This window comes from Paraburkholderia largidicola, from assembly GCF_013426895.1.
Taxonomy (GTDB): domain Bacteria; phylum Pseudomonadota; class Gammaproteobacteria; order Burkholderiales; family Burkholderiaceae; genus Paraburkholderia; species Paraburkholderia largidicola.
Window position 1 is genome coordinate 2,471,389 of the sequence record NZ_AP023174.1, and the last position, 115,343, is coordinate 2,586,731.

At 60.6% G+C, this 115,343-nt stretch carries 95 protein-coding genes, 3 tRNA genes, 3 rRNA genes and 1 pseudogene (2 of these 102 only partly in view); 33 read left to right on the plus strand and 69 right to left on the minus strand.

Translation table 11 applies throughout. The features are described 5' to 3' along the window. From PPGU16_RS11005 to PPGU16_RS11030, 6 genes are all read right to left on the minus strand, one after another. Positions 1-871, minus strand: partial view of a hypothetical protein gene (locus PPGU16_RS11005; RefSeq protein WP_180720019.1) — the 5' end (the start) only. It extends 2,888 nt beyond the left edge of the window; 871 of the gene's 3,759 nt are visible here — the first part of the coding sequence; its start codon is at positions 869-871; its stop codon lies off the left edge, out of view. Between the two features lie 1,141 nt (positions 872-2,012). Then, on the minus strand, positions 2,013-3,722 hold the full coding sequence (locus PPGU16_RS11010; RefSeq protein ID WP_180720020.1) for a hypothetical protein: 1,710 nt from the start codon (positions 3,720-3,722) through the stop codon (positions 2,013-2,015). A 229-nt stretch (positions 3,723-3,951) separates the two neighbouring features. Then, positions 3,952-4,278, minus strand: coding sequence for a hypothetical protein (locus tag PPGU16_RS11015; RefSeq protein WP_180720021.1), 327 nt, complete (start codon positions 4,276-4,278; stop codon positions 3,952-3,954). A 65-nt stretch (positions 4,279-4,343) separates the two neighbouring features. After that, positions 4,344-4,898, minus strand: coding sequence for an HAD domain-containing protein (locus PPGU16_RS11020; protein ID WP_180720022.1), 555 nt, complete (start codon positions 4,896-4,898; stop codon positions 4,344-4,346). A gap of 163 nt (positions 4,899-5,061) precedes the next feature. Continuing rightward, the gene (locus PPGU16_RS11025) at positions 5,062-5,628 is read right to left on the minus strand and encodes an HAD domain-containing protein (RefSeq protein WP_243460537.1); all 567 of its coding nucleotides are present in this window, start codon (positions 5,626-5,628) and stop codon (positions 5,062-5,064) included. A 1,344-nt stretch (positions 5,629-6,972) separates the two neighbouring features. Next, positions 6,973-7,470 (minus strand): hypothetical protein, encoded by a 498-nt coding sequence (locus PPGU16_RS11030; RefSeq protein ID WP_180720023.1) that lies wholly within the window; start codon positions 7,468-7,470, stop codon positions 6,973-6,975. A gap of 219 nt (positions 7,471-7,689) precedes the next feature. On the opposite strand from PPGU16_RS11030, the gene PPGU16_RS11035 reads away from it, so the two are divergent. Then, complete coding sequence (locus PPGU16_RS11035; RefSeq protein ID WP_180720024.1) at positions 7,690-7,989, plus strand: helix-turn-helix domain-containing protein; 300 nt, start codon at positions 7,690-7,692, stop codon at positions 7,987-7,989. Between the two features lie 675 nt (positions 7,990-8,664). Here the strand turns inward: PPGU16_RS11035 and PPGU16_RS11040 are convergent. Together PPGU16_RS11040 and PPGU16_RS11045 are read right to left on the minus strand one after the other, a co-directional pair. Continuing rightward, complete coding sequence (locus PPGU16_RS11040; protein ID WP_180720025.1) at positions 8,665-8,991, minus strand: hypothetical protein; 327 nt, start codon at positions 8,989-8,991, stop codon at positions 8,665-8,667. 28 nt (positions 8,992-9,019) lie between these two features. Continuing rightward, the gene (locus PPGU16_RS11045; protein WP_180720026.1) at positions 9,020-10,762 is read right to left on the minus strand and encodes a hypothetical protein; all 1,743 of its coding nucleotides are present in this window, start codon (positions 10,760-10,762) and stop codon (positions 9,020-9,022) included. Between the two features lie 654 nt (positions 10,763-11,416). Here PPGU16_RS11045 and PPGU16_RS11050 point away from each other — a divergent pair. Beyond that, complete coding sequence (locus PPGU16_RS11050) at positions 11,417-12,397, plus strand: DUF4238 domain-containing protein (protein WP_180720027.1); 981 nt, start codon at positions 11,417-11,419, stop codon at positions 12,395-12,397. A gap of 561 nt (positions 12,398-12,958) precedes the next feature. On the opposite strand, the gene PPGU16_RS11055 is transcribed toward PPGU16_RS11050, so the two are convergent. Both PPGU16_RS11055 and PPGU16_RS11060 read right to left on the minus strand, forming a co-directional pair. Beyond that, positions 12,959-13,732 (minus strand): DUF6602 domain-containing protein, encoded by a 774-nt coding sequence (locus tag PPGU16_RS11055; protein WP_180720028.1) that lies wholly within the window; start codon positions 13,730-13,732, stop codon positions 12,959-12,961. A gap of 582 nt (positions 13,733-14,314) precedes the next feature. Then, complete coding sequence (locus tag PPGU16_RS11060; protein WP_180720029.1) at positions 14,315-18,199, minus strand: SIR2 family NAD-dependent protein deacylase; 3,885 nt, start codon at positions 18,197-18,199, stop codon at positions 14,315-14,317. Here PPGU16_RS11060 and PPGU16_RS11065 point away from each other — a divergent pair. Continuing rightward, a complete protein-coding gene (locus PPGU16_RS11065; RefSeq protein ID WP_180720030.1) occupies positions 18,186-23,138 on the plus strand; it encodes a hypothetical protein in 4,953 nt (1,650 codons plus the stop codon). The two genes, PPGU16_RS11060 and PPGU16_RS11065, sit on opposite strands and share 14 nt — an antisense overlap. 138 nt (positions 23,139-23,276) lie before the next feature. Here PPGU16_RS11065 and PPGU16_RS11070 read toward each other — a convergent pair. From PPGU16_RS11070 to imuA, 3 genes and pseudogenes are all read right to left on the minus strand, one after another. Continuing rightward, positions 23,277-24,467: pseudogene (locus PPGU16_RS11070) on the minus strand (PHP domain-containing protein); the annotation flags it as partial. A gap of 6 nt (positions 24,468-24,473) precedes the next feature. Then, positions 24,474-25,943: a Y-family DNA polymerase gene (locus PPGU16_RS11075; RefSeq protein WP_180720031.1), complete on the minus strand. Its 1,470-nt coding sequence runs from the start codon at positions 25,941-25,943 to the stop codon at positions 24,474-24,476. Next, the gene (imuA, locus tag PPGU16_RS11080) at positions 25,873-26,580 is read right to left on the minus strand and encodes a translesion DNA synthesis-associated protein ImuA (protein ID WP_180720032.1); all 708 of its coding nucleotides are present in this window, start codon (positions 26,578-26,580) and stop codon (positions 25,873-25,875) included. The genes PPGU16_RS11075 and imuA overlap by 71 nt, the downstream gene beginning before the upstream one ends. A 386-nt stretch (positions 26,581-26,966) precedes the next feature. Here imuA and tnpA point away from each other — a divergent pair, with 386 nt between their 5' ends. The 3 genes from tnpA to tnpC are packed head-to-tail and all read left to right on the plus strand — an operon-like array spanning position 26,967 to position 29,356. Further along, positions 26,967-27,434 (plus strand): IS66-like element accessory protein TnpA, encoded by a 468-nt coding sequence (tnpA, locus tag PPGU16_RS11085; RefSeq protein WP_243460538.1) that lies wholly within the window; start codon positions 26,967-26,969, stop codon positions 27,432-27,434. Continuing rightward, entirely contained in the window at positions 27,431-27,775 is a 345-nt protein-coding gene (tnpB, locus tag PPGU16_RS11090; protein ID WP_180720033.1) for an IS66 family insertion sequence element accessory protein TnpB, read from the plus strand. The genes tnpA and tnpB overlap by 4 nt, the downstream gene beginning before the upstream one ends. A gap of 30 nt (positions 27,776-27,805) precedes the next feature. Beyond that, entirely contained in the window at positions 27,806-29,356 is a 1,551-nt protein-coding gene (gene tnpC / locus PPGU16_RS11095; RefSeq protein WP_180720034.1) for an IS66 family transposase, read from the plus strand. A 217-nt stretch (positions 29,357-29,573) separates the two neighbouring features. Here the strand turns inward: tnpC and rrf are convergent. The 6 genes from rrf to PPGU16_RS11125 all read right to left on the minus strand — a co-directional run bounded on the left by rrf (position 29,574) and on the right by PPGU16_RS11125 (position 36,478). Further along, positions 29,574-29,687 (minus strand): 5S ribosomal RNA (gene rrf, locus PPGU16_RS11100). A gap of 207 nt (positions 29,688-29,894) precedes the next feature. Next, positions 29,895-32,775, minus strand: a 23S ribosomal RNA gene (locus PPGU16_RS11105). A 308-nt stretch (positions 32,776-33,083) separates the two neighbouring features. Then, positions 33,084-33,159 (minus strand) — tRNA-Ala (locus tag PPGU16_RS11110). Positions 33,160-33,221: 62 nt separating this feature from the next. Then, positions 33,222-33,298: transfer RNA gene (locus PPGU16_RS11115), tRNA-Ile, on the minus strand. Positions 33,299-33,363: 65 nt separating this feature from the next. Next, positions 33,364-34,894 (minus strand): 16S ribosomal RNA (locus PPGU16_RS11120). Together the 16S, 23S and 5S rRNA genes with 2 tRNA genes alongside form the textbook arrangement of a ribosomal RNA operon. A 459-nt stretch (positions 34,895-35,353) precedes the next feature. Further along, a complete protein-coding gene (locus PPGU16_RS11125) occupies positions 35,354-36,478 on the minus strand; it encodes an AI-2E family transporter (protein ID WP_180720035.1) in 1,125 nt (374 codons plus the stop codon). Between the two features lie 260 nt (positions 36,479-36,738). On the opposite strand from PPGU16_RS11125, the gene PPGU16_RS11130 reads away from it, so the two are divergent. From PPGU16_RS11130 to PPGU16_RS11145, 4 genes are all read left to right on the plus strand, one after another. Beyond that, the gene (locus PPGU16_RS11130) at positions 36,739-37,953 is read left to right on the plus strand and encodes a DUF2863 family protein (RefSeq protein ID WP_180720036.1); all 1,215 of its coding nucleotides are present in this window, start codon (positions 36,739-36,741) and stop codon (positions 37,951-37,953) included. 198 nt (positions 37,954-38,151) lie between these two features. Continuing rightward, the gene (locus PPGU16_RS11135) at positions 38,152-39,033 is read left to right on the plus strand and encodes a LuxR family transcriptional regulator (protein WP_180720037.1); all 882 of its coding nucleotides are present in this window, start codon (positions 38,152-38,154) and stop codon (positions 39,031-39,033) included. 109 nt (positions 39,034-39,142) lie between these two features. Continuing rightward, positions 39,143-39,817, plus strand: coding sequence for an energy-coupling factor ABC transporter permease (locus PPGU16_RS11140; RefSeq protein WP_180720038.1), 675 nt, complete (start codon positions 39,143-39,145; stop codon positions 39,815-39,817). Positions 39,818-40,015: 198 nt separating this feature from the next. Next, positions 40,016-40,699 (plus strand): BspC domain-containing protein, encoded by a 684-nt coding sequence (locus PPGU16_RS11145; RefSeq protein ID WP_180720039.1) that lies wholly within the window; start codon positions 40,016-40,018, stop codon positions 40,697-40,699. A 124-nt stretch (positions 40,700-40,823) separates the two neighbouring features. Here the strand turns inward: PPGU16_RS11145 and PPGU16_RS11150 are convergent, their stop codons facing one another. Next, positions 40,824-41,990: a M14 family metallopeptidase gene (locus PPGU16_RS11150; RefSeq protein ID WP_180720040.1), complete on the minus strand. Its 1,167-nt coding sequence runs from the start codon at positions 41,988-41,990 to the stop codon at positions 40,824-40,826. Between the two features lie 30 nt (positions 41,991-42,020). Then, positions 42,021-42,803: a peroxide stress protein YaaA gene (gene yaaA, locus PPGU16_RS11155; protein ID WP_180720041.1), complete on the minus strand. Its 783-nt coding sequence runs from the start codon at positions 42,801-42,803 to the stop codon at positions 42,021-42,023. 57 nt (positions 42,804-42,860) lie between these two features. Here yaaA and PPGU16_RS11160 point away from each other — a divergent pair, with 57 nt between their 5' ends. Together PPGU16_RS11160 and PPGU16_RS11165 are read left to right on the plus strand one after the other, a co-directional pair. Continuing rightward, entirely contained in the window at positions 42,861-43,379 is a 519-nt protein-coding gene (locus PPGU16_RS11160; RefSeq protein WP_180720042.1) for a putative toxin-antitoxin system toxin component, PIN family, read from the plus strand. A 127-nt stretch (positions 43,380-43,506) separates the two neighbouring features. Then, complete coding sequence (locus PPGU16_RS11165; protein ID WP_180720043.1) at positions 43,507-44,697, plus strand: pyridoxal phosphate-dependent aminotransferase; 1,191 nt, start codon at positions 43,507-43,509, stop codon at positions 44,695-44,697. A 94-nt stretch (positions 44,698-44,791) separates the two neighbouring features. Here PPGU16_RS11165 and PPGU16_RS11170 read toward each other — a convergent pair whose 3' ends face one another. Next, entirely contained in the window at positions 44,792-45,439 is a 648-nt protein-coding gene (locus tag PPGU16_RS11170) for a glutathione S-transferase family protein (RefSeq protein WP_180720044.1), read from the minus strand. Between the two features lie 127 nt (positions 45,440-45,566). Here PPGU16_RS11170 and PPGU16_RS11175 point away from each other — a divergent pair, with 127 nt between their 5' ends. The 6 genes from PPGU16_RS11175 to PPGU16_RS11200 all read left to right on the plus strand — a co-directional run bounded on the left by PPGU16_RS11175 (position 45,567) and on the right by PPGU16_RS11200 (position 52,572). Next, positions 45,567-47,138 carry a 3-hydroxyacyl-CoA dehydrogenase gene (locus tag PPGU16_RS11175; RefSeq protein WP_180720045.1) on the plus strand — a complete coding sequence of 524 codons (1,572 nt, stop codon included), beginning with the start codon at positions 45,567-45,569 and terminating at the stop codon, positions 47,136-47,138. Further along, positions 47,138-47,926: an oxepin-CoA hydrolase, alternative type gene (locus PPGU16_RS11180; protein ID WP_180720046.1), complete on the plus strand. Its 789-nt coding sequence runs from the start codon at positions 47,138-47,140 to the stop codon at positions 47,924-47,926. The genes PPGU16_RS11175 and PPGU16_RS11180 overlap by 1 nt, the downstream gene beginning before the upstream one ends. Then, positions 47,923-48,654, plus strand: a complete 732-nt coding sequence (locus PPGU16_RS11185) for a histidine phosphatase family protein (protein WP_180720047.1) — start codon at positions 47,923-47,925, stop codon at positions 48,652-48,654. Before PPGU16_RS11180 ends, PPGU16_RS11185 begins: the two co-directional genes overlap by 4 nt. A gap of 34 nt (positions 48,655-48,688) precedes the next feature. After that, positions 48,689-49,777 carry a phosphotransferase gene (locus PPGU16_RS11190; RefSeq protein ID WP_180720048.1) on the plus strand — a complete coding sequence of 363 codons (1,089 nt, stop codon included), beginning with the start codon at positions 48,689-48,691 and terminating at the stop codon, positions 49,775-49,777. Between the two features lie 66 nt (positions 49,778-49,843). Next, complete coding sequence (locus tag PPGU16_RS11195) at positions 49,844-51,061, plus strand: acyl-CoA dehydrogenase family protein (protein ID WP_180720049.1); 1,218 nt, start codon at positions 49,844-49,846, stop codon at positions 51,059-51,061. 809 nt (positions 51,062-51,870) lie between these two features. After that, positions 51,871-52,572: a glutathione binding-like protein gene (locus PPGU16_RS11200; protein ID WP_180722609.1), complete on the plus strand. Its 702-nt coding sequence runs from the start codon at positions 51,871-51,873 to the stop codon at positions 52,570-52,572. 26 nt (positions 52,573-52,598) lie between these two features. Here PPGU16_RS11200 and PPGU16_RS11205 read toward each other — a convergent pair whose 3' ends face one another. The 28 genes from PPGU16_RS11205 to PPGU16_RS11340 all read right to left on the minus strand — a co-directional run bounded on the left by PPGU16_RS11205 (position 52,599) and on the right by PPGU16_RS11340 (position 79,689). Beyond that, positions 52,599-53,063 carry a MaoC family dehydratase gene (locus tag PPGU16_RS11205; protein ID WP_180720050.1) on the minus strand — a complete coding sequence of 155 codons (465 nt, stop codon included), beginning with the start codon at positions 53,061-53,063 and terminating at the stop codon, positions 52,599-52,601. Further along, entirely contained in the window at positions 53,060-53,518 is a 459-nt protein-coding gene (locus PPGU16_RS11210; protein WP_180720051.1) for a MaoC family dehydratase, read from the minus strand. The genes PPGU16_RS11205 and PPGU16_RS11210 overlap by 4 nt, the downstream gene beginning before the upstream one ends. Before the next feature lie 34 nt (positions 53,519-53,552). Then, positions 53,553-54,680 carry an acyl-CoA dehydrogenase family protein gene (locus PPGU16_RS11215; protein WP_180720052.1) on the minus strand — a complete coding sequence of 376 codons (1,128 nt, stop codon included), beginning with the start codon at positions 54,678-54,680 and terminating at the stop codon, positions 53,553-53,555. A 10-nt stretch (positions 54,681-54,690) separates the two neighbouring features. Then, positions 54,691-55,887 (minus strand): acyl-CoA dehydrogenase family protein, encoded by a 1,197-nt coding sequence (locus PPGU16_RS11220; protein WP_180720053.1) that lies wholly within the window; start codon positions 55,885-55,887, stop codon positions 54,691-54,693. Between the two features lie 54 nt (positions 55,888-55,941). Continuing rightward, positions 55,942-56,385, minus strand: a complete 444-nt coding sequence (locus PPGU16_RS11225) for a DUF1178 family protein (RefSeq protein ID WP_180720054.1) — start codon at positions 56,383-56,385, stop codon at positions 55,942-55,944. A 236-nt stretch (positions 56,386-56,621) separates the two neighbouring features. Further along, the gene (locus PPGU16_RS11230; protein WP_180720055.1) at positions 56,622-57,212 is read right to left on the minus strand and encodes an NUDIX domain-containing protein; all 591 of its coding nucleotides are present in this window, start codon (positions 57,210-57,212) and stop codon (positions 56,622-56,624) included. A gap of 41 nt (positions 57,213-57,253) precedes the next feature. Then, entirely contained in the window at positions 57,254-57,550 is a 297-nt protein-coding gene (locus tag PPGU16_RS11235; protein ID WP_180720056.1) for a DUF2818 family protein, read from the minus strand. Further along, positions 57,550-59,025, minus strand: a complete 1,476-nt coding sequence (gene nuoN, locus PPGU16_RS11240) for an NADH-quinone oxidoreductase subunit NuoN (RefSeq protein ID WP_180720057.1) — start codon at positions 59,023-59,025, stop codon at positions 57,550-57,552. The genes PPGU16_RS11235 and nuoN overlap by 1 nt, the downstream gene beginning before the upstream one ends. Positions 59,026-59,050: 25 nt before the next feature. Then, a complete protein-coding gene (locus PPGU16_RS11245) occupies positions 59,051-60,544 on the minus strand; it encodes an NADH-quinone oxidoreductase subunit M (protein WP_180720058.1) in 1,494 nt (497 codons plus the stop codon). Positions 60,545-60,567: 23 nt separating this feature from the next. After that, positions 60,568-62,634: an NADH-quinone oxidoreductase subunit L gene (nuoL, locus tag PPGU16_RS11250; protein WP_180720059.1), complete on the minus strand. Its 2,067-nt coding sequence runs from the start codon at positions 62,632-62,634 to the stop codon at positions 60,568-60,570. An 18-nt stretch (positions 62,635-62,652) separates the two neighbouring features. Continuing rightward, entirely contained in the window at positions 62,653-62,958 is a 306-nt protein-coding gene (nuoK, locus tag PPGU16_RS11255; RefSeq protein ID WP_007588140.1) for an NADH-quinone oxidoreductase subunit NuoK, read from the minus strand. Positions 62,959-62,976: 18 nt separating this feature from the next. Beyond that, complete coding sequence (locus PPGU16_RS11260; protein ID WP_180720060.1) at positions 62,977-63,645, minus strand: NADH-quinone oxidoreductase subunit J; 669 nt, start codon at positions 63,643-63,645, stop codon at positions 62,977-62,979. Positions 63,646-63,801: 156 nt separating this feature from the next. After that, on the minus strand, positions 63,802-64,290 hold the full coding sequence (gene nuoI, locus PPGU16_RS11265) for an NADH-quinone oxidoreductase subunit NuoI (RefSeq protein WP_007588142.1): 489 nt from the start codon (positions 64,288-64,290) through the stop codon (positions 63,802-63,804). Between the two features lie 14 nt (positions 64,291-64,304). Then, positions 64,305-65,369, minus strand: a complete 1,065-nt coding sequence (gene nuoH, locus PPGU16_RS11270) for an NADH-quinone oxidoreductase subunit NuoH (RefSeq protein ID WP_180720061.1) — start codon at positions 65,367-65,369, stop codon at positions 64,305-64,307. Beyond that, positions 65,370-67,703: an NADH-quinone oxidoreductase subunit NuoG gene (nuoG, locus tag PPGU16_RS11275; RefSeq protein ID WP_180720062.1), complete on the minus strand. Its 2,334-nt coding sequence runs from the start codon at positions 67,701-67,703 to the stop codon at positions 65,370-65,372. A gap of 121 nt (positions 67,704-67,824) precedes the next feature. Beyond that, positions 67,825-69,153 (minus strand): NADH-quinone oxidoreductase subunit NuoF, encoded by a 1,329-nt coding sequence (gene nuoF, locus PPGU16_RS11280; RefSeq protein WP_180720063.1) that lies wholly within the window; start codon positions 69,151-69,153, stop codon positions 67,825-67,827. After that, positions 69,150-69,635: an NADH-quinone oxidoreductase subunit NuoE gene (nuoE, locus tag PPGU16_RS11285; protein ID WP_036003823.1), complete on the minus strand. Its 486-nt coding sequence runs from the start codon at positions 69,633-69,635 to the stop codon at positions 69,150-69,152. The genes nuoF and nuoE overlap by 4 nt, the downstream gene beginning before the upstream one ends. A 160-nt stretch (positions 69,636-69,795) precedes the next feature. Further along, positions 69,796-71,049, minus strand: coding sequence for an NADH-quinone oxidoreductase subunit D (locus PPGU16_RS11290; protein WP_180720064.1), 1,254 nt, complete (start codon positions 71,047-71,049; stop codon positions 69,796-69,798). A 9-nt stretch (positions 71,050-71,058) separates the two neighbouring features. Further along, on the minus strand, positions 71,059-71,661 hold the full coding sequence (locus PPGU16_RS11295; RefSeq protein WP_180720065.1) for an NADH-quinone oxidoreductase subunit C: 603 nt from the start codon (positions 71,659-71,661) through the stop codon (positions 71,059-71,061). A 21-nt stretch (positions 71,662-71,682) separates the two neighbouring features. Then, positions 71,683-72,162 carry a NuoB/complex I 20 kDa subunit family protein gene (locus PPGU16_RS11300; protein WP_006052903.1) on the minus strand — a complete coding sequence of 160 codons (480 nt, stop codon included), beginning with the start codon at positions 72,160-72,162 and terminating at the stop codon, positions 71,683-71,685. Positions 72,163-72,224: 62 nt separating this feature from the next. Continuing rightward, positions 72,225-72,584, minus strand: a complete 360-nt coding sequence (locus PPGU16_RS11305; RefSeq protein WP_007588164.1) for an NADH-quinone oxidoreductase subunit A — start codon at positions 72,582-72,584, stop codon at positions 72,225-72,227. 171 nt (positions 72,585-72,755) lie between these two features. Then, positions 72,756-72,840 (minus strand) — tRNA-Leu (locus PPGU16_RS11310). A 112-nt stretch (positions 72,841-72,952) separates the two neighbouring features. Beyond that, positions 72,953-73,342, minus strand: a complete 390-nt coding sequence (gene secG, locus PPGU16_RS11315; RefSeq protein WP_180720066.1) for a preprotein translocase subunit SecG — start codon at positions 73,340-73,342, stop codon at positions 72,953-72,955. Positions 73,343-73,429: 87 nt separating this feature from the next. After that, positions 73,430-74,209 carry a triose-phosphate isomerase gene (tpiA, locus tag PPGU16_RS11320; protein WP_180720067.1) on the minus strand — a complete coding sequence of 260 codons (780 nt, stop codon included), beginning with the start codon at positions 74,207-74,209 and terminating at the stop codon, positions 73,430-73,432. Positions 74,210-74,364: 155 nt separating this feature from the next. After that, positions 74,365-75,381: an NAD(P)H-quinone oxidoreductase gene (locus tag PPGU16_RS11325; RefSeq protein WP_180720068.1), complete on the minus strand. Its 1,017-nt coding sequence runs from the start codon at positions 75,379-75,381 to the stop codon at positions 74,365-74,367. A 126-nt stretch (positions 75,382-75,507) separates the two neighbouring features. Next, positions 75,508-77,646 carry a polyribonucleotide nucleotidyltransferase gene (gene pnp / locus PPGU16_RS11330; protein ID WP_180720069.1) on the minus strand — a complete coding sequence of 713 codons (2,139 nt, stop codon included), beginning with the start codon at positions 77,644-77,646 and terminating at the stop codon, positions 75,508-75,510. A gap of 316 nt (positions 77,647-77,962) precedes the next feature. Beyond that, positions 77,963-78,235, minus strand: coding sequence for a 30S ribosomal protein S15 (rpsO, locus tag PPGU16_RS11335; protein WP_036003805.1), 273 nt, complete (start codon positions 78,233-78,235; stop codon positions 77,963-77,965). Between the two features lie 170 nt (positions 78,236-78,405). After that, complete coding sequence (locus tag PPGU16_RS11340; protein ID WP_180720070.1) at positions 78,406-79,689, minus strand: branched-chain amino acid ABC transporter substrate-binding protein; 1,284 nt, start codon at positions 79,687-79,689, stop codon at positions 78,406-78,408. Positions 79,690-79,866: 177 nt separating this feature from the next. On the opposite strand from PPGU16_RS11340, the gene PPGU16_RS11345 reads away from it, so the two are divergent. After that, positions 79,867-80,391, plus strand: coding sequence for a hypothetical protein (locus PPGU16_RS11345; protein ID WP_180720071.1), 525 nt, complete (start codon positions 79,867-79,869; stop codon positions 80,389-80,391). Between the two features lie 130 nt (positions 80,392-80,521). On the opposite strand, the gene PPGU16_RS11350 is transcribed toward PPGU16_RS11345, so the two are convergent. From PPGU16_RS11350 to PPGU16_RS11375, 6 genes are all read right to left on the minus strand, one after another. Continuing rightward, a complete protein-coding gene (locus PPGU16_RS11350; RefSeq protein ID WP_180720072.1) occupies positions 80,522-82,072 on the minus strand; it encodes a 2-isopropylmalate synthase in 1,551 nt (516 codons plus the stop codon). Positions 82,073-83,080: 1,008 nt separating this feature from the next. Then, a complete protein-coding gene (gene pssA / locus PPGU16_RS11355) occupies positions 83,081-83,953 on the minus strand; it encodes a CDP-diacylglycerol--serine O-phosphatidyltransferase (RefSeq protein WP_180720073.1) in 873 nt (290 codons plus the stop codon). Positions 83,954-83,973: 20 nt separating this feature from the next. Next, positions 83,974-84,612, minus strand: coding sequence for a phosphatidylserine decarboxylase (locus PPGU16_RS11360; RefSeq protein ID WP_180720074.1), 639 nt, complete (start codon positions 84,610-84,612; stop codon positions 83,974-83,976). A 123-nt stretch (positions 84,613-84,735) separates the two neighbouring features. Further along, positions 84,736-85,752 (minus strand): ketol-acid reductoisomerase, encoded by a 1,017-nt coding sequence (gene ilvC, locus PPGU16_RS11365; RefSeq protein ID WP_007588179.1) that lies wholly within the window; start codon positions 85,750-85,752, stop codon positions 84,736-84,738. An 89-nt stretch (positions 85,753-85,841) separates the two neighbouring features. Continuing rightward, positions 85,842-86,333: an acetolactate synthase small subunit gene (ilvN, locus tag PPGU16_RS11370; RefSeq protein WP_007588180.1), complete on the minus strand. Its 492-nt coding sequence runs from the start codon at positions 86,331-86,333 to the stop codon at positions 85,842-85,844. Between the two features lie 111 nt (positions 86,334-86,444). Beyond that, positions 86,445-88,208 carry an acetolactate synthase 3 catalytic subunit gene (locus PPGU16_RS11375; protein ID WP_180720075.1) on the minus strand — a complete coding sequence of 588 codons (1,764 nt, stop codon included), beginning with the start codon at positions 88,206-88,208 and terminating at the stop codon, positions 86,445-86,447. A 421-nt stretch (positions 88,209-88,629) separates the two neighbouring features. Between PPGU16_RS11375 and PPGU16_RS11380 the strand changes: the two genes are divergently transcribed. The 10 genes from PPGU16_RS11380 to PPGU16_RS11425 all read left to right on the plus strand — a co-directional run bounded on the left by PPGU16_RS11380 (position 88,630) and on the right by PPGU16_RS11425 (position 97,537). Further along, complete coding sequence (locus PPGU16_RS11380) at positions 88,630-89,193, plus strand: RNA polymerase sigma factor (protein ID WP_180720076.1); 564 nt, start codon at positions 88,630-88,632, stop codon at positions 89,191-89,193. Then, a complete protein-coding gene (locus PPGU16_RS11385; RefSeq protein ID WP_180720077.1) occupies positions 89,190-89,618 on the plus strand; it encodes a DUF3619 family protein in 429 nt (142 codons plus the stop codon). Before PPGU16_RS11380 ends, PPGU16_RS11385 begins: the two co-directional genes overlap by 4 nt. Positions 89,619-89,635: 17 nt before the next feature. Continuing rightward, a complete protein-coding gene (locus tag PPGU16_RS11390) occupies positions 89,636-90,397 on the plus strand; it encodes a DUF3106 domain-containing protein (protein ID WP_180720078.1) in 762 nt (253 codons plus the stop codon). Between the two features lie 80 nt (positions 90,398-90,477). Continuing rightward, the gene (locus tag PPGU16_RS11395) at positions 90,478-90,984 is read left to right on the plus strand and encodes an RDD family protein (protein WP_224027936.1); all 507 of its coding nucleotides are present in this window, start codon (positions 90,478-90,480) and stop codon (positions 90,982-90,984) included. Positions 90,985-91,790: 806 nt separating this feature from the next. Then, positions 91,791-92,732 (plus strand): UDP-2,3-diacylglucosamine diphosphatase, encoded by a 942-nt coding sequence (locus PPGU16_RS11400; RefSeq protein WP_180720080.1) that lies wholly within the window; start codon positions 91,791-91,793, stop codon positions 92,730-92,732. 35 nt (positions 92,733-92,767) lie between these two features. Continuing rightward, positions 92,768-93,799 (plus strand): glycosyltransferase family 4 protein, encoded by a 1,032-nt coding sequence (locus PPGU16_RS11405; protein WP_180720081.1) that lies wholly within the window; start codon positions 92,768-92,770, stop codon positions 93,797-93,799. A gap of 40 nt (positions 93,800-93,839) precedes the next feature. Beyond that, on the plus strand, positions 93,840-94,553 hold the full coding sequence (locus tag PPGU16_RS11410) for a diacylglycerol kinase (protein WP_180720082.1): 714 nt from the start codon (positions 93,840-93,842) through the stop codon (positions 94,551-94,553). An 893-nt stretch (positions 94,554-95,446) separates the two neighbouring features. Further along, positions 95,447-96,163 carry a TetR/AcrR family transcriptional regulator gene (locus PPGU16_RS11415; RefSeq protein WP_180720083.1) on the plus strand — a complete coding sequence of 239 codons (717 nt, stop codon included), beginning with the start codon at positions 95,447-95,449 and terminating at the stop codon, positions 96,161-96,163. A 1-nt stretch (position 96,164) separates the two neighbouring features. Continuing rightward, entirely contained in the window at positions 96,165-96,749 is a 585-nt protein-coding gene (locus PPGU16_RS11420; protein WP_180720084.1) for an LOG family protein, read from the plus strand. Positions 96,750-96,790: 41 nt separating this feature from the next. Further along, positions 96,791-97,537 carry an SDR family oxidoreductase gene (locus PPGU16_RS11425; RefSeq protein WP_180720085.1) on the plus strand — a complete coding sequence of 249 codons (747 nt, stop codon included), beginning with the start codon at positions 96,791-96,793 and terminating at the stop codon, positions 97,535-97,537. Positions 97,538-97,546: 9 nt separating this feature from the next. Here the strand turns inward: PPGU16_RS11425 and PPGU16_RS11430 are convergent, their stop codons facing one another. From PPGU16_RS11430 to PPGU16_RS11465, 8 genes are all read right to left on the minus strand, one after another. Further along, complete coding sequence (locus tag PPGU16_RS11430; protein WP_180720086.1) at positions 97,547-98,182, minus strand: DUF924 family protein; 636 nt, start codon at positions 98,180-98,182, stop codon at positions 97,547-97,549. After that, positions 98,179-98,910 (minus strand): alanyl-tRNA editing protein, encoded by a 732-nt coding sequence (locus PPGU16_RS11435; protein ID WP_180720087.1) that lies wholly within the window; start codon positions 98,908-98,910, stop codon positions 98,179-98,181. The genes PPGU16_RS11430 and PPGU16_RS11435 overlap by 4 nt, the downstream gene beginning before the upstream one ends. A gap of 136 nt (positions 98,911-99,046) precedes the next feature. After that, positions 99,047-99,457 (minus strand): group II truncated hemoglobin, encoded by a 411-nt coding sequence (locus tag PPGU16_RS11440; RefSeq protein ID WP_036003758.1) that lies wholly within the window; start codon positions 99,455-99,457, stop codon positions 99,047-99,049. A gap of 46 nt (positions 99,458-99,503) precedes the next feature. Further along, complete coding sequence (locus PPGU16_RS11445; RefSeq protein ID WP_180722610.1) at positions 99,504-101,993, minus strand: ABC transporter permease; 2,490 nt, start codon at positions 101,991-101,993, stop codon at positions 99,504-99,506. Positions 101,994-102,109: 116 nt separating this feature from the next. Then, entirely contained in the window at positions 102,110-102,721 is a 612-nt protein-coding gene (locus PPGU16_RS11450; protein ID WP_180720088.1) for a DUF4126 domain-containing protein, read from the minus strand. Positions 102,722-102,975: 254 nt separating this feature from the next. Continuing rightward, positions 102,976-103,296, minus strand: coding sequence for a quaternary ammonium compound efflux SMR transporter SugE (gene sugE / locus PPGU16_RS11455; protein ID WP_180720089.1), 321 nt, complete (start codon positions 103,294-103,296; stop codon positions 102,976-102,978). Between the two features lie 159 nt (positions 103,297-103,455). Next, complete coding sequence (gene kdpE / locus PPGU16_RS11460; RefSeq protein ID WP_007583470.1) at positions 103,456-104,154, minus strand: two-component system response regulator KdpE; 699 nt, start codon at positions 104,152-104,154, stop codon at positions 103,456-103,458. After that, entirely contained in the window at positions 104,151-107,024 is a 2,874-nt protein-coding gene (locus PPGU16_RS11465; RefSeq protein WP_180720090.1) for a DUF4118 domain-containing protein, read from the minus strand. Before PPGU16_RS11465 ends, kdpE begins: the two co-directional genes overlap by 4 nt. A gap of 819 nt (positions 107,025-107,843) precedes the next feature. Here PPGU16_RS11465 and PPGU16_RS11470 point away from each other — a divergent pair. Then, a complete protein-coding gene (locus PPGU16_RS11470) occupies positions 107,844-108,860 on the plus strand; it encodes an IS30 family transposase (protein WP_180720091.1) in 1,017 nt (338 codons plus the stop codon). A gap of 229 nt (positions 108,861-109,089) precedes the next feature. Here the strand turns inward: PPGU16_RS11470 and kdpC are convergent, their stop codons facing one another. From kdpC to PPGU16_RS11495, 5 genes are read right to left on the minus strand one after another with little or no spacing between them, the layout of a single operon-like run. Further along, positions 109,090-109,671 carry a potassium-transporting ATPase subunit KdpC gene (gene kdpC, locus PPGU16_RS11475; protein WP_180720092.1) on the minus strand — a complete coding sequence of 194 codons (582 nt, stop codon included), beginning with the start codon at positions 109,669-109,671 and terminating at the stop codon, positions 109,090-109,092. A gap of 46 nt (positions 109,672-109,717) precedes the next feature. After that, positions 109,718-111,802, minus strand: coding sequence for a potassium-transporting ATPase subunit KdpB (gene kdpB / locus PPGU16_RS11480; protein ID WP_180720093.1), 2,085 nt, complete (start codon positions 111,800-111,802; stop codon positions 109,718-109,720). Between the two features lie 42 nt (positions 111,803-111,844). Next, positions 111,845-113,650 (minus strand): potassium-transporting ATPase subunit KdpA, encoded by a 1,806-nt coding sequence (gene kdpA, locus PPGU16_RS11485; protein WP_180720094.1) that lies wholly within the window; start codon positions 113,648-113,650, stop codon positions 111,845-111,847. Beyond that, complete coding sequence (kdpF, locus tag PPGU16_RS11490) at positions 113,647-113,739, minus strand: K(+)-transporting ATPase subunit F (RefSeq protein ID WP_011487462.1); 93 nt, start codon at positions 113,737-113,739, stop codon at positions 113,647-113,649. The genes kdpA and kdpF overlap by 4 nt, the downstream gene beginning before the upstream one ends. Next, positions 113,736-113,849: a hypothetical protein gene (locus tag PPGU16_RS11495; RefSeq protein ID WP_007583456.1), complete on the minus strand. Its 114-nt coding sequence runs from the start codon at positions 113,847-113,849 to the stop codon at positions 113,736-113,738. Before PPGU16_RS11495 ends, kdpF begins: the two co-directional genes overlap by 4 nt. Positions 113,850-114,098: 249 nt before the next feature. Here PPGU16_RS11495 and PPGU16_RS11500 point away from each other — a divergent pair, with 249 nt between their 5' ends. The 3 genes in view from PPGU16_RS11500 to PPGU16_RS11510 are tightly spaced (at most 15 nt apart) and all read left to right on the plus strand, a layout consistent with a single transcriptional unit that may run on beyond the window. After that, positions 114,099-114,575 (plus strand): Hcp family type VI secretion system effector, encoded by a 477-nt coding sequence (locus PPGU16_RS11500; RefSeq protein WP_180720095.1) that lies wholly within the window; start codon positions 114,099-114,101, stop codon positions 114,573-114,575. 15 nt (positions 114,576-114,590) lie between these two features. Next, positions 114,591-115,085, plus strand: a complete 495-nt coding sequence (locus PPGU16_RS11505) for an STM2901 family protein (protein ID WP_180720096.1) — start codon at positions 114,591-114,593, stop codon at positions 115,083-115,085. Continuing rightward, positions 115,057-115,343, plus strand: the 5' portion of a protein-coding gene (locus PPGU16_RS11510) for a DUF1493 family protein (RefSeq protein WP_180720097.1). It continues 73 nt past the right edge of the window; only the first 287 of its 360 coding nucleotides appear in the window; the start codon lies at positions 115,057-115,059; its stop codon lies off the right edge, out of view. Before PPGU16_RS11505 ends, PPGU16_RS11510 begins: the two co-directional genes overlap by 29 nt.

Genomic DNA, 115,343 nt, shown 5'->3' on the forward strand with positions numbered 1-115,343 from the left:
CCACCGTTGGGCCGTACGGAAGAAATGAGCCCGCGAGTTTCCTTGCCTGCGCACGCGGTAAAAAGATCAGCCCGGTTTTGCCTACGAGCTGACGTGCCGCATCTTCCGACTCGACGACCAGACTGCGAGCCTCGATAAAGTAACGCACCTCCGGCTCCGCGCGACGGATCGCAGAGATCGCGAAAGCGAGGACCTCGTCAGGGGTGTCGGCCGCGTAGGCTAGCCTACCGCCTCTTTCGCGCAGAGCCTCTACCAGTTCGGAAGACTGGGTATCTCTGCCCGCGAGCAAAACATCCTCGACGAGCGCTGGAGAAAAACGATTGGAATACTCGTCCCAGAATTCGTCGATACTCCTTACTCCTAACGCGGGCAGAAGTCCCAATTCGTATCTCGCCCAACGCGCAGCCACGGCCGGGCACGTTGCAAGCCAGTCTTCCAGCATACTCCCATCGATATACCTAACGTCCCTCCACTCGCCTAGTTGTCTTTTTGCCTCCACCCAATCCTGCAACTTCTCCTTGGGGTTATCCCATGTGCGGGGAGAGACAAAGACAAACGTCATTTCTCTTCGGACAGCCTCGTCAACCTGCCCGGTCCGAGTGAGATAGTCCGCACCGGCCTTTGCCGCTGCGCCGGAATTGACACCAAACTCCCAGATTGATCTGCCCTCGGGTACGTAAGGTGGCATACCCACCGCCTCCAGCACGCCGTCAAAGCCTCTGACCTGCCCTTTGTCCCCACGTGGAAAGCGAACGTCCGACACTGTGACAGCAGTAGCGCGAATCAGGTCAGCAACTAGTCCCGGAAAATTCGGTCGTGCCTGGAGTGTGTCGGCCCAGTGCGCCAAGTTCAAAGCGGTAATCCAACGCATGTTAGATCACCCCGAACGCGATGGACGACAAAAGAAGATTGCACGCGGCTGTAAGCCGCATTTTTCCCTGTCGGTGCAAATGCAAGAACCGGATGATGTCTGCCTGAATGCACATTGCCGTTGCGAGTCGTATCGCATATTTCTCAACGCGCTCTCCGCGCGGCGTGACGCAACTCAGCATGATGAGTCTCTCGTGAATTTGATTTCGTTATTGCTCACCCCTCGCGAGCAATCCAATCATATCCCTACCGCCAATCGCGTGCCACGATTCATAGGCCTAGTCGCTGGGACGCGTGGTGCGTTCAACGGCAGGACGCTCTCCATGCGTCTGCGGATCAACACCACACGGACATACAGGTAGAAAACAGAGATGATCGTCGTGACCGGCCGCAGGTCCGCTCGGTTGTGAGCGTTTCAATCAGAGAGGCACTAACTATGGCGACTCACGAACTTTGTTCTGTCACACGACCCTAGAGTCTTTGTCTAACGCGACGCGAGCGGTGCGTCTGCTCGATTCGCGTGCTTCAGCAAATTCGCTGGCTTCGATGTTCACCTCCAACCTTCGGTAGCAATCATGTCATCCAGATTCTTGGCGAAGCGTCACTCTTGCGAGGCGCATAGAGGTCGAACAAGACCCTTAAAACTTGCGAACGCGAGCGTGTGAACGGCTAATCGATCGGTGTCGGCGAAGTTCAGATCGATGGACGTGCCGGGTTGGCGAGTGACTGTTTCGGTCTAGCTGATCGCCTTCGGTTTATATTTTCCGGAATTCATCTCTATGAGAGTGACGATTGTCCGATGCAGAACGAAGCCGATTACGGTCCTTTATGTTGACGGCGGGATGCGTACACCATTGTTGACCTCATCGCTCACGTATTAGACAGAACACGGAAATCGATCGCTGAATGCTTTCTCGATGTCAGGCTGCGCGACGGACACGTCAACGCGGTTGTTCGTTGCCTTGATGTCGACACACCTACATCTTCAGCCCTCCCCGTAGAAATGTCACCATAGTCTGCCAATTTAATTACTCTTGGAAAGAGCATCCTTTTTCCCACCAGGCACCGGGCGCAATTGCATATTGCCCGATGGGACAAAGGGAACTGTGCATAACTGGCGTGCTGCGGAAAAACACCCGAACTCAGTCCTGATTGCATTGAAGACCAAGCAAACCAACTATCTCCTTCATGGCGGCGTCGCATCGTGCTGTCAGATCGCGATATTGCTTGTCCAATCCACCGAAATCCCGTCGGGCGGCCTGTTCCGCATCCTTGCGGTCGGTTGTGGACGTATGTCCGCGCAATGTTGTACGCAGGCTGTGCAGTTCACGCAATGGGGCCATGAGCGATTGTGCCTCGTCCACCGTTTTGCCTTTCATCGCCGCATATTCCTGCAAAATACGGAGGGATCCCCAATTGGGTTCGAACTTTACTCTCGCAGCCTGCAAATACGATTTCAAAGGCTTCGCCATCAACCCTTCGACCAGCATCTGGTCAAGCGCCATGATCTCATCGCCCCACTCCCGCACGGAATCGGTGACCGGATAGTGCGCCGTAGCCATGACAGACTCACTCCGGAAACTCCACCACTCAGGCTTCTTCTCATTTAGGAACGAGACCTTGCGCTTTAGGGAGTCGAGCGGGTCATACTCCGAACTGAATTCGCCGCGAATATCGTTCTCGTATGCCCGCTTGGAAATTGTTCCCTTCGGCCATTCATTGAAGCTCTGCCAGTACCGCTGCTCCTCGATCGGCAATCTGGCCAGGTCACCGATATAGACGTGGACCTGGCCGACCTCGTTGACGTCGTACCCCTTCAAATACCAAGCCCCCCGGCAGGAGATCGACCGGTGTTCCATAGTAAATTTGTCGGGATCTGCTTTGAAGCGATGCAGGACCTCGGGACGGAAGAATGCCGGCGAGATCTCCCACGGCAAATCGCTCTCGGTGAAGTAGTTGACGATGCTGTCCGGCCCGCAGGAGGTTTCAACATCGCAGCCGTTTTTGCGATCAAATATCTTGAAGGTCGCGTACTCGCGCTTCGAGCCGTCGAGTTCGTCTTTCCATTCGGCGACCAGATCATCAACCGTTATTGTTGGCCGCACTATTAAGCGGCCGTTCGCGAAACTCGCCTGATGCGCAAATCCAACGTCATAAAACAAATCGGGCGCGCGGCGCTCGAGGCGCCCGTGATCATCCCAGCCGTTGAATCCGGACGGCCTGAAACGCGTGAAATCGAAGAAGTAGACAAGGGCCATCCCGCTGACCGTCATGTATCTCGATAGATCTTTCGCCAGAATGGTGATGATTGTGGTTTCACGATCAGGGTCGTCCGCGTGCCGACGAACGATCCGGATGACTTCCTCGATGTCGCCCCGATCGTCGAGCCGGCAGTACGCGGAACGGTCAGCCATGAAATAAAGCTCGAGGCAATGAATGAGCTTTTGGCTCAATTCGATCTGCTGGGGAACGTCCACGCCAAGAAACGAACGTTTGAAGAAAAGTGGCTCCCCACTGCGGAGCGATTTGCATCCACAGCCGGCAAGCGGCGGTTCAAGATAAATTTCATGAGGCCGGCCGCCACCGTAGCTCTGCTGGATGCACCAAGTGTCTTCCCAATCGACATAGCCGTTCATCAGATCGTCATGGTCAGCAGGCGTTACTTGGGCCGCAGGCGCAAGCACGCCACTTATTAGCAACTGTGGACCAATGGCATGGATCAGGACTTCATCGCCTTTCGTCAACTCTTTGAGAAATTCAACAGACTCTTCGGCCTTGTCAAACCACACGTCATCTGTCGATGGTGCGAAAGCGTAGTCGTCAAATCGGTCCAGCTTGAGGCGACGTGTCACGCGGTGCTCCTTGCACTGAAATAAGTTTGGGTTATTAATATATCAGCGTTCCTCCCCGGATTTTCAATCTCGATCCCGGTCAAGCTATATCCAGCGACCGAGCGTTCATATGACTTGCACTTCAATCTGTTCGCACCCGGCGGGTCGTGCGTCAAACAGTAATACGTCTCGGTGAAAGCGAGATCGCATGGGCACCGTGCCCATTTGGACGTTACTGCGTAGTTGCCTGTCACCATTCAAGCAAAGACCTAAGACGCGCCATTAACCAGTCCGTCTCCACTACACTTGTCCATTGCTTCCCCTCAATTCCACGCCGCACGCGCTCCAGCGTCACATCGGGAAGATTCTCTGGATATTTCGCTGCATCCTTGCGTGCGACCGCAACCAACTGCTGCGCGAGATCTTCACATATATCCCACCGATCGAACCGTTCCTCTTCCGTCAGACCGACGACAAACTTGCCGTCAATAAGCCGACCAGCGAGCTTTGGATGAGCGCCCGCCAGCGACGCTGGCGTGACGTCTCGAGGAAAATCTTCGGGTACATGTTTATTCATTTGAGGTCGGCGATAGCGTTTGGTATGTTAATCAAGTTCGTACGCTTGCAAGTGCGTCCATCCGATCACCCGGGGCCGTCCATTTCATGCAGCTTCTTTCTCAACTGCGCCAGCACCCCCGGTGCGCTGATCCCGTGAATCGGGTCTGTGCGTACCAGACGGTTTTCACACCAGCTCGGCCAGTTCTCGAAGTCATCGTCGAGCGCAAGCCATGCCTCCGGCTTACGGCGAAGCACATCGGACCACACCTGAAAACCCCGTGGTGCGTCGGCGAATATGCTCAGGTCCATGCGACTGTGGAAGGTGGCGCCGACAACCCTCTCCCTCAATGCCGGAGTCAGTCCGCGCGACACGCGGCGAATGCTTCCACGGTAGCGCGTCACCCATGACGTGCTAAGCACAATGCGCACACGCGGGTACGGCGCCAGCGCGTCCTCAAGCAGCCGTGCATGCTCGAAAAGCCTGTGACCCGGATAGCCAAAAATAAACGGACCCGAGCCAGGTTTTCCGTATACCGCGTCGGGATGCAGGCAACCGTCCAGGTCGAGATAAAGGACCCGACCGCCCGTCCGGCGCGGGGGTGGAACGGTGTAAGCGGGGCCCGGCAGTCCTGTCAGCATCGTGCAAGTAGCGTACTAGGTGAAAATCGCAAGGTAATATTTCCGGACAGAGTCGATCGGATGAGCGCCACTTCCTCGAAGATTAATCTTCTTCAAACTACAGATCGCTCGCATGGCAAACAGGCTCAACCGGAAGTGCAAAGAGCGGTGGACGCATGAAAAATCAACCGTCATCGACCGGCAGGCGAGCAAGCGTCAGGCCGAGTGTTCGCTGTACCTCAACCGAGCTTACTCCCGTTGCAGGCTCACATGCGATGAAACGTGCGTCGCTGGCCTGAGCGGCGATGACACTGGGGTGATCATCCAGCGCCACCCATCTCGTTAGCCCCCTTCGCTTCACCTCGGAGAGTATTTCCTCAGAGCGGGATGGCCCGTAACTTTCTACCACCCCGACGAAGCGCGCAGCCAACGGGCCAAGTAGCCGGATAAGCGTGGCATCATCGAAGAGCCGACGCCAGTCCGAGCTGACGACAATCCCGACCATCGGGTACGGTGCAAGCAAACGTTCAAGAATTGGACGCCACACAAACAGGGCGGGATTTTCGATCAGGCGAAAGTCCTCATCTAACGCCGGCACTCCAACGGGATGTAGCACACCATCGAAGTCGAGAAAAACAATTGCTCGATCACTAAGACGCATGGTCCTTTCTACCTTGTCCTCAAACGCATTGCATTGGTTCCCATCCACGTGTGCGCCAGTAAAATGTTCTTGCGATCGCTCAAGACTCATGCTCGCATCGGATCAACGGCAGAATGCGGCACACGCAGCGTCAGGCCTGCGTTTGCCACTTACGCGATTGTCCATCCATGCAAATCCCCGACCCGCGCCCAATCCTGTCACCATCCAGAGTTTGGTGACTCATCAAATTCAGCCGTTGCTACCTTCAGTATCTTCAGCGGATCAAGGGCAAAGATCGATGACGGCGTACATCCGTCAAGCAATGCGTGCGGTGAATACACCCAGAACGCTCGCCTCCATCCAGCATCGTCGCCCTCCGCGGGAAGTATCTGCAGGAGCAGGGACACTTCAGGAATGAGATGTCCGTCACCGTCGAACTGGAAATCCGGGTAGAGAAAGCACTTGCGCGGTGCCGACCACACAGCAAGCAACACACCGCCGCTACGCATCGAGGCAAGAGCATATTTTGCATCGGCGCCATCAGGCGTTTTTGCCAGTCCGGGCAGTTTTGATTCGTCCGGCCAGTTGCTCGCGAGCAGTCTTCCGCGTAATTCGAATGATGCCTCCAGCGCACTCGCCCCACCGCTTTAAGTAAACGATTCACCAGTAGCGTTCGTCGCAGGATTGTTCTCTTCTGGAGTTACCCTCACGACGCCACCCGTTCGTGTTCCGCGTGTCGAATGCAGAGCCCGTCATTGGAACGCGCGGCTGCAATCAGATCGCCGTCGCTTCGAAATTTTCTACATCGATAGCCTCTTTCATACTTCAAGCGGTTCATGTTACGGCTCCTTCCATTCGATGAATCCCGGATGCGATGGCCACCAGAGCGAGACAGGAAGTCTGACATCCGATCTTCATCGTCGGCGTGTCTTCCGCGTAGGTCCGGCAAGTACGACAATGTCGTCAGGCAATGGTGATTCTGCGGCCTGCACCCCCCATCCACGCGTGCGCTCAACAAACCTGTCAAGGCGCGCCTTGATCGCCTTCGGCGAATCGTCGACGACGCGATGCGCACGAGAGCCCGATTTCTTTCGCGTTCCAGCCTTTCGGGTCATCCGCGCGTCCGAGCTTTCCGCAAGGGACCTGCCAATATCGTCACGTCTTCCGGGAATGGGACGGTCCGTTGGCGCGTGGCCTGCTCACGAGTACGTTTTGCGTACGCGCGCAACCTAGCGATCAATTCCTCAGTCGTTTCAAACGGTGGGAGATTGTCAGCTTTCGCCTTCTTTCGCTTCGTCTTGCTCATACCGGCTCCGTTCAGTCCTCTACCCCGGCGCGTCAATCAGGACCTTGACGCCACCTGACCCGTGTCAAACGGCTCGATTAGTATCTAGCCTGCAAAGCTCTCACGTAGCATTTCCCGATGCAAGTGCGAAGCAATCCGGAGCCCATGCGTTAAGTCGAACTTGTAACGTTGCTGGTTGCGAGCGAGTGGGCTGTTTTCCTGGGACGCGCGGGCTTGGTACCGTACACGAGTTTGCCGCGTGAATGCCTCTCGGCGATAGCGATCGGCATCGAAAACTCCCGGCCCTCTATGGTCGTGTAACGGACAAACGAGACGAGTGGATGCTTGTCGTCGTACGCTCGCGTCTCCCCGAGATGTATCTCGCTGAGTGGCTCCAACACCCACTTTCCGCACTCGTGTTGCGGCTTGGCGCTCAACACCGCTGCGCCGCGCACTACGTGCCCGTCCGACGTAAGCTTTTCGAGGGTCACGGCGCCCGAAGACAGGTCCACCATGGCGACCCGTGACAGTGCGCGCTTCGTGGCCGCAAACTGCAGGATCAGGACATCCGCGCCGCTCCACATCTCGACGATGGCCCACAACGCTGCGCCGGGACCGCCCAGCGAGGAGCCCATCGGCAGACGGTTCTGGTCAGAAGTTAAAAACATAGATCTAGGTTCCTATACACGCCATTTACCGCTTCTTTGCGCACAGGCTCATGGCCATGGGTTTGCAAAGCGTTGCTGTCAAAATTTGCCACTGAAACACGTTCAGATCTCCGCCTAGCGCTCTCAGGGAGAACTACAACGATTTCGCTAATTCATAGTCTAGTATGAAGACAAATTATAGCGTTAAAAGGACAGTGCTCCCATTTCAAGGGAGCAAATTTGGAAGCGGCAGAAGCCTTTGGGGCTGTATTGCGTGCACGCCGGCTTGAGGCGAACCTGACTCAGGAGCATCTGGCGTTTGAGGCTGAGATTCAACGCGTGCATGTGAGCAAGCTGGAATTGGGACAGGCGCAACCGACACTCGCAATGCTGCTTATTCTGGCCAAGGCGCTTGATTGCACTGCCAGCGAACTCGTTGCTGAAGTCGAGCAGCGTCTTGCGAACGCCCACATGAAAAAAAAGTCCGAGCACAAGCGTGGGCGCCTGCGGGTCCGGGCGGATCCGAAGCGCCCGAAGTAAGCGCACATATCGGACTGAGGCGTTCCATGTGAAAGGCACACGCCATCGCGCCCCGTTGCCGCGCGCCAGACGTTTTCAGTGATGGTCTGGATTCGCTGCCCCGGGGCGCTTATATGTCTCGCGCTCTCGCCACCCTTAGCCCGACAAGATGGGCGCTGCGCCTGGCGCCTTTCTAACAGCAAAAATGCGTATTCTGGAAATGACTGTCGAAATGCAGTATACGAAGAGACCTGCCGACGTTCATGTGGAAATGTAGGCAAGCCCGCTCAGACGCAATTTCGCCGGCTTAGTCAAGAGCACACTTGTGTGTCCAATGCTTGAACCTGCGGCCAGCGGCCGCTCGGGGCATTGATCGCGGGCGACTGGGCGGCGACAATTATCTTGGCCGACCGGCCGTGCTGCTTGACGCCGTCTAGGCGACTGCGCAACGGGTTGTTTGTTGGACGGTGTGAATGTGGCGCAAGTTGCTGGTTACGTTACGTGAACCGCAATAAATCGCATAACAACATTCGACGCTGTCCACATCGATCCCCGACCAGTTCCACTAATCCAAGTGTTGGTGTGCGGCAATGACAAACTCACCGCCGCCTCGGCGATGAAGACCGCCCTGAAATCAATGGCGCAGCGTGATCTTGGCTACAAGTCGATGGCTTGCAAACGATGCGTCGACTTCAATTACCCCTTGATGCCTGCCGCGGCGGCCTTCGCATGCCGTTTTGCAACCCTTTTCGTCGCCGAACTAGGCTTTTTTGCGCCACCTCCACTACGGGCGGTTTTGGTTGCGGCCATGACCACCTCAACGGGTTTCGGGAAGTCCTTTCCGCTTTTGAGTATCGTCACGAATTTCCTAAGAGCTTCGACATCAGCAGCTAGGCGACTTTCGTCACGCTTGACGTCGTCACGGGCAAATCTCTTGAAGCGAGCTTGCTCAGCTGCGGTGGCCGGACGGCCATATATGGCTTTCCCGGCTTTCCCGGTTTTCGTCTTTCGAGCAGTCGGCATTTGGGTTACTCCCTAAAGTCTTCGGGGACTAGAGCCAATCGGAATCCACCGCAAGCGGCGTTACCGTTTCGAGCTTCCATCGCTTGGTGGTCTTATGGTCACTGCGATGATCGAACGTGTATTGTTCCTCGTCCTTCGCTTCTATGGTAAGGACAAGTCCGTGATGGTCAGGCGGGAGATATAACTCCGTGTTGCTCCCTTGGTCGTGGCGCCACAAGCCCACGGCTCGTGCAGGGTTACGTTCGCCAAGATTGGAACGGTCGACCATCCCGGCCGATGTAATCGACAAAACAGAAGAGCCCGGGTCTTCCGCAAGCACCGTAGCGTAGCGACCGGGCCAGCGGACTGCCAATTGTGGTCCGTCCATCAGCAAGGCAACAACTAGATTCGGCCCGATTGCCCTGACCACGGGCATCGCGGGGTCGGCCCGCGCCAAATCTTCACAAATAAGAACGGTCATACAGAGGTCATCACGCAGCGCCAGAAACGGCAGTCTTCTCTCTTTGACAACAATATGTTCCCAGATCTTACCGTTCGGGGCTTTTATGCCGGTAAGGCCGTACCTATTGATCTGACCCTTGTCGAGCGCCCAGCGATGGTGCTTCGAGTGCGCTTTATCGTACACTACGCGACCTCGTCCCGACCTTTTCCTCCGACCGAAAACCATTGTCTTCGCCAAGTTTCGACCCGCTGTACCATCCGAATCACCATTGCCAGGCCTCCCTGCCACCATGGTTCCAGCAATCAGAAACTTCAAGCCCGCAATCGGCTTGGCTTCAAGCAAATCTTGCAGCTCTTGTGCCAGTGCTTCGGTCAGTGCGCACTCAGGGAAGAGGACTCCGTCGATACAATCCTTACCGAACTTGGCATTTGCTTTTTGGATCAGCGGGACAATGAGATCGTCCTTCAGCATCGCGGCCGTAATACGCCCACTATCTCGCCTTTCGAGCCATGTAGGAGCCAGAGTAAAGTACGGCGCAATTACGGCCTCGCGCGCCAATTTCCGTTCATCTCCCGAAGGAATAAAGCTTTCGTCATCGACTCGGAACGGAAAGGGAATGACGAGTAACCGCATCGTGTTCGTCGCAGCCAAGCCGTTGTCCGGAAGCACCCATTCCGACGCCAAAACCGTATTCGGCGGCAACAGTGCGAGGTGGTGACTCATTGATCGAACCGTACAACCGACTGCCGGCGTCAGCGCCTTTGGCAAGACAGTCGCTCGGTCCGGCGGAACCCTGTCGCATATCGACATCGGCACATGCGGCAATGCCTTTGAATCCGGCAATCCGCTCACGTTCGATAAAAAAGATGCCGCAGTGCGTTCTGCGAAAGGCGTCCACTCTTCGGCGTCTCGCGGCACCCACCCAATGTTGACGGAAGCCTCGTCGGCCACCATCAAGAGCTTCATTAGAATTGAAACGACAGGGGGGAACGGAATCGTCGGCAGGCTTCTGATTTCGGCGAGGGTAGTTAAGCGGTACGCCCCGACGAGATCGACCCACCACTGCTTGACGGCTTCCGGACACACGCCAGTGTCGCGCCATTCGTCAGCAAGTTCCGATACTTCCTCGATGTGCTGTCCATGCATAAGATGGTGATTGCCGTGGAGCGATGCCTCCGTGTAACAGCCCGTCAAGTCCATCAGAGTCGCGGCGACAGCGAATACATCCGCTGGCCATTGTGGGCATACGGCGTAGCGCAGTAGCCGATCGTATTCTGGGTTACCTGTCTCTTCATCTTCGATTGGAGTCGAATGACTACCGTCGGGCATTAGATCTGCTATGACGTCGAGGATTGAACGGCCCGCGGAAGCGGCAGGAGTATTCGGGGGCAATTGGCTCGGTGACATTTTTGTCGCTTTGGGACCCATGTTCTTGCGCTCGCTTGGGCGTGACGGGCCTGAAGCACCGCCAAAACAAAAAACTCCGGCGACCTCGCGTCTTCCGGACTCTTACGTCATCGTTCTTTTAAAAAAGCGGCCGCGTAGCGCAATATAGCATTGAACCTATCTGTAGACTTGAGGCCGTGATTCTGCGCACGTTGCATGCGTGCACTGGAAGTGCTACGCGTCCCTCGCAGGAGTTAGTTGAGAACGGCGCACTACCTATCGCCGACACAGAACGTGCAACCATAAAATCGCCGGTCTCAGTCCGTCATCCGTCGCCTTAGTTACGAAAGCACAAACTTTGGGCACTATACTGGGCGGCGTGATCACGACGACCATTGAAACTGACACTTCAGCGGCACGGCAACCATGCCGCGCGCTGCACGGGTCAAGCCTTTCCCCTTCCGTCGGGATCGCACGCAGAGGTGATCAACCAAGAGCGCAGTCGTCTAGCAATACCGTGCGTGCCAAGTCCTCCCCTAGAAGATCTTACAAGGCGGTGGACCTAGACCCTCCCGGCTCATGTAGCATTCCTTCGCTATGCAACAGATAAAACGTCACCATTTCGTTCCAAAAGCCTATCTCAACGCTTTTTGTGACCCAAGCGGGCGTCTCCTCGTGTATCGGAAGGACGCCCCCTGGAATCCATTACGGCAGACCCCCGATGCCACACAATTTCGTCGCTACTATTACTCACAACCAACGCCCGACGGTAGCCGCGATAACAATACGTTGGAAGCATTATTCTCGACCGTAGAAAGCGAGTGGCCAACGACGGTTGAGAAACTCAAACGGCGTGAAAACGCAAACGACAGGTTGAACAATATCTTTGAGTTCATGGCGCTACAGCGCGCCCGTGTCCCGGCAGCGAGAGACCTCGCGGAAGCAACACTGGCACAGGCACTGAAAGACACCATGAAGGTTATGCTGGCGAATGGCGATCTCCCTCCACCTCCGCCAAGCCTTGACGATGTTCAGACCCAGATTCAGGTTTCTATAGACCCGCACAAGAGTATCCAAGCGATGGTCGATCTCATTCAGGGGATGGGTCCGTTGTATCGAATGCTCGGGATATCGGCCGTTCATAACAACACAGGGCGTCCATTCCTAACCAGCGACAACCCAGTTATTTGGTTCGATCCGTCACTGCCATTTAATTTGCAACGCCCCTACACAATCGATCGCGAGCGTGGGCCTGTTTGTCTATTCTTCCCTATTAGCCCGAAGCTGGCGCTGGTCGGATCGACTGAGTATAAGGACACGTTCGCTCTGCACGGACTAAAGCACAGTGACGTGCCTAACGAAGACTGGGTGGACCTAATGAATGCCCAAGTGTGTCGGTTCGCTTACGAAGCCGTGATCGCAACAAGCAGAGGTCAAGAAGAAACAATTTCTGAGTTCGCGCATATCTCGCCTGTCCACGAAGCAATGCCACTCAGAGTCGGCAAGGGAATCTTGACCATTCATCGCCAGGTTTTTGGACCTCGCACAGATAAACCCAAGTGGCGTGACAAGGAATAGCGTCCGCCGCTTATCACGCCATTCCGAAACCTACCATCGAGAAAAACTAGCATGCGAAGCGCTGAGCATTCTTCGTATGGCGAACTGAAACGAGTCGAGCATCCATGGACTGTCGCATAGGCTTCTCGCATAACAAGGGCATCCACCAACGGGGGCTATGCCATTCTTCGGCCCAAAGCGGTGCACCTTAACTTCGGGCTATGGGTAAGCTAGAGCATAAATGTCACGGACCTGCCGCTGCACGCCGTCGCACGCGGCGCCGCAGTGTCCGACTGCCTGTCCCGCCCAGCTTCGCAGCCGTCGCTCGAAGGAGATCCGCGATACTGAGCGCACCAAGGGTGCTGAGACGGAATCCGCAGCAGAATTGCGATCCGGTGCAGCTACGACCCTCAAACGACTGCCACGCGATGCTGACGTGGCCGAGCGCGCGCCTGCGCACCCGCCCCCGCGCTTTCCGATCGCTCGATGCGATTGAACCCGAGATGTGAGGTCGGATCAGCGCCTTCCTCGGATCGTGCTATGCAACTGCTAGACCGTCCGTCCGGACGTACACGATATCCATCAAACGAGTCTAATTCCTTCCTCACTTCTACATATCTCAAATGCTCGCCTAAACATAGTCACAACACATCTCTCATAGAATTCATATTGCTCTGCCAAATAGACATATTCCGGCTTTACTTTCGAAATTAGCCGCGTGAGAAACAAAGATAGTCCAATTATTGGAATATTAATTGCATCGATTTTTGGATCATAAAAATTCCCGCTTCGAACACCACAATCTAAGAAATCTTCTTCAAACTGATCCACCTGAAAAGAAACATTCAAACATGAAAAATCATTTATGAAGATGAAATCAAGAGCAAGTTTCGGATGATAAAGCGCACATACATCAAGGACCTTAGATTTAAGTTCGTTCAAATCCCAACTTAGACCCCGTGCCAAACCGGTACCGATCAATCCATAGTATGGGAAATCAGTGCCTATAGCGTCATCGATGGTCGAATAGCTGAAATCGCCCGTCATCCTCTTGATTAACGCGGCATTCTCTGCGGCCTCTTTGATATGCGCAGCCTTCAGGGATAGTTTACACTCAAACGCTGCGAGCACTGTGGAACTTGGATAATATCCATGTGCATCCAATCTTTTTTCAGCACCTGGCCTTAATATTAAAATATCCAGTTGCGGCCAAGGCTCACCATCCGGACCAATGATTCGTCCGCCATGGACAATGGCAAATTCATTTGGGATTATTTTCCGAAAAAACTCAACCCAAAGTAGTTCGTTTTCTTTTCCACCATTATCTGGATGCAGATGGCTTGTCTCCTGAAGCAAGCTCCTCTTCCTAGATATCTCATTGGCCGCGGCCGTAAAGCTCTCGACAGTTCGTCGATATTCGAACGGAAGCCCTTCATACTCCTGTTTGCACAACCGTTCGATTAACTCCAATTTTTCATTCGTCACTTTATTTCTCACCAGTAGCTGCCACTAACGGCGAAGTTACGCGGGCGTCTCTTCATTAGTTCAACACGTTATTTCTATTCGATAGAAAACGATTTCAGGCATTTGAACCATATCGGTCTCAGGGTCCATTTCGAACGAAAGGAACCGCAGGGTGTTTCTCGCGCACCGACGGCCGGGAGCTTCCACCGGCACAATCGCGCCATCGACTCCGATGATTGCCTGTGCGGTCGAACGTCACACTCATTCTTTTAACCTCTCTATCAGAACAACATTGCTCGCGGACAACGTGACCTGCTATTGCAAACTAGCGTTTTCGCTCTCAAGTTCACGGATCCGACCGACGGACGCCTCGGATCGAATTCAGATGATAGCGTCTGCGACCTTCTAACGAGCCGCCTAGTATTCCGCTTGTTGCCGCGCACCATCATGGCACGGATGCGCGCAACAAAAGCGTCAACTCACATGATTCGATAAAGCCAATCGCACCTCGGGCAATGCGTCGATTCGCGTTTGAACAAGCCACGCCTCGAGTGTACCGTCGGCGGTCACCTCTGGCAGCAGTGCACTCGCGAGTTGCACGCATTCGGCTCGTACGAGAGAGATGGAGATTGCTCGTGTGCTCGCAGGGTCTACTTCCTTATAATTCGTTTGCGTAAGAAGGTCTGACAAAGAATTCAAGAGTCGTTCCGCGTACGCAACGTTTAGCTTTCCCTTTTGCATCAGGATTCGCGCGCAAGACAGCAGCGCATTAAGGCCATGCTCGGGTGCAACCTCAATTGCCGACACTAGTCTGTTGTACACCTGATCCGGAACAGCCAAACCTGCGCGCTCTTCATTCCCCGCCCAATGCAATAAGGCCGAGGTTGAGCTCTGAACACCTTTGTGATTGGGTGCGATAAATCCCTTCATGATGAGCCTCGGCAGCTTCTCCGCAAGAGTTGCGACGCTTCCAAAGAAACCGCACAGCCCTGCAAGGCCTCCCCAGCCATTGTTGCACTCTACCGCTTTCAACAACGCGCGCCCTCGCTCAACCGTCCTCTCGCTTTCCGCCATCGAAGGAACAATAAGGTCCGAAATGATCGCCCCGGCTCGTTCCCAAATCCACTCCGGGAGATGTGAGTCGAACATTCTCGGGTTATTTGGTTTCACCTCGACGGTTGGCGCCAACGCCAAGAACGCGTCGAACATGCGCGAAGCCTGCTGTTGGGTGGGTTTCAAACCAACCTGTGCAGCATGTTGAAGAGCCATGACGAAGGCCTGCGTTTCCTCCATCTCTCTCGAGCCTCGCGAGTCCGGGATGTGCAATGTTTCCGCAATCGGCGCGTCGAAGAGTATCCGACAAACTCTTGCACGCACGTCGATATCTTGCGGTGCAGGAAGCAATGCGATTGTGCTATACAGCAGATTTGCATCAGACGGCAGAGAGTCACTACCGTCATCGACACCTGACCACAATGCGTTCGCAAACCCCGCTTGCTCATCCGCGTCCAACGCACCACGTTGAACCAGAAACGCGAGGCGCATAATTGCCTCTCGGCGATCCGGCTGATCTTTGTCGGAAGCTTTAATAAGTTGTTGAACACGTCGCTTCCACATGGGCTCATTGGAGCGCCTGTCGGGAACAGCATACCAAATCATGTCGACAAATGACGGCCAGAATCTTGAGTCGACGTCAACCTCGGATGACAAAGGAAAGTTCATCACAGACCAAGCGACCTCCTCTTGCGCTGCTCTGGAGATCGATTGGGACGAGTACCTTCCCAGTTCTTTGAGCGCGTCCAGGATCCAATGATGTTGGAACCTAGGATTGTTCGCCCATAGCAAGGTTTGCTCAAAAATCTCTATAGCTTCTCGCTCCGTCATCCTGACGCTGAGTCGAGCGAGCACCGTCAAATGCAGGCGCAGTTCGTCAATAGCAATTCCTCGTTCATCACTGGACTCGGATCCGTTCGTATCGTCGAGTCGGCCAAGCCAGTAGTCGATCATGGTACGTTCCAACACGATCAATTCTTTGGCAACGTCCTCATCGAGTTGCGCAATCAACAGACGACTGAACCAGCGCTCAAATCCTTTATCGTATGGACTATGAAGTGCCCTCAGAACAGCCACGTACCATTGAACGCTTGGTTGATATCTGATCTCGAGCACCTGCAGAAGCGTGTGCGAGCAATAGCTAGCGTGGTTAATCCGTATCGGAAGACCTGTGCTCTCTGTTACATAGTCGAGCTCGATCCACGGCAACAGCGCCGAAGCATCCACCTCAAGCGATTTTGACCTAGAAGCGGGACGGTATCGTCCTGCCTCAAACAAGGGAACCATGCCGGTTGCCTTGTCGCGCTGCTCGTTCTGGACCGCCTGCGCTGCTGCGGAAATCTGTTCAAGTTCTTCGTGGGGGTCCACCTGCACAGTCGTGAAATCGCGCGCAGGCGGCAACTCAGCTCTCAGGCTCCAATTCGCTGCGACAGTCCCACGGTTGATGAGTTCAGCCCAACCGAGTCTTGCCTGAATCCACACAGAAGAGCGGTCAAGCCGGTGTACCTTCTCCAGGTCACTGGTCGCCTCCTTGATGAGCCGCGTTGCGAGTGAATAGCGCCCGGCTTCCGCATACAAAGACGCTCGTCGAAGCTTCCAGACGGAGTCATCTGTTTTCATCTGGTCAGCAAGTTCAAGCAGGTCGACCAGACGCCCTTTGTCGCGGGCGAATAGTGCCCGCTGGTAAGTACCGTCGAGCCGCCATTTTTCGAGGAGTTCGAGCGCATCGTCCAAGGTTTTGGCCCAATGGTCGAATCGCTTTGCGTCGGAAGATAGCCGGGCATCGCGCAGTACAACAACAATGAGAAAACCGCGGATATCTGGCGCGATTTCGTTTCCGTGCGTTTGAAGTAACTCGATTATCGCGATAATCGATTTCTCGGTCATTGGCTTGTTAGACGTTGTTCTCCGCCAAGCAAGCTCATACAAAGCCTCAGCGCGCTCCTGAAGATTAAGCGTCTTGAGCGCCTCGGGACGATAGAGCCACGCTTCTGGCATATCGGTTTGCAGAGAGCGTCTGATCTCCGATGGGCAAACAAGCCAGCCCGGATACCGCTGCCGGTCTTCCTTCCATAGTGCGATAGTCTTTCTGAGCGCGCTGGCGCAAAAGTCAACGTCTTTTACGGTGCGAGAGTGGGCATCTGGTCCCCCCTTGTTTAGTGGGTAAGCATGTGATGGATGCAGGATCCACTTATGCGCCGCATTTTGTCGAGCCGCGACCAGCGCTTGCAAGAAAATCTGCGTAACGCGTGCATGCTTGTCTGGTGACTCCGAGTCCACGAGAGGCGAAAGGTCGATGGGAGAGACGTTGTGCGCCTCAAGATAGCGACGCTTGGACGCCGAAAGCTCAAGATGACCAACAAGGTATATTCGACGCGCCTTACCTCCAAGATGGTCCCTGACCCATCCTGCCCACTGCAAGAAATTCGGATCGTCGCCCGAGAAGCCGAGTAGACATAGTTCGTTCTCGACGAAAACCTGTCGGGCGAGATTCAAAAAGGCGGCGTGCTTCGTGGGGTAGGTGCGGTAATCTTCTTCGGCGAAAATCAATGGCCCCGCGTCACCTATCGAGCCGTGCAGTTTGACGATCCTGGGGGCACGGGCATGTGGAAGGTCCGCCTCGAGCGCCACGACGTCATAGGGTTGCTCCACGAGTTCGGCCGCTCGTTCCAGCAGGCTGTCCCAATTCGTGGTGAGGACATCGGCCCAAGGCAACTTCAGAAAATCGATATGAAGTTGCCCGGGCTGCCAAGCTTTATCCGGACATCGGTTGCGAATGAATTCGTCCAGTGCGGCTTGCCCGAAGAAAATCCTGTACTCCTCGGCAACCCGCAATGCATTCGTGATCGTGCCTTTACGGTGCCCGTAGAGACGCTCGGCCATCTCGTCGATGAGGCTCGACCACAGCGGGGGTGGCTTGGTGTCCAGACCGGGAAGAATCGCATTTCGACTGAATCCAGCTCCAACCATCAGGGCAGCCCCTCTTGAGGAACCGTCACGCCAGAGCGCTCGCCCCAATTGCTGCAACGCAGGATAATCCTGCAGCTTCGTCAAATCGTCGCTCATTTGATCTTGACTGTTCGAATCAAAACACGGCTGCCTTAGTCTGGCTAAGCGCCTGTCTTGTTTGACATGATTTTTAGGCCCCTTCCTTCGAAGCCCTCTTCTGGAAGATCCAACAGCATTTTCGCAGAAGAATGCAAAAAGAGCTTCGGCTGAAGTTTGATAGAGCCTCAGTGCATGAGTACCGTTTATCGCTAAACTGCCATTCGTGACAAGATCAACGACTACGATGACATCGAACAACGGATCGGCCGGGGGCAGAGCGGAAGCAGCAGGCGGGGGTTACGAAACCTTAGTTGCGGCTTGGTACTGCGTTCGCATTCTTCTCGGTAGCCTAGCGCACCCACTGTTTGACCTGCCGGCCCATACCCGCCTCGTCTCCTTGCGCTCTCAAAGTGGCGAAGAGGTCGACGACGTGAACTGTCGGACGAGTGACGACGGCGTTGTCTTCGTGCAGGTGAAACGTACGGTCGGATTGACCAGCGGCGAGAAATCGCCCTTGGCGAAGGCTCTTGACCAGTTTGTGCGCCAGCAGAAGGCTGCGTCGGAGCATTTATCTAACTCGATTCTTGGGCGCCCTCTTGAACCTGCACGCGACCGGCTGGTCTTGGCGACCAGGAGCACAGCGCCGGCCAAGATCAAGGGTGAACTGACACGGCTTCTTAGAGGACTTAGAGACCAGACGGAGGCGACTCTACTTTCGGACATCGCACTCAATGCGGATGAGCGAGAAGTGGCCTTAGTAGTGGAGGGTCATATTCGGCGCTCATGGCAGGTGGCGTACGGGTCTGCGCCCACACCTTCCGCAATCGGTGCGTTACTCCGCTTGGTGCACCTCCAGTTCATCGATGTAGAGCCTGGTGAGCGCGATCGCCTTTCGTCAATGGATGACCTGCGTTCGCAGATTCTCACGAACCCGGACCAAGCCGATGCGGTTTTTTCATGCTTGGTAGCACACTGCATACGTCTTCGCTCGGATCAATCGGGCGCCGATGCATCAACACTGCTAAGCACGCTCGCCCAATCTGGAATTAGCCTTCAGGCCACGCCCGACTACCGCACCGACATTGCCGCCCTCCGCGCGTGGACAGCTCGCCGCCTTGCGACAGGTTCTCGCTTTACCTGCCTCGTCGAAGGCAACGCCGCGTCGGTCATCGAGCGAGCGGCGTGGCCAAGCACCGTCGAGGCTGCACGAGAAGGCTCCTTGCTCCTTGTTGGCGAGCCGGGTGCTGGCAAAAGCGGTTTCGCCTATCGCCTCGCCGAAACTGAGTTGGCCGCCGATCGTGACGTCATTTTTATCCCGGTCGACATGATGACCGTCGAGGGCCTTGCGGCCCTACGCGTGGAACTCGGCATCTCCCACGATTTTGCGGATGTCCTCGCCAACTGGCCCGGCGCGCAGCGTGGTCTACTTCTCGTCGATGCCCTCGATGCGGCGCGTAAGTCGGAAACTCAAACCGTATTGCGCACGACCATTGGGGATGTCCTGAGCCAAGCTGGTAGCAGGTGGAATGTTGTTGCGTCAGTACGAAGCTATGATCTACGTCAAGGCAACGAATGGGCTCGCCTGTTTAGAGGTCGTCCGCCTGCGCCGGAGCATGCAGACTCGGAATTTCTGAATGTACGGCACATTGCCGTCGGGCGCTTGAGCGAGCCAGAGCTTGCCCAAATCACCGAATTTTCGCCGTCGCTGAAGGGTCTCTATGACTCTGCTTCGCCACAGTTACGCGGTGTGTTGCAAAATGTGTTCAATCTGGGTCTCCTCGCCGGCCTCGTCCAAGACGGCATTGTGACAAGCGAACTTGCAGCGATCACAACCCAAACGGAACTGCTGGACACCTACTGGAACCATCGTGTACGCCGTGCTGATGGCAATCATGATCGACGGGAATTCACCCTCCGCGCGATCGTTGATCGAATGTTGGCATCCAAATCCCTGCAAGTTACTCGTGCCGACGTCGTAGCGCAGGGAGACCCGGCGCCTATCGTAGACCTTGAACAGCACGACATACTGCGGGCCGAGGACGAGCATGGTCATAACGAGGATGCACTTCTCTTTTCCCACCACATCCTCTTCGACTACGCCGTCGCGCGGTTAATCTTCCGCCGTGGCCGTGATCCCAAGATCCTTGTTGGCAGATTGGCGGAAGATCCAGCGCTTGCCTTGATGCTGAGGCCCAGCCTGTCCTTAGCGTTCACCGAGGTCTGGGACGACAAGCAATCCGGGCGCTCGCGTTTTTGGAACCTTGCCTTCGCCGTCGCAAATGAGGCTCAGGTGGCGCCAGTTGGCCAACTCATCGGCCCTGTGGTAATAGCCGAGCAGGCCGAAACCTTGGTCGATTTGCAGCCTCTTCTGGACGCCTTTGCGCCCAATGCACCACTGCAGAGCGCCGCCGAAGTGATCCTTCAGCACCTGACCGGTGCGGTGTTTGCATCTGTCAGAGCAGGCGTCCCCTTGACTGGCCCGAACGCCGGCCCATGGATGGCACTTGCGGAGACGCTTTCGCGAATTAGAAGCGACGCCGTCATGAACACGGTCCGCGTCCTCGTCCAAGCCGGTACCGAGAAGCCTGGGGAATTAACCGCCGAACAGCTTACCCAATCCGGAGTGGCCGCACGCGGCCTGTTGGAGTTCGCGTGGGATCAAAAGCCACGAATCGAGCAGTTTGTTATCGCCGGGATCAATGGTGCTGCCAACACGATGGCGTCCGATTCACAGGCTACGGTCGCTCTTCTAAGACGCGCGCTGGAAACTGAGCACCTTCAGCAATTTGGCTACGAGGAGTTAGATTGGATCACGCGTCACATCCGCACGTACGCGATCCATGACCTTGAGTTCGTAGTGGATTTATACACATCCATCTTCGCCTACGAAGAGCCATCGGTCGATTCCAAAACTAGCATTTCAAACAGTGCCATCCTGGGCCTCTCGTCTACACGTCGCCAGGACTATGAAATGGCTTGGTGGATGCTTTGCGAGGCTGCGCCTTGGCTGCTCGACGAGCATCCCGTCGAAGGGACAAGGTGCATTGCGCGCGGCATCGACGGCTACGTGCGGCGGCATGAATCCTCGCCGGAAAATCCGAATGTCGCAGAAGATTTCGATTACTGCGGACGGCGAGCACGCTTTATCCGTGATCGGAGCTATGGATGGAATGCCCCTGGGGTCCGGCACTATCGAGACGCCCTCGTCCTACTTAACAAGTTCGACGAGTTCCTAGAGCGGCTCTCGGCTCGAGATAACGCGCAGGAGACGTTCGTTCAGATCGTAGAAACGATAGCCGACGAAGCGGGCAATGCCGTCCTTTGGGCTAGCCTGTTGGCGGCCGCTGCGAAGCAACCTGCCGTATTTGCCCCGGCCGTTCTATGCCTAGCAAGCGCGAAGCCTGTCTTGGCTTCGCTCGAAACCCGATTTCAGGTTGGCAGCTATCTGACAGCGGTTTTTTCGACGCTGAACGTCGAGCAAAAAACATCTATCGAGCAGGCCATCCTAGATTTGTCCGGAGCAGGAAAAGGCAGGAATCAGCAAATCCTCGCTGGATGTCTTCCCGTTGCCGACTGCGTGACACCCGGCATGCAGGCCTTACAGGCCCAGGTCGCCTCGAATGCAGAAGCACCCGAGAATCGCCCCACCATGGAGTTCACGTTCGAAAGACAACAATACGATACGGATGCCTTCTTGGCGGACATCGGCGTCGACGTCACGGACGAAGGCAGCGCGTCTATTCGAAAACTGATGCGCCCCATTGAGGCCCTGCCCAACGCTTGGGATCCGAACCTGAGTGCTGACGAAGCGCGCCAGAGGTTGGCACTCATCGATCCGCTAATAGATCGCCTCCTCAGTCTTTCCGATGCGCAGGTAAATGAGAAGCTCTATGAACATGCTGCCGGTACCGCCGCGGAAGCGGCCTGTCGCGTGGCAAATGCCCACGTCGACGTCATCGAGCAACGTGACATTCAAGATCGACTGAAGCGGATATTCCTATTTGCGAGGAAATCGACGTTCCCAGCGTTTTCTCAAGAGCATGAAGACAATTTCCACAATCATGCGAGCTGGGGCGGCCCATCGGCGCGGAACCGGGCGGCGGCGGGGCTCATGGCGATCTCACGGCTTCACAATTCACTGGATCCTGACGTCCAAATCGCCATTCGTGATTTTGCGCGTGACCCCGTCTGTGACGTTCGCCTCCAGATTGTGGAAAACCTTTACCTGCTTCGTAGCAGCGATCCAGATTGGATGTGGGCTGAAATCGAATACGTTGTGGAGCACGAGTACACCCGACAGGTCGTCAATTCCGCGATCCAGTCTTTGGCGAAGGTGGCGTATCTCGACATTCCGCGCGTCATTCGTCTTGCGAAACGCGTCCTAGACCGATATAAAGCGCAGCAAGGGCCGGGAATCGGGCACGTCTGCCAATCGGCCGCTTCGCTGATCATGGACATACATTTCGCGCTTTCAGATCGTGAAGCGGATGAATTTTACGCAGAGCAACTTGCGCATCCGTCCGGCAATGCCGAGCGGCTACACGCTTGGGTCGTGCGGTACTCAGACAATCTCACGATTGGCGATGACTCCTCCTCTGACAAGGATCGTCAGCGAGCGAAGACGATCGCGTTCTACCACGACACCGTTGATGCCGTCTCTGACGCTGTAGAAAAAGTCTACGCGGACTACGACCTCGCTAAATCTCGTGAATGGTCGCCCGAGGTCTTAGCGCGTGCGCAAGCGTTGAACGGTGTCCTCGATGACATGGCGCTGCGGATCTATTTTGCGAGCGGCGGCGACAACACCGCAGACAACGCTCAAGAAGATTTGGCACGTCGTTGGCGACTCTACCGGGAACTCACCCCGGTACTCGATCGCTTGGCCGACTGCAGCGTTGTCCACACGGCTTATTACCTGATACAGGCGCTGGAAAACTTTATCCGCGCCGATCCGGCTGGAGTATTTCGACTGATTGCCAAATCGGTCATGGCCTCATCCAGATTCGGCTATGCGCTAGAGTCATTGGGCGCCGATGTTGTTGTTCGTATCGTCGAGCGATACCTCGCCGACTATCGGAACGTATTTAGCGACGACACTCGACTGAAGGAACTGATGAATTGCCTCAATTTGTTCGTCAGCGCCGGTTGGCCAGCCGCTCAGTCCCTTGCATTCCGGCTCGCAGAAATCTGGCGGTAGCGGTTCACCATTTGGCCCCCATTCCAGTCTCGGTCTCGCTGATATCCCGAATCTACCGATATCAACGGTAAGCCTGCTGATTCTAGACGGCTCAATGGCAATGCTTTGCGCGAAATCAGTAGAATTTTGGGTACCATAAACCACGATATCGGGCGGCTCGCCCCGCTCCTTCGAGATGAAGCGCTCGAACAGCATGTTGCCGCGCGCCGGATCGACCTCGGTCACGCCAAGGCAATAACACACAGCCGAGTTGGCAGCCGATCCGCGCCCCTGACACAGAATGTGCTGGCTGCGCGCATAACGCACGATGTCGTAGACGGTCAGGAAGTACGGTTCATAGCCGAGGTCGGCGATCAGCGCGAGTTCGTGCTCGATCTGTTCCTGCACGTTGAACGGAATGCCCGACGGAAAGCGGTACTGCGCGCCGATGTACGTTTCCTGCCGCAGATAGGCAGTCGGCGTGTAGCCTTCCGGCACGAGTTCGTCGGGGTATTCATAGCGAAGTTCATCGAGCGAAAACGCGCAGCGCGACAGCACGCTGATCGTCTCGCGTATCGTATGTTCGGGATACAGGTTCGCGATGCGCAAGCGCGAGCGCAAATGCTGCTCGGCGTTCGGCGCGAGTTCGTAGCCGCATTCGTGCACCGGCCTGCCGACACGGATCGCCGTCATCGTGTCCTGCAATGGCTTGCGCGAGCGCACATGCATCACGACGTGACCCAATGCGACGACGGGCACGTTCTGCTTCTCCGCGACATATTCGAGCGCGCCGCGATGAATGTCGTCCATTGCGCGCTGATGCAGCACGAGCCCGGCCCATGCACGACCGGGAAACGTCTCGTCGAGCCATTCGATCTGCGCGTCGAGCACCTCTTCGTTCGCGGGGAAGTCGGGCACGAGGATCGCGAGGCAATCAGGCATGCCACGCAGATGCGCGTGCTCGCGATCGGGCCGCGACAGATCGTGCGGCGTGAGCCGGTATTCGCCCTTCGGCGCGCGCGTGCGCGCAAGCGTGATCAGTTCCGACAGATTGCCGTAGCCCTCGCGATTCTGCGCGAGCAGGATCAGGCCGAACGCGGGCGTGCCATCGGCGTTGCGCAACTGGAAGTACGAGCCGATCACAAGGGGCAAGCCCACCTCCTTCGCCGCGACATGCGCGCGCACGACGCCCGCGAGCGAACACTCATCGGTGACGGCGAGTCCTGAATAGCCGAGCTGAAACGCGCGCTCGGCGAGTTCTTCCGCATGCGACGCGCCATGCAAAAACGTGAAGTTCGAGAAACAGAACAGCTCGGCGTAGGCCGGCAAGGCGTTGAAGGTCGTGTCCATCGCGCGTCATCCGAACAGGCCGTGCAGGAACCAGCGCGGTTCCTCTTCGGCATCGCGGCTGCTGACGCGCTCGTAATAAACCCAATAGCAGCTGCGGTCTTCCCCTTGCATCACGAAATAGTCACGCGTGACGAGCGCGCCATCGAACCAGCCCGCTTCGATCCGCTCCCCCGGCGATACCATCTTCAACGGCGAGCCATAAAATGGCCGGTGCTGGCGCATGAGCAGTCGCACGGGCGTCGCCAGCATCCATGTCGGACGCGGCAAGCCTTTAGGCAACTGCATTTTCTTTTCCACGTGGTTGATCGACACCCAGCGGTTCGCGATTTCGGGCCGGTAATCGGCCGTCGGCGCGGGACGCAGCACGTTCTCTTCGCCGTTGCGCGCGATCAGCAGTTCGATCAGGCGCGCGTGATCCGCCGGTGAGCCGCCCGGTTGAGGGAAAAGTTGATCGGTGGCAGGCGCGGCAGCGTCGACCTTCGATGCATCGAGCCGCAACACGATAGCGGGCGCCTCCAGCGTGAGGCGGTGCAGCCGCTCCTTCACGAGACGCAACAGATGATCTTCGTGCCATGCGGCCTCGCCCAACGCGATGTCGATCGACGTCGGCGCAATGGCTTCGCGGCCGCGCTCATGCTCGAACGACAGCGTGATCGCCGTCACGGCCAGTTGCTTCGCGCACAACCAGCCGCATAGCTGCACGATCAGCCGATGCGCGGCAAACACAGCGCCGTCCGCATGCTCCAGACGATCGGGCAATTCGAGGCGCGCGCTGAACGTGGGCGGCAGCTCGAGCCAGTCGAACAGTTCCGGCGCGGTGCCGAATGCGCGGTCGAGCGAATCCAGCAGATGCTCGCCGCAGCGCCGCTGCAGGCCGGCGCGCGGCAGACGGCGCACGTCGGCAATCGATTCGCAGCCAAGACCGCTGAACCAGTCGGCGAACGGACGGATTTCCGGCACGGCGAGCATCGGCAGCGGCTCGAGCACGCGCTCGAGCGATGCGAGTTGCAGCACACGCCGGTTGCCGTGTTTCGCCAGCAGCCATGCGCCCTGCCCGGTCGGCGCGGCGCTGATGCGCGCCGTCAGTCCGAGCGCGTCGAGAATCGCCTTCGCCTGACGGCACAACGGCAACAGTCCGCCGAAAAGCCGCAAGCTCCCGCCGACTTCGACGAGCACCGTCGCTTCGTCGAGCAGCGTGACATCGGGCGAAAACTTCATCAGCGCGATGCCGACCTCGCGCTGCGTGGCGTTCTCGCGTGCGATGTCGCGCTCGTACAGCGCCGTTTCCGGCGACAGCGTCAGCACGCCACCCCGCTTCATCCCTAGCCGCACGCCCGCTGCACGGGCCGCGCCGTCGGCGATCGCGACCTTGTCTTTCTCCAGCACTGCGCTGCCGTGCTCGGGTTCAGGCGACCACCTCGGTCGGAACACTTCGAGCGGCAACTTCGGCAAGTGGACGGCGAGAAAGACGCGCATGACGGGAAAACAGAACAGGGGTGGGTTGAAGAGGAATCGACAGAGGCTCCGCGCGTGTTGGGCCTCGTCGTTTCACGATGTCGACCATCAGACCGTCGGCCGATGGTCGTAACGCCAACCGCAGTAAAGCCGGCGATGAGTCCTGAGCCGAAGCAAGCGGCCGGACCATGATGAAGAGCGTCTCGGACGACTGCGCAGCCAGATGCAGCCGACGTAGCGATGACGCCTGCGCATGCTGCGCCCATAAGATGAGTGCGCCGCAGGTGCCGGCGCGCAGAATCTGCTCGGCGGACCAGAAGGCGTCGGAGCTTTTGGGCGCTTTGACCTGCAACAGGCTGTCGAGGGAGAGTCCGATGTAATCGAGGCCAAGGCCGTCCGGAATGTGCGGCGGTTGTACCAGCGCGATGGGGCGATCGCCCAGTGAACTCAATGCAGGCCGTAACAGTCGCATCTCACCGACTCCCGGCACCTGAACCAGCAAGTCGACCAGCGCGCCGATGGGCCAGCCACCGCCGGGTAACTCGGTGGATAGCGCGGGATACCCGGTATCAAGCGTGCGCCGCCCGCCGCGTGCGATCTGCGAGGCTCGCCATAGCGATGGGTGAATCTCTTCGGCACGCGTGGCTGCGGATGACATTGGCGTAGGAAAATACCTGTATATATGTACAGTATCCTACACGGAAATGGGCGCGGGAATGGGGCCCTTTTTGCGAAGGGTTCAGGGTTTTCTTAGGATTTGGGAAGCTGGTTTGCGTGGCTGCTAAGACGTATTGTCAGACATTTTGTTGGGTTTGTTTGAGCGCGAATTGACAGTCTGCGATCGGTGATGAGTGATCGCACTGCTGGTCAAGATGTCCAAAGGACAAAACGGAAGGAGTTGGTGTGCTGAGCGTAGACCGTCAGCAGGCGACGATTGCCGTCAGATGAGATGTGAGTGCAAAGCTGCGCGAATGACGTCTGCGTCAGTTCACGCTTGGTAAGTAAGCGGCTCACGAGGGCCGTTCTGGCATAGCGATTGAGGTTTTGGATAGTTTGGTATCCACCAAATTTATGGTGGGAACCAAAGTGGACAAGACGTGGGATGAGCGCTCCGCAGGCAGCGCATATAAACGGCCGAACTTTCCGACCGAATTCAAGCGGCAACTCGTCGAACAATCGTTCGAGCCGGGTGCGTCGGTAGCGTTGATCGCGCGCAGCAACGATATCAACGCGAACCTGCTGTTCAAATGGCGGCGGCTCTATCTGGCAGGAGAGTATGGTTTGCCAACGCTCCCGGAGGGCGCGGCGCCGAAACCGACACAGCAGGCACCTTCGCTGTTGTCTGTGGATGTCGTCGCTGAAGCAGCCAGCCATACGCCACCGACGGCAGTCACGACAGTACGGTCTCCAGAGGATCTTTGTGAGATCGAGTTCGACCGTGCGCGCCTGAGAGTTCGCGGCAACGTGTCACCGGATATGCTGCGCCTGCTGATTCGGGAGCTTACCCGATGATCGGCCTGCCGGCTGGCACTCGCATCTGGATCGCTGCCGGCGTCACCGACATGCGCGCCGGTTTTCAGGGGCTGGCGGCGAAGGTGCAGACCGCGCTCGAGGAGAATCCGCTGGGCGGCAACGTCTTCATTTTTCGCGGGCGGCGCGGCGACCTGATCAAGATCTTGTGGGCCACAGAGGACGGGCTTTGGCTCCTTGCGAAGCGGCTCGAACGAGGGCGTTTTATCTGGCCGCAGGCTGACGGTGGCAAGGTCCATCTGACCCATGCACAACTGTCGATGTTGCTCGAAGGCATCGACTGGCGTCAGCCGCGTCGAACGGCGGCGCTATCGGTGTTGTAAACGGCCTGGCGCACGCGTAAACTCCGGCGCATGACCGATGATGTCCCACTGCCGGATGACGTCGATGCGCTCAAAGCCTTGCTGATCGAGGCCCGCGCCCAGCTTGCCGAACGTGATATCGAGATCGAGCAGCTTAAGGCTCAGATCGACAAGCTCAGGCGGATGCAGTTCGGCCGCAAATCCGAGCAATTGGACCGCCAGATCGAGCGGCTCGAAACCAAACTGGAGGATCTGACGGGTGGGCGTGGTGCCGCCGATGTTCGCCGTGCCCGCGCGTCGGGTACGAGCGCGCCAGTCGGTACGACGGCCCCGAAGGAGGCGTTGCCGCCGCATCTGCTGCGCGAAGAGCACGTGCTTGACACTGGTTCGAACTGCCCGAACTGCGGCAACGCCATGCAACCACTTGGCGAAGACGTGTCTGAGCAACTCGCCCGTGTCGCCGCCGCGTTCAAGGTGATTCGCACAATCCGGCGCAAGGCAGTCTGCCCCTGCTGTCATCACTTCTCCCAGCCGCCAATGCCGGTGCTACCGATCGAGCGCAGCATTGCGCATCCGAGCCTACTGGCAGATATCCTCGTTTCGAAGTTTGCAGATCATCAACCGCTGTACCGGCTATCGGAGATTGCTGCGCGTGACGGCGTCACGCTCGATCGCGCCAGCATGGGGCGCTGGGTCGGTCAGTGCGAGGAGCTCTGTCGTCCGCTGACCGAGGCGCTGCGTCGCTACGTGATGGCGAGTTTCAAGCTGCATGCGGACGACACGCCAATTCCTGTGCTGGCGCCCGGCAACAGGAAGACCCGCACGGGCCGACTGTGGGTCTATGTTCGCGATGACAGTCGCTCGGGATCAACGGAGCCGGCGGCGGTCTGGTTTGCATACTCGCCCGACCGCAAAGGCATTCACCCGCAGAGCCATCTCGCCGGATTTGAGGGCATCCTGCAGGCCGACGCATACGGGGGCTTCAACGAGCTGTATGAAGGCGGCAGGATCCGTGAAGCGGCATGTTGGGATCACGCCAGGCGATATCTGTACGATGTTCATGTGCGTACACCCACCGAAGCGACAAGGCATGTGCTCGAGCTGATTGGCGAACTTTACGGAATCGAGGCCCATATTCGCGGCGCACCGCCAGGCGAGAGGCGGCAGGTACGACAGCACAAGAGCATACCGGTGTTAGCGGCCATCAATGCATGGATGACACACAAGCGCGCGACACTGTCAGCAAAGTCGGAACTGACCAAAGCGATCAACTATTCACTCAATCAATGGGACGCGCTCGTTCTGTACTGTGACGACGGTCGCGTCGAAATAAGCAACGCGCTGGCCGAAAACGCCTTGCGCTGCGTAAGCCTGGGGAGGAAGAACTTCCTCTTCGCAGGCTCCGACAGTGGAGGGGAAAGGGCTGCGGCAATGTACGGCCTGATCGGGTCATGCAAGCTCAATGGGATCAACCCCCTCAGCTACCTTGAATATCTCCTGACCCACATCGCCGATCACAAGATCAATCGCATCGGTGAACTCCTGCCATGGAATGTGGCAGACAGACTGCCCGTCCTGTCACCTCCACCGATCTCCCTCTGATCATTACCCTTCGGTCCAGTATCACTATCATCCCTCGCGCGCGCGAGTTCCATCGAACGGCCCTCGCGAGCCGCTTACCTTGGTAAGGGGAAATGAGGGGATATTGCGAAGCCAGCCATTGCGGCTTGAGCCCCTTGCCGCGGGCGCGCCATTAAAACTGTGCGCCGCAAACGCCAAGACCCCGCTTTTGAGGGCGGGGTCTTGGTTGATATAGGCAGCCTGACGATTACCTACTTTCACACGGGCAATCCGCACTATCATCGGCGTGGAGTCGTTTCACGGTCCTGTTCGGGATGGGAAGGGGTGGGACCGACTCGCTATGGTCATCAGGCTTTGACGGGTTGCTGCGTCGCGGTTTTGCGCGCCACAGCCAATCTGGAAGAAGCGTAAAGAGGGGGGTTGTGTTGTTTAATCTGGCACAACACTGATCTCAACCTGTGTGTCCTGATACCTCCTCTGGAGGTTCACAGTATCCCCTTCGGGGATCGGACCAGCGTAAGCGCTGAAGCGCTAACGCTGGTCGAGACACACCTGTTATAGGATCAAGCCTTACGGGCAATTAGTATCAGTTAGCTTAACGCATTACTGCGCTTCCACACCTGACCTATCAACGTCCTGGTCTTGAACGACCCTTCAAGGGGCTCGAAGCCCCGGGGATATCTCATCTCAAGGCGAGTTTCCCGCTTAGATGCTTTCAGCGGTTATCTCTTCCGAACATAGCTACCCGGCGATGCCACTGGCGTGACAACCGGTACACCAGAGGTTCGTCCACTCCGGTCCTCTCGTACTAGGAGCAGCCCCCTTCAAATATCCAGCGCCCACGGCAGATAGGGACCAAACTGTCTCACGACGTTTTAAACCCAGCTCACGTACCTCTTTAAATGGCGAACAGCCATACCCTTGGGACCGGCTACAGCCCCAGGATGAGATGAGCCGACATCGAGGTGCCAAACACCGCCGTCGATATGAACTCTTGGGCGGTATCAGCCTGTTATCCCCAGAGTACCTTTTATCCGTTGAGCGATGGCCCTTCCATACAGAACCACCGGATCACTATGACCTGCTTTCGCACCTGCTCGACTTGTCGGTCTCGCAGTTAAGCACGCTTATGCCATTGCACTATCAGCACGATTTCCGACCGTACCTAGCGTACCTTCGTACTCCTCCGTTACACTTTGGGAGGAGACCGCCCCAGTCAAACTGCCCACCATGCACTGTCCCCAACCCGGATCACGGGCCAAGGTTAGAACCTCAAACAAACCAGGGTGGTATTTCAAGGACGGCTCCACGCAAACTGGCGTTCACGCTTCATAGCCTCCCACCTATCCTACACAGATCGGTTCAAAGTCCAATGCAAAGCTACAGTAAAGGTTCATGGGGTCTTTCCGTCTAGCCGCGGGGAGATTGCATCATCACAAACACTTCAACTTCGCTGAGTCTCGGGAGGAGACAGTGTGGCCATCGTTACGCCATTCGTGCAGGTCGGAACTTACCCGACAAGGAATTTCGCTACCTTAGGACCGTTATAGTTACGGCCGCCGTTTACCGGGACTTCAATCAAGAGCTTGCACCCCATCATTTAATCTTCCGGCACCGGGCAGGCGTCACACCCTATACGTCCACTTTCGTGTTTGCAGAGTGCTGTGTTTTTATTAAACAGTCGCAGCCACCAGTTTATTGCAACCCCTTCACCCTTTGCCCGCAGGGGCATCAAGCTACAGGGGCGTACCTTATCCCGAAGTTACGGTACCAATTTGCCGAGTTCCTTCTCCCGAGTTCTCTCAAGCGCCTTAGAATACTCATCTCGCCCACCTGTGTCGGTTTGCGGTACGGTCAATGTGAAACTGAAGCTTAGAGGCTTTTCCTGGAACCCCTTCCGATTGCTTCGCTTCCGAAGAAGCTCGCGCCACGCCCTTGAATTCCGTGCCCGGATTTGCCAGAGCACCTTCTCCAACGCAGCGACCGGGACTTCCAACACCCGGACAACCTTCCGCGATCCGTCCCCCCATCGCATTTCACACTGGTGCAGGAATATTGACCTGCTTCCCATCAGCTACGCATTTCTGCCTCGCCTTAGGGGCCGACTCACCCTACGCCGATGAACGTTGCGTAGGAAACCTTGGGCTTACGGCGAGGGGGCCTTTCACCCCCTTTATCGCTACTCATGTCAGCATTCGCACTTCCGATACCTCCAGCACGCTTTTCAACGCACCTTCGCAGGCTTACGGAACGCTCTCCTACCATGCACATAAATGTGCATCCGCAGCTTCGGTATATGACTTAGCCCCGTTACATCTTCCGCGCAGGACGACTCGATCAGTGAGCTATTACGCTTTCTTTAAAGGGTGGCTGCTTCTAAGCCAACCTCCTGACTGTTTTAGCCTTCCCACTTCGTTTCCCACTTAGTCATATTTGGGGACCTTAGCTGGCGGTCTGGGTTGTTTCCCTCTTGACACCGGACGTTAGCACCCGATGTCTGTCTCCCGTGATTGCACTCTTCGGTATTCGGAGTTTGCTATGGCGAAGTAATCCGCAATGGACCCTTCAACCATGACAGTGCTCTACCCCCGAAGGTGATACACGAGGCACTACCTAAATAGTTTTCGGAGAGAACCAGCTATTTCCAGGTTTGTTTAGCCTTTCACCCCTATCCACAGCTCATCCCCTAACTTTTCAACGTTAGTGGGTTCGGACCTCCAGTACGTGTTACCGCACCTTCATCCTGGCCATGGATAGATCACCTGGTTTCGGGTCTACACCCAGCGACTGAATCGCCCTGTTCGGACTCGCTTTCGCTACGCCTGCCCTAATCGGTTAAGCTCGCCACTGAATGTAAGTCGCTGACCCATTATACAAAAGGTACGCCGTCACCCCTTGCGAGGCTCCGACTGTTTGTATGCATGCGGTTTCAGGATCTGTTTCACTCCCCTCCCGGGGTTCTTTTCGCCTTTCCCTCACGGTACTGGTTCACTATCGGTCGATCACGAGTATTTAGCCTTGGAGGATGGTCCCCCCATCTTCAGACAGGATTTCACGTGTCCCGCCCTACTTGTCGTACACCTAGTTCTTCCTCGCTGTTTTCGCCTACGGGGCTATCACCCACTATGGCCGCACTTTCCAGAGCGTTTGGCTAACAACGAAGATAAAGAGTACAGGCTGGTCCCATTTCGCTCGCCACTACTTTGGGAATCTCGGTTGATTTCTGTTCCTGCGGTTACTTAGATGTTTCAGTTCACCGCGTTCGCTTCACATGGCCTATGTATTCAGCCATGGATGACCCATACGGGCCGGGTTTCCCCATTCGGATATCGGAGGATCAAAGCTCGTTTGCCAGCTCCCCTCCGCTTTTCGCAGGCTACCGCGTCCTTCATCGCCTGTGATCGCCAAGGCATCCACCACATGCACTTGTTCGCTTGACCCTATAACGGGTGTGTCTCTCAGTGATTGCTCACCGGATAACATCCGCTACAGGTTGAGTATTCGCGTTGTGCCGTATTCCAGGTTCGTCTTTCGATGAACTCAAAAAATACATTGATACAATCACAACCCTGATTCACCTACTCACGCGCCCATCTCTAAGCACGCTTTCGTGAATCTCTTTACTACTTCTTCCTGATTGTTAAAGAACGACAGCCGATATAAGGCGCTATGCCTTAAATCACTTGCTGACTGGCTCAATTGCCAATGCTTAATGCTCAGTTCGCACTGAACGCTAGGCATTGGGAATTGGTGGAGGATGACGGGATCGAACCGACGACCCCCTGCTTGCAAAGCAGGTGCTCTCCCAGCTGAGCTAATCCCCCAGTCATACAGCGCACAGGGCATATCCAGCCAGCTACATCAGCAACCACACCAGACAAGGCAATGGTGGGTCTGGATGGATTCGAACCATCGACCCCCGCCTTATCAAGACGGTGCTCTAACCGACTGAGCTACAGACCCCTGAGCCTGTCTTCAATTAACAGCCGACAAGTGTGAGCGCTCAACTTTGAGACGCGAAGCTCTGGAAAGGAGGTGATCCAGCCGCACCTTCCGATACGGCTACCTTGTTACGACTTCACCCCAGTCATGAATCCTACCGTGGTGACCGTCCTCCTTGCGGTTAGACTAGCCACTTCTGGTAAAACCCACTCCCATGGTGTGACGGGCGGTGTGTACAAGACCCGGGAACGTATTCACCGCGGCATGCTGATCCGCGATTACTAGCGATTCCAGCTTCACGCAGTCGAGTTGCAGACTGCGATCCGGACTACGATCGGTTTTCTGGGATTGGCTCCACCTCGCGGCTTGGCAACCCTCTGTTCCGACCATTGTATGACGTGTGAAGCCCTACCCATAAGGGCCATGAGGACTTGACGTCATCCCCACCTTCCTCCGGTTTGTCACCGGCAGTCTCCCTAGAGTGCTCTTGCGTAGCAACTAGGGACAAGGGTTGCGCTCGTTGCGGGACTTAACCCAACATCTCACGACACGAGCTGACGACAGCCATGCAGCACCTGTGTTACGGCTCCCTTTCGGGCACCCTCACCTCTCAGCAAGGTTCCGTACATGTCAAGGGTAGGTAAGGTTTTTCGCGTTGCATCGAATTAATCCACATCATCCACCGCTTGTGCGGGTCCCCGTCAATTCCTTTGAGTTTTAATCTTGCGACCGTACTCCCCAGGCGGTCAACTTCACGCGTTAGCTTCGTTACCAAGTCAATGAAGACCCGACAACTAGTTGACATCGTTTAGGGCGTGGACTACCAGGGTATCTAATCCTGTTTGCTCCCCACGCTTTCGTGCATGAGCGTCAGTATTGGCCCAGGGGGCTGCCTTCGCCATCGGTATTCCTCCACATCTCTACGCATTTCACTGCTACACGTGGAATTCTACCCCCCTCTGCCATACTCTAGCCCGCCAGTCACCAATGCAGTTCCCAGGTTAAGCCCGGGGATTTCACATCGGTCTTAGCGAACCGCCTGCGCACGCTTTACGCCCAGTAATTCCGATTAACGCTTGCACCCTACGTATTACCGCGGCTGCTGGCACGTAGTTAGCCGGTGCTTATTCTTCCGGTACCGTCATCCCCCCACCGTATTAGGACGGAGGTTTTCTTTCCGGACAAAAGTGCTTTACAACCCGAAGGCCTTCTTCACACACGCGGCATTGCTGGATCAGGGTTGCCCCCATTGTCCAAAATTCCCCACTGCTGCCTCCCGTAGGAGTCTGGGCCGTGTCTCAGTCCCAGTGTGGCTGGTCGTCCTCTCAGACCAGCTACAGATCGTCGCCTTGGTAGGCCTTTACCCCACCAACTAGCTAATCTGCCATCGGCCGCCCCTTGAGCGCGAGGTCCGAAGATCCCCCGCTTTCCTCCATAGAGCGTATGCGGTATTAATCCGGCTTTCGCCGGGCTATCCCCCACTCCAGGACACGTTCCGATGTATTACTCACCCGTTCGCCACTCGCCGCCAGGGTTGCCCCCGCGCTGCCGTCCGACTTGCATGTGTAAGGCATGCCGCCAGCGTTCAATCTGAGCCAGGATCAAACTCTTCAGTTCAAACCTGTTACTGTTTTTCGGTTCCGTTAAGAACCGGTCGCTCACTCAAAATCACTGACGAAAGATCTGATTGCTCAAACCTTCCTCAATTACTTCTGTGTGAGACTCGATTACTTTCGCTATATCAGTGATCCGAAGATCACCGCGCGCCGCCATCGAGCACCCACACTTATCGGCTGTTGATTGTTAAAGAACATTCGCGAGAAGCGCCTTGCTTTCACCGCGTTGCTGCGTCAGCAGCAGAGAAACGAGATTATGAAGAACCTTTTTCGTTTCGTCAACCGGTTTTTTTAGCATCGCCTGAAAAACCCTGCTGACTCTACGACCGCGCCGTTTCTGCCGCGGCCCCGTTGCGTTGCATCCAACTGCCTGCTGCTCAACGAGGACGCGAATCTTAGGCCATCCCGCGTCCCGTGACAAGGGTATGGCGCAAAGTTTTTTCGAAATCGACCAGAACAATCATTCTTCCCGCGCCTTCTCTATTCGCCCCACAGGATCTGGAGGTTTTCCGCCCGTCCTCGCGGCCAGCTCGCGAGCATCGGGCGAACCGATCGTCCAGTCGTGCAGCACCGTATAAGCCACGGCGAGAAGCGTCGGCCCAATAAACACGCCGAGGAAGCCAAACGCGAACGCGCCGCCCAGAATGCCGAGCATCACGAGAATCAGCGGCATGTCGCTGCTCTTGCCGATCAGGATAGGCTTGACGACGTTATCGGACATGCCCACCACTATCACGCCCCACACCACGAGAAAGATCGCCCATCCCGTTTCGCCGCCGTGATAAAGCCAGATCGCGGCGGGCAGCCACACCACGACAGGGCCACCTGGAATCACCGAAAGAAAGAATGTCGCGAGTCCGAGCAGCGCCGGCGTCGGCACGCCCGCAATCCAGCAGCCGAAGCCAGCCAGCACGCCCTGCACCAGGGCCGTCCCGAGGATGCCGTACACCACGCCCTTCACCGTGCTGCCCGCCAACGCCAGCAGATAGTCGGCGCGCTCGCCGGCGATGCGCCGCATGCCCGCATTAAGCCATGCTGCCGCGCCCTCACCGCCCGTATAAAAGAAGAAAGTGAGAATGATGCTGAGCGCGAGCAATCCCAGCCCATGCGTGACGGCAAGCGCCGCTGCGAGAACCCACTTGCCTGCCGGCGCGGCCAGCACGCGCAGTTGCGCAACCATCTCCGAATTGCTGCTGGTTACGCGTTCCCAGAACGATTCGATACTCGAACCGACGAGCGGAATTCGCGCAACCCAGTCGGGCAGATCAGGCAGGCCTGAATCCGTCAGCCTCTGGACGAGCGCGGTGATGTCCTTGGTGTGCGCGCCCAGCGCGAAGCCCGCGTAGACGAAGGGCCCCAGCACGACGACCAGAATGATGAGCACGATCAACGTCGCCGCCCACTTGCGCCGCCCGCCCAAAGTCTGCGACAGCTTGCAATACAAGCCCCACGAGCTATAGCTGAGAATCGCGCCCCACAGCAGCGCGGTCGTGAACGGCGCCAGCACCAGCAGCGAGCCGCCGACCAGCAGCAGCAACGCAAACACGGCAGCCAGCCGCTCGATCAGTTGGTCCGACTTCACCATGCATCACCCCCGATACGATCCCGCACTGACCAGAACGACCGTCGCGCAAACACCGAAACGTCTGCAGAACGAGTATAGGAAAGCTCAGGCAAAAGCCGCGACCGCAACAAAAGACAACAACGGACAGCCGCCGCAAGCAAGCCCTTCACAGACTGACAAGCCCACACTGCGGGTGATTCGCTGCCAGCAGTGCGTGTCGATAATATGTCGACGAAGAAACGACTAGAATATATGGTTCTCTGCACACAACCTCCGGATTTATGCGCTCGCGAATCGCCAAACGTCTCCCTCCCGATGCCGACAAGCTGGTCGGTCTGTCGCTCGCGCTCTTCGCGTCGGGCAGCCGCACCGAAGACCGCTTCTGGGAATCCAAGCTCGACGCACTGCTCGCGAAAATAGTCCGCAACGGCAACCAGACGACGCTCGACGCCGCACTCGACCATCTGCAGCAGAATCATCCGGACGCTTACGGCGCCCTTGCCGACATGGCCGAAACGCATAGCGAGTCGCTGATCGTCGAGCAGGACGGCGTCCAGTACGAAGCGCTGCTGATCGCCGCGCCCGTGCTGGCCTGGACGCGCTACGCCATTCCGTCGGGCTCGCTCAAAGGCGACGCGGCCGACGCACTGCGTGCCCATCTGCAGGCACATGTGCTTGCAGCCGACACGCGCGTCGCGATGGCGCCCTTTATGTATAGCATCGACCAGTTGCCGCGTCATCACGTCGAAACCTGGCGCCTCGCGCAGCAACTCGCGCAGGCAGCCGTCGGCGGCGGCAACGCGAAGATCAACTTTGGCGAACTGCCGGAAACGTCGCCCATTCTGGCCGATCCGCGTTTCGTGCTGGCCGTCGTCGCCGCGCCCGTCGGCGCGCCGGTGTTCCGCTGGCAGGAAGAAGAAGGCGGCTCGCGCATCGAGCGCGGCCAATGCCTCGAGCAATGGGCCACGCAAGGCGGCGCCAATCTGGCTGTCGTGCTACCCGGCTGCGAGTTCGAATGCCTGTTGCCGGACGCCTATTACTCGGCCTGCCGCGACGCCGACGAGCGGGTACGTCCGCACACCGTTCGTACCGCGGTGCGCTACCTGTTCGACACGATCGGCGCGACGCCCGACGAACTGCGCGCCGTCGTCGCGGGCTTCGGCGAGCGCCGCATCGACGAATACCGGATCGGCTTCACGCGTCGCGGCAGCAACGACGTGATCTACGGCGTCGTGTGGCCGCTATACGGCCGCGAGAACGGCGACCCGGGCATCGACGAAGAACCGCAAGAAGCAATGTCGGCGGAAGGTCCGCTGGAAGACATCGTCGCGCTGCTGAAAGAAACGGGCATCACCGATATCCGCCGTCACGCGGGCCGTTTCGAGCCGGAATATTGTGACGACTGTGGCGTCCCGCTTTATGCGGATCCGCTCGGCGAGATCGTTCACGCCGAAATGCCGGAAGATGCCGAGCCCGCTCAGCCACATTTCCACTGATCACTTCAGAGATTTCTCTGCATCGAATCAAGCCCCGCCGCGTGCGGGGCTTTTTTCATGGCACTCGTCCTATGCCACCTGGACAGGCCGCCACGCGACTGGGAATTTGTCATCATCGACACGATGGTGCATCGCCGCGCGACGACGAAATCGTTGCGTGTATCGCGCCGCCACGACCGATCGATCAGGAGGCAATGCATGCGATTTTCAGTATTCAACTCGGACGCCGAACGCAGGGAAGGACTCAAGACACTCTTACGGCAGATCGACCGGCAGGCACGGTTCGGCGAAGCACAGGACTGGTCGCAGGTCGAGCGCACGCTGCGCCGCCTGCAACCGGATCTGCTGCTGATCGACTGGGAGGACTGGATGTCGCCCCTCGACGCCCGCACGTTGCTCGCCAACCATCCCGGCCTGCCCGTCGCCGTGCTGGTCGACGACATCACGCCCGCCCATGTGCGCGCGTTCGTCGAGAAAGGCGTGCTCGGCGTGATTCCGCGCTCCACCGATCCACGCGTGATCGTGCGCGCGCTGGAAATGGTTTTGCTGGGCGTCCACTACATCCCCGCTGGTGCCCTTTCGTTCGACGCACCCGTGCCATCCGGAAAGCTCGCGCGTCCATTGAACGACGCGCGCCCGCTCGAACTGGTCGCGCCGCCAAAGCGGCCACGCCTGGGCGGCGGCCTTTCGCCGCGGCAAGAACAGATCATGCGCTGCGTGCACATGGGCAGTACGAATAAAATGATTGCTCGCGCGTTGGGCATCAGCGAGGGCACCGTGAAAATCCATCTGGCGACGATCTTCCAGCAACTGGGCGCACCGAACCGCGCCGCTGCCGTGGCAATCTACAACGGCTGGCTCACGGCGCAACTCGAAGTGCTGCGCAGCGGACACAATCGCATCCAGCGGCCCGCGCGCGTGACATCCAACGTTGCGCCATTGCGCCAGCGCAAGCCGCGAACGTTCCGCTATCCGTTGCCTGCCAACGACACTGCCGGCGCACTGCCGATGGCCGCCGAAGCGACGACGCCCTACGACACGCGGCGCAAGCGCCCGGAATGCGACGACGGCGCGATGTAGAGATGCAAAGAATGTAAAGGTCGAAAGGAATCCACTGCGAATAGACATAAATCATCGCTGGCATGGAATCCGCTCACACGTTTCGCTATTCAACGAGTAATATGAAGACATGGGTTTCCTCTACACACCGCTTCCGTTGTGGGTCGCTGTCGGTGGCTGGATCGCCGCTGTGGCTTTGCTCGCGCTCGCGCTCTGGAAAAACCCGTTCAAGCGCTTGCAGGAACCCGTGCTCCAGCATGTGTGGCTCGCCATCATCGTCGCCGTATCGGTGCTATGGGCGACCAACGCATGGCTCGAAGATGGCACAGTGATTCACCTGCTCGGTGCAACGCTCGTCGTCACGCTATTCGACTGGGGCCTTGCACTCATCGCGATGGCCATCGTGACCGGGCTTGCTGCCGTCGTCTTCGACGCGCCGTGGCAAGGCATCGCACTCACCTTCCTCGTGTTCGGCGCCGTGCCCGTCGGCGTATCGACGCTCCTGCAACGCGCGAGTATCGCGTGGCTGCCGCGCAATCTCTTCATGTTCATCTTCGGCCAGGGCTTCGTGTCGCCCGCCATTGCCGTCACGGTGGCATCGGCCGTTGCGTTGGCAACGCATATCGCGCTCGCCGGCGGCTCGATGTCGGTGATCCCGGCCGGCTATGCATTTAGCGTGTTCCTGCTTGCGTCGGGTGAATCGTGGTTCACGGGTATGTCGACGGCGTTGATCGCCGTTTATCGACCCGCGTGGGTCACGACATATGACGTGCGCCGCTATCGCCTCGGCGGCCCGCGCACCTGATCCCTCAATTGCACTGCAACGGCATCGAGATGAATGCGCCCGTCCGGCGCGTTCGCTCATGCATGCAACATCCGCCTATCTATCGCTCGTTGAGCCTTCGCACCACGACACGAGAAAATATTTGTGCCAGGATTGAACTCCTTCCTGCAGACGGGCATCTTATGTGCCAGACGTCTTCACAGCATTGAACATAGATAGATGGATCGCACCAACGCACCGCGCCGATTGCCGCGGTTGGTCGGCCGGTTGGCGGTGTGGGTTGCGAGCGCATCGCTCGCATGCTCGCTGCCTGCCCTCGCCGATCAACTCGGGCAGCACAACGACCTCGTCAGCAAATTCATCAACGATATGCACGCCGATCCGCTCGTTGCGGATTGCGCCGCGCATGGCGACTTCGTCGCAAGCACCTCGACGGCTTTTGATCACGTCGAGTTTCCACCCAGTTCATTCGACAGCGCACACTCGGCCGTCACGCCCTGGAACGATTCGTTCGACGAAGGCAAGCAGAAGGTCAAGGTCGACAGTGTCGTGACCGTCGAAGGCCTGGGCGTGCCGCAAGGCGGCGGCGACCCGGCGCAACTCAAATTCCGCTGCGGCTACGTCGGCGCGCAGATGCTCGCGTTCAGCTGGAACGACCCGGTGCCGCCTTTGCGCGCGCGAAGCGCCGCGTCGTCGGGCTCGAACACGGCGAAGGGCAAGCACGCCGTCAGCGGCAAGGGTTCGAAGAAGAACTCGGGCAAGTCGACGAAAGGCACGACGAACAAGTCGGGCAACAAGAAGTCAGGCAAATCGTCAGGCAAGGCCGTGACGACCAAGAGCAGCGCCGCGAAGACCAACGCTAAAACGAGCGCGAAAAAATCGGCCACGAAGAAGGCGCATTGACTCGCGCCCACGCCTGATCCGAACAGCGCGTCAGGCAATTCACGCGAGCAACAAGAAGGCGAGGCCACGCATCATGCGTGGCCTCGCCTTTTTACATACCTTTACCGTGCGTCAACGATACACGTCAGGCAAACGTCTCCATATGCCAGAGAATCGCCTGCAGCATCGACGCACCGAGCGACGCGCTGCGCTCGCCGTTCCAGCCCACGCGTTCATCGGGCAGATTGGCGTTGTCCTTGAACGGCATCTCCAGCGTCAGCGACAGGCAACCGAACTCGTTGCCGATGTACTTCGACGCGAGCTTGAGCGCATCCTGGCGATACTTGCTCGCTTCATAACCGTACTTGTCCTGGAAATCGGGACTCGCGCGCTTGAAGTTTTCGATGAACGCCGTCTGCTCCTGGCGTTGGCGTTCGGTGAAGCTCGGCAACATCTCCGAGCCCGCCACGAACACATACGGCAGCGCTTCGTCGCCGTGAATGTCGAAGAACAGATCGCAGCCCGTCGCATGAATCGCGTCGCGCACGAGCAGCACTTCGGGGCTGCGCGCGGCATCCGGTTCCATCCATTCGCGATTCAGGTTCGCGCCGGCCGCATTGGTGCGCAGATTGCCGTGCACGCTGCCGTCCGGGTTCATGTTCGGCACGATGTAGAAGTCGGCGTAATCGAAAAGTTTGCGCGCGACGGGATCCCCCGACCAGTCGCCCCACCCCGCGAGCCGCTTCACCAGACCTTCGACGAACCATTCGGCCATCGTCTCACCCGGATGCTGGCGCGCGATGATCCAGACGGTCTTCTTGGGCTTCAGCGTGCCGTCTTCGAGCAAGGTCGGCGCACCCAGCGTCAGCAGCGACATCGGCCGGCCTTCGACCGTCTTGCCCAGCTCCGTCAGCGCCGCATGCGGCATCTGCTGGACAGCGCCGAGAAATTCCGAGTGGCGCTCTTCACTATAAGGCTCGAAGTATGCGTAATAGATGCGGTCGAAATCGGGCGTGTGATCGATGGTCAGCACGCGCCCGTCATACGAGGTCGGCACGCGAAACCAGTTCACGCGGTCATAGCTCGCGCACGCCTGATAGTTGCGCCAGCCGTCGGCGAATGCGCAATCGGCGGCATTCTCGAACGTCATCACGCAGCGCTCGCCGCGCGCGCCCGACAAGCGGAAATAGAACCACTGCGCAAAGTCGGCATGGCTGTCCGGGCGCACGCGCAAGCGGATATTGTCGGCCTGTGCACAGGACAGGACTTCGATCGCGCCTGCGTCGAAATTGCTGGTAATGGATAGCGTCATGATGGTGTTCCTGCTTTATGCGGCGCGGCGTCAGTCCGCGATGCGCCGGCGGAAGACATAGGTGGAATCGTTCGATGCATCGGCTTCGAATGCGTAGCCTTCGGCGTCGAAGTCCTTGAGCTGCTCCGGCGTTTCGAAGCGATTCTCTACCAGATAGCGCGCCATCAGGCCGCGCGCGCGTTTCGCGTGAAAACTGATGATCTTGTAGCGCCCGCCCTTCCAGTCTTCGAATACGGGCGTGATGACGGGCGCGGCGAGCTTCTTCGGCTTGACCGACTTGAAATACTCCGTCGACGCGCAGTTGATCAGCACGCGCGAACCATCCCGTTTCTTCTCCAGTTGCCGGTTGAGCGCCTGCGTGATGCGCTCGCCCCAGAACGCGTACAGATCCTTGCCGCGCCGGTTCTCGAAGCGCGTGCCCATCTCGAGCCGATACGGCTGCAGCAGATCGAGCGGACGCAGCAAACCGTACAGGCCCGACAGCACGCGCACGTGCTGCTGCGCATAGTCGAGATCGGACGCGGATAGCGATTTCGCGTCGAAGCCTTCGTACACGTCGCCATTGAACGCGAGCACGGCCTGCTTCGCGTTGGACGTGTCGAATTTCGGCGACCAGTCGGCGTAACGCTGGAAATTCAGATGCGCGAGCTGATCGGAAATGTCCATCAACGACGCGATGTCTTGCGGCGACAGACGGCGCAGATCGCCGATCAATTCGGCGGCGTCATCGACGAAATCGGGGATCGTGTGTTTCTTGACGTGCGGCGGGGTGTCGTAGTCGAGCGATTTGGCCGGCGACAGAACGATTATCATAGAGGCTTTCAGGCACGCCGTGCCTGGCGGTCAAAGACGAAAGCCAGATTGTAACGAATGCCCGAAACCCCTGCCTTGCCTGAACAGAACACGCCTGCCGCGAAAAGCGCGGCGGCGCCTGCCGTCGTGCTCGATTCGAACGTGTGGATCGACATTCTCGTGTTCGACGATCCGCACACGCGCCCCATTCTCGCCGCGCTCGAAAGCGGCGCGCTGCGCGCGCTGATCGACGCGCGCTGCCTCGCCGAACTGACGTACGTGCTCGACTATCCGCAGTTCGCAAAACGCGCCGTCGAGAAAACCGCCGCGCTCGCGACGCTCGCGCGGCTGTCGACTTTGGTCGAGCCGCCCGCACCCGCCGAAAACACGCCCGCGCTCCCCAAATGCAAGGACCGCGACGATCAGAAGTTCCTAGAACTCGCGTATGCGATGCAGGCGGACTGGCTGGTGTCGAAAGATCGCGCGGTGCTGAAGCTCGCGAAGCGGATTGCGCGCGATTTCGGTTTCCGGATTGCACAGCCCGCGCCGTTCGTCGCCGAATGTGCGCTGACGGCCACGGAACCCGTCGAGGCCTGACGCGCGCCAGCACCACGCGACGCACCACAGGGCGGCGCAGCCAACCGCCGCGCGGATTTTCCCTACAATCGAGCTTCACGCCTGACCACCACGGCATCAACGACCACGACCGCATTCGGACCGCGACATGAACGCACCGCACGATCTGACGACCACGCCTATGACCACCATGCCTCCATCGTTCCCGTCCCGTCTGCCGAACGTCGGCACGACGATCTTCACCGTGATGAGCGCGCTCGCCGCCGAAAAGAACGCGGTCAATCTCGGCCAGGGCTTCCCGGATTTCAATTGCGATCCGCGCATCGTCGATGCCGTGGCCAACGCAATGCGCGAGGGCCACAACCAGTATCCGCCGATGGCTGGCGTCGCGCCGCTGCGCCAGGCGATCTCCGAGAAGATTGCAAGCCTGTACGGCCGCCGCTACGACGCCACGACTGAAATCACGGTGACGGCGGGCGCCACGCAAGCGCTTCTGACGGCGATCCTGTGCGCGGTCCATCCGGGCGATGAAGTGATCGTCGTCGAGCCGACGTACGACAGCTATCTGCCGTCGATCGAACTGGCGGGCGGCAAGCCTGTGTTCGTCACGCTCGAAGCGCCCGACTACGCGATCCCGTTCGACAAACTCGCCGCTGCGATCACGCCGAAAACGCGCATGATCCTGATCAACACGCCGCACAATCCGACGGGTACGGTCTGGCGCGCGGACGACATGAAGAAGCTCGAGGACATCGTACGGGGCACGAATGTGCTGATCCTGTCCGACGAAGTGTACGAACACATGGTCTACGACGGCGCGCCGCACGAAAGCGTCGCGCGCTATCCGGAACTCGCGCAGCGCAGCTTCGTCGTGTCGAGCTTCGGCAAGACCTATCACGTGACGGGCTGGAAGGTCGGCTACGTGGCCGCGCCCGCCGCGCTGACGGCGGAATTCCGCAAGGTCCACCAGTTCAACGTATTCACCGTCAACACGCCGATGCAGCTCGGGCTCGCACATTACATGCAGGACCCCGCGCCCTATGTGAACCTGCCCGCGTTCTATCAGAAAAAGCGCGACGTCTTCCGCGCCGGTCTCGCGCAATCGCGCTTCAAGCTGTTGCCGTGCACGGGCACGTATTTCCAGTGCGTCGACTATTCGGCCATCAGCGACATGCCCGAAGCCGAATTCGCGCAATGGCTGACGAGCGAGATCGGCGTGGCCGCCATTCCCGTGTCGGCGTTCTATCACGAGTCACATGAATCGGGCGTCGTGCGCTTCTGCTTCGCCAAGAAAGAGGACACGCTCGCCACCGCGCTCGAACGACTGGCGCGTCTCTGAGATGACGCGCGCGATGCTGCGAACGAACCCAGGTTCTTCGTCATCGCACGCGAAGCAACGCGGCGGCCGTCCAACGCACAAACGGCCCGCCTGCTCACTTCTTCTTTTGCGCTTCCATGTAGGCCTTGCGATCGTCCGTCACGCGCTGCGCAGCCGGACGCGCATTGATCGCCTTCACATACGGCTTCCAGTCGATGCCGACATCGAGCAGAAAATCGCGCCCGTAAACGGCCTGCGTCGCCATGCCGACCAGCGGCAGGCTCACGAAACCAGCGATGTCCGCGATGCTGAACTGCTCGCCGCGCAGATACGGCGTGAACTTCGCCAGCCGCCGGAAACCGCGGATATGATGGATCAGCAGTTTCTCAGTGCGCCCTTTCGTGGCGTCGGTGATCGTGCCGCCGAAGAACGCCTGCTTGTACAGATTGCGCGCCGTCAGTTCGAGATGCACGTCGACGAACGTGATCAGCTCACGCTCCTTTGCCGCTTCCCACGGGTCGCGCGAGAAAATCGCCTTCTCGGGAAAGGCCGCGGCCAGATATTCGATGATCGCCTGCGACTCGCACAGGCTGCCACGCTCCGTCACGATGTACGGCACCTTGCCGAGCGGCGAATGTTCGAGCGTCGCCTCGTCCTGGTTGAACGGAACGCACACTTCTTCGAACGGAATGCCGAATTCGAGCAGCGCAAACTTCACTTTGTTGTAATAGTTGGACAGTGCAAAACCGTGCAGCTTGATCATCCGGTGTCTCCCTGCGGATGGTTGTCGAAAGTCGTTTGCGATTCGTCGCGGCTAACGCGCATACGCGCGAACACGACGAATTGAAACGAACGTACTATTTTAGAATAATCATGGAGTGAGTCACATCATGTCATCACCGAACACCTCTCGCCAGACCAGCATCGAGACCGTGGGCATCGTCGGCACGGGCGCGATGGGACGCGGCATCGCGCAGATCGCCGCGCTCGCGGGCCTCAAGGTCAGACTCTACGACGCGAACTCCGATGCCGTCGGCGCGGCCCGCGATTACCTGTCCGATACCTTCTCGAAGCTGGTCGCCAAAGGCAAGCTCGACAACTCGCGCTCGCTCGCGGCGCTCGCGAACGTGACGGGCGCGACTGCGATCGGCGACCTTAAAGACTGCGACCTCGTCGTCGAAGCGATCGTCGAAAAGCTCGACGTGAAGCGCGCGCTGTTCAAGGAACTCGAAGGCATCGTCAGCGAGCGCTGCATTCTTGCGTCGAACACGTCGTCGCTGTCGATCACGGCGATCGCGGCCGCGTGCGCCGATCCGTCGCGCGTCGTCGGCTATCACTTCTTCAACCCGGTGCCGCTGATGAAGGTCGTCGAAGTGATCGACGGCCTGCGCAGCGATCCCGCCGCCGGCGACGCGCTGATGGATCTCGCGCGCCGCGTGGGCCACACGCCCGTGCGCGCGAAGGATATGCCCGGCTTCGTCGTCAATCACGCGGGCCGCGGCATGAATACGGAAGGTTTGCGCGTCGCGGACGAAGGCGTCGCGAGCTTTGTCGATATCGACCGCATCATGCGCGAGCAGGCAGGCTTTCGTCTGGGGCCGTTCGAACTGCTCGATCTGACCGCGCTCGACGTGTCGCATCCCGTGATGGAATCGATCTATCACCAGTTCTATGAGGAGCCGCGCTTCACGCCATCGCCGATCACGGGCACGCGCCTCGCAGGCGGGCTGATCGGACGCAAGGCGGGCGAAGGGTTCTATGTGTATGTCGACGGCAAGCAGCAGGCGCCCGCCGAAGCCCCTGCGCCGACCGAACTGCCGAAGCGCGTCTGGATCAGCGCACGCGTGCCCGCTGCGCGCGAGGCGGTGCTCGCGTTGATCGCGAAGACGGGCGTGACCGTGGACACAGGCTCGACGCCTGCCGCCGATTCGCTGATCGTCGTGACGCCCCTCGGCTTCGACGCGACCACGGCGGCTGTCGATGAAAACCTCGACGCGAGCCGCGTCGTCGCCATCGATACGCTGTTCCCGCTCGTCGACGCGCAACGCCGCACGCTCATGACCACGCCCGCGACCACCCGCGCCGCGCGCGACACCGCGCACGCCCTGTTCGCGCACGACGGCGTGCCCGTCACGGTGATCCGCGATTCGACGGGTTTCGTCGCGCAACGCGTGGTCGCGACGATCGTGAACATCGGCTGCGATATTGCGCAGCGTCAGATCGCATCGCCGCAGGACATCGATCTTGCCGTGACACTCGGCCTCGGCTATCCGCGCGGGCCGCTCGCACTCGGCGATGCGCTCGGCGCACAAACCATCCTGACGATCCTGCGCAACATGTTCAACGTGCTCGGCGATCCACGCTACCGTCCGTCGCCGTGGCTCGCGCGCCGCGCGCAACTGGGCATGTCCCTCACGCAAGCCGACGTCGCCGATCACGACAACGCAAAGGAGCAAGCGTAATGGCCGCCGAACTGCTCGCCTCCCGCCCAGCCGAAAGCGAATCGACGCTCGTGCTGACCCTGTCGAACCCGGGCGCGCGCAACGCGATGCACCCGGACATGTACGCCGCCGGCATCGAAGCGATCGATACGGCCGAGCGCGATCCGTCGATCGGCGCCGTCGTCATCACCGGCGCGGACAACTTCTTCTGCGCGGGCGGCAACCTGAACCGCCTGCTCGAAAACCGCGCGAAAGATCCGTCCGTGCAGGCGCAAAGCATCGATTTGCTCGGCGAATGGATTGCCGCGTTGCAGGCGTCGTCGAAGCCGGTGATCGCGGCCGTCGAAGGCGCGGCGGCAGGCGCAGGTTTTTCGCTTGCGCTCGCGTGCGACCTGATCGTCGCCGCCGACGACGCGAAGTTCGTGATGTCGTACGCGCGCGTCGGCCTCACGCCGGATGGCGGCGGCTCGTGGTTCCTCGCGCGTGCGTTGCCGCGTCAGCTCGCGACGGAAGTGCTGATCGAAGGCAAGCCGATCGGCGCGCAGCGTCTTTACGATCTCGGCGTCGTCAACCGGCTCGTGAAGCCGGGCGCCGTGCGCGATACGGCGGTCGCATGGGCCGACGATCTCGGCAAGGTGTCGCCGAACGCGAAGGCACGCATCAAAGGCCTGATCGCGGCAGCGGGCGCGCAGTCGCTGCCCGAGCATCTGGTTGCGGAGCGCGACAGCTTCGTCGCGTCGCTGCATCATCGCGACGGGCTCGAAGGCATCACCGCGTTCCTCGAAAAGCGCGCGCCCAACTACAAATGAGCACGCCGACCGGGTCGGGCTATCAGTTGCCGAAGCGTCGCCGCCTCTATCTGATGCGGCACGGCGATGTCACGTACTTCGATGCGTCGGGCCGCACGATCGACCCGGAACGCGTGCCCCTCAACGAAAACGGTCGCGCACAGGCCGATGCCGCAGGCCGCGCGTTCGCCGAACAGAACGTGCGCTTCGATCGCGTGATTGCGAGCGGCTTGCCGCGCACGGTCGAGACGGCACAGCGCGTGCTCGCGCAAATGCATCAGCAAGCCACGATCGACATCGAGCCCGCGTGGGAAGAGATACGCAGCGGCAAGCCGGGTTCGGTTCCCGCCGCTGATCTCGAAACGGCGTTTCTCGGTGCGTTCGATGGCATCGTTGCCGAGGACGTACAGTTTCTCGGTGGCGAGACAATTGGCGAACTGCTCGACCGCGTATTGCCGGCGCTGGCTACGCTGCGCGCTGATACATCGTGGGACGTCGCGCTGCTCGTGCTGCACGGCGGCGTGAATCGCGCGATCCTGTCGCATGCGATCACGGCGGGCGGCCGCACGTTCTTCGGCCATCTCGCGCAGGCGACGGGCTGCATCAATGCGCTCGACGTCGGCGCGGCCCCGCGCGACTGGGTTGTGCGCATGATCAATCATGCGCCGCCCTCGCCGCTGCATCGCGACGTGCGCAACACGTCGATGGAAATGCTCTACGCGCAATTCATTCAAAGCAGGCGCAGCTAGCAGGTCGATCATTCGATCATCCAACGGAGGAGACATGCCGCAAGACGCGACACCCACCGACTACTCCGCTTTTGAAGGCACGCGGCCCGTCAGCGAACGGCAGCGCATCGACATCCACACGCTTTCCGCTTGGCTCACGCAACATGTCGAAGACTTTGCCGGACCGTTGACGCTCGAACAGTTCGCAGGCGGTCAGTCCAATCCGACCTTCAAGCTGATCACGCCGACGCGTGCTTATGTGATGCGCGCGAAGCCCGGGCCGTCCGCGAAACTGCTGCCGTCCGCGCATGCGATCGAACGTGAGTATCGCGTGATGCATGCGCTGCGCGACACCGACGTGCCCGTCGCGAAGATGCTCGCGCTGTGCGAGGACGAAAGCGTGATCGGCCGCGCGTTCTACGTCATGGAGTTCGTCCAGGGCCGCGTGCTGTGGGACCCGTCGCTGCCCGATATGACACCGGCGCAACGCGGCGCGATTTATGACGAGATGAACCGGGTGATCGCCGCGCTGCATAGCGTCGATGTCGACAAGGTCGGACTTGCGGATTACGGCAAGCCGGGCAACTACTTCGCGCGGCAGATCGGCAGATGGAGCAAGCAGTATCAGGCGTCGGAGACGGAACCGATCGATGCGATGCATCGTTTGATCGAATGGCTGCCGCAGCATATGCCCGCTGAAACGGGCGAGCGCGCGTCCATCGTGCATGGCGACTTCCGGCTCGACAATCTGATCTTCGATCCGCACGAGCCGCGCGTGCTGGCCGTGCTCGACTGGGAACTGTCGACGCTCGGCGATCCCCTCGCCGACTTCGCGTATCACTGCATGGCGTGGCATGTCGATCCCGCGCAGTTTCGCGGCATCGCTGGACTCGACTGGGCCGCGCTCGGCATTCCCGACGAGGCACAGTATGTGCAACGCTATTGCGAGCGCACCGGCCTGACGATTTCCGGCGACTGGAACTTCTACCTCGCGTACAACATGTTCCGCATCGCGGCGATCTTGCAGGGAATCATGAAGCGCGTGGTCGATGGCACGGCAGCGAGCGAACAGGCCGCGGACGCGGGACGGCGCGCAAGGCCGATGGCCGAACTCGCGTGGCGCTATGCGCAGAAGGTGCGCTGAGTGAAGCGCCGGCGCTGCCGTGCATTCAATCTGTAGACCGGATTCAACGACAACCACGAGGGCAACATGAATTTCGACTACACCCCGAAGGTTCAGGCCTTGCGCGACAAGCTGCTCGCATTTTTCGACGAGCACATCTATCCGAACGAACAGGCCTATGCCGCCGAAGTCGCGCGCAACCGCCAGGCGGGCAACGCATGGGTGCCGACGGAACTGATCGAGTCGCTGAAGCAGCAGGCGCGCGAAGCCGGCTTATGGAATCTGTTTCTGCCGGACTCCGAGCGCGGCGCGGGCCTGACGAACCTCGAATACGCGCCGCTGTGCGAGATCATGGGCCGCGTGCCGTGGGCGCCTGAGGTGTTCAACTGCAATGCGCCCGATACCGGCAACATGGAGACGATCGAGCGATACGGCAACGAAGAGAATCGACGTGAGTGGCTGGAGCCGCTGCTGCAAGGCCAGATCCGTTCGGCGTTTCTGATGACCGAACCGGAAGTGGCGTCGTCGGATGCGACGAACATCCAGACGAGCATCGTGCGGGACGGCGATTCGTACGTGATCAATGGGCACAAGTGGTGGTCGTCGGGCGCGGGCGATCCGCGCTGCAAGCTCTTCATCGTGATGGGCAAGACGGATCCCGACGCGCCGCGTCACGCACAGCAATCGATGATTCTCGTGCCTGCCGACGCGGCCGGGGTCACCGTGCATCGTCCGCTGACGGTATTCGGATATGACGACGCGCCGCACGGACACATGGAGGTCACGCTCGATAACGCGCGCGTGCCTGCCGTGAACATGCTGCTAGGCGAAGGGCGCGGGTTTGAGATTGCGCAAGGGCGGCTCGGGCCGGGGCGGATTCACCACTGTATGCGGTTGATTGGACTTGCTGAGCGCGCTCTTGAATTGATGTGCGTACGCACGCTGCAACGTGTGGCGTTTGGCAAGCCGATTGCGGCGCAGACAGTGACGCAGGAGCGGATTGCCGAGGCGCGGTGCTTGATCGAGCAGGCTCGGTTGCTGACGTTGAAGACGGCTTACATGATGGATACCGTCGGGAATAAGGGCGCGCGTGGTGAGATCGCGATGATCAAGGTCGTTGCGCCCAACATGGCGTGTCAGGTGATTGATTGGGCCATTCAGGCGCATGGCGCGGCTGGGATGAGCGATGATTTTCCCCTGGCGTATGCCTATACCACTGCGCGGTGGTTGCGGTTTGCTGATGGGCCCGATGAAGTGCATCGGAATGCGATTGCCAAGATTGAGCTTGGGCGGTATTCGGAGTGATTCGCTGGCAGCGCGGCAGCGGGGTTTGGGGATCTGTGGTGTAATTTTTTTTGTGTCTGCGACGCTGGGGTGTTCGCTTTTGGTTTTTGCTGGCATCCGCGTTTTGTCTCTGGTTTGCTAGCGTCGCCCCTGTGCGGGGCGGCACCTACTTTTCTTTGCCGCCGCAAAGAAAAGTAGGCAAAAGAAAGCGGCTCACACCGCCAGTTCTTGTATTTGCCTGAGGGACCCCAACCGGTCCCACGCTTCACACGGCAACATTTCTGTTCGCGTGTGTTGCCAACGCATTGAATGGAAGCCTCACCCGCTTCGGATACCCGTACTCGGGCAAGCGGCAGCGAATAGTATGTGCCGCCCAGGTGGCCAACTGTGTGTTGGTTGTCGCGCCGTACAGGGTAGCGCTCTTACAGGGTGGAACGCATGCACTATCGGCCCGAAGTGAGGCGTGTCAGGCACTACGGCCTACACACAGTTTGCCACCTGAGCGGCGGAGGACTATCTGGCGCCGCGTGCTGCTACGCGGGTACGTGAAGAGGGTGAGGCGTACAGAGAGAACGTTGGCAACAAACGCGAACAAGTGCGTTGCCGCGTGAAGTGTGGGGACGTCGGGGGCCCGTGGATAAGAATACGGGCTGGCGGTGTGAGCCGCTTTCTTTTGCCTACTTTTCTTTGCGGCGGCAAAGAAAAGTAGGTGCCGCCCCGCACAGGGGCAACGCTAGCAAACCAGAAGCAAAACGCGGATGCCAGCGCAAAGCAAAAGCGAACCACCCAGCGTCGCAGACAGACAAACCCACCAACCCCAGGAGCATTCAATGATCGACATCTACAGCTGGGCAACACCCAACGGCCACAAGATCCACATCATGCTCGAGGAGACAGGCCTCGACTACAAGGCGCATCCGATCAACATCGGCGCAGGCGATCAATTCACGCCAGAATTCCTGGCCATCAGCCCAAACAACAAGATCCCTGCCATCGTGGACAGCGACGGTCCAAAGAACCCAGACGGCAAGCCATTCTCACTGTTCGAATCGGGAGCAATCCTGATCTACCTCGCAGAAAAAACCGGCAAATTTTTGCCAAATGACCCAGCAGCCCGCTACGAAACGCTGCAATGGCTGATGTTCCAGATGGGCGGTATCGGCCCGATGCTCGGTCAGACCCACCACTTCCGCGTCTACGCGCCGCAACCCATCGAATACGCAATCAACCGCTACACCAACGAAACAAAGCGCCTCTACGGCGTGATGGACACGAAGCTCGGCAAGACGCGCTATCTGGCAGGCGACGACTACACCATCGCCGATATCGCCACGTTCCCCTGGACGCGTTCATGGCAAAACCAGGGCCTGCAAATCGACGATTTCCCGAACGTAAAGCGCTGGCATGAAGAGATCGCCGCGCGTCCCGCCGTGCAACGCGGCGTCGAAGTGCTTGCATCGGCGCGCGTGCCGCTGATGGACGAAAAAGCGAAAGAAATATTGTTCGGCGCGACGCAGTACGCCAAGCATTAAGCATCGCGCGACGCCGGCGGCCACACCTAGAAATAATGCCGCGTGATGAACTCTGCGATGCACACAGGACGCTCACTGCCCTGCCGTTCGAGCGTCACGTTCCACGCAATCTGCACGCCGCCCTCTTCGACGTCCGTCACGCTCGCGACGACAAAGCTCGCGCGCAACTGCGATCCGACAGGCACGGGCGCCGTGAAACGCACGCGATTGAGCCCGTAATTGACGCCCATGCGCTGCTGGAAACGAAACGTATCGACAAGCAGCGCAGGGATCAGCGACAGCGTCAGAAAACCATGCGCAATCGGTCCCCCGAACGGCGACTCGCGCTTCGCGCGCTCGGGATCGGTATGAATCCACTGGTGATCGCCCGTCGCCACAGCAAAACGATCGACGCTCGCCTGATCGACCTCGACCCAGGCGCTCATGCGTGGCGGCTGGCCGACGAGCGCACGCACGTCGTCGGCAGAAGCGAGCGTCAGTTCGGGCGTCATGCGGCCGCTCCGGGATTGCGCAGCCCGAAGATCGCCTTCGAGCGCACGGTAATCACCAGTTCGCCGTTCTGATTGAAACCCTGCCATTCCGTCGACACGATCCCGCGGTCGGGCTTGCTCGCGGACACGCGCTTGTCGAGCACGCTGTTCATCATCCGGATCGTGTCGCCGACGCGAACCGGCTTGAGCCAGCGCAGATCGTCGATGCCAGGCGAGCCCATCGACGTCGAGCCCGCCAGCACGTTGCGCACCAGCATGCCCATCATCACCGAACACGTGTGCCAGCCGCTCGCGATCAGCGTGCCGTACGGCGAGGCCGCCGCACCGGCGTCGCTGACGTGGAACGGCTGCGGATCGAACTGCTCCGCGAACCGGACGATCTCGTCACGCGTGAAGGTGTGCGAGCCGACTTCATACGACTTGCCGACTTCCATGTCCTCATAGCTCAAACCCATCTTTCACCTCGTGTGCATGTGTTGGCCGCCGCGCTCATGCGTCGGCCGTTGCGAAGCCTGGCAGCGCGGCAAAGCGCGCCAGATGATGATCGACATCGCCAAGCGTGGTTTCGATGATAGCGAGACGCTTGAACAGATGCGCCGCCGCGACTTCGTTCGTCACGCCCATCCCGCCGTGCAACTGCACGGCCTGCTGGCCGACGAAGCGCGCAGCCTGCCCCACGCGCACTTTCGCCGCCGATACTGCGCGCCGGCGCTCGTCGACATCGTCGCTGCCGTAACGCACGGCAGCCAGATACGTTGCCGAGCGCGCCTGCTCGGTGTGGATCAGCATTTCGACCATCCGGTGCTGCAGCGCCTGAAAGCGCGCAATCGGCACGCCGAACTGCTGGCGCGTCTTCGTGTATTCGACGGTTGCGTGATTCAGCGCGTCGAGTGCGCCGATCGCCTCGGCGCACAGCAACACGGTGCCGTAGTCCGCGATATGCTCCAGCGCAGCGGCGCCCGCGTGCCTGCCGTTCAGCTTGCGTGCCGGCGTCGCATCGAATGCGAGCGTCGCGGCCCGTTGGCCGTCGATCGTCCGATAGTCGGTGACCTGCGTGTTCGCTGCATCGCGCGCGACGACGAACAGCGCAATCTCGCCATCCAGTCGCGCGGGCACGATCCAGTAGTCGGCTTGCGCCCCGTGCTGCACGACCGATTTCGTGCCGCTCAGCACGTATCCGTCGCCGTGGCGCGTCGCCGTCGTTTCGATCGAGAAGAGATCGTAGCGTGCGTCGGGTTCATGGAAGGCGACGGCGAGCTTGCTCTCGCCTTGCGCCGCGCGTTCGAGCAACGCGGTATCGTCGCCGTCGCCCGTGCCGGACAGCTTCAGCGCCTCGATGCCGACGGCCGTCGACCAGTACGGCTCGACGACGATCGCGCGCCCCAGTTCCTGCATCACGACCAGCATATCCACCGTGCCGCCGTCGAAGCCGCCTTGCGCTTCGGGCACGGGCAACGCGGTCAGACCCAGCTCGGCGAACGCGGACCAATGTTCGTCCGATACGCCCGCGTCCGTTCGCACGATCGCCTGTCGCGCCTCGAAACCGTATTGCTTGTCGAGATAACGGCGCAGCGCGTCCTCGAGTTGCTGCTGTTCGTCAGTGAAATTGAAGTTCATGCGCCGCTCCTCACAGTCCGAGAATCATCTGCGCGATGATGTTCTTTTGAATTTCGTTCGAGCCGCCGTAGATCGACGTCTTGCGGTAGTTGAAGTAGTACGCGGCGAGCGGCGCGGCATCGTCGTCTCCCGCGATGCTGTGCGCGCGTTCGCCTTCGAGGAACGGCACATCGAACGGCGCGGCAAGCGGTCCAACGGCTTCGAACATCAGCTCCGTCAAACCCTGCTGCACCTCCGTGCCCTTGATCTTCAGCATCGACGCTTCTGGCCCCGGCCCGCGTCCGCCCGTTTCGTTCGCGACCACGCGTTGCACGGTCACTTCGAGCGCCATCAATTCGATTTCGAGGCTCGCGACTTTCGCGGCGAACAGCGGATCGAGCAGCAAGGGCTTGCCGTTCTTTTTCTGGTTCAGCGCGATGCGCTTGAGAAACGCGAGTTCGCGCTTCGACTGCCCGACGCGCGCGATGCCCGTACGCTCGTGGCCGAGCAGATACTTCGCATAAGTCCAGCCGCGGTTCTCATCGCCGACGAGGTTTTCGACGGGGACTTTCACGTCTTCGAAGAACACTTCGTTGACTTCGTGATCTTCGTCGAGCGTGATGATGGGACGCACGGTGATGCCCGGCGTCTTCATGTCGATCAGCAGGAAGGAAATGCCCTCCTGCTTTTTCGCGCCGCTGTCGGTGCGCACGAGGCAGAACATCATGTCGGCGTGCTGGCCGAGCGTCGTCCAGGTCTTCTGGCCGTTCACGACATAGTGATCGCCGACGCGTTCGGCACGCGTGCGCAGCGACGCCAGATCGGAGCCCGAACCCGGCTCCGAGTAACCCTGGCACCACCAGTCGGTGCCGTCGAGAATGCGCGGCAAGTAATGGCGCTTTTGCGCCTCGCTGCCGTATTTCATCAGCACGGGCGCAACCATCGATACACCAAACGGCAGCACCATCGGCGCGCCAAGCTGGGCGCACTCCTCGTCCCAGATATGACGCTGGGTTGCGTTCCAGTTCGGGCCGCCATATTCCACAGGCCACGCAGGCGCCGACCAGCCGCGCGTGCCGAGCAGCTTGTGCCAGCTCGCGAAGTCGTCGCGGTTCAGACGTTTGTGATTGAGGACTTTGTCGCGCAGCTCGTCAGGCAGATTCGCTTCGAGCCAGGCGCGGATGTCGGCGCGGAATGCGTCGTCGGCGGGGGAATAGTTCAGGTCCATGCGCAGTGTCTCCTGGCCGCGGCCTTGCGCCGCCAGGAGCACTGCTAGCGATGGCTATTGCAGCGGCTCTTTCAGTGCGGCCGGCACAGGCAGCGGCATCACATCGATGCCTTCCTCGACGAGGGCTCGCGCATCTTCAGGCGTCGTGACGCCACGAATGCTACGAGCGGGCGCTTCGTTGTAATGAATGCGCCGCGCTTCCTCGGCGAAGCGGTCGCCCACGTTCTCGGTCTTTTCCAGCACCTCGCGCAGCGCACGCATCACGTGCGCCTGCAGTTCGCCAGCGTTCGCCGCCGCTTTCTCCTTCGATGCGTTCGACGCGCTCGTCGCACCCGACAGATTCAGGCGCGGCGCCGACGGCAAACGGCTCACTTCCGTCGCACCGCAAATGGGACATTCGACCAGTTTGCGGGACAACTGCGATTCGAAGTCATCGGCGGAAGCGAACCAGCCTTCGAACCGATGATCGTGCGGACACTGTAGATCGAGGACCTTCATGTGGAATCAGGGCTTGCGTACGAGTTTAGCGCAAAAACGAAATTTGTGAACGGTCGTTCGTTAAATGCTTTTGATTTTTTGCCGCGCAAGCGGCGCGGCGACGAACGAGAATCAGCCATTCTAGCGCGTTGGCGCCGGACGCGCCGACGCTCGAATGGCTGCGCGCGACGTGCGCCGGAAACACAAAACGGCAGCGCAAGGCTGCCGTTTTCGTCGAGCGCCACATCCCGCCAGCGTCAGCCCGCCTCGGGCGCGTTCTCCGGCCACGCGCCCGACAGCAGCTTCTCCAGCCAGAACGTGCCGATGATCGTCTTCACGTCGCTCAACTGTCCCGTGCGCACCCACTCCGACACATCCGACACCTTCGCGATGAACGTCTCCAGGAACTCGCCGTCGTCGAGCTTGCGCTCGCCCGGCGTCAGACCGCGCGCGACGTAGATGTCGATGAATTCCGTCGAGTACGAAATGATCGGGTGAACGCGCGTCAGATAGATGTATTCGCGCGCCGTGTAGCCCGTTTCTTCGAGCAGTTCGCGCTTCGCGCAGGCCAGTGGATCTTCATTCGGATCGAGTTTGCCGGCCGGATACTCGTACATCACCTTGCCCATTGCGTACCGGTACTGGCTTTCCATCAGCACGCGGCCGTCGTCGAACAGTGGAATCACCATCACGGCGCCGGGGTGTTGCACGTATTCGCGCGTCGCCTGCTTGCCGTCGGGCAAGCGCACGGTGTCGCATTTGACCGTCATGAACGGCCCTTGATAGGCGACTTCGCTTTTGATGCAGGTTTCTTTGAGCGCAGCGTCGTGATCGGGGAGTTCTGCCATGTGCGACCTCTTTGCGGCAAGAAGCGCGACGGCCGGAACCGTCAGCGCCGTTTGACGAGATATTGAAACGTGAAGCCCGGGAAGGCGAAAACGATGAACAGGCTGAACGTGATGGCGTAGAACTGCCAGCCCTGTTCGAAGCGGTTGCCGGCGCGCGCTTCGAGCATGAAGCCGAGCGCGCCGACGATGAAATACAGCACGATCAGTTCGCCGATCCTGAGCCACGCGCTTTTCTTCGCGGCCTTCAGCGGCATGACACCGAACAGCCGCTGATTCAGGAACGGCAGGTTGGCGCCGACGAGCGCCAACAGCACGATGAACCACCCCGCTGCCGACATTACAGCGGCAGCGTATGCGTAATCGCGTTCAGGCAGAGCGACATCAGCGGGCCCGGAACGAGACCGAGCACCAGCACCGCCACGCCGTTGAGCGCGAGCAGCGCGCGCTTGCAGGTATCGCCTGCGATCGGCGTCGTGTCGACGGGATCATCGAAGTACATCAGCTTGACGATGCGCAGGTAGTAGAACGCGCCGAACAGCGACGTGATCACCGCGAGCACGGCGAGCCACGTGAGGCCTGCGTTCATCGTCGCTTCGAGCACGGCGAGCTTCGCGTAGAAGCCGACCGTCGGCGGAATGCCGGCGAGCGAGAACATCAGCACCATCATCACGAACGCAAACACCGGGCTGCGCTGATTGAGACCCTTGAAGTCGTCGAGCGTTTCGGCTTCGAAGTCGCGACGTGCGAGCAGCATGACCACACCGAACGAGCCGAGCGTCGTCACCAGATAGATGATGCTGTAGAACATCGCCGAGCCATATGCGCTCGCCGCTGCGCCCGTCTTGCCGTCGACGACACCTGCCAGCAGGCCGAGCAGCACGAAGCCCATGTTCGAGATCGCCGAGTACGCCAGCATCCGCTTGATGTTGCGCTGGACGATACCCGTGATGTTGCCGACGATCAGCGACAGCGCAGCCAGAATGACGAGCATTTCCTGCCAGTCGACGGCGAGCGGCAGCAGACCCATGACCAGGAAGCGCAGACCCCATGCAAACGCGGCAACCTTCGGACCGCCGCCGACGAGCATCGTCATCGCAGTCGGCGCGCCCTGGTAGACGTCCGGCACCCACATGTGGAACGGCACGGCGCCCATCTTGAACGCGATACCCGCAACGATGAAGATCACGCCGAACAGCAGCACGACATCATTGATGTGTCCCGAAGCCACAGCCTTCAGCACTTCGTTCAGTTCGAGCGAACCCGTCGCGCCGTAGAGCATCGAAATGCCGTACAGCAGGAAGCCCGAAGCCAGCGCGCCCAGCACGTAGTACTTCATCGCGGCTTCGTTCGACGGCGCATGTTCACGGCGCAGCGCGATCACGGCGTACAGCGACAGCGACATCAGTTCCAGACCGAGATACAACGTCAGGAAGTTGTTGCCCGAAATCATCACCAGCTGGCCGAGCAGCGAGAACATGCCGAGCAGGAAGAAGTTGCCTTCATACAGGCCGCGATCTTCCAGATACTTGCGCGAGTAGACGATCGACACCGCGTAGCCGAGCGACACCACCGCCTTCATCACGTTGGCGAACGGGTCCACAACGTACATGCGCGAGAAGAAGTATTGCGGCCCGGTGCCCGAGAAGGCGTCGACGGCGAACCAGATGCCGGCTACGACCGTGGAAATCAGCGCGATGAAATACGTCGTGCGGCGGCTGTTCGGGCCAACGAACGTGTCGATAAGCCACGCAACGACGATAGCGGCCATCACTAGCGCGTCAGGTAACAAGGCGGTCATAGGTGCGTTTTGCATGATCTTTAAATTCCTCCGCTTCGCATTACTGCGACAGCGGCAGCTTCGACTGCGCAACGTGGGACAGAAGGTTCTCCACCGACACGTGCATTACTTCGGTAAAGGGCTTCGGATAGATGCCCATGTACAGCGTCAACGCGGCGAGCACGGCCAGCATGAAGAACTCGCGGCGATTGATGTCGACGAGGCTCTTCACATGGTCGTTCACGACGGCGCCGAAGTACACGCGCTTGTACATCCACAACGTATAGGCCGCGCCGAGAATCAGCGTGACGGCCGCGCCGAACGCGATCCAGAAGTTGTACTGGACAGCGGCCAGAATCACCATGAACTCGCCGACGAAGCCAGAGGTACCCGGCAGGCCGCAGTTCGCCATCGAGAACAGCATCACGAGCGCCGCGAACTTCGGCATCGTGTTGACGACGCCGCCGTAATCGGCGATCTGACGCGAGTGCATGCGGTCATACAGCACGCCGATGCAAAGGAACATCGCGCCCGACACGAAGCCGTGCGAGATCATCTGCACGATCGCGCCTTCCGTACCCAACTGGTTGAAGATGAAGAAGCCGAGCGTGACGAAGCCCATGTGCGCGATCGACGAATACGCGACCAGCTTCTTCATGTCGGCCTGCACCATCGCGACGAGACCGATGTACACGACAGCGATCAACGACAGCGTGATGACGACGGGCGCGAGCAAATGGCTGGCATCCGGTGCGATCGGCAGCGAGAAGCGCAGGAAACCGTATGCGCCCAGCTTCAGCATGATCGCGGCCAGCACGACCGAACCGCCCGTCGGCGCTTCCACGTGCGCGTCCGGCAACCACGTGTGGACGGGCCACATCGGCACCTTGACGGCAAACGCGAGGAAGAACGCGATGAACAGCAGGACCTGCGGCGTCATCGACAGCTTCGCGGCGTGCCACGTAGCGAGGTCGAACGTGCCCGTCTGCGTGTACAGATACAGCAGGCCGACCAGCATCAGCAGCGAGCCCATCAGCGTGTAGAGGAAGAACTTGAACGCCGCGTACACGCGGTTCGCCCCGCCCCACACGCCGATGATGATGTACATCGGAATCAGCGTCGCTTCGAAGAACACATAGAACAGCATGCCGTCAGCCGACGAGAACACGCCGACCATGATGCCCGACAGGATCAGGAACGCCGCCAGATACTGCGCGACGTTCTTCGTGATCACTTCCCACGCGGCGATCACGACGATCACCGTGATCAGCGCCGTCAACACGACGAACCACATCGAGATACCGTCGATGCCGAGGTGGTACGTGATGTTGAAGCGCTGGATCCAGTTAGCCTTTTCTTCGAACTGCAATGCTGCCGTACTCGTGTCGAAGTCCGTCATCAACGGAATCGTCACGATGAAACTCAACACCGACCCGATCAGCGCAATCCATCGCGCCGGACCGGGATTGCGATCTGAACCGATGGCCAGAACCACCAGGCCGAAAATAATCGGCATCCAGATCGCGATACTCAGAATCGGAAACGTCGTGTGCATGAGAAATGTCTCCAGCCTGTTTTTTATTTGCCGCCGAGCGTTACAAACAGGGTCAGGAGCCCCAGCATGCCGATGATCATGGCGAATGCGTAGTGGTAGATGTAACCCGATTGCAGGAAACGGATCACGCTCGCAAACCAGCCGATGAAGCGCGCGCTGCCGTTGACAATGCCGTCAATGACCACGATGTCGCCTTCCTTCCACAGTCCGCGGCCGATGGCCACTGCGCCGCGTGCGAACACGACTTCGTTGATCTTGTCCATGTAGTACTTGTTATCCAGCAGCGTGTAGATCGGACCGAAACCACGCTTGATGACAGCGGGGAGATCCGGACGCTTCAGGTACAGGAACCACGAGACCACTACGCCAGCCAGCGCCAGCCACACGGGCAGGCCTGACGCAGCGTGCAGGCCCATCGAGGCCCAGCCCTGGAATTCTTCCGCCATTTCGTGCAGCGCCGGATGGTTTTCGCCGATGAAGATCACCTTCTCGAACGCCACGCCATGCTGGAAGAAATCGCCATAGAGCATCGGGCCGATTGCGATGGCGCCGATCACGATAGACGGAATGGCGAGCAGCACCAGCGGCAACCAGACGACCCACGGCGTTTCGTGCGGCTCGTGAGCGTGATGGTCGTCGTGACCGTGGCCGTGGTCGTCGTGATGACCGTGGCCGTGCGCTGCTGCTTCCGCGCCCATCGGCGAATCAGGATGCTTCGGACCGCGGAAGCGCTCTTCGCCGTGGAACACGAGGAAGTACATGCGGAACGAGTACAGCGCCGTGACGAACACGCTCGCGACGACCGCGAAGTACGCGAAGCCCGAACCCGGCAGATGCGACAGCTTCACTGCGTCGATGATCGAGTCTTTCGAGTAGAAGCCCGAGAAGAACGGTGTGCCGATCAGTGCCAGCGAGCCGATCAGCGACGTGATCCACGTGATCGGCATGTACTTGCGCAGGCCGCCCATGTTGCGCATGTCCTGATCGTGGTGCATGCCGATGATCACCGAGCCCGCGCCGAGGAACAGCAGCGCCTTGAAGAACGCGTGCGTCATCAGGTGGAACACGGCGACCGGGTACGCCGACACGCCGAGCGCGACCGTCATATAGCCGAGCTGCGACAGCGTGGAGTAAGCGACGACACGCTTGATGTCGTTTTGCACGATGCCGAGGAAGCCCATGAACAGCGCCGTGATCGCACCGATCACCGTGATGAACGACAGCGCCGAGTCCGACAGTTCGAACAGCGGCGACATGCGCGTCACCATGAAGATGCCGGCCGTCACCATGGTTGCCGCGTGAATCAGCGCGGAGATCGGCGTCGGGCCTTCCATCGAGTCGGGCAGCCACACGTGCAGCGGGAACTGCGCGGACTTACCCATCGCACCGATGAAGAGGCAAATACATGCGACCGTCAGCAGACCCCATTCGGTGCCCGGGAAGCTCAGCGAAGCCAGTTCGTGGCTCTTCGCGAACACGTCGCCGTAGTTCATTGAGCCGCCGTACGCGAGGATCAGGCCGATGCCGAGAATGAAGCCGAAGTCGCCCACGCGGTTGACGATGAACGCCTTCATGTTTGCGTAGATCGCGCTTTCACGCTTGAAGTAGAAGCCGATCAGCAGGTACGACACGAGACCCACCGCTTCCCAGCCGAAGAACAGCTGCAGGAAGTTGTTGCTCATCACGAGCATCAGCATCGAGAACGTGAACAGCGAGATGTACGAGAAGAAGCGCTCGTAGCCCGTTTCCTCGTCGGCCATGTAGCCGATCGTGTAGACGTGCACCATCAGCGACACGAAGGTCACCACGCACATCATCATCGCCGTGAGCGTGTCGACGAGGAAGCCGACTTCGAACTTCACCTTGCCGACCGTCATCCATTCGTACACGGTCGCGTTGAAGCTCGCGCCGTGGAGCACATCGAGAAACACGATGCACGAGAGCACGAACGAGATGGCGACGCCGAGAATCGTGACCGAGTGCGCACCGGCACGTCCCACCGTCTTGCCGAAGAGCCCCGCAATCAGCGAGCCGGCCAGCGGTGCGAGCGCGACCGCCAGCAACAGGTTTTCATTGAGTGTCGTTGACATAACAGCCTGTGCCTGAAGTTAACCTTTGAGCTGATCGAGATCCTCGACATTGATCGTGTCGAGGCTACGGAACAGGGTCACCAGAATTGCAAGACCGATCGCCGCTTCCGCTGCCGCAACCGTCAGCACGAAGAAAACGAAGATCTGGCCATGCACATCGCCGAGATAATGCGAGAACGCGACGAAGTTCGTGTTGACCGCCAGCAGCATCAGTTCGATTGCCATCAAAATGATGATGACGTTGCGACGGTTCAGGAAAATGCCAACGATGCTGATCGCGAACAGGATCGCGCCGAGCACGAGGTAATGGGCAAGGGACAACATATTTTTCTCCTTCTGAGCTCAGCTGTTCTTGCCGGCGCCAGCGTCGCCAGCAACGATTTCAGGTTCAGCCGGACTTTCCTTTTCCGCTGCCATCTTGACCACGCGCACGCGGTCCTGGGCTCGCACCTTCACCTGATCCGACACGCGCTGGCGCTTGCTGTCCTTGCCGTGACGCGTGGTCAGCGCAATCGCCGCGATGATCGCGACCAGCAGCACGAGGCCCGCTACTTCGAACGCGAAGATGTAGTCGGTGTAAATGATCTTGCCGATCAGGCGCGTGTTCGACCAGTCGGCGGCGCCTGCAACAGCGGCCGTCGTGTCGCGCACGGGCTGAACCGTCGCGCCGTAGCCGTGCCAGAGAATGAGCGCCGTCTCGATCACGATGATCGCGCCCACCACGGTCGCCATCGGCACGAAGCGCTTGAAGTCGCGGCGCAGCACGTCGAGATTGATGTCCAGCATCATCACGACGAACAGGAACAGCACCATCACCGCGCCGACGTACACCAGCACCAGCAGGATCGCGAGGAACTCGGCCTGCAGCAGCATCCAGATCGCGGCCGCGTTGAAGAACGCGAGCACGAGGAACAACGCGGACGACACCGGGTTGCGCGAAGTGATCACCTTCAGCCCTGACACCGTCAGGAGTAGCGCGAAGATGTAGAACAGTACGGTCGTGAAGTCCATGATTACCGATTCATCGTTAGGCCATCGTCAGGCTTGGTGCTTTGGCGCGCGTCGTCTTCTGCTTGTGTTGCGTGACGCGGCGCCAGAGCGGTCTGGCAGCGTCGCGCGGTCTTGTGCCTGCCGGACCGCGCGCCGTCGAACTGCTGTTTCACCCTATCAACGATAGGGTGCGTCGGCTGCCTTGTTTGCAGCGATTTCCGTTTCGTAACGGTCGCCGACTGCCAGCAACATGTCCTTCGTGAAGTACAGATCGCCGCGCTTTTCGCCGTGATACTCGAGGATGTGCGTTTCGACGATCGAATCAACCGGGCAGCTCTCTTCGCAGAAACCACAGAAGATGCACTTGGTCAGGTCGATGTCGTAGCGCGTCGTGCGGCGCGTGTTGTCCGCGCGCGTTTCCGATTCGATCGTGATCGCAAGCGCCGGGCACACTGCTTCGCACAGCTTGCAGGCGATACAGCGCTCTTCGCCGTTTTCGTAGCGGCGCAGCGCGTGCAGGCCACGGAAACGCGGCGAGATCGGGGTCTTCTCTTCAGGGAACTGCACGGTGATCTTGCGCTGGAACGTGTAGCGTCCCGTCAGCGCGAGGCCCTTGAGCAGCTCGGTCAGAAAGAAGGTCTTGAAGAAGTTTTGGATTGCGGTCATGGTTCGTCCGCCCTTTAGTGCCAGATATTCAACGGCGACATGATCCAGAAGCCGACCACCACGACCCAGATCACGGTGACAGGCAGGAACACCTTCCAGCCCAGACGCATGATCTGGTCATAGCGGTAACGCGGGAACGTCGCGCGCACCCAGATGAATACCGACAGCAGGAAGAAGACTTTCAGGACCAGCCAGAAAATGCCGGGGATGAACGACAGGAATTCGAACGGTGCGCTCCAGCCGCCCAGGAACATGACCGAGGCCAACGCCGAGATCACGATCATGTTGATGTACTCGGCAAGGAAGAACAGCGCGAACGCCATACCCGAGTAATCGATCATGTGGCCGGCAACGATTTCCGACTCGCCTTCCACCACGTCGAACGGGTGGCGGTTCGTTTCCGCGATGCCCGACACGAAGTACACGACGAAAGCCGGCAGCAGCGGCAGCCAGTTCCACGACAGGAAGGTCACGCCGTGGCTGGCGAAAATGCCGCGCATCTGCGAACCGACGATCTCCGACAGGTTCAGCGAGCCCGCCGTCATCAGCACCACGACGAGCGCGAAGCCCATCGAGATTTCATACGACACCATCTGTGCCGCCGCGCGCATCGCGCCGAGGAAGGCGTACTTCGAGTTCGACGCCCAGCCCGCCAGAATCACACCGTACACGCCGATCGACGAAATGGCGATGGCGTACAGCAGGCCAGCGTTGATGTCGCCGAGCACGGCACCCGCCTGGAACGGAATCACCGCCCATACGGCGAACGCGGGGACCACCACCATCACCGGGGCGATCATGTAGATCCAGCGGCTGGCCTGGGTCGGCTGAATGACTTCCTTCAGCAACAGCTTCAGCACGTCGGCGATCGGCTGCAGAAGACCTGCGGGGCCGACGCGGTTCGGCCCGAGACGCACGTGCATCCAGCCGATCAGCTTACGTTCCCAGAGGATCAGGTAAGCCACGCACAGCAGGATCGCGACGGCCACCACCAGAATGCGCACGAGTGCCCACACGGTGGGCCATGCCACGCCGAGAATCTGGGTGCCGCCCGCGTTGATCGATTCGAACAAGGTCATTTACGCCTTCTCCACCACCAGTTCACCGAACAGGCTGCCCAGCGCTGCACCGGCAGGCGTAGCCGCCGACACGCGGACGACCGTCTCCGCAAGATTCGCATCACGCACGGCCGGGATCTGCACCGAGCGATCGCCCTGACGAACGCGCACCGCGTCGCCTTCCTTCAAACCCAGCTTGTCGAACAGCGCGGCGGGCAGACCCACCGAGTTGGCGGCGCGCGCGGCTGCCGTCAGATGCAGCGATTGCGCGCGGCGCACGAGCTGATCGGCGTGGTAGATCGGCACGTCGGCGATACGCTCGAACGTGCCTTCTGCGGCCTTCGCGCCATTGCTGCGCGCGACGCTTGCCGACGTCCTGTTCGACAGACGCGGCGTGAGATCGCCGTCGCCGAGTGCTGCAGTGCGCACCTGCTCCGCTGTATCGTAGTCGAAGCCCGACGCGCCGAGCAGATTGCCCAGCACGCGCAGCACCTTCCATGCGGGACGCGCATCGCCGAGCGGACGCACGACGCCGTTGAACATCTGCACCGTGCCTTCCGCGTTCACGAACGTGCCGGCCGTTTCCGTGTACGGCGCGATCGGCAGCAGAACGTCTGCGTATTCGGCGCCCGTCTGGAATGGCGACATCACGACGACCATTTCCGCCTGGTTCAGCGCGGCAAGCGCCTGCGCCGGGTTGGCCGTATCGAATTCCGGTTCGAGGTTCAGCAGCACATACCCCTTGCGCGGCTGCTCGAAGACTTCGCGCGCGTTCAGGCCGCCCTCGCCCGGCAAAGCGCCGACGAGATGTGCACCGACCGTGTTCGCCGCTTCCGTCAGGAAGCCGAGCGTCGCGCCCGTTGCTTCGGCGATCCATTGCGCTGCTGCGTGGATACGCGCGAACTCCGGATGCTGGACCGCGCCGTTACCGAGCAGCACGACGCGCGTTTCGCCGGCGCCGAGTTCCTTGGCCGTTTGCTTCGCGGCATCCGTTGCCGCCGCGCCTGCGAAGGCTTCCGGCAGCGCCACGCCCTTCGCTTCCGACACGGCAGCAGCGATGCCCGCCAGTTCGTTCAGCCACGCCGACGGCGCAGCAGCGATGCGCGCGGCTTGCGGGATCAACGCGTCGTCGCGCGTCGCCTGCAGCAGCGTGATCTTTGCGCCGCCCTTCGCTGCCTGGCGCAGACGCGCGGCAAACAGCGGATGGTCGCGGCGCAGCGACGAGCCGATCACGAGCGCGCTGTCGAGCATCGACAGGTTCGCGATCGACGTACCGAGCCACGGCGTGCCGTTTGCGGCGGCCGTGAAGTCCGTCTGACGCAGACGGAAATCGACGTTCGGCGTGCCGACGGCTTGCGCAAGCTGCTTGAGCAGGAACAGTTCTTCCACCGTGCTATGCGCGCTGCCGAGTGCAGCGATCGCATTTGCGCCGTGATCGGCCGAGATGCCCTTCAGACCCTTGACGACATATTCCAGCGCCGTCTGCCAGTCGGTTTCGATCCACTGGCCGTTCTGCTTGAGCATCGGACGCGTCAGACGTTCCGGGCTGTTCAGGCCTTCGTACGAGAAGCGGTCCTTGTCCGAAATCCAGCACTCGTTGATGGCTTCGTTTTCGAACGGCAGCACGCGCATCACGCGGTTGTTCTTGACCTGCACCACGAGGTTCGCGCCGACGGAATCGTGCGGGCTCACCGACTTGCGGCGCGACAGTTCCCACGTCCGGGCGCTGTAGCGGAACGGCTTGCTGGTCAGCGCGCCGACCGGGCACAGGTCGATCATGTTGCCCGACAGTTCGGAGTCGACCGTCTTGCCGACGAACGACGTGATTTCCGAGTGCTCGCCGCGGCCCAGCATGCCGAGTTCCATCACGCCGGCGACTTCTTCGCCAAAGCGGACGCAACGCGTGCAGTGAATGCAGCGCGACATTTCTTCCATCGAGATCAGCGGGCCGACGTTCTTGTGGAACACGACGCGCTTCTCTTCGCTATAACGCGACGACGACTTGCCGTAACCGACGGCCAGATCCTGCAGCTGACATTCGCCGCCCTGGTCGCAAATCGGGCAATCGAGCGGGTGATTGATCAGCAGGAATTCCATCACGGATTGCTGACCCTTCACCGCCTTTTCCGACTTCGTGCGCACGATCATGCCCGCCGACACCGGCGTTGCGCATGCAGGCACGGCCTTCGGCATCTTCTCGACATCGACGAGACACATCCGGCAGTTGGCCGCAATCGACAGCTTCTTGTGATAGCAGAAGTGAGGAATGTAGGTATCGACCTTATGCGCAGCCTGAATGATCATGCTGCCTTCGGCCACCTCTACTTTCTTGCCGTCTATTTCAAGTTCAACCATGATGGTCAATCTTCCTTAACCTGTTACCGCTCAATCGTTCGCCCGCTCGCCGCTACACAGCGGCGGCGCCCGCGTTTGACTCTGGCTCTCGCTGGCCTTGCATCGGCCTCGCATTGACCTCTTAAGCGGCGACCGTTTCCGTGGCCGCCGCCGCGCCGGCATGACCGCCGACGACGCAACGCTTGTTGGCGACGTGATATTCGAACTCGTCCCAGTAGTGCTTGAGCATGCCCCGCACCGGCATCGCAGCCGCATCACCCAGCGCGCAGATCGTGCGGCCCATGATGTTCTCGGCGACCGAGTTCAGCAGATCCAGGTCTTCCTTGCGGCCCAGACCGTGCTCGATGCGATGCACGACGCGATACAGCCAACCCGTGCCTTCACGGCACGGCGTGCACTGACCGCACGACTCTTCGTAATAGAAGTACGACAGGCGCAGCAGCGAGCGCACCATGCAGCGCGTCTCGTCCATCACGATGACAGCGCCCGAACCCAGCATCGAACCTTGCTTCGCGATCGAGTCGTAGTCCATGTCGGTTTGCATCATCAGCTCGCCCGGAATGACCGGGGCCGACGAACCGCCAGGAATCACGGCCTTGATCTTCTTGCCGCCGCGCATGCCGCCCGCGAGATCGAGCAGCGTCGCGAACGGCGTGCCGAGCGGGACTTCGTAGTTGCCCGGACGCTCGACGTCGCCCGATACCGAGAAGATCTTCGTGCCGCCGTTGTTCGGCTTGCCCATCTCGAGGTAGTTCTGCGGGCCGACAGCCAGCAGGAACGGCACGGCTGCGAAAGTTTCCGTGTTGTTGATCGTGGTCGGCTTGCCGTACACGCCGAAGCTCGCCGGGAACGGCGGCTTGAAGCGCGGCTGGCCTTTCTTGCCTTCCAGCGATTCGAGCAGCGCAGTTTCTTCGCCGCAGATGTACGCGCCGTAACCGTGGTGCGCGTGCAGCTGGAACGAGAAGCCCGAGCCCATGATGTTGTCGCCGAGGAAGCCCGCTGCGCGTGCTTCTTCCAGCGCCTCTTCGAAGCGTCGATAGACCTCGAAGATTTCGCCGTGAATATAGTTGTAGCCGACCGAGATGTTCATCGCGTACGCGCCGATGATCATGCCTTCGATCAGCGAATGCGGATTCCAGCGCAGGATGTCGCGGTCCTTGAACGTGCCCGGCTCGCCTTCGTCCGAGTTACAGACGAGGTACTTCTGCCCCGGGAACTGGCGCGGCATGAAGCTCCACTTCAGGCCGGTCGGGAAGCCCGCACCGCCACGGCCACGCAGACCCGATGCCTTGACGTCGGCGATCACCTGCTCAGGCGGAATCTTCTCTTCAAGGATACGGCGCAGCTGCTTGTAGCCGCCGCGTTCGACGTAGTCCTGAAGATGCCAGTTGTCGCCGTTCAGACCGGCGAGAATCAGCGGCTTGATGTGACGATCATGTAGAGACGTCATTTCGAAAGTTCCTCGAGGAGCTGGTCGATCTTCTCGCGGCTCATGAAGCTGCACATACGGTGGTTGTTCACGAGCAGCACGGGCGCATCACCGCACGAACCCATGCATTCGCCCTCTTTCAGGGTGAACTTGCCGTCCGCAGTGGTTTCGCCGAAGTCGATGCCGAGCTTCTGCTTCAGATATTCGGCGGCGCTGTCCGAACCGCCATCGGGACCGAGCTGGCACGGCAGGTTCGTGCAGAGCGTGATCTTGTATTTGCCGACGGGCGACGTCTCATACATCGTGTAGAAGGTCGCAACCTCCTGCACGGCGACGGCCGGCATGCCGAGATAGTCCGCGACGAACTGCATGAGTTCGGGCGACAGCCAGCCAAGCTCTTCCTGACCGACCGCCAACGCCGACATCACGGCAGACTGTTTCTGATCGGCGGGATACTTCGCGATCGCGCGATCGATTTCTTTCAGGCCTTCAGCTGAGATCATTTTCAGACACGACTCTTTCAATTCCTACCGAACGAAAACCCGTCGCGCACTGCGTGTTGCGACAGACCCGGCGTTCCTTTGCTTGACGCGCGCTCCGCTTGTATTGCTTTATCGGCTGCGTGAGCGCGTGCCTTGATGAAAACCGCTTGCGACGACCGCGTTAGCGATCGACCTCACCGAACACGATGTCCTGTGTGCCGATGATCGTCACGGCGTCGGCGATCATGTGGCCGCGCGCCATTTCGTCGAGCGCGGACAAGTGGGCATAGCCCGGCGCGCGAATCTTGAGGCGATACGGCTTGTTCGCGCCGTCCGACACGAGATAGATGCCGAACTCGCCCTTCGGATGCTCGACGGCGGCATACGCTTCGCCTTCCGGCACGTGGAAGCCTTCCGTGAAGAGCTTGAAGTGGTGAATCAGCTCTTCCATGTTCGACTTCATGCCCACGCGCGACGGCGGCGCGATCTTGTGATTGTCGGTCATCACAGGACCAGGATTCTTACGCAACCATTCAATGCACTGTTTCGCAATGCGTGTGGATTGACGCATTTCTTCGACGCGCACCAGATAGCGGTCGTAGCAATCGCCATTCACGCCGACGGGAATGTCGAAATCCATCTGATCGTACACTTCGTACGGCTGCTTCTTGCGCAAGTCCCACTCGATACCCGAGCCACGCAGCATCGGACCCGTCATGCCCAGTTGCAGCGCGCGCTCCGGAGTCACAACGCCGATGCCGACCAGACGCTGCTTCCAGATGCGGTTGTCGGTGAGCAGCGTTTCGTACTCGTCGACGCACTTCGGGAAACGGTTGAAGAAGTCTTCGATGAAGTCGAGCAGCGAGCCCTGACGGGTCTCGTTCATCTTCGACAAAGCCTTCGCGTTGCGGATCTTCGACGCCTTGTATTGCGGCATCGCATCCGGCAGATCGCGATAGACGCCGCCCGGACGATAGTACGCCGCGTGCATCCGTGCACCGGACACCGCTTCATACACGTCCATCAGGTCTTCGCGTTCGCGGAAGGCGTAGAGGAAGACAGCCATCGCGCCGACGTCGAGCGCGTGCGCGCCGATCCACATCAGGTGGTTCAGCACGCGCGTGACTTCGTCGAACAGCACGCGAATGTATTTCGCGCGGATGGGCACATCGATGCCGAGCAGCTTTTCGATGGCCAGCACATAGCCGTGCTCGTTGACCATCATCGACACGTAGTCGAGACGGTCCATGTACGGCACGGACTGAATGAAAGTCTTGTTTTCCGCGAGCTTTTCAGTCGCGCGATGCAGGAGGCCGATGTGCGGATCGGCGCGCTGGATCACTTCGCCGTCGAGTTCGAGCACGAGGCGCAGCACACCGTGCGCTGCCGGGTGCTGCGGACCGAAGTTGAGCGTGTAGTTCTTGATCTCTGCCATGGCGTTCTCTTAGTGTTTCAGGCCGCCATAGCGATCCTCGCGGATCACGCGCGGCGTGATTTCCCGAGGCTCGATCGTCACCGGCTGATAGACGACGCGCTTCTCTTCCGGGTCGTAACGCATCTCGACATAACCGGAGACAGGGAAATCCTTGCGGAACGGGTGACCGATGAAACCGTAATCGGTCAGGATGCGGCGCAGGTCCGGGTGACCTTCGAAGACGATGCCGTACAGGTCGAACGCTTCGCGCTCGTACCAGTTAGCCGAACTCCAGATGTCGACGACCGATGCGACGATCGGCACTTCGTCGTCCGGCGCGAACACGCGCACGCGCAGGCGCCAGTTGTTCGACACGGACAGCAGATGCAGGACGGCGGCGAAACGCGGACCTTCGTAAGCGCCTTCACCGTAGGTTTGATAGTCGATACCGCAGAGGTCGATCAGCTGCTCGAAACGCAGCGTCGCATCGTCGCGCAGACGCTTCGTCACTTCGAGGTAATCGTCCGCCTTCACGACGATGGTCAGCTCACCGGTGGATTCGGTGATGCTCGTCAGGCGGCCGCCAAAGGCCGCCTCGAGGTTCGCTTTGAGAGTCTCGAGTTTGCTTGCCATATTGTGGGGAGGCTTGGGCTTTTATTGACGGGCGATGGTGTTGGTCCGGCGGATCTTCGCCTGCAGCTGGATCACGCCGTACACCAGCGCTTCAGCCGTGGGCGGACAGCCCGGCACATACACATCGACAGGCACGATACGGTCACAGCCACGCACCACCGAATACGAATAGTGATAGTAGCCGCCGCCGTTCGCGCACGAACCCATCGAGATCACCCAACGCGGCTCGGCCATCTGGTCGTACACCTTGCGCAGCGCAGGCGCCATCTTGTTGCACAGCGTGCCGGCGACGATCATCACGTCCGACTGACGCGGACTGGGACGAAACACCACGCCGAAACGGTCAAGGTCATAACGGGCCGCGCCCGCATGCATCATCTCGACCGCGCAACACGCGAGACCGAACGTCATCGGCCACAAGGAACCGGTACGCGTCCAGTTGATCAGCTTGTCAGCCGTGGTGGTGACAAACCCTTCCTTCAAGACCCCTTCGATACTCATTTGTTTTCCACTCCAGACAGGCGGCGAGCCATCGCCACCTACACATACCGGCGATTAACCCGTCATTCCCAGTCGAGACCACCTTTCTTCCAGATATAGGCGAAGCCCAACAGGAATTCGAGCAGAAAAATCATCATCGAGATGAAGCCCGGCCAGCCGATATCGCGCAAGGCCACGCCCCACGGGAACAGGAATGCCGTTTCAAGGTCGAAGATGATGAAGAGAATGGCGACCAGGTAGTAGCGCACATCGAACTTCATGCGCGCATCTTCGAATGCCTCGAAGCCGCACTCGTACGGTGCGTTCTTTTCGGTGTCCGGTCGATTCGGACCGAGGATCTTGCCAATACTGACCAGTGCTACGCCTAAACCGGTGCCCACGAGGAGAAACAACAAGACGGGGAAATAGGCTGCGAGGTTCAAAGTATCCTCAATCGGTTAGTTCTGAGTGACGTCAGGAGACGTTGACTACGCGGAACAACCCCTGACGCGAAACACTTCGGGATGCTTGATGTTGAAAGCCCACAGCAAACACCACCTCAGAAGTGAAAATGCCAGCCGAAGCTGAAGCAAGCGGCTGGCATTAGATAACATTGGTGCCGACGGCGAGACTCGAACTCGCACAGCTTTCGCCACTACCCCCTCAAGATAGCGTGTCTACCAATTTCACCACGTCGGCACTGTCTGCAATCCGGGAAAACAACTTGTAAAACCCGCGAATCGCTTCAAGACTTGAATTGTAACCCGGCCAAACAGTTTGTTCAACGCACAAACGTGTTTTTCCCGAAAATTTATTTCGGCACGTCCTGGCCTGGCGCAGAAGCTGCAGACGCAGCAATTGCAGCCGATGCATTAGCCGGTGCCGAAGCGCCAGGAGCAGCCGATGCAGCAACAGGTGCCGTTGCCGGCATGCTGCCCAGTACGCCCGCCGAAGGCTTCGAGTGATAAGCGCCGAGGTACGTCAGTGTCAACGTGGTGACGAAGAACACAGCTGCCAGTATCGCAGTGGTACGTGACAGAAAATTAGCAGAGCCTGTCGCGCCGAAGAGACTGCCCGATGCGCCACTACCAAAAGCAGCGCCCATGTCTGCACCCTTGCCGTGTTGCAGGAGCACGAGGCCGATGACGCCAAGCGCCGACAGCAACTGCACGACAATGATCAACGTTTTCAAATACAGCATCACACTCACCTGAGTCTTTATTTAACCGCACAGCACGACATGCTGCACGCAATGGGTCATCCTCGCCCGGGCACTCTACCTTGATGCTCAGCGCGCGGCCGTTGCCGCGACAGCTGCCGTGCAGATTGCCAGGAAATCCTTGTCCTTCAACGACGCACCACCGATCAGGCCACCATCGATATCCGGCTGGCTGAACAGGTCTTCCGCGTTCTCCGGCTTCACGCTGCCGCCATACAGCAGCGGCACGTCGGCGGCATCACCGCCCTTTGCGACGAGACGCGCGCGCAGAAACGCGTGAACGTCCTGTGCCTGCTGCGCCGTCGCGCTCTTGCCCGTGCCAATTGCCCACACAGGCTCATACGCGACCACGAGGCGAGCCGCCTCTTCCACCGACAGCTTCGCGAGCACCGCATCCAGCTGCTCGCCGACGATCTGCTCGGTCTTGCCACCCTCGCGCTCTTCAAGCGTTTCGCCGACACAGACGATCGGCGTCAAGCCTGCTTCGAGTGCGCGCTGCGTCTTCACGCCGACGACCTCGGGGCTTTCGCGATGATACGCACGACGCTCCGAATGCCCGACGATCGCGTACGACGCGCCAAACTCAGCAGCCATTTCTGCTGCGACCTCGCCGGTAAACGCGCCTTGCGTGTGCGCGGAGATATCCTGCACGCCCCACGCGACGCGACCGCTTTCGAGCAGCGTCTGCGCCTGCGCCAGATACGGGCACGGCACGCACACGCCGATGCGCACATCGTCCGGAAGATCTTCGGCGCCGCGCGATACCGCCTGCAGCAGCACGCGGTTGTCGGCCAGCCGGCCGTGCATCTTCCAGTTACCGACTACCAGTTTTGCTCGTTGTTTCGCCATCGTCTCGCTCGTTTTATCGTGGTACGGGTGATGAACGCGTCCGCTTCGTCGGCGCTCGGTACCCGCTCCGCATGCAAAAACCATGCAGAACGCGCAAAACACGCGATTTTACTGTGTGCTGACAGACTGGGTCAAACTCAATTAAACGACCGCTGTCAAGCACCCGCGCCCCAATTCAGCACGATCTTGCCGACGTGCGTGCTGCTCTCCATCAGCTCGTGCGCCTGCGCGGCCTCGGCGGCGGGGAACACCTTGAAGATCACCGGCTTGATCGTGCCGTCTTCGAGGTGCGGCCAGACACGCTCTTTCAGTTGCGCCGCGATCTTCGCCTTGAACTCGACAGGCCGCGGACGCAGCGTCGACCCCGTCACCGTGAGCCGTCGACGCAGAATGTCGTTCAGATTCACTTCCGCCTTCGCGCCGCCCAGCAGCGCGATGATGCAGAGACGGCCACCGTCGGCGAGCGCCTTCAGTTCGCGCGGCACGTAGCTGCCCGCCACCATGTCGAGGATCACGTCGACGCCGCGGTCGTTCGTCAGCGACTTGATCACCTCGACGAAATCTTCCGTCTTGTAGTTGATCGCGCGCTCCGCGCCGAGTTCTTCACAGGCGCGGCACTTCTCGTCGGTGCCGGCCGTCGCGAACACGCGAAAACCGAGCGCATGCGCAATCTGGATCGCCGTCACGCCGATGCCGCTCGAGCCGCCCTGCACGAGAAACGTTTCGTTCTCGCCGCCCTCGCCTTTGCCGAGCATCGCACGGTCAAAAACATTGCTCCAGACCGTGAAGAATGTCTCGGGCAACGCAGCGGCTTCGATATCGGAGAAGCCCTTCGGCACGGGCAAACATTGCAGCAGCGGCACGGTGGCGTATTCCGCATAGCCGCCGCCCGCCATCAGTGCGCACACGCGATCGCCGATCTTCAGGCCGAACGGATTGCGCTTCTCGTCGATGATTCCGCCGACGATTTCGCCCGCCACTTCCAGCCCCGGCAGATCGGACGCGCCCGGCGGCGGTGCATAGCCGCCTTTGCGCTGAAACACGTCCGGGCGATTCACGCCCGACGCGGACACCTTGATCAGCACTTCACCCGCTTTCGGTTCGGGCATCGGCCGCTCGGCGAGCTTCAAGACTTCCGGCGCACCGAATTCGGTGATTTCGATTGCGTTCATCGTCGTCTCTCCCAGGTCTGGATTGCGCTGCAAACCGGCCGTGCAAACCCGTTCGCACTGCAATCCACCCTACATGAAAAACGGCCGGCGCGCAGTTGCGCTACCGGCCGTTCCGCTTTCACCGCGTTACTGCTGCGGCGTCGGTTCCGTTTGTGCTGCTTCGTTCAAAAGCGCCTTCGCCGACAGACGCACACGACCCTTCTCGTCCGTCTGGATGACCTTGACCTTCACTTGCTGGCCTTCCTTCAGGTAGTCGTTGATGTCCTTGATACGCTCGTTGGCGATTTCGGAGATGTGCAGCAGACCATCCTTGCCCGGCAGCAGGTTGACGATCGCGCCGAAGTCCAGCAGCTTGAGAATCGTGCCTTCGTAGACCTGACCGACTTCGACTTCTGCCGTGATGTTCTCGATGCGCTTCTTCGCCTCAGCCATGCCTTCGCTGCTCGTGCTCGCGATCGTGACGACGCCGTCATCCGAAATGTCGATCGTCGTGCCCGTTTCTTCCGTCAGCGCACGGATCACCGAACCGCCCTTGCCGATCACGTCGCGGATCTTTTCCGGGTTGATCTTGATGGTGATCATGCGCGGCGCGTAGTCGGACAGTTCCGTGTTCGCACCCGAGACAGCCGAGGTCATCTTGCCGAGGATGTGCATGCGGCCTTCCTTCGCCTGCGCGAGCGCGACCTGCATGATTTCCTTCGTGATGCCCTGGATCTTGATGTCCATCTGCAGTGCCGTCACGCCAGCTTCCGTGCCCGCCACCTTGAAGTCCATGTCGCCGAGGTGATCTTCGTCGCCGAGGATGTCGGTCAGCACCGCGAACTTGTTGCCTTCGAGGATCAGGCCCATTGCGATACCCGCAACGTGCGCCTTCATCGGCACGCCGGCGTCCATCAGCGCGAGGCAGCCGCCGCACACCGAAGCCATCGACGACGAACCGTTCGATTCCGTGATTTCCGACACGACACGGATCGAGTAGCCGAACTCTTCGGCGCTCGGCAGGCACGCGACCAGCGCGCGCTTTGCCAGACGGCCGTGGCCGATTTCGCGGCGCTTCGGCGAGCCGACGCGGCCCGTTTCGCCCGTCGCGAACGGGGGCATGTTGTAGTGGAGCATGAAGCGATCGCGGTACTCGCCTTCGAGCGCGTCGATGATCTGCTCATCGCCCTTCGTGCCGAGCGTCGCGACGACGAGCGCCTGCGTTTCGCCACGCGTGAAGAGTGCCGAACCGTGGGTACGCGGCAGGACGCCCGTGCGGATTTCGATCGGACGAACGGTGCGCGTGTCGCGGCCGTCGATACGCGGCTCGCCGTTCAGGATCTGCGAACGGACGATCTTCGCTTCGATGTCGAACAGCACGTTGCCGACCGACGCCTTGTCGGCTGCTACCGTGCCCGCTGCCGCTGCTTCTTCTTCGAGCTTGGCTTGCGTGGCTGCGTAGACGGCCTTCAGCTTCGCCGAGCGAGCCTGCTTGTCGCGCGTCTGATAAGCCGACAGCAGTTCGTTGCCCGCGATTTCGTTGACACGCGAGATCAGCGCTTCGTTCTTTGGCGCGGCTTGCCAGTCCCACTCGGGCTTGCCGCCTTCACGGACCAGTTCGTGGATTGCGTCGATTGCCGTTTGCATCTGCTCGTGACCGAACACGACAGCGCCCAGCATCACGTCTTCCGGCAGTTGATCCGCTTCGGATTCGACCATCAGCACCGCGCGCTCCGTACCGGCGACGACGAGGTCCAGACGCGATTCCTTGACTTGCGAGCGGGTCGGGTTCAGCACGTACTCGTTGTTGATGTACGCAACGCGCGCAGCACCAACGGGGCCGTTGAACGGCAGGCCCGAGATGGCCAGCGCCGCCGATGCGCCGATCAGCGCGGGGATGTCAGCGGGCACTTCCGGGTTGATCGACATCACGTGGATGACGACCTGGACTTCGTTGTAGAAGCCTTCCGGGAACAGCGGACGCAGCGGACGGTCGATCAGGCGCGAAATCAGCGTTTCGCCTTCCGACGGACGGCCTTCGCGGCGGAAGAAGCCACCGGGAATCTTGCCTGCGGAGTAGGTTTTTTCGATGTAATCGACGGTCAGCGGGAAGAAGTCCTGACCCGGCTTTGCCGTCTTCGCGCCGACGACAGTGGCCAGCACGACGGTGTCTTCGACGTCGACCAGCACGGCACCGCTCGCCTGGCGGGCGATTTCACCCGTTTCCATGCGGACCGTATGCTGGCCCCACTTGAATTCTTTGACGACCTTGTTAAACAGAGACATTTGTCCTCCTTGATCTTTTGGTCATGCCGCGCCGAACCGCGCGCGGCACCGTCAGGACCGGACCTTTCGGGTAGAGGAGTGTTATGCCATTCCAGAGAATCACGTGGATCCATCCGTTTGCACGCGAACCGCTGGAATGACACAGCGCCCTACCCTGAAGCCCGGCTTTATTTCGTATTACCCGCGGCGCAACCGGCACGCCTGACGGGTGGTATCAACGGCAAACCTCACACGAAGCGCACCGTTGAAAAACAAAATGCCTGTATCAGCGGAACTGACACAGGCATCTTGCTGACAGAAAGTCCGATGCGCCGGATTACTTACGCAGACCCAGCTTCTCGATCAGAGCGCGGTAACGGTCAGCGTCCTTGCCCTTCAGGTAGTCGAGCAGCTTGCGACGGCGGCTCACCATGCGCAGCAGACCGCGGCGGCTGTGGTGATCCTTCGTGTGGGCCTTGAAGTGAACCGTCAGTTCGTTGATGCGCGTGGTCAGCAGAGCGACCTGAACTTCGGGGGAGCCGGTGTCGTTAGCAGCGCGTGCGAATTGCGCGACGACGTCGGATTTCTTGGTGGTTTCAGCTACGGACATGTTGATTTCCTTTGAATCGACAAGCGGTCACGGAAGAAAGGCCGTGCCGTGGGTTACAACAAAACGAGTCGCGTATTGTAGCACAGCCCGTTCATCCGGCGAACCCTGCCGTTTCGGGCCGTGCTTCCAGCCGGCCCTGAATCCGCCCACGGCCGGACTGTCGCCGCCGGTCAGGGGCGTTTCATCCGGCAAGTGGTCGGCGGGACGGTGCGCTCGGGCGGCAGCGCCAACACCGTTCTGAAGCCGAAGCCTGAGCCTTCGTTGTCGAAATGGACGCCCGGCGTGCCCGCCTTGTCCATCTCCATCACGTAAAGGGGCTGGATCAGCTGGTGGTCGTCGGCGCGCATCCACGACGCATGGAAACCATTGTCGTACTTCATCCCTTCCAGCGCCTTCGCGACCTTCTCCGGCTGCGCGCTGCCCGCGCGGTTCATCGCCGCCGCCAGCATCTCGATCATCAGCGGCATGCGCAGCACCGGGTAATCGTCCTGCGCAGCCGGAAACCGCTGCCGGAACGACGCATACCAGGCGTCCGACGCCGCGCCGCCCGCATTCGGATGCCAGTCGGCCACGGCGATCACGCGCTTCACGCCCGCGTCGCCGAGCGCGGCGGGCGCCCCCAGACTGTTGCCGTAGAACGTGTAGAACTTCGTATCGAGGCCCTGCTCCCGCGCCGCCTTGACGAGCAGCGTCAGATCGTTGCCCCAGTTGCCCGTGATCACGGCGTCCGCGCCGCTCGCGCGAATCTTCGCGATGTACGGCGCGAAATCCTTCACGCGTCCGATCGGATGGAACTCGTCGCCGACCACCGCGACATCCGGCCGCTTCGACGCGAGCGCTGCGCGCGCCAGCGTGCTCACGTCATGCCCGAAGCTGTAGTCCTGATTCAACAGATAGACCTTCTTCACCGACTTGTCGCGCTGGATGACGTCGGCGAGCGCGTCCATCCGCATGCCCGCGTGCGCGTCGAAGCGGAAATGCCAGAAGCTGCAGTTCGCGTTGGTGAGCGCGGGGTCGTCGGCGGAATAGTTGAGGAACAGTTCGCGGTTGTCCGGCTCGCGCGTGTTCTGCTTGTCGATCGCCGTCAACAAAGCGGCAGCCACGGCCGAACTGTTGCCTTGCGTGATGAAACCGATGTGTTCGTCGGCAGCGGCGCGCAGTTGTACGAGCGCCTCTTCCGCGCTGCCCTTGCTGTCGAGCACGACGAGTTCGAGCGGATGCGCGCCGTCCGCCAGCTTCACGCCGCCGCGCGCGTTGACCGTTTCAACGCCGAAGCGCAGGTTTCGCTCGACGGCCGCGCCCGCGTTCGCGAACGGGCCAGACATGCCCTCGATCATCGCGATACGGATCGGCGCCCCTGCCGGCGCGCCTTGCGCATGCACGTTGGCGGCAGGAACCGTCGCCGCCGCCAGCGTCATCGCCGTCACTACCGCCTTTGCCCACTTTGCTTTCATCAGCGTCTCATCTGTCGATCGAAGCGCGGATCATAGGACGGCGCGCGGGCCGCAAGCAAGCAGATCGCGCGCGAAGGCCCGTCCCGGCGGGCGAACGCCCGAAAATCTTTTGACGCGACGCGTGTCAAAATATCACCCTAGAAGAACAACCACTCATCGCACACCACCGGAGGTGTCATGTTGAACCGCCTTTCATTCGTGCGCCCGGCGCGCGGCGCACTCGCTGTTCTCGCGTGCGCCATGATGCTCGCCGGCTGCGCGCAGCCGTGGCAGAACTATCAGGCGGGCGCAGATCAATCGACGATCGTCGCCCGCCTCGGTCCGCCGCGTGAAGTGTACGACCTGCCCAACGGCGGCAAGCGCCTGATGTGGCCGACGCAGCCGATGGGCGAAACCACCACGGCAGCCGATGTCGATGCGTCGGGGAAGATCGTGAACGTGCGCCAGGTGTTGCAGCCGAACGAGTTCTATCGCGCGGAAATCGGAAAATGGACGCGCGACGACGTGCTCGTCAACTTCGGGCGCCCCGTCGAAACGAACTATTTCCCGCTGATGAAGCGCGAAGTCTGGACGTACCGCTATCTGGAAGACAACGTCTGGTACATGATGTACAGCTTCTATTTCGACGATCAGGGCATCCTGCGTCTGACGCAAAAGACGCCCGATCCGCTGCACGATCCGGATCGCCGCAGCCTGTTCTGAACGGCTTCGGCTCCAAACGGAAAAGCCGCCTTATGAGGCGGCTTTTTCATGATTTTTCCTGGCGCACGCACAAAGAAAAACCCCGCCGCGGCGGGGTTTTGTCATTGCGACTCAATACAGCAAACGCGCATCAGATTTCCGAGCGTTGCGGGTTCAGCTTGTCGTGACCGGCGTACAGACGGTTCAGCGCAGAGATATACGCTTTCGCCGACGCGGCGACGATATCCGGGTCGGTGCCGACGCCGTTCACGATGCGTCCTGCCTTCGACAGACGCACGGTCACTTCACCTTGCGCCTGCGTGCCCGTCGTAATGGCGTTGACCGAGTACAGCAGCAGTTCCGAACCGCTGCCCACTTCCGTTTCGATCGCGTTCAGCGTCGCGTCGACGGGTCCGTTGCCGTTCGCTTCGCCAACCACTTCCTTGCCCGAAACCGAGAACACGATACGCGCATGCGGACGCTCGCCCGTTTCCGAATGCTGCGACAGCGACACGAACTTGTAATGCTCCTTCTCCTGCGCTTCGGCCGATTCTTCCGTGACGATCGCGATGATGTCCTCGTCGAAGATTTCGGACTTGCGGTCGGCGAGTTCCTTGAAGCGCTGGAACGCGAGGTTCAGTTCGCTTTCGCTGTCGAGCGAGATGCCCAGTTCCTGCAGACGCTGCTTGAACGCGTTGCGGCCCGAGAGTTTGCCGAGCACGATCTTGTTCGCGGTCCAGCCCACGTCTTCCGCGCGCATGATTTCGTAGGTATCGCGTGCCTTCAGCACGCCGTCCTGGTGGATGCCCGACGCGTGTGCAAACGCGTTCGCGCCGACCACTGCCTTGTTCGGCTGAACGACGAAACCGGTGATCTGCGACACGAGCTTCGAAGCCGGCACGATCTGCGTCGTGTCGATGCCGAGATCGAGACCGAAATAGTCCTTGCGCGTGCGCACCGCCATCACGATTTCTTCGAGCGACGTGTTGCCTGCGCGCTCGCCGAGACCGTTGACCGTGCACTCCACCTGACGCGCGCCGCCGATCTGCACGCCTGCCAGCGAGTTCGCGACGGCCATGCCGAGGTCGTTATGGCAGTGCACCGAGAACACGGCCTTGTCCGAATTCGGGATGCGTTCGCGCAGCGTCTTCACGAGGTTACCGTACAGTTCCGGCACGCCATAGCCGACGGTGTCGGCGATGTTGATGGTCGTCGCGCCTTCCGCGATCACGGCTTCGAGCACACGGCACAGGAAGTCCATGTCCGAGCGGCTGCCGTCTTCCGGCGAGAACTCGACGTCGTTGGTGAACTTGCGCGCGAAGCGGACGGCCAGCTTTGCCTGCTCGAACACCTGGTCGGGCGTCATGCGCAGCTTCTTTTCCATGTGCAACGGCGACGTTGCGATGAACGTGTGGATGCGGAAGTGATCGGCGGGCTTCAGGGCGTCGGCGGCGCGCTGGATGTCCTTGTCGTTCGCGCGGGCGAGCGAGCAGATCGTGCTGTCCTTGATCATGCCGGCGATCGTGTGGATCGCGTCGAAGTCGCCGTTCGAGCTGGCGGCGAAGCCGGCTTCGATCACGTCGACTTTCATCCGTTCGAGCTGCTTCGCGATACGGATCTTTTCTTCCTTCGTCATCGACGCACCGGGCGATTGTTCGCCGTCACGCAACGTCGTATCGAAAATGATGAGCTTGTCTGCCATCTCGGGTCTCCAGGGGGATTCGGTCAATTTGAATTGGAAAACGGAATTCGAGTGTTTGCGCCATCACCGCAGACGACGCTAACAACGAACGAGGCAGACGGAGGGCGAAAACGATCAGCGCGGCAGGCGCGCTAGAGCTAGCGAGCGTAGTAGCTTGCCGGCTTGAAGAGACAGGAAGGGGAACTTGGAAAGTGCCATGCCAGAGACTATAGCGGCAATGCCGGAAACGTGCAATTGGGGGCCCTGCGGGCCGGGCTTTTTGGGGTTTGGGTTTGGGGGGGCTGGGTTTTGTCTGCGACGCTGGGGTGGTTTGCTTGTGTTTTCGCTGGCATCCGCGTTTTGCTTCTGGTTTGCTAGCGTTGCCCCTGTGCGGGGCGGCACCTACTTTTCTTTGCCGCCGCAAAGAAAAGTAGGCAAAAGAAAGCGGCTCACACCGCCAGCACGTGTGTTTGCCTGAGGGCCCCCAACCGGTCTTGTGCTTCACACGGCAACGTCTCTGTTTGCGTGGTTTGCCAACGCTTTGAATGGAAGCCTCACCTGGTTCAAACGCCCGTACAAGGGCCAGCGGCAGCAAATGGTGTGTGCCGCCCAGGTGGCAAACGGTGTGTAGGTTGTCGTGCCGAAAAGGTCCGCGCTCTTACAAGAGACACCGACCTTGCTTCTCAGTCTGGAGTGATGGGCGTACGGCGAGAAAGCCTACACACCGTTTGCCACCTGGGCGGCGGCTGCATGTCTGGCGCGGCGTGCCGCGACGCGGGGGCGTGAAGCGGGTGAGGCGTACAGGGAGAACGTTGGCAACGGGCGCGGACTGGCGCGATGCCGTGTGAAGCGTAAGACCCTGTGGGGGCCCTCAGGCAGGAACAAGGATTGGCGGTGTGAGCCGCTTTCTTTTGCCTACTTTTCTTTGCGGCGGCAAAGAAAAGTAGGTGCCGCCCCGCACAGGGGCAACGCTTGCAAACCAGAAGCAAAACGCGGATGCCAGCGCAAAGCCCAGACAACCAAAAACCTTTACCCCGGCCGCTGCGAGGAACGAGCAGGATTCCCCATTCCCCTTACCACGCGGTAGCCCCAAAACACATACCCCGACAGACCATAAAGCACAAACAGCCCGAACAACATCAAAGGTGGGTCTGAAGAAACGAGCACAAACGCGACCACGACAAGCAGAATCGCTGCAAACGGCACGCGATGCCGCACGTCCAGCGCCTTACCGCTGTAAAACGGCGCATTCGACACCATGGTCACGCCCGCGTAGATGGTCAAAGCAAAAGCAACCCACGGCAGCCAGACCAGCTTCAAAGGCACGCGATTATCGGTAGCCAGCCACACAAAGCCAGCAATCAACGCAGCCGCAGCGGGGCTCGGCATCCCCTGAAAAAAACGCTTATCAACAACACCGATATTCGTATTGAACCGCGCCAGGCGCAGCGCCGCGCCAGAGCAATACACAAACGCCGCGAGCCAGCCCCAGCGCCCGAGATCCTTCAGAATCCACTCATACATCACGAGCGCCGGCGCAACCCCGAACGACACCATATCCGACAGACTGTCGAACTGCTCGCCAAACGCGCTCTGCGTATGCGTCATACGCGCAACACGTCCATCCATCCCATCCAGCACCATCGCGACAAAAATCGCAATCGCAGCGACTTCGAAGCGCACGTTCATCGCCTGCACGACGGCGAAGAACCCGCAGAAAAGCGCCGCCGTCGTGAATGCATTGGGCAGCAGGTAAATACCGCGCTTGCGCAGAAACTGCTGACGCGCGGCGCGCCGGCTGTCGATCACGGATTCCGTGACCCCGGACGGCTTGTTGCGCCTGAACGGTCGCGGCTGCGGCGCACCGCTGCTGCGAGGACGACGCGGTTTGAATGCGGCCATCGAACCCTCCCTGTGCCGCTTTATAGTTCAGCCAGAACCGTGGACGAAGCCGAAACCTTCTCGCCGATCGACACGCGCGGGCGGCTGCCCACGGGCAGATACACGTCGACGCGCGAACCGAAACGGATGAAGCCGTAGCGCTGGCCGCGCGTGAGCGGCTCGCCGGCCCTGACGTAGCAGAGAATGCGACGCGCGATCAGGCCCGCGATCTGCACCGACGTCACCGTCGCGCCGCTCGCCGTTTCGATCACGATCGCGTTACGCTCGTTCTCCGTCGACGCCTTGTCGACGGCGGCGTTCAGGTACGCGCCCGGAAAATATTCGACCTTCGAGATCGCGCCATCGACAGGCGAGCGCTGCGAGTGCACGTTGAACACGTTCATGAACACGCTGATCTTCAGCGCTTCACGGTTTGCGTACGGATCGTGCGCGGTTTCGACAGCGACGATGCGGCCGTCGGCCGGGCACAGCACCGCGTTGGCCTGCGTCGGAATGGGACGCGCCGGGTCGCGGAAGAACTGCACGACGAAGATGAGCAACAGCCAGAAAATCCAGGCAATGCCGAACCCTGCGATGAAGTGGATCAACAACGCAACGACGGCCGCGATGGCAATGAACGGCCAGCCTTCGCGCGCGATGATCGGATGAGGGTAATTCATAAATGGGTTCAGTCTTTTTGTAAAACCGTAGGATAGCAAAAGCCGTCCAGGGTTCAGCACACCTGGACGGCTTTTTGACGCTTCCGGCGCATTTCGTGCGCCGGAGCAAGAAAAACGGGCAGATTAGTTCTTCGACTGATCGACCAGCTTGTTCTTCGCGATCCACGGCATCATCGCGCGCAGCTTCGAGCCAACCTGCTCGATCTGGTGCTCCGCCGTGATGCGGCGACGCGATTGCAGCGTCGGCGCGCCAGCGCGGTTTTCGATGATGAAGCTCTTTGCGTACTCGCCCGTCTGGATGTCCTTCAGGACTTCCTTCATCACCTTCTTCGTTTCATCGGTGATGATGCGCGGACCCGTCACGTACTCGCCGTATTCGGCGTTGTTCGAGATCGAGTAGTTCATGTTCGCGATGCCGCCTTCGTAGATCAGGTCGACGATCAGCTTCAGTTCGTGCAGGCACTCGAAGTACGCCATTTCCGGCGCGTAGCCCGCTTCGACCAGCGTTTCGAAGCCAGCCTTGATCAGGTCGACCGTACCGCCGCACAGCACGGCTTGCTCGCCGAACAGATCGGTTTCCGTTTCTTCGCGGAAGTTCGTCTCGATGATGCCCGCACGGCCGCCGCCGTTCGCTGCCGCGTATGACAGCGCGATGTCGCGCGCTGCGCCCGACTTGTCTTGCGCAACAGCGATCAGGTGCGGCACGCCGCCACCTTGCGAGTACGTGCCGCGCACCGTGTGGCCCGGGGCCTTCGGCGCGATCATGATGACGTCGAGGTCAGCACGCGGGATCACCTGGCCGTAATGCACGTTGAAGCCGTGCGCGAATGCGAGCGCTGCGCCCTGCTTGGCGTTACCGTGCACTTCCTTCGCATAGACTTCGGCGATCTGCTCGTCGGGCAGCAGCATCATGACGACGTCTGCGCCCTTCACGGCTTCCGCCACTTCCTTGACCGTCAGGCCTGCGTTCTCAGCCTTGCTCCACGATGCGCCGCCCTTGCGCAGACCGACCGTGACGTTCACGCCGCTTTCCTTCAGGTTCAGCGCGTGCGCATGGCCTTGCGAGCCATAGCCGATGATGGTGACCTGCTTGCCTTTGATGAGGGAGAGGTCGGCGTCCTTGTCGTAGAAAACTTTCATGTCTGTTCCTTGGCGAAATTCAGAAAAATGCTGCGTGTGTAGTGCTTGAGCCGGGCGCTTGACGCCACGCCCGGCACGGATCGAACTGGTTAAACCTTCAGGATACGCTCACCGCGTCCGATGCCCGAACCGCCCGTGCGGACCGTTTCGAGAATCGCGGTGGCGTCGAGCCCTTCGATGAACGCGTCGAGTTTCTCGCTCGCGCCCGTCAGTTCGATCGTGTAGGTCTTTTCGGTGACGTCGATGATGCGGCCGCGGAAAATATCCGACATCCGCTTCATCTCCTCACGTTCCTTGCCGACCGCCCTTACCTTGATCAGCATCAGCTCGCGCTCAATGTGGGCGCCCTCTGTCAGGTCGACCACTTTCACCACCTCGATCAGGCGGTTCAGATGCTTCGTGATCTGTTCGATCACGTCGTCCGAGCCAATGGAAACGATGGTCATGCGCGACAGCGAACGGTCTTCGGTCGGCGCCACCGTCAAGGTTTCAATGTTGTAGCCGCGTGCGGAGAACAGGCCGACCACGCGCGACAGCGCGCCCGGTTCGTTTTCCAGCAGGACGGAAATGATGTGTCTCATGTTCGCTTCTTCCAGATATCGATGTATGCGATGCGTGCGATCCGCGCCGCTCCGTCCGCGCTCACCTTTTGTGGAGATGTGCATGACGGAGCCGGCGCAGGAAAGCGCTCGTTATAGATCTTCCGATCCGAGGAGCATCTCCGTGATGCCCTTGCCGGCCTGGACCATCGGCCAGACGTTTTCGGTCGGATCAGTCTGGAAGTCGAGAAACACCGTGCGATCTTTCAGGCGCAGTGCCTCCTTCAGCGCCGGTTCCACGTCAGCGGTCTTTTCGATCCGCATGCCGACGTGGCCGTACGCTTCGGCGAGCTTCACGAAGTCGGGCAGCGCATCCATGTACGAATGCGAATAGCGCTTGCTGTATTCGATCTGCTGCCACTGGCGCACCATGCCCAGATAGCGGTTGTTGAGCGAAATGATCTTGACGGGCGTGTCGTACTGCTTGCAGGTGGACAGTTCCTGGATGCACATCTGGATCGAGCCTTCGCCCGTGATACAGAGCACGTCGTCATCCGGGTGCGCCATCTTGACGCCCATCGCCGCCGGCAGGCCGAAGCCCATCGTGCCGAGACCGCCGGAATTGATCCAGCGGCGTGGCTTGTTGAAGCGATAGAACTGCGCCGCCCACATCTGGTGCTGGCCGACGTCGGAACACACGAAGGCATTGCCGTCCGTCAGTTCCCACGCCTTTTCCACCACGTACTGCGGCTTGATGATGTCGCTCTTGCGGTCGAACTTGAGGCAGTCTTTCGCGCGCCAGGCTTCGATGTCCTTCCACCAGTCGGCGAGCGCCGCGGTGTCCGGGCCATGCTCGGCCGTCTGCAACTGCTCGATCAACTCCTTCAGCACTTCCTTCACATCGCCGACGATCGGAATGTCGACCTTCACGCGCTTCGAAATCGACGAAGGGTCGATGTCGATGTGGATGATCTTGCGCGGACGCGACGAGAAGTGCGCCGGGTCGCCGATCACACGGTCGTCGAAACGCGCGCCGATGGCGATCAGCACGTCGCAGTGCTGCATCGCCATGTTGGCTTCGTACGTGCCGTGCATGCCGAGCATGCCGAGGAATTTCTTGTCCGACGCGCGATAGCCGCCCAGCCCCATCAGCGTGTTGGTGATGGGATAACCGAGCAGATCGGCGAACTGGTTCAGTTCACGCGACGCATCCGCGAGGATGATGCCGCCGCCCGTGTAGATATATGGACGCTTAGCTGACAACAGCAGCGCCACGGCCTTGCGGATCTGGCCCGAGTGGCCTTTCGTGACGGGGTTGTACGAGCGCAGCGACACGTGCTTGATCGGTTCGTACTGGCAGGGCGCCTTCGACACGTCTTTCGGAATGTCGATCAGCACCGGGCCGGGACGACCGGTACGGGCGATATAGAAAGCTTTCTTGACGGTGGCGGCGAGGTCGCGCACGTCCTTCACGAGGAAGTTGTGCTTCACGCAGGGACGCGTGATGCCGACCGTATCGCACTCCTGGAACGCATCCTGACCGATCGCAGCAGTCGGCACCTGGCCGCTGATGATCACCATCGGGATCGAGTCCATGTAGGCCGTTGCGATGCCCGTCACCGCGTTGGTGACGCCAGGACCCGAAGTCACGAGGCAGACGCCGACCTTGCCGGTCGAGCGCGCATAGGCGTCGGCGGCGTGAACCGCGGCTTGCTCGTGACGCACGAGGACGTGCTGGAATTTGTCCTGCTTGTAAAGCTCGTCGTAGATGTAGAGTACCGAGCCGCCGGGATAGCCCCAGACGAATTCGACGTCTTCGTCGGCCAGTGCCTTCATGAGCACGGTGGCGCCGATAGAGTCAGCTTCGTGATGTGGAGTGGTATCCGACGTGGAGAATTCCGCGCTGGGCATATTCATCGTTCACCTTTCGAATTTTCGGCAAAAAATTGATCGGGTGCTCTCTGCCGGGCTTGTGGCTCGGGTTCAAGCGGCGCGTCCAGTTTGACAGGAAGGCTTCTTGGGCCAACCTCAAATGAGACAAGTCACTTATGTTGCGAACCGTAGACGATATCTACGATGTGTCCGATGGTCAAGCAAATATTTCCATGATTGACGGCAAACCCTGTTTCGTCGTCCACTTCTGACCATTTTACGGGCAAGTTACGCGAACCTTTCCGATGCCTTCGCGAATGCCGCATAAATAACGACTGTAGGCTTGATGCAAGGTGAAGTCTTGCCGCGTTTTTCCCTGGCTCGGGTGAAAGTTTGTTAGCATCCGCGAGTTTTACGACATTTTTCGACCGATTCCGCGCACACTCGCTGCGCCGACCCCCAACGGATGGCATCAGACAAGGAACTCGCCGATTTTCTGGCGGGCGTCGAAAGGCGCGCGTTCAAGCAGACGGTCTACGCCGTGCGGGACGACGACGCGTCTCTCGATATCGTGCAGGACGCGATGATCAAGCTCGCCGAAAAATACGGCGACCGTCCTCCCGCTGAGCTGCCGCTTTTGTTTCAGCGTATTCTCCAGAATGCGATGCACGACTATTTCCGTCGGCAGAAGGTGCGCAATACTTGGGTGACCCTGTTCTCGTCGCTGGGCAATGCCGACGACGAAGACTTCGACCCGCTGGAGACGTTCGAAAGCCAGGATGGCTCGACCGGGGTGGAAAGCAGCGAGCAGCAGCTCGAACGTGAGCAGGTCCTGCAGTTGATCGACGACGAAATCCAAAAGTTGCCGGCTCGTCAACGGGAGGCGTTTCTGATGCGTTACTGGGAAGATATGGATGTCGCTGAGACTGCCGCCGCGATGGGCTGCTCGGAAGGCAGTGTGAAAACGCACTGCTCGCGAGCCACGCACACGCTGGCGCAAGCGCTCAGGGCCAAAGGAATCACGCTATGAGCTCCGCTCCCGAAACAAAAGAACTCGAGTTTGCGCTGCAGCTTCGGCGCGCGCTCGACGAAAACGCTGCCCGCATTCCGCCCGCCACGACCGACCGGCTCGCCGCCGCGCGCCGCGCCGCGCTCGCTCGCAAGAAGCCCGAAGCCGTGCAGGCGCCCGCTTTCGCGCCTGTATTCGTCGGCGCGGGGACGCTCGCCCACATGCCGCAACCGGAACCTTCGCGCCGTCTGCCGCGCCTGCGCAAGCTCGCGCTCGCCTGGCCGGTGCTCGCGCTCGTCATCGGGCTCGCAGGTATTGCGTGGTGGGAAGACCATCAGCGCACGGCCGAGCTCGCCGATATCGATGCCGCCATGCTGAGCGACGATCTGCCGCTCAATGCCTATCTCGATCACGGGTTCAACGCGTACCTGACGCGTAACCACTGACCGGGGAGAGTTGACGGGTGAGTTACAAGCGCGGCCTTGCCGTTGTGTCCGGATGCGTGATTGCAGCCCTGGTGTCATTCGTCGCCACCTATCCGCGCTTCTACCCGACGCCCACGCCCGTCGCGGCGCCCGCCAGCGGCGGTGCGCCCGCGAAGGCGGCTGCCCCGGCGCTGACGGTCGACCTGCCGGGCCTGCCCATCTCGACCAGTCCGCTCGCGTGGTCGAAGCTCTCCAACGCCGAACACGTCGCGCTCGCGCCATTTGCGGCGCAATGGGACGGCTTCAGCGAGGAGCGCAAGCGCAAGTGGCTGAAAATCGCGTCGCGTTATCCGAAGATGACACCGGAAGCGCAAAAGATATTGCACGAACGTATGGCCGAGTGGGTGCGCATGACGCCCGAGCAGCGGCGCGTCGCGCGTGAAAACTATCAGGTCTCGAAGGAATTGCCGCGCGAGGCGCGCCAGAACGCATGGAAGGCCTATCAGCAGCTGCCTGAAGAGCAGAAGCAAAAGCTCGCCGCCAGCGAGCACAAGCGCCGGCCGACGGTCGTCAGTGCGCCGCCTTCGGGCAAATCCGAGATCAAGGACATCAACCGGCTCGTGAATGGCAAGGACAAGCTCGCGAGCGTGCCCGTGCCGCCGGCGACGGCAGGCGCTTCCGCCGGAGTCGCGGCGCCCTCGCCGGGCGCGCCCGCCATTCCCGCCACGGGCAGCTTCGTGCCGGCGACGCCGACACCCGTCTCACCTTCCGACGCGCCGTCTATCTTCAACGGCTCATAATCCCTCTGCGAGCCTGCGTCGCGGGCTCATCAACGGCAACCGAGGCCTAGCCTGTGTCCACTTCCGTCGACTCCGCAGCCGTGCCGCTCCCGCCTGAACCCTTCGATGCCTCGACGCCGACCGTGCGCCGGCGCCTTGCCGCGTTGATGTACGAAGCCGTGCTGCTGTTCGGCGTCGTATTCATCGCAGGCTATCTGTTCAGCACGCTTACGCAGCAGCGCAACGGGTTGACGCATCACAACTGGCTCGCGGCGTGGATCGGGCTGGTGGTCGGCGGGTATTTCGTCTGGTTCTGGACGCACGGCGGGCAGACGCTGCCGATGAAGACCTGGCGGTTGCGTGTGGTCAATGCCAGGGATGGCGTGCGTTTATCGGTATCGCGTGCGGTGTTGCGGTATGTGCTCGCGTGGATGTGGTTTTTGCCGCCGCTTGCGATGCATCCTCTGCTAAAGCTCACTGTGCCGCAGACCTTGATCGTTGCAGGTGTGTGGTTCGTTGTGTACGCCGGCGTTGGGCGGATTGGGGCCAGCCGGCAGTTTTTGCATGATCGGGTGGCGGGGACCAGAATCGTTTCAATAGGGCGGTGAGATTTTTTGTCTGCGACGCTGGGGTGGTTTGCTTGTTTTTGAACTGGCATCCGCGCTTTGTTGTTGTGCTTCACGCGTCGCCCCTGTGCGGGGTGGCACCTACTTTTCTTTGCCGCCGCAAAGAAAAGTAGGCAAAAGAAAGCGGCTCACACCGCCAGTTCTCGTATTTGCCTGAGGGCCCCCAAAGGTTCTTACGCTTCACACGGCAACCACGTGACCCACGTTCGTTGCCAGCGCGCTTGCAGTGCGCCTCACCCGCTTCACGCTCCCGCACTACAGCACGCCGAGCCAGACCGTCCACCGCCGCCCAGGTGGCAAACTGTGTGTCGGCCCAAGTGGTCCACACGCCTTACTTCGGACCGATAGCGCATGCGCTCCACCTGTAGGAGCGCCAACTTTTACGGCGCGACCACCTACACACAGTTTGCCACCTGGGCGGCACATGCCATTCGCTGCCGCTGGCCGTCGTATGGGTGCGTGAAGTAGGTGATGCGATTATTCGAAGCGCCGGCAACGGACAACGAACAACGCGTTACCGCGTGACATATGGGGACGTTGGGGGCCCGTGGATAGGAACACGTGCTGGCGGTGTTAGCCGCTTTCTTTTGCCTACTTTTCTTTGCGGCGGCAAAGAAAAGTAGGTGCCGCCCCGCACAGGGGCAACGCGTGAAGCACCAATAACAAAACGCGGATGCCAGCGAAAAAAACAAACCCAAACCCCTCCGTAATAAGAACTTCTCGTGAATGTCACGGCTCCGTCACGCAGCAATGGCGCAATGCGGGTACTGCAACTCGACGCGTGAGCCATGGACAACAACACGTCCGCGACTTCCCTCTTCCGCCAGAATGGCCCGAGCGTCGATCCCGTCGCTTTCGGCCCCCGCTCCCCCTCAGTTGGCCTGCCGCCGCTTCCGCATCTGCCGGTGACGCCAACGCCGTCCGAAAGCGATCACGACGACGGTCACGAGAATTCGCACCGGTATCGCACCATCTGGCTCTCCGACATCCATCTCGGGTCAGGAGGCTGCCAGGCGAACTATCTGCTCGACTTCCTGCGCCACAATGAATCGGAGTACCTGTACCTCGTCGGCGACATCATCGACGGCTGGCAACTGAAGAAAGGCTGGTACTGGCCGCAGGCGCACAACGACGTCGTGCAGAAGATCCTGCGCAAGGCGCGCAAGGGCACCCAGGTCGTGTACATCCCCGGTAATCACGACGAAGGCGCGCGCCAGTTCTGCGATCTCGCATTCGGCGACATCCACGTGCGCGGCGAAGCGTTTCACACCACGCTGCAAGGCAAGCGTCTGTGGATCGTGCACGGCGATCTGTTCGACGGCGTGATCCAGCACGCGAAGTGGCTGGCGTATCTCGGCGACACGCTGTACACGATGATTCTCGTGCTGAACCGCTGGTTCAACCGCATCCGCATCAAGCTCGGTTTCCAGTACTGGTCGCTCTCGCAATACCTGAAGCATCAGGTGAAGAATGCGGTGAACTTCATCTCGGCCTTCGAGAACGTGATGACGGATGAAGCGCGCCGCCGCGGCTGCGACGGCGTCGTGTGCGGGCACATTCACAAGGCCGAGATCCGCGAGATCGACGGCGTGCTGTATTGCAACGACGGCGACTGGGTCGAGAGCCTGTCGGCGCTCGTCGAGACCTACGAAGGCGAACTGAAGGTCGTCTACTGGACCGTGATGCGCTCGCCCGAAGCAAACGCGACGAAAGCGCGCGCGACGGCGTGACCGCACACCATCACCACTACGAGAGGGCCATTTGCATGAAGATCATGATCGTCACCGATGCGTGGGAACCGCAGGTCAACGGCGTCGTCCGCACGCTGAAGAACACGACGCGCGAGCTGACGGCGATCGGCCACAAGGTCGATCTGCTGACGCCGCTCGAGTTCAAGACGATTCCGTGCCCGACGTACCCCGAAATTCGCCTGTCGCTGATGCCGCGCAGCCACTTGCGCAAGCGCATCGACGAGTTCCAGCCGGACGCGCTGCACATCGCGACGGAAGGTCCGCTCGGCCTGGCCGCGCGCAAATATGCGATCGAGCACAAGCTGCCCTTCACGACCGCCTATCACACGCGCTTTCCCGAATACGTCGAGGCGCGCTTCGGCATTCCTGTCGCGTGGACATACCGCTTTCTGCACTGGTTTCATAAGGCATCGCTTGCCGTGATGGCGCCGACGCCGGTCGTCAAGACCGACCTCGAAAAATTCGGCTTCACGAACGTCGTGTTGTGGACGCGCGGCGTCGATCTCGACATCTTCCGGCAGATGGAATCGAAGGTGCTCAACACCGCACGGCCGATCTTTCTGTATGTTGGGCGCGTTGCCGTCGAGAAGAATGTCGAAGCGTTCCTGAAGCTCGACCTGCCCGGCTCGAAGTGGGTCTGCGGTGAAGGCCCGGCGCTCGCCGAACTGAAGTCGCGCTATCCGGCCGTCAACTATCTTGGCGTGCTGACGCAGGCCGAGCTCGCGAAGGTCTACGCGGCCGCCGACGTGTTCGTATTCCCGAGCAGGACCGACACGTTCGGCCTCGTGCTGCTCGAAGCGCTCGCGTGCGGCACGCCCGTTGCGGCGTATCCTGTAACGGGTCCGATCGATGTGCTCGGCGACGGTGGCGCGGGCGCGATGCACGAAGACTTGCGCGAAGCGTGCCTGCAGGCGCTGAAGATCGATCGCAACGATGCGCGCGCGTGGGCCGAGCGTTTCTCGTGGACGGCCGCGTCCGAGCAGTTCGCCGCGCATCTGAAGCCGCTGTCGCGTTCCGCTTATCGCGAGGAAAGCGCGGCCGCCTGATCCGTCCGACGCGCAAGCGCCCTCACTTCTCGCCACGCCTATGCAAACGAGACAATCGAACGCATTGCGCGCTCCGCAGGAATCGCTGCGCGACGCGAAGACGGCAGTGTCGAACGCGGAGCCTGATGGCGAACCGTTCGACGATGTGCATGACATGCATGAGGACGGCGCGCCGCGAGCGCGGTCGCGGTATGCTGGAGAGTCCAGCTCTGCTCCTGTTTCTGCCATGTCATCTACTACGCGCGACGCCGCACAAGCTCGCGAAGACGCGCTGAATGGCGCGAAAGCCGATGCGCCGGAATCGCTCGAGCCATTGGGTCCCGATGATCCGCTGGCGCCGTTGCCCTTCAATCCGTACAAGGGCAATCGCGGGATCACGCGCGCGTGGCATGCGATGAAGAATTCGTTTGCCGGGTTTCGCGTCGCGATTCGCGAGGAGAGCGCGTTTCGGCAGGAGCTGACCTTGGCGGCGATTCTTTTGCCGTGCGGTGTTCTGGTGCCTGTCGAGCCGGTGTCTCGTGTGTTGTTACTTGGGTCTGTGTTTCTCGTGCTGATTGTCGAGTTGCTCAACTCGAGCGTCGAGGCGGCTATTGATCGGATTTCGCTCGAGCGGCATGAGTTGTCGCGGAGGGCGAAGGATCTTGGCAGTGCTGCTGTTATGGTTGCGCTTTTTATCTGTGTGATGACGTGGGGTTTGCTTGTTGGGCCGCTGGTCGTGCATTGGGTGGGGGGGTGGGTTCGGGCTATGCAGTAGGCTTTGTGGTGTTTTTGTCTGCGACGCTGGGGTGGTTTGCTTGTGTTTTCGCTGGCGTCCGCGTTTTGTTACTGGTGCTTCACGCGTTGCCCCTGTGCGGGGCGGCACCTACTTTTCTTTGCCGCCGCAAAGAAAAGTAGGCAAAAGAAAGCGGCTCACACCGCCAATCCTTGTTCCTGCCTGAGGGCCCCCACAGGGTCTTACGCTTCACACGGCATCGCGCCAGTCCGCGCCCGTTGCCAACGTTCTCCCTGTACGCCTCACCCGCTTCACGCCCCCGCGTCGCGGCACGCCGCGCCAGACATGCAGCCGCCGCCCAGGTGGCAAACGGTGTGTAGGCTTTCTCGCCGTACGCCCATCACTCCAGACTGAGAAGCAAGGTCGGTGTCTCTTGTAAGAGCGCGGGCCTTTTCGGCACGACAACCTACACACCGTTTGCCACCTGGGCGGCACACACCATTTGCTGCCGCTGGCCCTTGTGCTGGCGTCTGAAGTGGGTGAGGCGTCTGTTCGAAGCGCTAGCAACGTACACCAGTGAAAGGCAATGCCGAGTGAAGCATGGGGACGTTGGGGACCCGTGGATAAGAACACGAGCTGGCGGTGTGAGCCGCTTTCTTTTGCCTACTTTTCTTTGCGGCGGCAAAGAAAAGTAGGTGCCGCCCCGCACAGGGGCAACGCCTGAAGCACCAATAGCAAAACGCGGATGCCAGCGCAAAGCCCAGAACAACCACCCAGCGTCGCAGACAAAAACCAAAAGCCAAAAACCAAAAACCCAAACCAACCCTCGCCGCCAAGGCGATCCAGCCCATAGAACGGTCGGTTTATAATCGTCCAGATAGTGTCAAAAAACCCCAAACCAGCCCGGGCAGCGCAGCAAGCCCGCCAAGGACGACATGGAACCCAAACCTCCCCGCCGCACGCGCGAACGGATTCTCGAACTATCGTTGAAGCTCTTCAACGAGATCGGCGAACCGAACGTCACGACGACGACGATCGCCGAGGAAATGGAGATCAGTCCAGGCAACCTGTACTACCACTTCCGCAATAAAGACGACATCATCAACAGCATCTTCAGCCAGTTCGAGCAGGAGATCGAAAAGCGTCTGCGTTTCCCGGAAGACCATCGCGCGACCATCGACGAAATGTGGTCGTATCTGCAGTACATGGTCGATTTCACCTGGCGCTATCGCTTCCTGTATCGCGACCTGAACGATCTGCTCGCGCGAAACCGCACGCTGGAAACACACTTCAAGCAGATCATCAGCCACAAGGTCCGCTTTGCCAGCCAGTTCTGCGAACAACTCGTGGCCGACAACGAAATGGTCGCGACGCCCGACGAGCTCAAGGTCATCGCGACCAACATCGGCGTGATCGCAACCTACTGGCTGTCGTATCAGTTCGTCATGAACCCGCGCAAGTACAACGAACAGGAAGCAATCCAAGCCGAGCTGCATCAGGTGAGCGTGCAGATCGTGTCGCTGATGGCGCCGTATCTGCGCGGACGCTCGCGCGAACTGTTCGACGATCTGGTATCCGGCAAGCATCCGCAGCGCGAGTTCTACGACTATCTGCCGCCGCGCGAACCTCGCAACGAATCGAAGGACAGTTGAGATGAAGGCAGTCTGTGTGTATTGCGGCTCCTCCAACGGAGCCAAACCGCTGTACCGCGACGCCGCGAAAGCATTCGGTCGCGCACTGGTCGCGGCGAACCTGTCGCTCGTCTACGGCGGTGGCAAGGTCGGCCTCATGGGCGTGATCGCCGACGAGGTGATGGCCGCGGGCGGCCGCGCGATCGGTGTGATTCCAGAATTGCTGGTCAACAAGGAAGTCGGTCACAACGGCCTGTCGGAACTGCACGTCGTGCCCGACATGCATCAGCGCAAGAAGATGATGGCCGATCTCTCCGATGCGTTCGTCGCCATGCCCGGCGGCGCGGGCACGCTCGAAGAGCTGTTCGAGGTCTACACGTGGGCGCAGCTCGGCTATCACCAGAAGGCCGTCGCCGTGCTGAACATCGACGGCTTCTACGATCCGCTGATTTCCATGCTCGAACACACGGTGCAGGAAGGCTTCATGCGCCAGACGTACTTCGACATCCTGCAGGTCGACAGCGATCCTGCCGCGCTGATCCAGAAGCTGCAACACTACCAGCCGCCCACCAGCGACAAGTGGGCGGACAACCGCGAGCGCGTGTGACGCGCGTCGAGCGCTTTGCTGCTGCATAGCGAGAGGCAAGCATGACGAAAGTGGTTCTGATCACGGGCGCGAGCCGCGGCATCGGCCGCGCGACGGCACGTATGCTCGGCGCGCGCGGCTGGTCGGTCGGCGTGAACTACGCGACCAATGAAGCGGCCGCCAAACAGACAGCCGCCGAAGTCGGACGCGCAGGCGGCCATGCACGCCTGATCGCGGGCGACGTCGCCGACGAAGCCCAGGTCATCGCGATGTTCGACGCAGTGGAGCATGCGTTCGGCCGCATCGACGCGCTCGTCAACAACGCGGGCATCGTCGCGCCTTCGTTGCCGCTCGCCGATATGGACGCCGCGCGCCTGAAGCGCATGTTCGACGTCAACGTGTACGGTGCGTATCTGTGCGCGCGAGAGGCGGCGCGGCGCATGTCGAAGGATCGCGGCGGACATGGCGGCGCGATCGTGAATGTGTCGTCGGCGGCGTCGCGGCTCGGCTCGCCGAACGAGTACGTCGATTATGCCGGCTCGAAGGGAGCGGTCGACACGATGACGATCGGCCTCGCGAAAGAACTCGGCCCGCAGGGCATTCGCGTGAACGCGGTGCGCCCCGGACTGATCGACACCGACATCCACGCGAGCGGCGGCCGTCCCGACCGCGCCGCGGTGCTCGGCGCGCAGACGCCACTCGGCCGCCCTGGCACGGCCGATGAAGTCGCCGAAGCGATCGTCTGGTTGCTGAGCGACGCGTCGTCGTATGTAAACGGCGCGCTGCTGGATGTCAGCGCGGGCCGCTGAGGCACTCGCCTAGAACGACGACCCGGGCTCACGCAAAAACGCAATCTCTTCATCGCGCGACGCACGCCCGAGCAGCGCATTGCGATGCGGAAAGCGCCCGAAGCGCTCGACGATCTGCGCATGCCGCACGGCCGAGCGCGCATACGACGGGTCCAGCCCTTGCCCTTCGAGCAACGTGTAAAGACGCACGCCTTCACGCTGCCCTTCCACCGTCTCATCGTGCTCGAACGGAATGTACGCGAACGCGCGGTGATAAACGGTCGGCAGCAACTCGTCGCTGCCCTCTTCGATCATGCGGCGCGTGATGCGCAGAGCCTGCGCGTCGCCGTCATACATGCGCGCCGTTCGCCGATGACAATTGCGCGTGAACTGGTCGAGCACGATCACGAGCGCCACTGAGCCGAGCGGCGTCGCGAGCCATGCATCGAGCTCATGCGCGAGCGCCGCTTCGATCGCCCCACCGAAACGCTCGCGCAGCATCGCGTCGAACGCGTCGCTGCGTTTGAACCAGCGCTTCTGGTCCTTCCCGTATTCGTCCGAGCCTGGCGTGCCGAACCAGCAATCGAGCACGTCGCGCGCGGTCGGATCTAGCGCCTCGTAGTCTGCTTCCGGCGAGTACGCCGCCGCGTCGACACGCACGCTCACGCGAACTCCAGCACGAGCCGCCGCGTACGCGCGCTTTTCTTTTCCAGCTTCGCGACGCGCAGCGCGACGATCTCTTCCGTGTTGCGCACATGCGTGCCGCCGCACGGCTGCAGATCGACGCCTTCGATGCGCAGCAGCCGCACGCGTCCGAGGCCCATCGGCGGCTTCACGCTCATCGTGCGGACCAGTTCGGGGCGCGCCGCCATTTCATCGTCGGTGATCCATTGCGTCGCGACGGCATGCGCCCCGCCCACCAGTTCCGCGAGCCGCGTTTCGACGAGCTCGCGTTCAATCGGCTCGACAGTCGCGAAGTCGAGGCGCGCATAGTCGGACGTGATGCTGCAGCCATCGACGGGATACGGCAGCACCGCGCACATCAGGTGGCTCGCCGTGTGCAGGCGCATGTGCCGGTAGCGGCGCGCCCAGTCGATCTGCGCCGTCACCTTCTGGCCAACGGCAAGCTGCGCGAGCAGCGCTTCCTGACCGGGCGCGGGAACGTGCACGGCGTCGTCGGGCGTCGCGCCTTCGAACTTCGCCTTGCGGGTGTCGGCGATCTCGATACGCGTGCCGTCGACGAGCGTCAACGCGCCCGCATCGCCCGCCTGGCCACCGCCGAGGGGATAAAACACGGTTTGATCGAGATGGATGCCCTGCTCGTCGAGCGCGGTGATGGTCGCGTCGCAGTGGGTCAGATAGGCGTCGTCGCGAAACAGCGCGCGCGTCGTCATGGGGAGTCTCCTTGTGCTCTGATCGTGCCAGCCGACATTATGCCGATGCCGACATCGCCCGCCGCGTTCAGATCGAAGCGCTCCCGACCGAACTGTACCGGCCACTCTGGCACGACGCTTTTACATCGCGCGACACTCAGCCCGGATGATTGCGCATCCAGTCGGCCGTATCGAAGAACGAATGCAGCAGGCGCTCGCGCAGCGGCTCGGGCAGGCCGACGTCTTCCATCGCCCACGCCATGCAGCGCAGCCACTGATCGCGCTCCACCGACGCAATCTGGAACGGCAGATGCCGCGCACGCAGACGCGGATGGCCAAAGCGGCTGATGTAGTGATCAGGGCCGCCGAGCCAGCCGCACAGGAACCAGAACAGCTTGTCGCGCGAGCCGTCGAGCGTCGGCGGATGCAGCTTGCGGATGCCGGCGAAGTCGGCTTCGAGGTCCATCAGGTCGTAGAAACGGTCGACGATTTCGCGCACGCGCGCCTCGCCGCCCACCAGTTCGAAGGCCGTCGGCTGCGACGGCGCTTCGTCAATCGGATCAGTCATACGGGCAACTACACAGTCAAAAGGAAATTCGGAAGTGGCGGCGTTTTCACGCATCGCGCAGCGATTGCAGCGCGGGCCGCATCAGCACGTGACGCAGGCTGAGCCATCCGCCGACAGCCGCGCACACGACGCCCGCCGCAATGCCCGTGGGCAGGAGCCACGGGTTGAAGTTGATCGAAAAGTCGAACACGCGCGACGCGAGCACGAAGCCGATCAGCTGCGAGCCGATCGCCGCCATCAGGCCCGACAGCGCGCCGACCACGACGAACTCGGCGACCTGCACCGCGCGCACCTGCGCGTGCGACGCACCGAGCGCGCGCAGCAGCGCGGATTCTCGCATACGCTCGTCGCGCGTGCCCGCGAGCGCGGCGTACAGCACCAGCACGCCCGCGAACAGCGTGAAACCGAACAGGAACTGCACGGCGCCGATCACCTGGCCGATCACGCGCTGCACCTGCGCGAGAATCGGCGCGGTATCGATCGCGGTGAGATTCGGATACTGGCCGATCAGCCCGTCGATCACGGCGCGCTGCCCAGGCGGCACATGGAAGCTCGTGATGAAGGTCGCAGGATAGTCCTTCAGCGCGGCAGGCGGCATCACGACGAAGAAGTTGACCTTGAACGAGCCCCAGTCGAGCTTGCGCACGCTCGTCACGGGCGCGTCGACCTGCAGGCCCGTCACGTCGAAGCGCAGCGTATCGCCGACCTTCACCTTGAGAATCTTCGCGAGGCCCTGCTCGATCGAAATCTGCGGTTTGGTCGTGTCGCCGTACCACTCGCCCGACACGATCCGGTTGTCGTCCGGCAACTGCGTCGTGTACGACAGATTGAACTCGCGATCCACCAGCCGTCGCGCGTCCTCGCTCTTGAAGTCGTCGGGATTGACAGGTTTGCTGTTGATCGCGATCAGGCGGCCGCGCACCATCGGCGCAAGCTCGACGCCGGGAAAACCGTGCGTCGACAGGTAGCTCGTGACGACATCGCGCTGGTCGGGCTGGATGTCGATGATGAATTCGTTCGGCGCATCGGGCGGCGTCGAGCGCTGCCAGCCTTCGATCAGATCGTTGCGCGTCATCGCGATCAGCAGCAGGCACATCAGCCCGATCGCGAGCGCGGTGATCTGCAGCGCGCTCGAATTGGCGCGCCGCTCCAGCGACGCCAGCGCATAGCGCCAGCCAATACCGATATGAAAGCGCTCGCTGCGCACGACACGCGCCGCGCCCCACAACGCGAGACGCGCGACCAGCGCGAACAGCAGCAGGCCGCCCGCGAAACCGCCCGCAACGATCCCACCGATCTTCAGTTCGCCCGCCGCGAGAATCAGCAGCCCCGCGAACAGCACGATGCCGAGCGCGTACGCCGCCCACGCGGTGCGCCCTTCCTCGCCCCACTCGCGGCGCAGCACGCGCACGGGCGGCACATGCGTCAAGGGCAACAGCGGCGGCAGCGCGAAACCGACCAGCAGCACGAGACCCGCGGCGATGCCTTCGAGCGCGGGCCAGACGGTCGGATACGGCAACGACACATCGATCAGGCTGCCGAGCCACCAGAACAGCGCGAGATGCCCGCCGAAGCCAAGCACCACGCCCGCCAGGCCGCCGACCAGACCGAGTCCCGCGAACTCGAACAGGAACAGCGCGCGCAGGGTGCGCTGACTCACGCCGAGGCAGCGCATCGCCGCGCAACTATCCAGATGCCGCCGCATGTAACGATGCGCGGCCATCGCGATCGCGACGGCGGCCAGCAGCGCCGTCAGCAGCGATACGAGCGTGAGGAAATGGCTCGCGCGGTCGAGTGTCTGGCGTACCTGCGGCTGGCCGTCCTGCAGCGACTCCAGCGCGTAGCCGCGCATCTTGCCGTTGTCGACACGCTCATGCGCCCACTTTGCAAACGACGCAACCGGCTCGTCGCCGCCCGCCACCAGCAGCCGGTATGTGACGCGGCTGCCGTAGCCCGTCAGTCCCGTCGACGCGAGATCGTCGGCGCGCATCATCAGGCGCGGCGAGAAATTGACGAACGCGAAGCCGCGATCCAGCTCGCGCGTAATCAAGGCGCCGATCGTGAAATCGCGCCCGCCCACTTTCACCTTGTCGCCGATGCGCGCCTTCAGTGCGTCGAGCATCTGCTGATCGACCCACACCTCGCCGGGCGGCGGGATACCGCGCACTTCGCGGTCCGGCCCGCCTGCCGTGAGCGCGATCTTCAGCTCGCCGCGCAGCGGATAGCCCGCCGACACCGCTTTCACGGCGGCGAGCCGCGAGACGGGTGTCGAAGCCGTCGAATTGACCATGCTCGGGAAGATCGCCGTCGTCGCCGTATCGAGGCCGAGCGCTTTGGCCTTGTCGGCGAATTGGGAATCGACGGGATGGTCGGAGCGGACGATGAAATCCGCGGCGATCATGCGCCTCGCATCGCGCTCGAGACCTTGATGCAGACGGTCGGCCAGAAAGCCGACGCTGGACAGCGCCGCGACGGCCAGCACCAGCGCTAGCAGCAGCATCGTCAGTTCGCCCGCGCGCCAGTCGCGCGCCGTCATGCGCAGCGACTGATGCAGCAGATGGCCCAACGATAACCGGTGCGTCGTCGCGCGCCGTTTTGGGGACTCAGGCGGAAGCTCGGGCGGAGCCTCGGTAGTGACGCGTTCGGCTTCGCTCAATCGTGACGGCTCCGCGCGAATCGCGACACCATATGCGTCGCCATGCCGCGAAAGCCGCCCTGCACGCCGCGCCACAGACGCGGCAGCGCCCAGCTAGCGAGCACGAGGAAGCCGACCAGCAGTACGAGAAACAGCACGGGCACGAACAGCGCAAGCAGCAGCCCGCCGAACACGAGCCCGTCCTCAGCCGACGACGTGACGACGTTGGACACCGGCTCCGGCGACAGATTGATCAGCGCCCGCGTGCCCGCCTTGGTCAGATGCGACGCGCCGGCGAGCGTGCCGCCTGCCAGCGCGGCGATCGTCATCAGCGCCGGATCGGCGTGGCCGAGCGCGCCGACGGCCAGCATGGCGCCCGCCGGAATGCGGATGAACGTGTGGACGGCGTCCCACAGCGAGTCGAACGCGGGAATCTTGTCTGCGAGAAATTCGGCGAGGGTCAGGATGGCCGCTGTACCGATCACCCACGGCGACTGCAGCACGGACAGCGTATCGGGAAGATGGATGAAACCGGCGCGCCCGAAGACGCCCGCAATCAGCACGGTCAGATAAAGGCGCAAGCCGCTGCCCCAGGAGAGGCCCGCCGCAAGCGAAAGAGGTTCAAGCATGGCCGCCTCCGAGGCGCGCATTGCGTGCCGTCAGTTCCGGCGGCTGTGCCATGGAACGGTGGGAAGCGCCAGTGGCTCCGCCCGCCGAAGCCGCCGGACCCGCGCATCAAGGCCGCGCGGAGCAATTTCAGGGTGATTTCCGTCTCATTATAGCCACGTCAATCCGCCGATCGCACGACCGCTCGGCGGTTTGTGGCGCGATTGCGGCATTTTCCAGACGAATGGCGCGCTTTGACGAGCCAACCGGCGGCCGATCAGTGCCCGGACGAGAGCTTCAACCCGATCAGTCCGACGACGATCAGCGCCGCGCTGCCGACGCGCGCCGCCGTCACCGCTTCGCCCATCATTACGATGCCGAAAATGAACGCGCCGACAGCGCCGATGCCCGTCCAGACGGCGTAAGCCGTGCCGAGCGGCAACTGGCGCATCGCCATGGCAAGCAGCACGAAGCTGCCGAGCGCCGTCACAATCGTGAAGACGGATGGCCAGAAACGGGTGAAACCTTCGGAGGTCTTGAGACCAGCGGCCCACGCAACTTCCAGCAGACCGGCGACAAAGAGAAGAATCCAGGACATGAGACGAACTCCCAATGATGATGGGGCCGTCCCCGTTGAAAGCGGATGCAGCAAGGCCGTCCTTGCCGTGACTCATTATATCAAGATGGGCCGCTTTTCGCCGCCCTGCCATACCTGATCCGATATAACGCGACGCCGTGTCGCGCCTGTCACGGTGTATCAGGCGACGCCGACCAGCCGGTAGCCGACGCCCGTCTCGGTGACGATATGCTCGGGCTGCGCCGGATCGCGTTCCAGCTTCTGCCGCAGATGCGCCATGTAGATGCGCAGATAGTGATGGCTTTCCACATGCGACGGCCCCCACACGTCGCGCAGCAACTGCCGGTGCGTGAGCACGCGGCCTGCGTGACGCACGAGCGTCGCGAGCAGCCGGTATTCGAGCGGCGTCAGATGGACGGGCTCGCCGTCGCGCGACACCTGGCGCAACGCCAGATCGACGGTCACGCCGCCGAAGTGCACCTGCGGCGTCTCATTGGCACCGCCCTGGTTGCGCCTGCGCAGATGCGCGCGAATCCGCGCGAGCAGTTCGGATACGCCGAACGGCTTGGTCAGATAGTCGTCGGCGCCCGCGTCCAGCGCGGCCACCTTCTCGCTCTCCTGCGTGCGCGCCGACAGCACGATCACGGGCAACTCGCTCCAGCCCCGCAGTTCGCGGATCACGTCGAGGCCGTCGGTGTCGGGCAGACCGAGATCGACGATCACGAGATCGGGCTTGCGGGTCGCGGCTTCGATCAGCCCCTGCTTGCCCGTCGGCGCGTCGTACACGACCATGCCCTCGCCTTCCAGCGATGCCCGCACGAAGCGGCGGATCTGTTGTTCGTCTTCGATCAGGACGACGGTGATGCTCAGGTCACTCATGAGTGGGTATTCGGATGCGTGTCGGCTTGTTGTCGATGAGGCGGATCGGTGTCCGGGTCTGCGTGCGCTTCAATGTCTGCTTCGGTGTCCGGCTCGCCCGCGGCGTCGTCGTCGAGGACGTCGGGCACGGGCGGCGGCGTTTCGATGGGCAGTGTGAACCAGAAGCGCGCGCCTTCGATCCGGCCATCGGCGGCCACGCGGTTGGCCGCGCCGATTCTACCGCCATGCGCTTCGGCGATCGCGCGGCAGATCGCGAGGCCGAGGCCGATGCCCGGTTTCGCCGATTCCTTTTCGCCGCGCGTGAATTTCTCGAAGATGCGCGCTTCCATCCCGGGCGGCAAGCCCGGTCCGGTGTCGTCCACGGTCACGCGCACGAACGGCTTGCCGTTCTCGTCGATGCGCTGCGCGCCGATTGTCAGTGGCGTGTCGGGCGGCACGTACTTCGCCGCGTTCTCGAACAGGTTCGCAAAGAGCCGCTCGAGCAGCACGGCATCGAGCTGCAGCAGCGGCAGATCGGCGGGCAGCGATACCTGCACGGGATGACGCGCGAGCACGCGCCGGCAGTCGCGCAGCGCCGAGCCGACCGTCTCTTCGAGCAGCGACCATTGCCGGTTCAGCTTCAGGCTACCCGCCTGCAGACGCGCCATGTCGAGCAGATTCGTGACGATGCCCGTCATGCGCAGCGCTTCTTCGTGGATCGCATCGACGAGTTCGCCTTGCGCCGCGTTGCCGGCCTCGCGCGGCTGGCCGGCGAGCATCGACGAAAACCCGACGATCGCCGTGAGCGGCGTGCGCAGATCGTGCGAAATCGCGGACAGCAGCGAGTTGCGCAGCCGCTCGGACTCCATGTTCACGAGCGCATCGCGCGCGATATCGACGTAATGGACGCGTTCCAGCGCGAGCGCGATTTGCGCGGCGAACGCGTCGAGCATGCGCTGCTGCTCGGGCACGTCGAGCTCGCGCTCGTCCTGCATGGCGACGGCCAGCACGCCACGCGTGCGCATCGGCGCGCGCAGCGGCAGGTAGAGCGCCTTCGCGGCGGGCAGCGTGTCGGTGCCGTGCCCTGCCGGCTTCTGCTGGTCGTACACCCATTGGCCGACATCGACATCGAGGGTCGCCGCATCGAGCATGATGGTCTCGTCGGGATCGTCGACCTTCTGCTTCACCTGATCCGCGCTGTCTGGCAACAGCACTGCGACGCGCGCACGGAACACCTCGCTCACATGACGGCTGCCGATGCCGACGATCTGCTCCGTCGTCAGCGCCGCCGCCAGCTCGCGCGCCATCGCGTACATGGCGCCCGTGCGCTGCTCGCGCCTGCGCGCGACGCTTGCCTCGCGCCGCAGGCTCGACGTCAGATGGCCGATCACGAGCGACGTGAGCAGCATGCCGAGGAAGGTCAGCAGGTACTGCGTGTCGGACACCGACAACGACATGCGCGGCGGCACGAAGAAGAAGTCGAACGCGGCGACGGAGAGGAACGACAGCATCACGCCCGGCCCGCGTCCCAGCCTGACGGCCGTGAAGATCACGCCGAGCAGATACAGCATCACGAGGTTCGCGAGATCGATCCGGTCGATCAGTTGACTCGCGATCAGCGTCACGCCCGCGCAGATCGCGACCGCCCATGCATAGCTGCGCGGCGGCGAACGGCGGTCGCGGGCGGCGACCAGCGCGTCGCGCCACGCGCGCCCTTCTTCGTCAGCGCGCCGCTCGCGGGTCGTTCCTGCTTCGTCGTTGCTCGCACGGATCAGCGTGAGATCGAGGTCGCTTGCGCGTTCCGCGAGGCGCTCGCCGAACGGGCGACGCAACCAGCGCGCGAGACCCGTGGCGGACGAGCCGCCCGCAATCAGCTTCGACACGTTGCGCACGCGAGCGTAGCCGATCAAGGTCGAGACGGCATCGGCGCCCGCAAGCGTCGCCGTTTCCGCGCCGAGTTCGGCGGCGAGCTTGAGCGCGTCGAGCGTGCGTTCGCGGCGTGCATCGGAGAGCCGTTGCAGCCTGGGCGTTTCGACATAGACGGCGATCCAGTCCGCCTTCAGGCTCGCCGCGAGACGCGCGGCGGCGCGCACCAGCAGCGGCGCCTCCGGGCCGGGCCCGACGCACACGAGGAGCCGTTCGCGCGCCTGCCAGATGCGCTGGATCGAACGGTCGGCGCGGTACTCGCGCATCTGCGCATCGACGCGGTCGGCCGTACGGCGCAGCGCCAGTTCGCGCAGCGCGATCAGATTGCCTTTGCGGAAGAAGTTGCGCACGGCGCGCTCGGCCTGCTGCGGCATATAGACCTTGCCGTCGCGCATACGATCGAGCAGTTCTTCGGCGGGCAGGTCGACGAGCGTCACTTCGTCGGCGCGGTCGAACACGCGGTCGGGGACGGTCTCCCAGACGCGGATACCGGTGATCTGGCCGACGACGTCGTTGAGGCTTTCGAGGTGCTGGACGTTGACGGTCGTGTAGACATCGATGCCGGCATCGAGCAGTTCGTAGACGTCCTGCCAGCGTTTGGCGTGGCGTGCGCCTTGTACGTTCGAGTGGGCGAGTTCGTCGACGAGTATCAGCTGCGGTTTGCGTTCGAGCGCGGCGTCGAGGTCGAATTCGCCTAGCAGGCGGCCGCGGTATTCGATGCGGGCGAGCGGCAACACGTCGAGGTCTTTGAGCAGTGCTGCTGTTTCGCTGCGACCATGGGTTTCCGCGATTCCTACGACTACGTCGATGTTTTCTTCTTTTCGGCGGCGTGCTGCTTGCAGCATTGCATAGGTTTTGCCGACGCCGGCGGATGCGCCGAAAAATACCTTCAGCTTGCCGCGTTGGCGTTTTTCTTCTTCGCGCTGGAGTTTGTCGAGTAGCTCGTCGGGGTCGGGGCGGGGCATGGTGTTGGGTTTGGGGGTTTTGCACTTCCGTGCGGGTATGGTGACATGGTTTTTTTCTGTCTGCGACGCTGGGTGTGGTTTGCTTGTGTTTTCGCTGGCATCCGCTAGATGTTATTGGTGCTTCAAGCGTTGCCCCTGTGCGGGGCGGCACCTACTTGTGGGTTGGCTGCGACGCTGGGTGTGGTTTACTTGTGTTTTCGCTGGCATCCGCTAGATGTTATTGGTTCGCTAGCGTTGCCCCTGTGCGGGGCGGCACCTACTTTTCTTTGCCGCCGCAAAGAAAAGTAGGCAAAAGAAAGCGGCTCACACCGCCAGTTCTTGTATTTGCCTGAGGGCCCCCAAAGGTTCTTACACTTCACACGGCAACTTTCCTGTTCGCGGTCGTTGCCAACGTTCTCTCTGTACGCCTCACCCGCTTCATGTGCCAGCGTCTCAACACGCCGTGCCAGATAGTCACCCGCCGCCCAGGTGGCAAACTGTGTGTAGGCCGTAGCGCCACACACGCCTCACTCCGGACCGATAGCGCATGCGCCCCACCCTGTAGGAGCGCTAACCTGTACGGTGCGACAACCTACACACCGTTTGCCACCTGGGCGGCACAGACCATTCGCTGCCGCTGGCTCCTGTGCGGGTGATTGAAGCGGGTGAGGCATCTGTTCGAAGCGCTGGCAACGCGCGCCAACCAGGGCACTGCCGCGTGAAGGATCGGGACGTTGGGGGCCCGTGGATAAACACACGGGCTGGCGGTGTGAGCCGCTTTCTTTTGCCTCGAGTTCTCAAGTTTGAAGTGCAACACCCCGCCTCATATAAGGTGTTGCTATGGAAAAACGATACCAACAACTCCAGCCTGAAGAGCGGCTGACGATTGCCAGCCAGCATCTGCAGGGTTCAAGCATACGGGCCATGGCCCGTATGCTTGGGCGCTCACCTGCAACGGTGAGTCGCGAACTGGCTCGCAACTGCGGGCCTGACCGCTATGCTTCGGTGCCGGCCCAGGCGTTAAGCGTGGCGCGACGTGTGGCTGGCCGGCGCCCCGCCAAGCTCGATCCGCAGGGTGTTACATGGCGCATCGTCCTCACGCTGCTGGACTGGAAATGGTCGCCTCAGCAGATATCAGGTACGCTCAAACGTATGCACCCGAATGATTCGTCCCAGCGGGTCTCGCACGAGACCATCTACACGGCTATCTACGCCCGTCCGTATGGGGAACTGCGTCGCCAGCTCATCGCCTGTCTGCGCCACCATCGCAGCGATCGCATGCCGCGAAGTCGAGGCACAGACCGGCGCGGCCAGATTCCCGATATGGTCAGCATTCACGTGCGCCCGCCCGAGGTGGACGACCGCGTGATGCCGGGCCACTGGGAAGGCGACTTCATCAAGGGCGCAAACAATGCCTCTTCCGTGGGCGTGCTGGTCGAACGCTCCAGCCGCTTTGTGCTGCTTGCCCGGATGGACGATGCGACTGCTGCCTCGGCACTCGCGGGCTTCTCTGCCAAACTGAATTCCATCGCTGCGCCGCTACGACAGAGCTTCACGTACGACCAGGGCAAGGAAATGGCGTGCCACCAGGAGCTCGCTGCCGCGACCGGTGTGAAGGTCTATTTCTGCGACCCTCACAGCCCCTGGCAGCGTGGCACGTGCGAGAACACCAATGGTCTGCTACGCCAGTATCTGCCCAAGGGCACAGATCTCTCGGTCTACAGCCAGGACGACCTTGATGGCATCGCTGACAGCCTCAACAGCCGGCCACGTGCCACACACGCTTTCCACTCGCCGTTCGAAGTCTTCGCCACCATGCTTGCACTTGCTTCTCAACCTGATAATTCCGTTCACTAGGCATTGTGTTGCGCTTCACATTTGAAACCGCCCCTACTTTTCTTTGCGGCGGCAAAGAAAAGTAGGTGCCGCCCCGCACAGGGGCAACGCTGGCGAACCAATAACATCACGCGGATGCCAGCGACAACACAAGCAAACCACACCCAGCGTCGCAGACAGAAAAAAACCCAAAAAACCCCGGGGCTACGCCATCACCAAATCGCCCGCCCCGTGAAACGGTCACAACACCTTACGTACGCTGCGCGTCATCCAACGCAAGATTCAACTCGAGCACATTCACCCGCGCCTCGCCAAACAGCCCGAACTGCCGCCCGTGCGTATACCGATCAACCAGCGCAGCCACATCATTGGGATTCATCTTCCGCACAGCGGCAACCCGCTCAACCTGAAAAGCCGCCGCCGCAGGCGAAATCTCCGGATCAAGCCCACTACCCGAAGAAGTCACGAGATCAACGGGAACAGCCGTATCAGCAGGCATATGTCCAGCAGCCTTCAACGCGTCGAGACGTCCCTTAACCTCATCGGCGAGAGCCGGATTAATCGGCCCGAGATTCGAGCCGCTCGAACCCTGCGCGTTGTACGGCATCGGCGCCGTCGCCGACAGACGCCCCCAGAAGTACTGCGGCGCATCGAACTGCTGCCCGATCAGCCGCGAGCCAACCACCTTGCCGTCCTTCTCGATCATGCTGCCATTGGCCTGATCGTGAAAGACAGCCTGGCCAAACGCCGTCATCACGGCAGGATACGCAAGCCCGGTCACAGCCGTCAGCACGGCAAAGATCACCACCATCGGGCGAAAAAGCGATTTCATGATTCAGATTCCTTTTATCTGTCGATAGACGTGCGTCGCACAGCCATCAAACCCAACCACACGCGGCCAGCACCATGTCGATCAGCTTGATGAACGGGAACGGCAGCAGAATCCCGCCCAACCCATACACCAGCAAATTACGACGCAACAGCGATGCGGCGCCGAGCGGACGATATGTCACGCCCTTCAGCGCGAGCGGGATCAACGCCACGATGATCAGCGCATTGAAGATCACCGCCGACAAAATCGCCGACGACGGCGAACTCAGATGCATCACGTCGAGCACGCGCAGCTGCGGATACGTGGTCGCGAACGCTGCAGGAATGATCGCGAAGTACTTGGCGACGTCATTGGCAATCGAAAACGTCGTCAACGAACCGCGCGTCATCAGCATCTGCTTGCCGATCTCGACGATCTCGATCAGCTTGGTCGGATTCGAATCGAGATCGACCATGTTGCCCGCTTCCTTCGCGGCCTGCGTGCCCGTGTTCATCGCCACTGCGACGTCGGCCTGCGCAAGCGCCGGCGCATCGTTGGTACCGTCGCCCGTCATCGCGACCAGCCGCCCTTCCGCCTGGTGCGCGCGGATCGTCGCGAGCTTCGTTTCCGGCGTGGCCTCGGCAAGGAAGTCGTCGACGCCCGCTTCGGCTGCAATCGCCGCCGCCGTCAGGCGGTTGTCGCCCGTCACCATCACGGTCTTGATGCCCATCTTGCGCAGCTCGGCAAAGCGCTCCTTGATGCCGCCCTTCACTACGTCCTTCAGCTCGATCACGCCGAGCACGCGCGCAATGCCCGTGCCCTTCTCCGCCACCACCAGCGGCGTGCTGCCTCGCCGCGCGACTTCCGAGACGGCAGCCGTCACTTCGGACGGGAAGTGGCCGCCATGCGCTTCGACGTAGTGCTTCACCGCGTCGGCGGCACCCTTGCGGATTTCGCGGTCTTGCAGATCGACACCGCTCATGCGCGTCTGCGCACTGAACGGGATGAAGACGGGATGCAGCGTCGCCATGTCGCGCTGACGGATGTTGAAGCGCTGCTTCGCCAGCACGACGATGCTGCGGCCTTCAGGCGTTTCATCCGACAGCGACGACAGTTGCGCCGCATCCGCAAGCGTTTCTTCCGCGATGCCCGCGACGGGGACGAACGCCGATGCCTGGCGGTTGCCGAGCGTGATCGTGCCCGTCTTGTCGAGCAGCAGCACGTCGACGTCGCCCGCGGCTTCGACGGCGCGGCCCGAGGTCGCGATCACGTTCGCCTGCATCATGCGGCTCATGCCCGCCACGCCGATCGCCGACAACAGGCCGCCGATCGTCGTCGGAATCAGACACACGAGCAGCGCGACGAGCGCGGTGATCGTCACGACGTGCCCCGCCTTCGCGGCTTCGACAGAGAACATCGAGAACGGCAGCAGCGTCGCAGTGGCGAGCAGCAGCACGATGGTCAGCGCGACGAGCAGAATGGTCAGCGCGATTTCGTTCGGCGTCTTCTGACGCTTCGCGCCTTCGACCATCGCGATCATGCGGTCGAGGAATGCCTCGCCCGGATTGGCCGTCACCTTCACGACGATCCAGTCCGACAGCACGCGCGTGCCGCCCGTCACCGACGAGAAGTCGCCGCCCGACTCGCGGATAACAGGCGCGGATTCACCCGTGATGGCCGACTCATCGACGGACGCCACGCCTTCGATCACTTCACCGTCGGCGGGAATCACGTCGCCCGTTTCGACCAGCACGACGTCGCCGCGGCGCAGATCGGAAGCCGTCATGATGCGGATGGGCGACTTCGGATGCGGCTCGTTGAGCTTCTTCGCCATCACGTCTTTCTTCGCGCTGCGCAGCGAGGCCGCCTGCGCTTTCGAGCGCCCTTCGGCGAGCGCTTCGGCGAAGTTCGCGAACAGCACCGTGAACCACAGCCACAGCGCGACCGCGAGAATGAAGCCCGCGGGCGCCTCGGCCTGGCCCAGCAGCGCGGCGATCCAGAGGATCGTCGTCAGGATGCTGCCGACGTACACGCAGAACATCACCGGATTGCGGAACTGCGTGTGCGGCTTGAGTTTCTTGAACGAGTCCACGATCGCCGGGCGCACGAGCGCCGGATCGAACATGGACCGGGTAGCGGAATGGTCAGTCATTTCTTCCTCTAATTGCTTCGCCGTTTTTCTTCGCGTGGCGTATCAATGGCCCGCGATCATCATCAGATGTTCGACGCCGGGGCCGAGCGCGAGCGCGGGCACATACGTGAGCGCACCGACCAGCAGCACCGTGCCGAGCAGCAGCACGACGAACAGCGGTCCATGTGTCGGCAGCGTGCCACCCGTCACCGCGATGCGCTTCTTCGCGGCAAGCGAGCCGGCGATCGCGAGCACCGGGACGATGGTGCCGAAGCGGCCGAACCACATCGCCACCGCCGTCAGCCAGTTGTAGAACGGCGTGCTCACCGTGAGGCCCGCGAACGCGCTGCCGTTGTTGTTCGCCGCCGAGCTGAACGCGTACAGGATTTCGGAGAAGCCATGCGCGCCCGGATTCAGGATGCCCGCCTTGCCCGCATCGGTGAGCACGGCAATCGACGTCGCGACGAGCACGAGCAGCGGCGTGAGCAGCACGACGATCGACACCATCTTCATCTCGTACGCTTCGATCTTCTTGCCGACGTATTCAGGCGTGCGGCCGATCATCAGCCCCGCGACGAACACCGCGAGCAACGCGAACACCAGCATCCCGTACAGACCCGAACCCACGCCGCCGAAGATCACTTCGCCGAGTTGCATCAGGAGCATCGGCACGAGGCCGCCGAGCGGCGTCAGCGAGTCGTGGGTGTTGGCCACGGCGCCGCATGAAGCCGCCGTCGTCGCGACCGTGAAGATGCCCGACTGCGCAATGCCGAAGCGCGTTTCCTTGCCTTCCATGTTGCCGCCCGGCTGCAGCGCGGTCGCCGACTGATCGACATGCAGCGACGTGAAGAGCGGATTGCCGCTTTGCTCCGCGCCGATCTCGCCCGCGACGCACACGGCGAAGGCGATCGTCATCACCGCGAGGACGGCCACGCCTTGCCGGCGGTCGCCGATCATGCGGCCGAACACGAGACACAGCGCGGCAGGGATGATCAGGATCGAGAAGATCTGCACGAAGTTCGAGAACGGCGTCGGGTTCTCGTACGGATGCGCGGAGTTGCCGTTGAAGAAGCCGCCGCCGTTCGTGCCGAGCATCTTGATCGCTTCCTGCGTGGCAACGGGGCCCATCGCGATGGTCTGCGTCTTGACGGGCGTATCGACCATCACGGGGTTGCCCTTCGCGTCCTTCACCGGGTTGCCCTGGGCATCCGTCTTCGGCGCGGAGTACGTGGTGGTCTGCAGCGTCGGCACGTCTTCGTATGCCTTGAAGTTCTGGATCACACCCTGGCTCATGAAAACAGCCGCGATGAGCATCGACATCGGTAGCAGCACGTAGAGCGTCACGCGCGTGACGTCTACCCAGAAGTTGCCGATGGTCTTCGCCGTGTGGCGCGCGAAGCCACGCACCAGCGCAATCACGACGACGATGCCCGTCGCGGACGACAGGAAGTTCTGCACTGTCATGCCCAGCATCTGCGTCAGATAGCTGACGGCCTGTTCGCCGGAGTAATCCTGCCAGTTCGTGTTGGTGACGAAGCTGATGGCCGTGTTGAATGCGCCGTCGACGGTCATCGCGCTGAACTGCTGCGGATTGCCGGGCAACAGGCCCTGCACGCGCAGCAGCACGTAAAGGAACGCGACGCCGAGCAGGTTGAACGCGAGCGTGGCGATCGCGTAGTGCTTCCAGCCCATTTCCTGCTCAGGATCGACGCCCGCGAGACGGTACAGCAGACGCTCGACGGGTCCGCCCAGTTTGACGACGCGCGAGCTGCCGTCCATCACGCGCGACAGATAGCGCGAGACGGGTACGGCGGCAGCGAGCAGCACGACGATGAACAGCGCCGGCTGCAAGACATTGTTGAGGTTCATTCAATGTCCTCCGCGCGCAGCAGCGCATACACGAGATAAACGAACAGCAGCGCGGTTGCCGCGCCTGATAGCCAGAGGATCCAGTTCACGAGCGCGCTCCCTGACCACGGCCGTAGCGCGTCAACTTCTCGCATCCGGCGATCAACCCAAAGGTCAGCGCAGCAAAAAGCGCGATGCCCCCGACGTACAGCACATCCATTTGATGTTCTCCATTTGTTTGGCGATGGATGGTCGCAACGTTATGCCGATCGACGTAAAGGACAGGTCAAAGGTGGGTGGGTGAGTGTAAAAAAGGTGTAAACGCGGGGACGCCTGGGATAGCGGTGCGGGTGTCGACTCTTTACGAATTGCCACACGCGACAAAAATGCCCGCGATATGTTGTCACTGCTGAAACTGATGTTTCAGCCGATTGAGGCACCCAGACCGGACCCACACAAAGGAAGAAATATGTTTGAAGATATCTTCGTTGTGGTGAAGGGCATCAACGGTGAGTCGCAAGACGCAACGTATCCAGACGCCATTGAAGCGGTGTCATGGCAATGGAAAATCACTCAACAGGCGACCATGCACTCGGGCTCCGGTGGCGGGGCTGCGAAGGCGTCCGTGCACGACCTCATGTTCACCCATCGCATAGATCGCGCATCGCCGAATCTTGCTTCGTATTGCTTTCAGGGCAAGCATATTCCAGAGGTCGTACTGATCCAGCGCAAGGCGGGCGGCGTGCCTCACGACTATCTGAGGATAAGCATGTACGACGTGATCGTTAACCAGGTCGAACCATTTTCGACGGGCATGCTGGCGATGGAACACGTCGCGCTGTCCTTTGCGCGGATGAAACAGGAATACAAGCCGCAGAATGCGCTGGGCGGAAGTCAGGGAGTGGTGACGGGGCTTATTGATGTGAAGGCAAATCGAGCTTCGTAGAGCGTGAGGATAGACATGAACGACTACGAATATCTCATCGCCGAACACGCGACTCAACATGGCGTGTACAGATATGGCCAGTTGGACAATCTCTCCTCGCACGGGCTGCTCTTCTGCATATTTGTTGAGGAAACGTGCGAAACGCTCGATGTGAAAGACATCGCGGCGGTTATTGCCGTGCTGATTGGCCAGCCGTGGCTCTCGACGCGCGGCAAGTTCGGCGGCGCAACGAAGGGAACATCGATTGCATCGAGGATTTCCCGCACGCTTCTCGACTACGATTTCAAGCGAGCCATTTTGCCGACACTAACGAACCAGTCGTTGACGAGTTTGCGCTTCAGAATGGGTAACAACCTTGGCGTTTTTGTCGGCCGATGGGTCCCGTTCACCGGCTGGTCTATCACGGCCTTCGATGTCGCCAGAATCACAATAACGAGCATCGCCCACTACAACCGGCTCGCGGAACCGGAGGATCAAATCAATGACGCGACAACAGGAAGTTTCGGCTGAACTCGAGGCGTTCATACGAAAGCAAGTTCGGCTGCCCGCAGAAAAATCGATCAATCCGGCGGATCAACTCGAAGATGACTATGGTGTAAGTGGTGACGATGCTGACGACTTCATGCACGAGTTCGGCAAACGATTCCACGTCCAACCCGGTGATTTTGTTCTTCAGCGATACTTCGACATGGAAGGGATTAGCGGCCCTCTCTGCTTTATCACCCGTTGGCTGCATAAAACAATGGGCATAAAGAAATATCGCAAGGA

Excerpts from the sequence above, each read along its gene's own strand:
- PPGU16_RS11015 (WP_180720021.1), bottom strand. The coding sequence starts at position 4,278 with ATGAATAAACATGTACCCGAAGATTTTCCTCGAGACGTCACGCCAGCG.
- PPGU16_RS11020 (WP_180720022.1), bottom strand. The coding sequence starts at position 4,898 with ATGCTGACAGGACTGCCGGGCCCCGCTTACACCGTTCCACCCCCGCGC.
- PPGU16_RS11025 (WP_243460537.1), bottom strand. The coding sequence starts at position 5,628 with ATGAGTCTTGAGCGATCGCAAGAACATTTTACTGGCGCACACGTGGAT.
- PPGU16_RS11030 (WP_180720023.1), bottom strand. The coding sequence starts at position 7,470 with ATGTTTTTAACTTCTGACCAGAACCGTCTGCCGATGGGCTCCTCGCTG.
- PPGU16_RS11040 (WP_180720025.1), bottom strand. The coding sequence starts at position 8,991 with ATGCCGACTGCTCGAAAGACGAAAACCGGGAAAGCCGGGAAAGCCATA.
- PPGU16_RS11045 (WP_180720026.1), bottom strand. The coding sequence starts at position 10,762 with ATGCCCGACGGTAGTCATTCGACTCCAATCGAAGATGAAGAGACAGGT.
- PPGU16_RS11050 (WP_180720027.1), top strand. The coding sequence starts at position 11,417 with ATGCAACAGATAAAACGTCACCATTTCGTTCCAAAAGCCTATCTCAAC.
- PPGU16_RS11065 (WP_180720030.1), top strand. The coding sequence starts at position 18,186 with ATGACATCGAACAACGGATCGGCCGGGGGCAGAGCGGAAGCAGCAGGC.
- PPGU16_RS11075 (WP_180720031.1), bottom strand. The coding sequence starts at position 25,943 with ATGCGCGTCTTTCTCGCCGTCCACTTGCCGAAGTTGCCGCTCGAAGTG.
- imuA (WP_180720032.1), bottom strand. The coding sequence starts at position 26,580 with ATGTCATCCGCAGCCACGCGTGCCGAAGAGATTCACCCATCGCTATGG.
- tnpB (WP_180720033.1), top strand. The coding sequence starts at position 27,431 with ATGATCGGCCTGCCGGCTGGCACTCGCATCTGGATCGCTGCCGGCGTC.
- tnpC (WP_180720034.1), top strand. The coding sequence starts at position 27,806 with ATGACCGATGATGTCCCACTGCCGGATGACGTCGATGCGCTCAAAGCC.
- PPGU16_RS11125 (WP_180720035.1), bottom strand. The coding sequence starts at position 36,478 with ATGGTGAAGTCGGACCAACTGATCGAGCGGCTGGCTGCCGTGTTTGCG.
- PPGU16_RS11130 (WP_180720036.1), top strand. The coding sequence starts at position 36,739 with ATGCGCTCGCGAATCGCCAAACGTCTCCCTCCCGATGCCGACAAGCTG.
- PPGU16_RS11135 (WP_180720037.1), top strand. The coding sequence starts at position 38,152 with ATGCGATTTTCAGTATTCAACTCGGACGCCGAACGCAGGGAAGGACTC.
- PPGU16_RS11140 (WP_180720038.1), top strand. The coding sequence starts at position 39,143 with ATGGGTTTCCTCTACACACCGCTTCCGTTGTGGGTCGCTGTCGGTGGC.
- PPGU16_RS11145 (WP_180720039.1), top strand. The coding sequence starts at position 40,016 with ATGGATCGCACCAACGCACCGCGCCGATTGCCGCGGTTGGTCGGCCGG.
- PPGU16_RS11150 (WP_180720040.1), bottom strand. The coding sequence starts at position 41,990 with ATGACGCTATCCATTACCAGCAATTTCGACGCAGGCGCGATCGAAGTC.
- yaaA (WP_180720041.1), bottom strand. The coding sequence starts at position 42,803 with ATGATAATCGTTCTGTCGCCGGCCAAATCGCTCGACTACGACACCCCG.
- PPGU16_RS11160 (WP_180720042.1), top strand. The coding sequence starts at position 42,861 with ATGCCCGAAACCCCTGCCTTGCCTGAACAGAACACGCCTGCCGCGAAA.
- PPGU16_RS11165 (WP_180720043.1), top strand. The coding sequence starts at position 43,507 with ATGAACGCACCGCACGATCTGACGACCACGCCTATGACCACCATGCCT.
- PPGU16_RS11170 (WP_180720044.1), bottom strand. The coding sequence starts at position 45,439 with ATGATCAAGCTGCACGGTTTTGCACTGTCCAACTATTACAACAAAGTG.
- PPGU16_RS11175 (WP_180720045.1), top strand. The coding sequence starts at position 45,567 with ATGTCATCACCGAACACCTCTCGCCAGACCAGCATCGAGACCGTGGGC.
- PPGU16_RS11180 (WP_180720046.1), top strand. The coding sequence starts at position 47,138 with ATGGCCGCCGAACTGCTCGCCTCCCGCCCAGCCGAAAGCGAATCGACG.
- PPGU16_RS11185 (WP_180720047.1), top strand. The coding sequence starts at position 47,923 with ATGAGCACGCCGACCGGGTCGGGCTATCAGTTGCCGAAGCGTCGCCGC.
- PPGU16_RS11190 (WP_180720048.1), top strand. The coding sequence starts at position 48,689 with ATGCCGCAAGACGCGACACCCACCGACTACTCCGCTTTTGAAGGCACG.
- PPGU16_RS11195 (WP_180720049.1), top strand. The coding sequence starts at position 49,844 with ATGAATTTCGACTACACCCCGAAGGTTCAGGCCTTGCGCGACAAGCTG.
- PPGU16_RS11200 (WP_180722609.1), top strand. The coding sequence starts at position 51,871 with ATGATCGACATCTACAGCTGGGCAACACCCAACGGCCACAAGATCCAC.
- PPGU16_RS11205 (WP_180720050.1), bottom strand. The coding sequence starts at position 53,063 with ATGACGCCCGAACTGACGCTCGCTTCTGCCGACGACGTGCGTGCGCTC.
- PPGU16_RS11210 (WP_180720051.1), bottom strand. The coding sequence starts at position 53,518 with ATGGGTTTGAGCTATGAGGACATGGAAGTCGGCAAGTCGTATGAAGTC.
- PPGU16_RS11215 (WP_180720052.1), bottom strand. The coding sequence starts at position 54,680 with ATGAACTTCAATTTCACTGACGAACAGCAGCAACTCGAGGACGCGCTG.
- PPGU16_RS11220 (WP_180720053.1), bottom strand. The coding sequence starts at position 55,887 with ATGGACCTGAACTATTCCCCCGCCGACGACGCATTCCGCGCCGACATC.
- PPGU16_RS11225 (WP_180720054.1), bottom strand. The coding sequence starts at position 56,385 with ATGAAGGTCCTCGATCTACAGTGTCCGCACGATCATCGGTTCGAAGGC.
- PPGU16_RS11230 (WP_180720055.1), bottom strand. The coding sequence starts at position 57,212 with ATGGCAGAACTCCCCGATCACGACGCTGCGCTCAAAGAAACCTGCATC.
- PPGU16_RS11235 (WP_180720056.1), bottom strand. The coding sequence starts at position 57,550 with ATGTCGGCAGCGGGGTGGTTCATCGTGCTGTTGGCGCTCGTCGGCGCC.
- nuoN (WP_180720057.1), bottom strand. The coding sequence starts at position 59,025 with ATGCAAAACGCACCTATGACCGCCTTGTTACCTGACGCGCTAGTGATG.
- PPGU16_RS11245 (WP_180720058.1), bottom strand. The coding sequence starts at position 60,544 with ATGCACACGACGTTTCCGATTCTGAGTATCGCGATCTGGATGCCGATT.
- nuoL (WP_180720059.1), bottom strand. The coding sequence starts at position 62,634 with ATGTCAACGACACTCAATGAAAACCTGTTGCTGGCGGTCGCGCTCGCA.
- nuoK (WP_007588140.1), bottom strand. The coding sequence starts at position 62,958 with ATGTTGTCCCTTGCCCATTACCTCGTGCTCGGCGCGATCCTGTTCGCG.
- PPGU16_RS11260 (WP_180720060.1), bottom strand. The coding sequence starts at position 63,645 with ATGGACTTCACGACCGTACTGTTCTACATCTTCGCGCTACTCCTGACG.
- nuoI (WP_007588142.1), bottom strand. The coding sequence starts at position 64,290 with ATGACCGCAATCCAAAACTTCTTCAAGACCTTCTTTCTGACCGAGCTG.
- nuoH (WP_180720061.1), bottom strand. The coding sequence starts at position 65,369 with ATGACCTTGTTCGAATCGATCAACGCGGGCGGCACCCAGATTCTCGGC.
- nuoG (WP_180720062.1), bottom strand. The coding sequence starts at position 67,703 with ATGGTTGAACTTGAAATAGACGGCAAGAAAGTAGAGGTGGCCGAAGGC.
- nuoF (WP_180720063.1), bottom strand. The coding sequence starts at position 69,153 with ATGACGTCTCTACATGATCGTCACATCAAGCCGCTGATTCTCGCCGGT.
- nuoE (WP_036003823.1), bottom strand. The coding sequence starts at position 69,635 with ATGATCTCAGCTGAAGGCCTGAAAGAAATCGATCGCGCGATCGCGAAG.
- PPGU16_RS11290 (WP_180720064.1), bottom strand. The coding sequence starts at position 71,049 with ATGGCAGAGATCAAGAACTACACGCTCAACTTCGGTCCGCAGCACCCG.
- PPGU16_RS11295 (WP_180720065.1), bottom strand. The coding sequence starts at position 71,661 with ATGGCAAGCAAACTCGAGACTCTCAAAGCGAACCTCGAGGCGGCCTTT.
- PPGU16_RS11300 (WP_006052903.1), bottom strand. The coding sequence starts at position 72,162 with ATGAGTATCGAAGGGGTCTTGAAGGAAGGGTTTGTCACCACCACGGCT.
- secG (WP_180720066.1), bottom strand. The coding sequence starts at position 73,342 with ATGCTGTATTTGAAAACGTTGATCATTGTCGTGCAGTTGCTGTCGGCG.
- tpiA (WP_180720067.1), bottom strand. The coding sequence starts at position 74,209 with ATGGCGAAACAACGAGCAAAACTGGTAGTCGGTAACTGGAAGATGCAC.
- PPGU16_RS11325 (WP_180720068.1), bottom strand. The coding sequence starts at position 75,381 with ATGAACGCAATCGAAATCACCGAATTCGGTGCGCCGGAAGTCTTGAAG.
- pnp (WP_180720069.1), bottom strand. The coding sequence starts at position 77,646 with ATGTCTCTGTTTAACAAGGTCGTCAAAGAATTCAAGTGGGGCCAGCAT.
- rpsO (WP_036003805.1), bottom strand. The coding sequence starts at position 78,235 with ATGTCCGTAGCTGAAACCACCAAGAAATCCGACGTCGTCGCGCAATTC.
- PPGU16_RS11340 (WP_180720070.1), bottom strand. The coding sequence starts at position 79,689 with ATGAAAGCAAAGTGGGCAAAGGCGGTAGTGACGGCGATGACGCTGGCG.
- PPGU16_RS11345 (WP_180720071.1), top strand. The coding sequence starts at position 79,867 with ATGTTGAACCGCCTTTCATTCGTGCGCCCGGCGCGCGGCGCACTCGCT.
- PPGU16_RS11350 (WP_180720072.1), bottom strand. The coding sequence starts at position 82,072 with ATGGCAGACAAGCTCATCATTTTCGATACGACGTTGCGTGACGGCGAA.
- pssA (WP_180720073.1), bottom strand. The coding sequence starts at position 83,953 with ATGGCCGCATTCAAACCGCGTCGTCCTCGCAGCAGCGGTGCGCCGCAG.
- PPGU16_RS11360 (WP_180720074.1), bottom strand. The coding sequence starts at position 84,612 with ATGAATTACCCTCATCCGATCATCGCGCGCGAAGGCTGGCCGTTCATT.
- ilvC (WP_007588179.1), bottom strand. The coding sequence starts at position 85,752 with ATGAAAGTTTTCTACGACAAGGACGCCGACCTCTCCCTCATCAAAGGC.
- ilvN (WP_007588180.1), bottom strand. The coding sequence starts at position 86,333 with ATGAGACACATCATTTCCGTCCTGCTGGAAAACGAACCGGGCGCGCTG.
- PPGU16_RS11375 (WP_180720075.1), bottom strand. The coding sequence starts at position 88,208 with ATGAATATGCCCAGCGCGGAATTCTCCACGTCGGATACCACTCCACAT.
- PPGU16_RS11380 (WP_180720076.1), top strand. The coding sequence starts at position 88,630 with ATGGCATCAGACAAGGAACTCGCCGATTTTCTGGCGGGCGTCGAAAGG.
- PPGU16_RS11385 (WP_180720077.1), top strand. The coding sequence starts at position 89,190 with ATGAGCTCCGCTCCCGAAACAAAAGAACTCGAGTTTGCGCTGCAGCTT.
- PPGU16_RS11400 (WP_180720080.1), top strand. The coding sequence starts at position 91,791 with ATGGACAACAACACGTCCGCGACTTCCCTCTTCCGCCAGAATGGCCCG.
- PPGU16_RS11405 (WP_180720081.1), top strand. The coding sequence starts at position 92,768 with ATGAAGATCATGATCGTCACCGATGCGTGGGAACCGCAGGTCAACGGC.
- PPGU16_RS11410 (WP_180720082.1), top strand. The coding sequence starts at position 93,840 with ATGCAAACGAGACAATCGAACGCATTGCGCGCTCCGCAGGAATCGCTG.
- PPGU16_RS11415 (WP_180720083.1), top strand. The coding sequence starts at position 95,447 with ATGGAACCCAAACCTCCCCGCCGCACGCGCGAACGGATTCTCGAACTA.
- PPGU16_RS11420 (WP_180720084.1), top strand. The coding sequence starts at position 96,165 with ATGAAGGCAGTCTGTGTGTATTGCGGCTCCTCCAACGGAGCCAAACCG.
- PPGU16_RS11425 (WP_180720085.1), top strand. The coding sequence starts at position 96,791 with ATGACGAAAGTGGTTCTGATCACGGGCGCGAGCCGCGGCATCGGCCGC.
- PPGU16_RS11435 (WP_180720087.1), bottom strand. The coding sequence starts at position 98,910 with ATGACGACGCGCGCGCTGTTTCGCGACGACGCCTATCTGACCCACTGC.
- PPGU16_RS11440 (WP_036003758.1), bottom strand. The coding sequence starts at position 99,457 with ATGACTGATCCGATTGACGAAGCGCCGTCGCAGCCGACGGCCTTCGAA.
- PPGU16_RS11445 (WP_180722610.1), bottom strand. The coding sequence starts at position 101,993 with ATGACGGCGCGCGACTGGCGCGCGGGCGAACTGACGATGCTGCTGCTA.
- PPGU16_RS11450 (WP_180720088.1), bottom strand. The coding sequence starts at position 102,721 with ATGCTTGAACCTCTTTCGCTTGCGGCGGGCCTCTCCTGGGGCAGCGGC.
- sugE (WP_180720089.1), bottom strand. The coding sequence starts at position 103,296 with ATGTCCTGGATTCTTCTCTTTGTCGCCGGTCTGCTGGAAGTTGCGTGG.
- kdpE (WP_007583470.1), bottom strand. The coding sequence starts at position 104,154 with ATGAGTGACCTGAGCATCACCGTCGTCCTGATCGAAGACGAACAACAG.
- PPGU16_RS11465 (WP_180720090.1), bottom strand. The coding sequence starts at position 107,024 with ATGCCCCGCCCCGACCCCGACGAGCTACTCGACAAACTCCAGCGCGAA.
- PPGU16_RS11470 (WP_180720091.1), top strand. The coding sequence starts at position 107,844 with ATGGAAAAACGATACCAACAACTCCAGCCTGAAGAGCGGCTGACGATT.
- kdpC (WP_180720092.1), bottom strand. The coding sequence starts at position 109,671 with ATGAAATCGCTTTTTCGCCCGATGGTGGTGATCTTTGCCGTGCTGACG.
- kdpB (WP_180720093.1), bottom strand. The coding sequence starts at position 111,802 with ATGACTGACCATTCCGCTACCCGGTCCATGTTCGATCCGGCGCTCGTG.
- kdpA (WP_180720094.1), bottom strand. The coding sequence starts at position 113,650 with ATGAACCTCAACAATGTCTTGCAGCCGGCGCTGTTCATCGTCGTGCTG.
- PPGU16_RS11495 (WP_007583456.1), bottom strand. The coding sequence starts at position 113,849 with ATGGATGTGCTGTACGTCGGGGGCATCGCGCTTTTTGCTGCGCTGACC.
- PPGU16_RS11500 (WP_180720095.1), top strand. The coding sequence starts at position 114,099 with ATGTTTGAAGATATCTTCGTTGTGGTGAAGGGCATCAACGGTGAGTCG.
- PPGU16_RS11505 (WP_180720096.1), top strand. The coding sequence starts at position 114,591 with ATGAACGACTACGAATATCTCATCGCCGAACACGCGACTCAACATGGC.